At 67.6% G+C, this 112,660-nt stretch carries 111 protein-coding genes (2 of these 111 running past the window's edge); 52 read left to right on the top strand and 59 right to left on the bottom strand.

The features are described from left to right. From pufL to GO308_RS02360, 8 genes are all read right to left on the bottom strand, one after another. Positions 1-774, bottom strand: the 5' portion of a protein-coding gene (pufL, locus tag GO308_RS02395; RefSeq protein WP_066482749.1) for a photosynthetic reaction center subunit L. The gene continues 51 nt to the left of window position 1, outside the view; the window shows 774 of its 825 coding nt (coding positions 1-774); the start codon lies at positions 772-774; its stop codon lies off the left edge, out of view. A gap of 161 nt (positions 775-935) precedes the next feature. Then, the gene (gene pufA / locus GO308_RS02390) at positions 936-1,115 is read right to left on the bottom strand and encodes a light-harvesting antenna LH1, alpha subunit (protein WP_066482750.1); all 180 of its coding nucleotides are present in this window, start codon (positions 1,113-1,115) and stop codon (positions 936-938) included. A gap of 16 nt (positions 1,116-1,131) precedes the next feature. Beyond that, positions 1,132-1,365, bottom strand: coding sequence for a light-harvesting antenna LH1, beta subunit (pufB, locus tag GO308_RS02385; protein WP_066482752.1), 234 nt, complete (start codon positions 1,363-1,365; stop codon positions 1,132-1,134). A 136-nt stretch (positions 1,366-1,501) separates the two neighbouring features. Continuing rightward, entirely contained in the window at positions 1,502-2,947 is a 1,446-nt protein-coding gene (bchZ, locus tag GO308_RS02380; protein ID WP_066482754.1) for a chlorophyllide a reductase subunit Z, read from the bottom strand. Beyond that, a complete protein-coding gene (gene bchY, locus GO308_RS02375; RefSeq protein ID WP_066550531.1) occupies positions 2,944-4,287 on the bottom strand; it encodes a chlorophyllide a reductase subunit Y in 1,344 nt (447 codons plus the stop codon). The genes bchZ and bchY overlap by 4 nt, the downstream gene beginning before the upstream one ends. Positions 4,288-4,464: 177 nt before the next feature. After that, complete coding sequence (locus GO308_RS02370) at positions 4,465-5,448, bottom strand: chlorophyllide a reductase iron protein subunit X (protein WP_066482756.1); 984 nt, start codon at positions 5,446-5,448, stop codon at positions 4,465-4,467. Then, positions 5,445-6,371 (bottom strand): chlorophyll synthesis pathway protein BchC, encoded by a 927-nt coding sequence (gene bchC / locus GO308_RS02365; RefSeq protein ID WP_066550345.1) that lies wholly within the window; start codon positions 6,369-6,371, stop codon positions 5,445-5,447. Before bchC ends, GO308_RS02370 begins: the two co-directional genes overlap by 4 nt. Before the next feature lie 99 nt (positions 6,372-6,470). Next, positions 6,471-7,571 (bottom strand): methyltransferase, encoded by a 1,101-nt coding sequence (locus GO308_RS02360; protein WP_066482760.1) that lies wholly within the window; start codon positions 7,569-7,571, stop codon positions 6,471-6,473. A gap of 178 nt (positions 7,572-7,749) precedes the next feature. Here GO308_RS02360 and crtD point away from each other — a divergent pair, with 178 nt between their 5' ends. Both crtD and GO308_RS02350 read left to right on the top strand, forming a co-directional pair. Next, positions 7,750-9,312, top strand: coding sequence for a 1-hydroxycarotenoid 3,4-desaturase CrtD (gene crtD, locus GO308_RS02355; protein ID WP_240883692.1), 1,563 nt, complete (start codon positions 7,750-7,752; stop codon positions 9,310-9,312). Beyond that, entirely contained in the window at positions 9,213-10,145 is a 933-nt protein-coding gene (locus GO308_RS02350) for a hydratase (RefSeq protein ID WP_231727536.1), read from the top strand. Before crtD ends, GO308_RS02350 begins: the two co-directional genes overlap by 100 nt. 227 nt (positions 10,146-10,372) lie before the next feature. Here the strand turns inward: GO308_RS02350 and GO308_RS02345 are convergent, their stop codons facing one another. The 4 genes from GO308_RS02345 to GO308_RS02330 are packed head-to-tail and all read right to left on the bottom strand — an operon-like array spanning position 10,373 to position 14,232. Further along, positions 10,373-10,522, bottom strand: coding sequence for a hypothetical protein (locus tag GO308_RS02345; RefSeq protein WP_156437840.1), 150 nt, complete (start codon positions 10,520-10,522; stop codon positions 10,373-10,375). Between the two features lie 55 nt (positions 10,523-10,577). Continuing rightward, positions 10,578-11,465, bottom strand: a complete 888-nt coding sequence (bchO, locus tag GO308_RS02340) for an alpha/beta fold hydrolase BchO (protein WP_240883691.1) — start codon at positions 11,463-11,465, stop codon at positions 10,578-10,580. Continuing rightward, positions 11,462-13,312, bottom strand: a complete 1,851-nt coding sequence (locus GO308_RS02335) for a magnesium chelatase subunit D (RefSeq protein WP_240883690.1) — start codon at positions 13,310-13,312, stop codon at positions 11,462-11,464. The genes bchO and GO308_RS02335 overlap by 4 nt, the downstream gene beginning before the upstream one ends. Beyond that, positions 13,309-14,232, bottom strand: coding sequence for an ATP-binding protein (locus GO308_RS02330; protein ID WP_231726074.1), 924 nt, complete (start codon positions 14,230-14,232; stop codon positions 13,309-13,311). Before GO308_RS02330 ends, GO308_RS02335 begins: the two co-directional genes overlap by 4 nt. Before the next feature lie 109 nt (positions 14,233-14,341). On the opposite strand from GO308_RS02330, the gene GO308_RS02325 reads away from it, so the two are divergent. The 4 genes from GO308_RS02325 to ppa all read left to right on the top strand — a co-directional run bounded on the left by GO308_RS02325 (position 14,342) and on the right by ppa (position 18,740). Then, on the top strand, positions 14,342-14,827 hold the full coding sequence (locus GO308_RS02325) for a TspO/MBR family protein (protein WP_231726075.1): 486 nt from the start codon (positions 14,342-14,344) through the stop codon (positions 14,825-14,827). A 510-nt stretch (positions 14,828-15,337) separates the two neighbouring features. Continuing rightward, entirely contained in the window at positions 15,338-16,129 is a 792-nt protein-coding gene (locus GO308_RS02320) for a DUF2189 domain-containing protein (RefSeq protein ID WP_066550523.1), read from the top strand. A 133-nt stretch (positions 16,130-16,262) separates the two neighbouring features. After that, a complete protein-coding gene (locus tag GO308_RS02315) occupies positions 16,263-18,188 on the top strand; it encodes a PDZ domain-containing protein (protein ID WP_240883689.1) in 1,926 nt (641 codons plus the stop codon). Positions 18,189-18,200: 12 nt separating this feature from the next. Further along, positions 18,201-18,740 carry an inorganic diphosphatase gene (ppa, locus tag GO308_RS02310; protein WP_066481994.1) on the top strand — a complete coding sequence of 180 codons (540 nt, stop codon included), beginning with the start codon at positions 18,201-18,203 and terminating at the stop codon, positions 18,738-18,740. Between the two features lie 121 nt (positions 18,741-18,861). On the opposite strand, the gene GO308_RS02305 is transcribed toward ppa, so the two are convergent. Then, entirely contained in the window at positions 18,862-19,347 is a 486-nt protein-coding gene (locus GO308_RS02305) for a GNAT family N-acetyltransferase (protein ID WP_240883688.1), read from the bottom strand. Between the two features lie 38 nt (positions 19,348-19,385). Beyond that, on the bottom strand, positions 19,386-20,282 hold the full coding sequence (locus GO308_RS02300; protein ID WP_240883687.1) for a DMT family transporter: 897 nt from the start codon (positions 20,280-20,282) through the stop codon (positions 19,386-19,388). 132 nt (positions 20,283-20,414) lie between these two features. Here GO308_RS02300 and GO308_RS02295 point away from each other — a divergent pair, with 132 nt between their 5' ends. Beyond that, a complete protein-coding gene (locus GO308_RS02295) occupies positions 20,415-21,758 on the top strand; it encodes an amidohydrolase family protein (protein WP_066482016.1) in 1,344 nt (447 codons plus the stop codon). 28 nt (positions 21,759-21,786) lie between these two features. Here GO308_RS02295 and GO308_RS02290 read toward each other — a convergent pair whose 3' ends face one another. Then, positions 21,787-22,515: a class I SAM-dependent methyltransferase gene (locus GO308_RS02290; RefSeq protein ID WP_066481992.1), complete on the bottom strand. Its 729-nt coding sequence runs from the start codon at positions 22,513-22,515 to the stop codon at positions 21,787-21,789. A gap of 26 nt (positions 22,516-22,541) precedes the next feature. Next, positions 22,542-22,988: a GtrA family protein gene (locus GO308_RS02285; RefSeq protein ID WP_346768969.1), complete on the bottom strand. Its 447-nt coding sequence runs from the start codon at positions 22,986-22,988 to the stop codon at positions 22,542-22,544. 47 nt (positions 22,989-23,035) lie between these two features. Between GO308_RS02285 and GO308_RS02280 the strand changes: the two genes are divergently transcribed. Further along, positions 23,036-24,886: an AcrB/AcrD/AcrF family protein gene (locus GO308_RS02280; RefSeq protein WP_240883686.1), complete on the top strand. Its 1,851-nt coding sequence runs from the start codon at positions 23,036-23,038 to the stop codon at positions 24,884-24,886. A gap of 124 nt (positions 24,887-25,010) precedes the next feature. Here the strand turns inward: GO308_RS02280 and GO308_RS02275 are convergent, their stop codons facing one another. From GO308_RS02275 to GO308_RS02260, 4 genes are all read right to left on the bottom strand, one after another. Beyond that, positions 25,011-25,643 carry a LuxR C-terminal-related transcriptional regulator gene (locus tag GO308_RS02275; protein WP_240883685.1) on the bottom strand — a complete coding sequence of 211 codons (633 nt, stop codon included), beginning with the start codon at positions 25,641-25,643 and terminating at the stop codon, positions 25,011-25,013. Between the two features lie 64 nt (positions 25,644-25,707). Next, a complete protein-coding gene (arsB, locus tag GO308_RS02270; protein ID WP_240883684.1) occupies positions 25,708-26,775 on the bottom strand; it encodes an ACR3 family arsenite efflux transporter in 1,068 nt (355 codons plus the stop codon). 2 nt (positions 26,776-26,777) lie between these two features. Continuing rightward, positions 26,778-27,197: an arsenate reductase (glutaredoxin) gene (arsC, locus tag GO308_RS02265; RefSeq protein ID WP_066481980.1), complete on the bottom strand. Its 420-nt coding sequence runs from the start codon at positions 27,195-27,197 to the stop codon at positions 26,778-26,780. Between the two features lie 28 nt (positions 27,198-27,225). Next, the gene (locus tag GO308_RS02260) at positions 27,226-27,558 is read right to left on the bottom strand and encodes a metalloregulator ArsR/SmtB family transcription factor (protein ID WP_066481977.1); all 333 of its coding nucleotides are present in this window, start codon (positions 27,556-27,558) and stop codon (positions 27,226-27,228) included. Between the two features lie 178 nt (positions 27,559-27,736). On the opposite strand from GO308_RS02260, the gene acnA reads away from it, so the two are divergent. The 4 genes from acnA to GO308_RS02240 all read left to right on the top strand — a co-directional run bounded on the left by acnA (position 27,737) and on the right by GO308_RS02240 (position 31,873). Continuing rightward, entirely contained in the window at positions 27,737-30,409 is a 2,673-nt protein-coding gene (gene acnA / locus GO308_RS02255) for an aconitate hydratase AcnA (RefSeq protein ID WP_240883683.1), read from the top strand. Beyond that, the gene (locus tag GO308_RS02250; RefSeq protein WP_231726102.1) at positions 30,406-30,660 is read left to right on the top strand and encodes a hypothetical protein; all 255 of its coding nucleotides are present in this window, start codon (positions 30,406-30,408) and stop codon (positions 30,658-30,660) included. The genes acnA and GO308_RS02250 overlap by 4 nt, the downstream gene beginning before the upstream one ends. A gap of 130 nt (positions 30,661-30,790) precedes the next feature. Beyond that, positions 30,791-31,165 (top strand): DUF2147 domain-containing protein, encoded by a 375-nt coding sequence (locus tag GO308_RS02245; protein WP_240883682.1) that lies wholly within the window; start codon positions 30,791-30,793, stop codon positions 31,163-31,165. Positions 31,166-31,258: 93 nt separating this feature from the next. Then, positions 31,259-31,873: a hypothetical protein gene (locus tag GO308_RS02240; RefSeq protein WP_240883681.1), complete on the top strand. Its 615-nt coding sequence runs from the start codon at positions 31,259-31,261 to the stop codon at positions 31,871-31,873. A gap of 6 nt (positions 31,874-31,879) precedes the next feature. Here GO308_RS02240 and GO308_RS02235 read toward each other — a convergent pair whose 3' ends face one another. The 5 genes from GO308_RS02235 to GO308_RS02215 all read right to left on the bottom strand — a co-directional run bounded on the left by GO308_RS02235 (position 31,880) and on the right by GO308_RS02215 (position 39,489). After that, positions 31,880-32,749: an S-methyl-5'-thioadenosine phosphorylase gene (locus GO308_RS02235; RefSeq protein ID WP_066550316.1), complete on the bottom strand. Its 870-nt coding sequence runs from the start codon at positions 32,747-32,749 to the stop codon at positions 31,880-31,882. Positions 32,750-32,838: 89 nt separating this feature from the next. After that, positions 32,839-33,546, bottom strand: a complete 708-nt coding sequence (locus GO308_RS02230) for a DUF2726 domain-containing protein (protein ID WP_240883680.1) — start codon at positions 33,544-33,546, stop codon at positions 32,839-32,841. A 90-nt stretch (positions 33,547-33,636) separates the two neighbouring features. Further along, on the bottom strand, positions 33,637-35,058 hold the full coding sequence (locus tag GO308_RS02225) for an efflux transporter outer membrane subunit (RefSeq protein WP_066670513.1): 1,422 nt from the start codon (positions 35,056-35,058) through the stop codon (positions 33,637-33,639). Continuing rightward, the gene (locus GO308_RS02220) at positions 35,055-38,270 is read right to left on the bottom strand and encodes a multidrug efflux RND transporter permease subunit (RefSeq protein ID WP_240883679.1); all 3,216 of its coding nucleotides are present in this window, start codon (positions 38,268-38,270) and stop codon (positions 35,055-35,057) included. The genes GO308_RS02225 and GO308_RS02220 overlap by 4 nt, the downstream gene beginning before the upstream one ends. A gap of 16 nt (positions 38,271-38,286) precedes the next feature. Then, positions 38,287-39,489 (bottom strand): efflux RND transporter periplasmic adaptor subunit, encoded by a 1,203-nt coding sequence (locus GO308_RS02215; RefSeq protein WP_240883678.1) that lies wholly within the window; start codon positions 39,487-39,489, stop codon positions 38,287-38,289. Between the two features lie 186 nt (positions 39,490-39,675). Between GO308_RS02215 and GO308_RS02210 the strand changes: the two genes are divergently transcribed. Then, positions 39,676-40,263: a TetR/AcrR family transcriptional regulator gene (locus GO308_RS02210; protein ID WP_240883677.1), complete on the top strand. Its 588-nt coding sequence runs from the start codon at positions 39,676-39,678 to the stop codon at positions 40,261-40,263. Between the two features lie 88 nt (positions 40,264-40,351). Here GO308_RS02210 and GO308_RS02205 read toward each other — a convergent pair whose 3' ends face one another. The 3 genes from GO308_RS02205 to rph all read right to left on the bottom strand — a co-directional run bounded on the left by GO308_RS02205 (position 40,352) and on the right by rph (position 43,309). Next, positions 40,352-41,650 (bottom strand): beta-lactamase family protein, encoded by a 1,299-nt coding sequence (locus GO308_RS02205; protein ID WP_240885190.1) that lies wholly within the window; start codon positions 41,648-41,650, stop codon positions 40,352-40,354. 280 nt (positions 41,651-41,930) lie between these two features. Continuing rightward, complete coding sequence (gene rdgB, locus GO308_RS02200; RefSeq protein ID WP_269450158.1) at positions 41,931-42,566, bottom strand: RdgB/HAM1 family non-canonical purine NTP pyrophosphatase; 636 nt, start codon at positions 42,564-42,566, stop codon at positions 41,931-41,933. Between the two features lie 26 nt (positions 42,567-42,592). Further along, complete coding sequence (gene rph, locus GO308_RS02195) at positions 42,593-43,309, bottom strand: ribonuclease PH (protein WP_240883676.1); 717 nt, start codon at positions 43,307-43,309, stop codon at positions 42,593-42,595. A 118-nt stretch (positions 43,310-43,427) separates the two neighbouring features. On the opposite strand from rph, the gene hrcA reads away from it, so the two are divergent. The 3 genes from hrcA to GO308_RS02180 all read left to right on the top strand — a co-directional run bounded on the left by hrcA (position 43,428) and on the right by GO308_RS02180 (position 45,928). Continuing rightward, on the top strand, positions 43,428-44,474 hold the full coding sequence (gene hrcA / locus GO308_RS02190; RefSeq protein ID WP_066481954.1) for a heat-inducible transcriptional repressor HrcA: 1,047 nt from the start codon (positions 43,428-43,430) through the stop codon (positions 44,472-44,474). Then, positions 44,413-45,069 (top strand): nucleotide exchange factor GrpE, encoded by a 657-nt coding sequence (gene grpE / locus GO308_RS02185; RefSeq protein WP_156437811.1) that lies wholly within the window; start codon positions 44,413-44,415, stop codon positions 45,067-45,069. The genes hrcA and grpE overlap by 62 nt, the downstream gene beginning before the upstream one ends. A gap of 262 nt (positions 45,070-45,331) precedes the next feature. Next, positions 45,332-45,928, top strand: coding sequence for a hypothetical protein (locus GO308_RS02180; RefSeq protein ID WP_240883675.1), 597 nt, complete (start codon positions 45,332-45,334; stop codon positions 45,926-45,928). 54 nt (positions 45,929-45,982) lie between these two features. Here the strand turns inward: GO308_RS02180 and GO308_RS02175 are convergent, their stop codons facing one another. Beyond that, complete coding sequence (locus tag GO308_RS02175; RefSeq protein WP_240883674.1) at positions 45,983-47,113, bottom strand: hypothetical protein; 1,131 nt, start codon at positions 47,111-47,113, stop codon at positions 45,983-45,985. A 152-nt stretch (positions 47,114-47,265) separates the two neighbouring features. Between GO308_RS02175 and GO308_RS02170 the strand changes: the two genes are divergently transcribed. Genes GO308_RS02170 through GO308_RS02160 form a run of 3 tightly spaced genes read left to right on the top strand, consistent with a single transcriptional unit; the run spans position 47,266 to position 50,643 of the window. After that, positions 47,266-50,025: a [protein-PII] uridylyltransferase gene (locus GO308_RS02170; protein WP_240883673.1), complete on the top strand. Its 2,760-nt coding sequence runs from the start codon at positions 47,266-47,268 to the stop codon at positions 50,023-50,025. A 43-nt stretch (positions 50,026-50,068) separates the two neighbouring features. Further along, positions 50,069-50,449 carry a VOC family protein gene (locus GO308_RS02165; RefSeq protein WP_240883672.1) on the top strand — a complete coding sequence of 127 codons (381 nt, stop codon included), beginning with the start codon at positions 50,069-50,071 and terminating at the stop codon, positions 50,447-50,449. Then, positions 50,446-50,643, top strand: coding sequence for a hypothetical protein (locus GO308_RS02160; RefSeq protein WP_066481935.1), 198 nt, complete (start codon positions 50,446-50,448; stop codon positions 50,641-50,643). The genes GO308_RS02165 and GO308_RS02160 overlap by 4 nt, the downstream gene beginning before the upstream one ends. Before the next feature lie 162 nt (positions 50,644-50,805). Here GO308_RS02160 and infC read toward each other — a convergent pair whose 3' ends face one another. The 5 genes from infC to GO308_RS02135 form a co-directional block, all read right to left on the bottom strand. Then, the gene (infC, locus tag GO308_RS02155) at positions 50,806-51,342 is read right to left on the bottom strand and encodes a translation initiation factor IF-3 (protein ID WP_066481932.1); all 537 of its coding nucleotides are present in this window, start codon (positions 51,340-51,342) and stop codon (positions 50,806-50,808) included. 104 nt (positions 51,343-51,446) lie between these two features. Continuing rightward, positions 51,447-52,016 carry a Uma2 family endonuclease gene (locus GO308_RS02150; protein ID WP_066481930.1) on the bottom strand — a complete coding sequence of 190 codons (570 nt, stop codon included), beginning with the start codon at positions 52,014-52,016 and terminating at the stop codon, positions 51,447-51,449. A 9-nt stretch (positions 52,017-52,025) separates the two neighbouring features. Next, positions 52,026-54,014 (bottom strand): threonine--tRNA ligase, encoded by a 1,989-nt coding sequence (gene thrS / locus GO308_RS02145; RefSeq protein ID WP_066481929.1) that lies wholly within the window; start codon positions 54,012-54,014, stop codon positions 52,026-52,028. 201 nt (positions 54,015-54,215) lie between these two features. Then, positions 54,216-54,722 (bottom strand): YdeI/OmpD-associated family protein, encoded by a 507-nt coding sequence (locus GO308_RS02140; protein WP_240883671.1) that lies wholly within the window; start codon positions 54,720-54,722, stop codon positions 54,216-54,218. A 13-nt stretch (positions 54,723-54,735) separates the two neighbouring features. Further along, positions 54,736-55,551, bottom strand: coding sequence for an LD-carboxypeptidase (locus GO308_RS02135; RefSeq protein ID WP_240883670.1), 816 nt, complete (start codon positions 55,549-55,551; stop codon positions 54,736-54,738). 64 nt (positions 55,552-55,615) lie between these two features. Between GO308_RS02135 and GO308_RS02130 the strand changes: the two genes are divergently transcribed. From GO308_RS02130 to GO308_RS02100, 7 genes are all read left to right on the top strand, one after another. Further along, positions 55,616-57,043 carry a Mur ligase family protein gene (locus tag GO308_RS02130; RefSeq protein ID WP_240883669.1) on the top strand — a complete coding sequence of 476 codons (1,428 nt, stop codon included), beginning with the start codon at positions 55,616-55,618 and terminating at the stop codon, positions 57,041-57,043. Further along, positions 57,040-57,294 carry a DUF6356 family protein gene (locus tag GO308_RS02125; RefSeq protein ID WP_066481919.1) on the top strand — a complete coding sequence of 85 codons (255 nt, stop codon included), beginning with the start codon at positions 57,040-57,042 and terminating at the stop codon, positions 57,292-57,294. Before GO308_RS02130 ends, GO308_RS02125 begins: the two co-directional genes overlap by 4 nt. Before the next feature lie 93 nt (positions 57,295-57,387). After that, positions 57,388-57,801 carry a hypothetical protein gene (locus tag GO308_RS02120; protein ID WP_240883668.1) on the top strand — a complete coding sequence of 138 codons (414 nt, stop codon included), beginning with the start codon at positions 57,388-57,390 and terminating at the stop codon, positions 57,799-57,801. After that, positions 57,798-58,007, top strand: a complete 210-nt coding sequence (locus tag GO308_RS02115) for a helix-turn-helix transcriptional regulator (protein WP_066481914.1) — start codon at positions 57,798-57,800, stop codon at positions 58,005-58,007. Before GO308_RS02120 ends, GO308_RS02115 begins: the two co-directional genes overlap by 4 nt. After that, entirely contained in the window at positions 58,004-58,903 is a 900-nt protein-coding gene (locus tag GO308_RS02110; RefSeq protein ID WP_231726100.1) for an alpha/beta hydrolase, read from the top strand. The genes GO308_RS02115 and GO308_RS02110 overlap by 4 nt, the downstream gene beginning before the upstream one ends. A 27-nt stretch (positions 58,904-58,930) precedes the next feature. Next, positions 58,931-59,656: an alpha/beta hydrolase gene (locus GO308_RS02105; protein WP_240883667.1), complete on the top strand. Its 726-nt coding sequence runs from the start codon at positions 58,931-58,933 to the stop codon at positions 59,654-59,656. Continuing rightward, complete coding sequence (locus tag GO308_RS02100; RefSeq protein ID WP_066481909.1) at positions 59,653-60,384, top strand: hypothetical protein; 732 nt, start codon at positions 59,653-59,655, stop codon at positions 60,382-60,384. The genes GO308_RS02105 and GO308_RS02100 overlap by 4 nt, the downstream gene beginning before the upstream one ends. 12 nt (positions 60,385-60,396) lie before the next feature. Here GO308_RS02100 and dnaA read toward each other — a convergent pair whose 3' ends face one another. The 3 genes from dnaA to mutM form a co-directional block, all read right to left on the bottom strand. After that, entirely contained in the window at positions 60,397-61,845 is a 1,449-nt protein-coding gene (gene dnaA, locus GO308_RS02095; RefSeq protein ID WP_240883666.1) for a chromosomal replication initiator protein DnaA, read from the bottom strand. A 451-nt stretch (positions 61,846-62,296) separates the two neighbouring features. Further along, entirely contained in the window at positions 62,297-62,560 is a 264-nt protein-coding gene (gene rpsT / locus GO308_RS02090; protein WP_066481908.1) for a 30S ribosomal protein S20, read from the bottom strand. 110 nt (positions 62,561-62,670) lie between these two features. After that, a complete protein-coding gene (gene mutM / locus GO308_RS02085; RefSeq protein ID WP_240883665.1) occupies positions 62,671-63,483 on the bottom strand; it encodes a bifunctional DNA-formamidopyrimidine glycosylase/DNA-(apurinic or apyrimidinic site) lyase in 813 nt (270 codons plus the stop codon). A gap of 91 nt (positions 63,484-63,574) precedes the next feature. Between mutM and GO308_RS02080 the strand changes: the two genes are divergently transcribed. The 9 genes from GO308_RS02080 to GO308_RS02040 are packed head-to-tail and all read left to right on the top strand — an operon-like array spanning position 63,575 to position 70,893. Then, positions 63,575-64,306, top strand: a complete 732-nt coding sequence (locus GO308_RS02080) for a class I SAM-dependent methyltransferase (protein WP_240883664.1) — start codon at positions 63,575-63,577, stop codon at positions 64,304-64,306. A gap of 28 nt (positions 64,307-64,334) precedes the next feature. Next, positions 64,335-65,870 (top strand): 2-polyprenylphenol 6-hydroxylase, encoded by a 1,536-nt coding sequence (gene ubiB, locus GO308_RS02075; RefSeq protein WP_240883663.1) that lies wholly within the window; start codon positions 64,335-64,337, stop codon positions 65,868-65,870. Further along, positions 65,870-66,973 carry a hypothetical protein gene (locus GO308_RS02070; RefSeq protein WP_240883662.1) on the top strand — a complete coding sequence of 368 codons (1,104 nt, stop codon included), beginning with the start codon at positions 65,870-65,872 and terminating at the stop codon, positions 66,971-66,973. The genes ubiB and GO308_RS02070 overlap by 1 nt, the downstream gene beginning before the upstream one ends. Then, positions 66,970-68,148, top strand: a complete 1,179-nt coding sequence (gene coaBC, locus GO308_RS02065) for a bifunctional phosphopantothenoylcysteine decarboxylase/phosphopantothenate--cysteine ligase CoaBC (RefSeq protein WP_240883661.1) — start codon at positions 66,970-66,972, stop codon at positions 68,146-68,148. Before GO308_RS02070 ends, coaBC begins: the two co-directional genes overlap by 4 nt. Continuing rightward, positions 68,138-68,956 carry a hypothetical protein gene (locus GO308_RS02060; protein WP_240883660.1) on the top strand — a complete coding sequence of 273 codons (819 nt, stop codon included), beginning with the start codon at positions 68,138-68,140 and terminating at the stop codon, positions 68,954-68,956. The genes coaBC and GO308_RS02060 overlap by 11 nt, the downstream gene beginning before the upstream one ends. Further along, entirely contained in the window at positions 68,953-69,405 is a 453-nt protein-coding gene (gene dut, locus GO308_RS02055; RefSeq protein ID WP_240883659.1) for a dUTP diphosphatase, read from the top strand. The genes GO308_RS02060 and dut overlap by 4 nt, the downstream gene beginning before the upstream one ends. Next, positions 69,402-69,809: a hypothetical protein gene (locus tag GO308_RS02050; RefSeq protein WP_240883658.1), complete on the top strand. Its 408-nt coding sequence runs from the start codon at positions 69,402-69,404 to the stop codon at positions 69,807-69,809. Before dut ends, GO308_RS02050 begins: the two co-directional genes overlap by 4 nt. Before the next feature lie 5 nt (positions 69,810-69,814). Then, positions 69,815-70,588: a HesA/MoeB/ThiF family protein gene (locus tag GO308_RS02045; protein ID WP_240883657.1), complete on the top strand. Its 774-nt coding sequence runs from the start codon at positions 69,815-69,817 to the stop codon at positions 70,586-70,588. Further along, on the top strand, positions 70,567-70,893 hold the full coding sequence (locus tag GO308_RS02040) for a DsrE family protein (RefSeq protein WP_240883656.1): 327 nt from the start codon (positions 70,567-70,569) through the stop codon (positions 70,891-70,893). Before GO308_RS02045 ends, GO308_RS02040 begins: the two co-directional genes overlap by 22 nt. 7 nt (positions 70,894-70,900) lie before the next feature. Here GO308_RS02040 and GO308_RS02035 read toward each other — a convergent pair whose 3' ends face one another. Genes GO308_RS02035 through GO308_RS02025 form a run of 3 tightly spaced genes read right to left on the bottom strand, consistent with a single transcriptional unit; the run spans position 70,901 to position 72,525 of the window. After that, the gene (locus GO308_RS02035; protein WP_231726508.1) at positions 70,901-71,302 is read right to left on the bottom strand and encodes a hypothetical protein; all 402 of its coding nucleotides are present in this window, start codon (positions 71,300-71,302) and stop codon (positions 70,901-70,903) included. A gap of 48 nt (positions 71,303-71,350) precedes the next feature. Continuing rightward, complete coding sequence (gene gloB / locus GO308_RS02030) at positions 71,351-72,091, bottom strand: hydroxyacylglutathione hydrolase (protein WP_066549161.1); 741 nt, start codon at positions 72,089-72,091, stop codon at positions 71,351-71,353. Then, on the bottom strand, positions 72,091-72,525 hold the full coding sequence (locus GO308_RS02025; RefSeq protein WP_066480574.1) for a VOC family protein: 435 nt from the start codon (positions 72,523-72,525) through the stop codon (positions 72,091-72,093). The genes gloB and GO308_RS02025 overlap by 1 nt, the downstream gene beginning before the upstream one ends. 105 nt (positions 72,526-72,630) lie before the next feature. Between GO308_RS02025 and GO308_RS02020 the strand changes: the two genes are divergently transcribed. After that, entirely contained in the window at positions 72,631-73,338 is a 708-nt protein-coding gene (locus GO308_RS02020; RefSeq protein WP_066480572.1) for an SIMPL domain-containing protein, read from the top strand. A 37-nt stretch (positions 73,339-73,375) separates the two neighbouring features. Here GO308_RS02020 and GO308_RS02015 read toward each other — a convergent pair whose 3' ends face one another. Both GO308_RS02015 and rsmI read right to left on the bottom strand, forming a co-directional pair. Next, on the bottom strand, positions 73,376-73,729 hold the full coding sequence (locus GO308_RS02015) for a YraN family protein (protein ID WP_066671017.1): 354 nt from the start codon (positions 73,727-73,729) through the stop codon (positions 73,376-73,378). Further along, a complete protein-coding gene (rsmI, locus tag GO308_RS02010; protein WP_240883655.1) occupies positions 73,726-74,565 on the bottom strand; it encodes a 16S rRNA (cytidine(1402)-2'-O)-methyltransferase in 840 nt (279 codons plus the stop codon). Before rsmI ends, GO308_RS02015 begins: the two co-directional genes overlap by 4 nt. A 12-nt stretch (positions 74,566-74,577) precedes the next feature. Here rsmI and GO308_RS02005 point away from each other — a divergent pair, with 12 nt between their 5' ends. Then, positions 74,578-75,777 carry a penicillin-binding protein activator gene (locus tag GO308_RS02005; RefSeq protein ID WP_240883654.1) on the top strand — a complete coding sequence of 400 codons (1,200 nt, stop codon included), beginning with the start codon at positions 74,578-74,580 and terminating at the stop codon, positions 75,775-75,777. 220 nt (positions 75,778-75,997) lie between these two features. Here the strand turns inward: GO308_RS02005 and hemW are convergent, their stop codons facing one another. Then, a complete protein-coding gene (gene hemW, locus GO308_RS02000; protein ID WP_240885189.1) occupies positions 75,998-77,143 on the bottom strand; it encodes a radical SAM family heme chaperone HemW in 1,146 nt (381 codons plus the stop codon). Positions 77,144-77,545: 402 nt separating this feature from the next. On the opposite strand from hemW, the gene GO308_RS01995 reads away from it, so the two are divergent. The 6 genes from GO308_RS01995 to hslU all read left to right on the top strand — a co-directional run bounded on the left by GO308_RS01995 (position 77,546) and on the right by hslU (position 81,648). Further along, complete coding sequence (locus GO308_RS01995) at positions 77,546-78,085, top strand: glycosyl hydrolase 108 family protein (RefSeq protein WP_240883653.1); 540 nt, start codon at positions 77,546-77,548, stop codon at positions 78,083-78,085. 39 nt (positions 78,086-78,124) lie between these two features. Next, positions 78,125-78,538 carry a holin family protein gene (locus GO308_RS01990; protein WP_066549152.1) on the top strand — a complete coding sequence of 138 codons (414 nt, stop codon included), beginning with the start codon at positions 78,125-78,127 and terminating at the stop codon, positions 78,536-78,538. 70 nt (positions 78,539-78,608) lie between these two features. Next, positions 78,609-78,770: a hypothetical protein gene (locus GO308_RS01985; RefSeq protein ID WP_156437763.1), complete on the top strand. Its 162-nt coding sequence runs from the start codon at positions 78,609-78,611 to the stop codon at positions 78,768-78,770. A 77-nt stretch (positions 78,771-78,847) separates the two neighbouring features. Beyond that, positions 78,848-79,636 (top strand): hypothetical protein, encoded by a 789-nt coding sequence (locus GO308_RS01980; RefSeq protein ID WP_240883652.1) that lies wholly within the window; start codon positions 78,848-78,850, stop codon positions 79,634-79,636. A 56-nt stretch (positions 79,637-79,692) separates the two neighbouring features. Then, complete coding sequence (gene hslV / locus GO308_RS01975; RefSeq protein ID WP_066480554.1) at positions 79,693-80,247, top strand: ATP-dependent protease subunit HslV; 555 nt, start codon at positions 79,693-79,695, stop codon at positions 80,245-80,247. A gap of 102 nt (positions 80,248-80,349) precedes the next feature. Continuing rightward, on the top strand, positions 80,350-81,648 hold the full coding sequence (gene hslU, locus GO308_RS01970) for an ATP-dependent protease ATPase subunit HslU (RefSeq protein WP_066480552.1): 1,299 nt from the start codon (positions 80,350-80,352) through the stop codon (positions 81,646-81,648). A gap of 3 nt (positions 81,649-81,651) precedes the next feature. Here the strand turns inward: hslU and galU are convergent, their stop codons facing one another. Next, a complete protein-coding gene (gene galU / locus GO308_RS01965; protein WP_066673082.1) occupies positions 81,652-82,512 on the bottom strand; it encodes a UTP--glucose-1-phosphate uridylyltransferase GalU in 861 nt (286 codons plus the stop codon). A gap of 144 nt (positions 82,513-82,656) precedes the next feature. Here galU and wecB point away from each other — a divergent pair, with 144 nt between their 5' ends. After that, positions 82,657-83,799 carry a UDP-N-acetylglucosamine 2-epimerase (non-hydrolyzing) gene (wecB, locus tag GO308_RS01960; RefSeq protein WP_240883651.1) on the top strand — a complete coding sequence of 381 codons (1,143 nt, stop codon included), beginning with the start codon at positions 82,657-82,659 and terminating at the stop codon, positions 83,797-83,799. Further along, positions 83,783-85,078 (top strand): UDP-N-acetyl-D-mannosamine dehydrogenase, encoded by a 1,296-nt coding sequence (gene wecC, locus GO308_RS01955; protein ID WP_066673083.1) that lies wholly within the window; start codon positions 83,783-83,785, stop codon positions 85,076-85,078. Before wecB ends, wecC begins: the two co-directional genes overlap by 17 nt. A 268-nt stretch (positions 85,079-85,346) precedes the next feature. Here wecC and GO308_RS01950 read toward each other — a convergent pair whose 3' ends face one another. From GO308_RS01950 to GO308_RS01940, 3 genes are all read right to left on the bottom strand, one after another. Further along, positions 85,347-85,946, bottom strand: coding sequence for a methyltransferase domain-containing protein (locus GO308_RS01950; RefSeq protein WP_066549147.1), 600 nt, complete (start codon positions 85,944-85,946; stop codon positions 85,347-85,349). A 101-nt stretch (positions 85,947-86,047) separates the two neighbouring features. Further along, positions 86,048-87,178, bottom strand: coding sequence for a glycosyltransferase family 4 protein (locus tag GO308_RS01945; protein ID WP_240883650.1), 1,131 nt, complete (start codon positions 87,176-87,178; stop codon positions 86,048-86,050). Next, positions 87,175-88,233 (bottom strand): glycosyltransferase, encoded by a 1,059-nt coding sequence (locus tag GO308_RS01940; protein WP_240883649.1) that lies wholly within the window; start codon positions 88,231-88,233, stop codon positions 87,175-87,177. The genes GO308_RS01945 and GO308_RS01940 overlap by 4 nt, the downstream gene beginning before the upstream one ends. A gap of 113 nt (positions 88,234-88,346) precedes the next feature. Here GO308_RS01940 and GO308_RS01935 point away from each other — a divergent pair, with 113 nt between their 5' ends. Beyond that, complete coding sequence (locus GO308_RS01935) at positions 88,347-89,810, top strand: right-handed parallel beta-helix repeat-containing protein (protein WP_240883648.1); 1,464 nt, start codon at positions 88,347-88,349, stop codon at positions 89,808-89,810. A 7-nt stretch (positions 89,811-89,817) separates the two neighbouring features. Here the strand turns inward: GO308_RS01935 and GO308_RS01930 are convergent, their stop codons facing one another. The 5 genes from GO308_RS01930 to GO308_RS01910 all read right to left on the bottom strand — a co-directional run bounded on the left by GO308_RS01930 (position 89,818) and on the right by GO308_RS01910 (position 94,960). After that, the gene (locus GO308_RS01930) at positions 89,818-91,134 is read right to left on the bottom strand and encodes a hypothetical protein (protein WP_156454240.1); all 1,317 of its coding nucleotides are present in this window, start codon (positions 91,132-91,134) and stop codon (positions 89,818-89,820) included. A gap of 70 nt (positions 91,135-91,204) precedes the next feature. Beyond that, positions 91,205-92,236: a glycosyltransferase family 2 protein gene (locus GO308_RS01925; RefSeq protein ID WP_240883647.1), complete on the bottom strand. Its 1,032-nt coding sequence runs from the start codon at positions 92,234-92,236 to the stop codon at positions 91,205-91,207. Beyond that, positions 92,208-93,128, bottom strand: a complete 921-nt coding sequence (locus tag GO308_RS01920; RefSeq protein WP_066673089.1) for a hypothetical protein — start codon at positions 93,126-93,128, stop codon at positions 92,208-92,210. Before GO308_RS01920 ends, GO308_RS01925 begins: the two co-directional genes overlap by 29 nt. A gap of 5 nt (positions 93,129-93,133) precedes the next feature. After that, complete coding sequence (locus GO308_RS01915) at positions 93,134-94,396, bottom strand: sugar transferase (RefSeq protein WP_066549134.1); 1,263 nt, start codon at positions 94,394-94,396, stop codon at positions 93,134-93,136. Between the two features lie 135 nt (positions 94,397-94,531). Beyond that, entirely contained in the window at positions 94,532-94,960 is a 429-nt protein-coding gene (locus tag GO308_RS01910) for a hypothetical protein (protein WP_066549133.1), read from the bottom strand. A gap of 75 nt (positions 94,961-95,035) precedes the next feature. On the opposite strand from GO308_RS01910, the gene GO308_RS01905 reads away from it, so the two are divergent. Beyond that, complete coding sequence (locus GO308_RS01905) at positions 95,036-95,785, top strand: metallophosphoesterase family protein (RefSeq protein ID WP_240883646.1); 750 nt, start codon at positions 95,036-95,038, stop codon at positions 95,783-95,785. 25 nt (positions 95,786-95,810) lie between these two features. On the opposite strand, the gene GO308_RS01900 is transcribed toward GO308_RS01905, so the two are convergent. The 6 genes from GO308_RS01900 to GO308_RS01875 form a co-directional block, all read right to left on the bottom strand. Next, positions 95,811-97,022 (bottom strand): hypothetical protein, encoded by a 1,212-nt coding sequence (locus GO308_RS01900; protein WP_240883645.1) that lies wholly within the window; start codon positions 97,020-97,022, stop codon positions 95,811-95,813. Further along, on the bottom strand, positions 97,022-99,160 hold the full coding sequence (locus tag GO308_RS01895; RefSeq protein ID WP_240883644.1) for a polysaccharide biosynthesis tyrosine autokinase: 2,139 nt from the start codon (positions 99,158-99,160) through the stop codon (positions 97,022-97,024). Before GO308_RS01895 ends, GO308_RS01900 begins: the two co-directional genes overlap by 1 nt. 81 nt (positions 99,161-99,241) lie before the next feature. After that, positions 99,242-99,856 carry a polysaccharide biosynthesis/export family protein gene (locus tag GO308_RS01890; RefSeq protein WP_231726097.1) on the bottom strand — a complete coding sequence of 205 codons (615 nt, stop codon included), beginning with the start codon at positions 99,854-99,856 and terminating at the stop codon, positions 99,242-99,244. Between the two features lie 125 nt (positions 99,857-99,981). Next, entirely contained in the window at positions 99,982-101,478 is a 1,497-nt protein-coding gene (locus GO308_RS01885) for an O-antigen ligase family protein (RefSeq protein WP_240883643.1), read from the bottom strand. A gap of 166 nt (positions 101,479-101,644) precedes the next feature. Next, positions 101,645-101,884, bottom strand: coding sequence for a hypothetical protein (locus GO308_RS01880; protein ID WP_066480638.1), 240 nt, complete (start codon positions 101,882-101,884; stop codon positions 101,645-101,647). A 244-nt stretch (positions 101,885-102,128) separates the two neighbouring features. After that, positions 102,129-103,160, bottom strand: a complete 1,032-nt coding sequence (locus GO308_RS01875; RefSeq protein ID WP_240883642.1) for a M48 family metalloprotease — start codon at positions 103,158-103,160, stop codon at positions 102,129-102,131. Positions 103,161-103,584: 424 nt separating this feature from the next. Here GO308_RS01875 and GO308_RS01870 point away from each other — a divergent pair, with 424 nt between their 5' ends. The 5 genes from GO308_RS01870 to GO308_RS01850 all read left to right on the top strand — a co-directional run bounded on the left by GO308_RS01870 (position 103,585) and on the right by GO308_RS01850 (position 112,278). Next, a complete protein-coding gene (locus GO308_RS01870; protein ID WP_240883641.1) occupies positions 103,585-106,287 on the top strand; it encodes a hypothetical protein in 2,703 nt (900 codons plus the stop codon). Positions 106,288-106,565: 278 nt separating this feature from the next. Further along, positions 106,566-107,978, top strand: coding sequence for a TolC family protein (locus GO308_RS01865; protein WP_240883640.1), 1,413 nt, complete (start codon positions 106,566-106,568; stop codon positions 107,976-107,978). Continuing rightward, positions 107,975-109,699 carry a type I secretion system permease/ATPase gene (locus tag GO308_RS01860; protein ID WP_066673098.1) on the top strand — a complete coding sequence of 575 codons (1,725 nt, stop codon included), beginning with the start codon at positions 107,975-107,977 and terminating at the stop codon, positions 109,697-109,699. Before GO308_RS01865 ends, GO308_RS01860 begins: the two co-directional genes overlap by 4 nt. Position 109,700: 1 nt before the next feature. Then, on the top strand, positions 109,701-111,014 hold the full coding sequence (locus GO308_RS01855; RefSeq protein WP_231726098.1) for an HlyD family type I secretion periplasmic adaptor subunit: 1,314 nt from the start codon (positions 109,701-109,703) through the stop codon (positions 111,012-111,014). Between the two features lie 13 nt (positions 111,015-111,027). Next, the gene (locus GO308_RS01850) at positions 111,028-112,278 is read left to right on the top strand and encodes a glycosyltransferase (RefSeq protein ID WP_240883639.1); all 1,251 of its coding nucleotides are present in this window, start codon (positions 111,028-111,030) and stop codon (positions 112,276-112,278) included. Positions 112,279-112,482: 204 nt separating this feature from the next. Here GO308_RS01850 and GO308_RS01845 read toward each other — a convergent pair whose 3' ends face one another. After that, positions 112,483-112,660 carry the final stretch of a hypothetical protein gene (locus GO308_RS01845; RefSeq protein ID WP_240883638.1) on the bottom strand. 182 nt of this gene lie beyond the right edge of the window, so only the last 178 of its 360 coding nucleotides appear in the window; its start codon lies off the right edge, out of view — the gene reads right to left on this strand; the stop codon is at positions 112,483-112,485.

Below are 112,660 nucleotides of genomic sequence, written 5' to 3'. Positions count from 1 at the left end.
ACGGGTCCACAGCGGTCCTGAGATGATGATGCACACCGCGCTCCAGAAGCCCGCCGACAGCGCCAGGAACAGGCCGACGCGGTGGATGCCGAGCGTGCCGACCGAATAGCCGATCGTGTCGCGGAAGAACGCGTCCTCATATTCGGGCGATTTCACCTCACCGCCCTTGGGCACGTTGACCGCCGACAGGACGAGCGCGCCGTGCAGCGACAGCGCGAGCGTGGTGGTGAAGAAGAAGCTCACCGCCAGCATGTGCGCGGGGTTATAGTGGAAGTGCAGATACTGGTAGCCGGTGTTCGACACCCAGTCGAGGTGGCTGAAAATCCCGTAGGGAAAGCCGTGGCCCCATGCACCCATCAGCACGGGGCGGATCACCACCAGGCTGATATAGGCGAAGATCGCGACGCCAAAGGCGATCGGCACGTGATAGCCCATGCCGAGCTTGCGGCAGATTTCGACCTCGCGCAGCGCCCAGGAGACAAAGGCGCCGATCGCGCAGATCGTGATGACCTGCCAGAAGCCGCCCTCGCGCAGCGGCGCCAGCGCCAGGCCATAGCTGAGATCCGGCGGCGCGATCGAGATCAGCCAAGGGTTCCAGGTCGGACCCAGCGAGGCTGCGTAAAAGATCAGCAAGGTGCCCAGCAGCGAACAAATCGCGCCGGTGACGCCGAAAAAGCCGACATAAAAGGGTCCGACCCAGAAGTCGAACAAGTCACCGCCGATCAGGGTGCCTCCCCTGACCCGGTATTTTCGCTCGAAGCTCAGCAGTGCCATGACCCAATCCTCCGCGCTCGGGCCCCCCTGGGCCGGCGTCGATGTCGGTTGCAGTTTTCGTCGTCCAGGTGAGGCGAGGCTGGTCGCGCCAGCCCCGCCCGCCCTGTTTCGTCCCCGCGCCCGATGCTGTCCGGATGGCGCGGGGGCGTATTTCCCCGATGCTAGGGAGTGACCGCCGCCGGAGCTTCGGCAACGGCCGGCGTCGCCGGACCGCCGTCAAGCCAGTTGAACCGGTCCGTGCTGAGCAGGATGAAGTGAATCAGCAGGGCCAGCACGAACAGGAAGACCGCGAGCGCAACAAGCGTGCGCCGGGGGTCGAATATCAGCCACATTCTCCACATGATGTGGTCCTCCTTCTTATGCCAGGAAGGCGGTGATCGTGGCTTGCGCCACGGCAACGCCGTCAGAAATCATCGCGTAGCCGTTGGGGCCGGGAATCCACGGCCGCCAGCTCCACACCAGGAAGTGCGCGATGATGGCGATAACCGTGAAGCCGATGAAGCTGCTGATGAACAGCTTGTGGAACTCCTTGGCTTCTTCTGGGGTCAGGTAGGTTCCTGGCCCCATCCTTTCGTCTCTGTGGTCGCTCATGTCGTTCGTCTCCAAATATTCGGACGAGGAGGGGAGCCCGGAACGTGCTCCCAGTCATCACGGCGGATGCTGTCCCGCCGCGATTGGTGGACCGCCAGCACCCGGTCGGGCGCGGGGCGGAAAAGGCTGCGCGCGCTCATGCGACGCGGCTTTCGGTCAGCGCCTGTGACAGCAGCTGTTCGGTGACGACGGACTGGCCGGCGCGGCGCGCCGCGCGTTCGGCGGCGTCGCGGATGCGCTTTGCGGCGGAAATGCGGACCAGCACCGGCTCGCGCTCGACCGCCGCGTCCAAACCGGCCTTGGCCGCATCATCCCAGCCGATTTCGGCAAGGTTGCGCGCCGGCGTCGCATCGACCTGGTCAAGCTGGCCCGCGAGCGGCAGGATGTGGAACAGCGCATCGAACAGCGCATTGCACACTTCCTGGATCAGATAGGTCGCGCCCGCATAGCCCATGAAGGGCGTGCCGGTGTGGCGGCGGATCACCGCGCCCGGAAAGCTGGCCGGCACATAGACGCCGCGCCCGCCCGCCTCGGCCATGTACATGCGTTCGTTGAAGCTGCCGAACAGGACCAGCGGGGGGTTGGTCGCAATCGCCTGTTTGACCGACTGATTGTCGGTCTTGACGCCCGCCGTCCGCCCATAGGCGAAGGTGCAGGGCAGCCCCATGTCCTCCTCCAGGAACTTGCGAATGCCGCGGGCATAGGTTTCGGTCGCGACGATCCCGAAGCTCGCGGTGCCGAAGAAATCCTGGGTGACCGAGCGCCACAGGTCCCACAGCGGCTTGATCGTCGTGTGCTTCTCGCGCTCGATGAACGGCTCGGGATCAAGCCCGGTCAGCTCGCCCAGCTTGCGCAGGAACAGGGTCGTGGATTCAAGCCCGATCGGCGCCTGCAGATAGGGCCGCTCCAGCGTCTCGCAGAGGTTGCGGCCGAACTCGCGATACATGCAGACATTGACCTCGGCATCGCCGAGCTTGCGGATGTCGGCCAGGTGGCTGCCCAGCGGAAAGACCAGGTTGATCTCCGCCCCGATGCCCTCGACCAGCCGGCGGATCTCCGCCAGATCGCTCGGCATGTTGAAGGTGCCGTACATCGGCCCGATCAGGTTGACCTTGGGCTTTGCGCCGTCCTTGCGCGGGCGCAGGGCGGGCACCTTCTTGGGCCCGAACTGGGTCCACAGCCAGGTCAGCGCGCGATCGGCGGCTTGCCACTGGTCCTCGTCGATGGTGCGCGGCAGGAACCGGACGACGTTGGTCCCCTCCGGCGTGACCCCGCCGCCGATCATCTCGGCGATCGACCCGGTGACGACGACGGCGGGCAGATCGGGGTCCAGCGTCTTCCACGCCCGGCGCATTGCACCTTCGGTGCCGTCGCGGCCCAGTTCCTGTTCGGACAGGCCGGTGACGACGATCGGCAACTCGTGCGGCGGCAGCGCGTCGGTATAGTGGAGCACCGAGGTGACGGGCAGGTTCTCGCAGCCCACCGGCCCGTCGATGATGACCTGAAGCCCCTTGATCGCGGTAAAGGCGTAGACCGCGCCCCAATAGCCGCCCGCACGGTCGTGATCGATGATGTACGTCATACGCCCACCGCCTCGACCGCCTTCGCGGCCGCGATCCGGCGGGCGGCGTATTTCGCCTTGAAATCCGAATGATCCGCCGGGGTGGTTTCCCATACCCCAGCGGCATCGCCGGCGCCCACACCCTCGAAGAACGCAGTCATCCGGTCGAAGCGCGCCTGGTTGCCCAGCGCCGCATTGACCACGGTCGCCAGGCTGCCCGCACCCGCCGGACCCATCAGCGGCCGCGCCGAGATGAGGTTGGTGAAATAGAGCGAGGGGATCGAGCTTGACTTCGCGTGCTGCACCACCGGCGTCGTGCCGATCGCCAGGTCGGGGCGATGTTCCTCGACCGCCGCGATGTCCTGCTCCAGGCTGGCGCGATACTGGATGCGCACGCCCCGGGCTTCCAGCCACTCGCGATCGGGGTCCGACCAGCGGGTGCGCGGGCAGGCGGTGCCGACATAGGGCACGTCCGCGCCGCTTTCGATCAGCAGCCGCGCGACCAGCAGTTCCGAACCTTCATAGCCCGACACCGTGATCCGCCCCTTGATCGGACGCGCGGCGAGCGCGGCCTGGATCGCGGGCAGGAAGCGGTTCTTGGCCGCGTCGACCTTGTCCTGTGCAATGCCACAGGCTGCACCGATCGCGTCGAGCCAGGCGGCGGTGCCGTCGACGCCCACTGGCGCCGACCCGACGACGCTGCGTCCCGCCGCTTCGAACTCGCGCACGCTGGCGGTATAGAAGGGATGGATCGCCGCCACCGCCGCGCAGTCGAGCGCGGCATAGAGCTCGCGCCATTCGCGGGTCGGGACGACCGGGCCGGCCGCGAGGCCCAGGGGTTCCAGCATCAAGCCGATACCCGGTGGGTCGGCGGGGAACATCTCACCCAGGAGAGTCACCGTCGGCCGGTCCGATCGTTCGCGGGGCGCGGCAACCGGGCCGGCCTCGGCCTCGGTCCGCGCATAATTCAGCATGGCGCCGGCCAGGACGTCCTTGGCCTCGGCATGGGTCGGCACGCCGAACCCCGGCACGTCGATGCCGATGATCCGCACGCCGTTGATCTGGTCGGGCAACAGCTGCAGCGGCACGCCGCTCGCGGTCGGCACGCACAAATTGGTGACGACGATGGTGTCGTAGAGCGCCGGGTCGGCAAGGTTCTCGACGGCTTCCTTGATGTCCTCGAACAGCTTGCCCGTGACGAGCGTCTCCGAGCTGAACGGGACATAGCCGACGCTGCGCCGCGCGCCATAGAAATGGCTGGTGAAGGTCAGGCCATAGACGCAGCAGGCCGAGCCGGAGAGCACGGTCGCGGTCCGCCGCATGCGCAGGCCGACGCGCAGGCTGCCGAATGCCGGGCACATCGATTGGGGCTGGTCATGCGGGCCCTGTGGATAATCCTGTGCATAACGGGTGAGCACGTCCGACTTGCCCGCCTGCACCGCCGCCGCGCGCAGCGTGTCACCGCTGGCACAGCCCCCCCTCGACCGCGATGCGATCCGGAGTGCGCGAGGCGTTGGATGCGGGGGCGGTCATGCCGATCAAACCGCGTCGTACACGACTTCGAGGCTGGGCTTGGTGACGAACGGTTTGCCGCGCATGTCCGCCTGGGTGGCGGGGCGCAGCGTCACGTTGCCGCCGGTATCCTCGGGCTTGAACAGGCCGAGCAGCCCGTCCTGGTCCAGCGGCCGCGGCTGGACCGGCGGCGCTTCGGCGACGTTCTTCGCCAGGTCCGCGAACAGCGAGCCCCATTCGCTCTCGGGCGTGCCGATGATCTGGTAATTGGCCGACTTGCGGCGGATGTCCTCATTGGCGGGGATCGCGCAGAGCGTCGGGATGCCGATCGCCTGGGCAAAGGCCTGCGCCTCGCCGGTGCCGTCATCCTTGTTGATGATCATGCCGGCGACGCCGACATTGCCGCCCATCTTGCGGAAATACTCGACCGCCTTGCAGACATTGTTGGCGACGTAGAGCGACTGGAGGTCGTTCGACGCGACGACGATCACCTTCTGGCACATGTCCCGCGCGATCGGCAGGCCGAAGCCGCCGCAGACCACGTCGCCCAGGAAGTCGAGCAGGACATAGTCGAAGCCCCATTCGTGGAAGCCCAGCTTTTCCAGCGTCTCGAACCCGTGGATGATCCCGCGTCCGCCGCAGCCGCGCCCGACTTCCGGCCCGCCCAGTTCCATCGCGAACACGCCGTCACGCTGGAAACAGACATCCTCGATGCCGATTTCCTCGCCCGCCAGCTTCTTCGCCGAAGAGGTTTCGATGATCGTCGGGGTCGACTTTCCGCCGAACAACAGGCTGGTCGTATCGCTCTTCGGATCACAGCCGATCAGCAGCACGCGCTTGCCCTGCTGCGCCATCATGTAGGAGAGATTGGCCAGCGCGAAGGACTTGCCCGACCCGCCCTTGCCATAGATCGCGATGATCTGGGTTTCCTTGGTCACCGGACCGCTGGGAACGGGATCGGGCTCGTGCGACGCTTCCTCGCGCAGCTGGCCCGGATCGAGCATGCTCATTGGGTTCTCCAGTCGAGCACCATCTTGCGGCACTCAGGGTCGGTAAAGGCTGCGGGATAGGCCTGGTCGGCCTGCGTCGCGGGGCGGATGTGGCTGATCAGCCCGTCGAGCTCGAGCAGCCCGCAATCGATCAAGCGGGTCACCGCGGCGATGTCGGCGGGCGTGAATTCGGCGGAGATGCGCAGCCGCGCCTCGCGCATGAAGGCGGGCGGAAAGGCGAAGCTCAGGCGATCGTAGAAGCCGGCAAGGACGATCTCGCCCCCCTTGGCCAGCCGCCCGATCAGGCCGTCGAGCCCGGCGCCGTCGCCGCTGGCATCGATGATCGCGCGATAGTCGCGGCGCGCGTCGGCATCGGGGTGGATGACGTCATAATCCAGCGCGTCGCGCCGGTCGGCGCGGGTTTCCCACACGGTCGGCTTGTCGGCACCACAGGCGATCGCGATCCGCGCGGTCAGCGCGCCGAGCACGCCGTGCCCGACGATCAGCTCGGGCGTGCTGCCCGCCGCGATGGCATGATAGGCGGTCGCCGCGAGCGCGATCAGCACGCCATCGCTGCCCAGCGATTCGGCGACGGGCATCGCCCGCGCAGAAGGCAGGATGACGGTGGAGGCACTGCCGCCGAAAAGGCCCCGGGCCCGGCTGTAACAGGTCGCACCCGGCACGAAGACCCATTCGCCGATCCGCGCGCGCACATCAGCCCCGGCGTCGACGACGCGGCCGACCGATTCATATCCCGGGACCAGCGGATAACCCATCCCCGGAAAGGTCGGCATCCGACCGGTCCACAACAGCTTCTCGGTGCCCGAGCTGACGCCGCTATAGGCGATTTCGACCCGGACGTCGCCGCAGCCCATCGGGTCGAGGTCAAGGGGGCGTACTGACAGGCGCTCCGGCGCCTCCAATATCACTGCAAGCGCTTTCATGGCGCTCTCCCCAATTATAGGAACCCCCAGTGGGTTTCCCGATAAGTGTCAGTCTAGCTGGACAGTAGTGATTGTCAATCTGACTTTACGCTTGGATCGTTACCGCGAAGCAATGATCATAGAAGCTGTGACCGGCATTGCGGTTTGAATGCGCCGTATTTGCGTGAAACCACTTGCGGCCAGCATCGCCTTGATTTCGCGTGCCGGGCGTGGACGGCCGGATCCCATGGCCAGGAGATACCAGCCGAAATAGGCGTCCCCCATGGCGCGGGCCGATGGCGTATCGGCCATCGGTTCGGCGATGACCACCCGTCCCCCGGCGGGCAGTGCTGCATGAACATTGCGCAGCAATTGCTGTGCAGGTTCATCGTCGTGATCGTGCAGGATGCGGACCAGCGTGATGCAGTCGGCGCCTTGCGGCAGGGGATCGGCAAGGAAGCTGCCGCGATGGAGTCGCACCCGATCCGCCACGCCTGCCGACGCCAGCCGCGCCGCCGCGCGGTCGACGACCGACGGCAGGTCGAACAGCGCGAGTTCCGGCCCGTCGACTCGCGCCGCCAGCCGGGCGAGGAACGCGCCCTCGCCGCCGCCCACATCCATCACCCGCCGATGGCGGCCGAATCGATAGGCGTCGATCACCTGGTCGGCGACCATGGGTTGCGACGCCGCCATCAGCGCGGAATATTCGGCGACCTCCTGTGCGCTGCCGGTGCCCGTGGCGCGCGCATAACGCCAATATTCCGACAATTCGCCCGCGCCGCCGCGTCGCAGCAGCGCCAGCGGATCAGCCAGGTCGGCATAAAGATGGTGATGGTGGCGCACCATCTCCGCGATCCCGGCATTGCCGCGCAGCGCCGCGCCCGCCTGGCCCAGCGTCCAGCGTCCGTCATTCAGGCGCTCGGTCAGGTCGATCGCCGCCGCGGCCTTCAACAGTCGCTCGGCGCCTTCGGTCGACAGGTCGGCCTGCCCGGCGAGCGACTCGACGTCGCGGGGCGCTTCGGCCAGCCGGTCGAGCCAGCCGGTTTCAATGACCGCCGCCAGCGTCTGCGAATAGGTGAAGCCGGCGACCAGGTCGAACAGCGCGCGCGCCTTGGCCCGCGCCACCGGGCGGGTGATCGGAAACCGCGCCGCGAACCGCTGAAATCCCGGGCTTGCCAGCATGGCGTTGCGCCACATGATCCAGCGCGTCCGCCACGCCATCGCCGCCCCCCTCACCCGCCGGATCCCGCACGCCGATCAAGGACGGACGTGTGGAATGGACAAACCATATGTCCAACGGTTTTGACACATGTTAGCATCGGGTCAATCGCGATCGCATCGCCGGGCGGCTGTCGGCCGCACCTGCGATGCCGCACAGGAGGGACGCGACCGGCGCGACATGGCGGATCGGGTGATCATCATTGGCGCAGGCATGGGCGGGCTGGTCGCGGCCGCGCTTTGTGCCGCGCGGGGGGATCATGTCACCGTGGTCGAGGCGCAGGCGGGGCCGGGCGGCAAGCTGCGCGCGATCGATGTGGCGGGCGACGCCGTCGACGCCGGTCCGACCGTATTCACCTTGCGCGACACCTTTGCCGCGATCTTCGCCGAATGCGGGGCGTCGATCGACGATTACCTGACCGTGCGCCCCGCCGCACTGCTCGCCCGGCACGGCTGGGGCGCGGACGCGCGGCTCGACCTGTTCGCGGATCCGGCCGCCAGCGAAGCGGCGATCGGCGATTTCGCGGGGGCCGGCGAAGCGCGCGGCTATCGCGCCTTTCGGGCCGAGACCCAGCGCATCTTCGACGCGCTCGAACCGAGCTTCCTTCACGCACCGAAGACCGATCCGTTGACGCTGACCTGGCGAATCGCGCGCCATCGCCCGGCCAGCGCGTTCAACCTCAGGCCCTATGAATCGATGTGGAAGGCGCTGGGCGGCTATTTCCGCGATTCACGCCTGCGCCAGTTGTTCGGGCGTTACGCCACCTATTGCGGCTCGTCGCCCTTTGCCTGTCCCGCCACCCTGATGCTGATCGCGCATGTCGAGGCCCGCGGCGTGTGGCTCATCGACGGTGGCATGCACGCGCTTGCCCGCGCCCTCGAATCGCTGGGCCGGTCGCTCGGCGTCACCTATCGCTACGACAGCCCGGTGGCGGCGATCACCGTCGCGCACGGCCGCGCGAGCGGCGTCGGCCTGGCGTCGGGCGAGCATCTCGCCGCGCGCGCCGTCATCTGCAACGCCGATCCCGCCGCGATTGCAGCCGGACGGTTCGGTCCCGCCGCCGCCGGCGCGGTCGCCGCGGTGCCTCCCGCAGCGCGATCGCTGGGCGCATTCGTCTGGCTGGCGCGCGCCACGGCAACCGGATTCCCGTTGGTTCGCCACAATGTCCTGTTTTCCAACGACTATCCGGCCGAGTTTACTGCGCTGGGCCACAACCGGCTGGCGGGCGACCCCACCGTCTATGTCTGCGCACAGGATCGCGACGACATCGGTGCCTGCGCCCGGGACGGCGCGGCCGAACGCTTTCAGATCATCGTCAATGCCCCGCCGCGCGGCGACCGGGGCGGCTTTTCCCCGTCGGAGATCGACCAATGCACGAACGCGATGCGCGATCGGCTATCGCAAGCCGGGCTTTCGCTCGATTTGCAGCCGGAAGCTACCCGGCTTTTGACCCCGACCGAGTTCGAGCAACTGTGCCCGTCGACGGGTGGAGCCCTTTATGGACGGGCCTCGCACGGGTGGGCGGCATCCTTCCGGCGCCAGGGGAGCCGGACCAGGATCCCTGGGCTCTATTGCGCGGGCGGCAGCACGCACCCGGGCGCGGGCCTGCCGATGGCCGCCCTGTCCGCCAGCCTTGCCGTCGATTGCTGGCGCAAGGACCGCGCTTCGACGTCGCGGTCGATGCCCAGGGCTATGCCTGGTGGTACATCGACGCGAACAGCGACGACGGGCAGTACGGGCTGACGATTATCGCCTTTGTCGGCAGCGTCTTCTCCCCTTACTACAAGCTCACCGGGCGCGGCCGGCCCGACAATCACTGCGCGATCAACATCGCGATGAACGGCCCGCGCGCGGGAGCCTGGGCGATGACGGAGCGCGGGGTCGGGCGGGTCGACCGCAGCGCCGACCATTTTCAAGTCGGGCCCAGTGCGATGCGGTGGGACGGCGACTGCCTGACCATCGACATCGACGAATGGTCGGCGCCCCTGCCCTATCGCGTGCGCGGACGCATCCGGCTGTGGCCCGAGATGATCGCGACCACCGCCTTTGCGCTCGATCCCGACGCGCGCCACCGCTGGCACCCGGTCAGCCCGCGCGCGCGCGTCGAGGTAACCATGGACCGTCCCGGCGTCAGCTGGTCCGGCCCCGGCTATTTCGACAGCAATTTCGGCGATGAGCCGCTGGAGGCGGGGTTTCGCGACTGGCACTGGTCGCGCGCGCACCTGAAGCGCGACGTCGCGGTCATCTATGAAGGCGTGCGCCGCGACGGTCGGCCCTTCGACCTGGCGCTGCTGTGCGACGGACAGGGCCGATGGCGCGATGTCGAAGCGCCGCCGAGCCAGCGCCTGCCGCGCACAGGCTGGCTGGTCGACCGGCGCACGCGCAGCGACGGCGGCGACGGCGCCCGCGTGCGGCGCACCTGGATCGACGCGCCATTCTACGCGCGCTCGGGCCTGCACACCCGGCTGTTCGGAGAGGACGCATTCGCGGTGCATGAGAGCCTGTCGCTCACCCGCTTCGCCAACCCGGTCATCCAGACCATGCTGCCTTACCGGATGCCGCGCGCGTTATTCTGACGCCGGTGGTCATAAGCTGGCCATGACCCCGGACTTGATCCGGAGTCCCGCTATTTCCTGCGGCAGGTCAAGCAGCGAGACCCCGGATCAAGTCCGGGGCGACGGTTGAAACTTGTGCCAAGTTTGGCTCGTCAAGCCCCTCCCCTTCAGGGGAGGGGTTGGGGTGGGGCCTGTCCGGCACGCACTCCGCTTCAGGCGAAGGGACAATCCGCCAACCGAAGATCAACTCAGGCGTCTGATTCCGGCGTGGGCGGCTTCGCCTTCCGCTTGTCCCTGGCGATCTCGCGATTGACCGACCAATATTGCCACCCGAGAAACGCGAGCACGACGCCGCCGGTGAAGATCAGCTCGATCAGGCCGTAGAGGTTTGAATGCATAGGCCGGCTCCTATTCCCCTTGTTCCGTTCGTTTCGAGCGCAGTCGAGCAACGGGTCATTCCGTGGCTGACATATCTACGTCCGCCAGCGCGACGCGGATGCGTTCGACCACCCGCGCCGGCGCTTCCTCATGCGCCAGATGGCCCAGCCCGTCGAGCAGCTCGGTGCGCGTGCCGGTCACCATCGCCGCCACCTCGGCCATCGTGCGCGCCGGGATCGCGGCATCGCGATCGCCGTGGAGCAGGGTCAGCGGCACCGAAAGGGCGGGCAGCCGTGCCGCAAACGCCTCCAGGTCCCATTCGGCCATCATCGCGATCGCTGCGCCGCAATGGCCGGGGTCGCTGAACAGCCGCGTGTACAGCGCGACACCCTCCGCATCGATCGTCGATCCCGTGCTGCGCAGCAAGAACCGCGCAACCTCACCCGGACCCTGCGCAATGCGCGAGAAGATATAGGGCGCGAAGGGGTTGGCGAAGAGCAGCTTGGCCAGCGTCGGAAAGATGCGCGCGGCGAGCCCCGGAAAGGGCAGCAGCGCGGCGTTCAGCCCGATCACCGCGCGCGGGGCGACCCATCCGTCAATCGCCAGCCGCACCCCGATCGCCGCGCCCGCCGAATGGCCGATGACCGCCACAGGCTGAACCTGCAACGCGGTGAGCAGGTCGGCGACCGCGCGCGCCATCGCCGGCATTGCAAGCCCACCCGCCGGCCGCCCGGTCGTGAAGCCGTGGCCGGGCAGGTCCATCGCAATGACGGTGAAGTGCTCCGCCAGCAGCGGCATCACCCCGCGCCAGCTGTGCGTGGCCGCGCCTGTGCCGTGGAGCAACAGGACGACCGGGCCCTCGCCCATCGTCTGGACGTGCCAGCGCAGCCGCCCGAGGTTCACGAAACGGCTGGCGTCGCGGTGGGGCCAGTCGCGGCCGTCGCGATCGAAGCGCAGCGTCATGCCTGCACCGCCTTGACCGCGCGGTGCATCTCTCGCGCATCGGCACGCGGCAGCGCCAGATAGCGCGCACGCATGGCAGCCGCGAGCAGCGCCCCCTCCGGCCGGGGCCGTGGCGAGATATCGACGAACGCGCCCGCCACGCCCGCCTCGGCAATCATCCGCGCCGCCGCCTGCGCCTCTGCCTGCGCGCGCGTACGGTCGCCCAGACCGGCCAGCGTCACGTTAGCGCGGCCGTCGGTCAGCACGACGACGAATGGCGTGCGCCCGCGCGCCTTCGCCGCTTGCGCCAGTTCGAGCGCGGCGTGCAGCCCGGCCGCGATCGGCGTGCCGCCCCCGCCGGGCAGCTCGCCCAGCGCCCGGCGCGCGCGCGCCAGCGACCGGGTCGGCGGCAGCAGCAGCTCCGCCCCCTCGCCCCGGAACGCGACCAGCGCGACCTGCGCCCGCTTCACATAGGCTTCGCCCAGCATCAGCTCGACCGCGCCCTTGGCCTCGGCCAGCCGGGCGAGCGCCGCCGATCCCGACGCATCGACCGCAAAGATCGTCGTCGCTTCCGCGCGCGTTTCGAACCGGCGGATGCGCAGGTCGTCCTTGCGGATACGCACGCGCGCATCGTCGCGCCCACGCAGCCGCTGCCACGGCGCCGCCGCGCGGATCGTATCGATCAGGCTGAGACGCAACCCATGACGCGGGATGCCCGCGCGCGTGCCGACCGGCCGTCCGCGCGTCGGGGAGCGCCGCCGCTCGCCCGCGCCGCCCGCGCCCGCCTTGCCGCGCGCCTGGTTCCCCTCGGCAATCGCCGCCAGCATGTCGGGGGGCAGCTGGGCCAGCACCGCGTCGAGCACGACATCGTCGAGCTTTTGCGGCTGCTGCGCATCCTGGCTCTCGTCGGCGGGGCGATCGGAAGACTCTGGCGGCGGCGAGGGCGCATCGGGTTCGGCCGGTTCCGCTTCGGGCGTGTCCGGCAGCCGCGTCGCGCGCGGCACCAGCACCAGCCGCACGGCGAGCGCGACGTCATCGTCGCTCACCACAGCTCGACCGTCCAGCCGCGCCAGCGCGCGCGCTGCCCTGAGGGCGAAGATCGGCGCACGGATCGAGGCGACACCCAGCGCCGCGGCGATGCCGGCCAATGCCTCGACCTGCGCGTCGCCTATCGCGACCGCGCCGACCCACCATACAACTGAGCGGCCTGCAGCGCGGCCAATTTCGCTGAGCCCCGCCCCTTCAGGGGAGGGGTTGGGGTGGGGGCTGTCCATCTGGCGCAGCGCTTGTGGCGCGCGTCCGCCCCCTTCCCCTCCCCTGCAGGGGAAGGGTGAATGACTGCGAACGCCAACGACGTCGAAGGCAAACGCCAGCCGCTCGGTCAGCGCGGGCGCGACGCGCTCATCGCCCTGCCCCTCGTCCAGCGCAATCGTGACGAAGCGCGCGGGCGTGCGCGACGCCATGCCGTCGCGCTCCAGCACGACGTCACCGGTATCGATGACCGCCGCGATCTGGCTGACCACATTGTCCGCGGCACGCTCGGCCATCGGCAGCACGACCGCCCCGCCCGCCGCCTCCGCCAGCAACCCGCGCTGCGCCACCGGCCGGCCGAGCGCCAGCGTGCTGCCCAGGTCCAGCCCGCCGATCAGCCGGTCGAGATCGACATTGCCCGGCACCCGGCGCACCGGCGCATCCGCGCCCAGCCCGGCGCGCACCGCCGCGACGATCGCCTCGGCGATTTCATGCGACGCCCCGCGCAGCGTCATGCCGCCCAGCATCGGGTCGACCGCGCACAATCGCGCGGCGAGCAGCGCATCGGCAATGGGATCGAGTTCCGCCACGGGCGACACGTCGCCCGCCGGGTTCATGCCGCCGCCAGTTCGCCGAGCGCGCGTTCGATGCGCACCGTCGACCCGGTGTCGTCCAGCGGATTGCGGCGCAGCCGGTGCCGGAGCGCCATCGGCGCGACGCGGTCGAGGTGGCTCTCGCGCACTTCGTCCGCCCCCTCGATCGCCGCGAACGCCCGCGCCGCGCGCATCAGCGTCAGTTCGCCGCGCAGGCCATCGACGCCGACCGCGCCACAGATCATCGCCGCGCGCGCCAGGATCGCGTCGGGCATCGTCACCGCGCCCAGCCGCTCGCGCCCCTTGGCGATGCGGCGCAGCGTCTTGCGCTCCGCCTTGTCCCAGGCGGCGGTGAAGCCGGCGGGATCGCGCTCGAACGCATCGCAGCGCTTCAAAATCTCGACCCGGTCGGGAATGGCGGTGGGCGTGCGCACCTCGACCGCCAAGCCGAAGCGGTCGAGCAATTGCGGGCGCAGCTCGCCTTCCTCCGGATTGCCGCTGCCGATCAGCACGAAGCGCGCCGGGTGGCGCACGCTCAACCCCTCGCGCTCGACCAGATTCTCGCCCGACGCCGCGACGTCGAGCAGCAGGTCGACGATATGGTCCTCAAGCAGGTTGATCTCGTCGATATAGAGGAACCCGCCATGCGCGCGGGCGAGCAGCCCCGGCTCGAACGCCTTGACCCCCTCACCCAGCGCGCGCTCCAGGTCGAGCGCACCGACCACGCGGTCCTCGGTCGCGCCCAGCGGCAGGTCGATGAACGGCACCGGCACCTTGCCCTTTTTCGGGCTGCCGTCCTGAAACCCCGCGTCGCTCGCCGGAATCGGCGGCAGCAGCGCGGCCAGCGCGCGCACCGCGGTCGACTTGCCCGTACCGCGGTCGCCAAACACCATCACGCCCCCTATCTTGGGGTCGACCGCGCTCATCAGCAGGGCGAACTTCATCTCGTCCTGCCCGACGATCGCGGAAAAAGGGAAAGGCTGGCGCACCCATGCTGTGTAACATGCGTTGGACAGTCGGCAAGATGCCGGGTGTCAATCAGGGCAGACAAACATGAACGGCTTTGAATTGTCGCCACCGTGGGTCGCGGGCGGCATCGCGCTGCTGCTCGGCCTGGCGGGCGGCGGGACGACGATCATCGGCCCGTGGTACAAGAATTTGCGCAAGCCCGAATGGAAGCCGCCCGACTGGCTGTTCGGCCCCGCCTGGACGATCATCCTCGCCTGCGCCGCCACCGCAGCCGTCGTCGCATGGAACGCCGCGCCCGACGCGGCCGCGCGCCGCGACGTGCTGATCCTGTTTGGCGTCAACGGCGCCTTCTTCCTCGCCTGGAGCCCGCTGTTCTTCATGGCGCGGCGGCCCGACTGGGCGCTGATCGAGGTGGTCGGGCTATGGGTCTCGGTCGCGGTGCTCGCGGTCGGCCTGGCCCGGATCACCCCGCTCGCCGGGCTGCTGGTGCTGCCCTATCTGATATGGGTGACGTTCGCGGGCGTGCTCAACCGGGCGATCGTGAGGTTGAATGCGCCCTTTGGAGGGTAGACTAACGCGACCTGCACGAATGGCGCACTTCGTGTAGAAGCCCGCTCCTAACTTCCACAGAAGTCGGGCTTTCCTTCGCCGATGTAGTCGCAGCCGCGTTTGATCTCGTTTCGGATCATGGCACAAGAGTTCTGAGCGTTGCAGGGCGGTCGCGTGGCAGGCGAAACCTGAATGCATTGTTCGACGAGCGTTGCCGCCCTAGTCGCCCCCAAATCCGCAGAGCATTGGCGTGTCGCGGGAGACTGCTTCCTGAGCGATGTCTCCGACTCATCGGCGCAGGCACTAAGTGCCACCGAAATTGCATAAACGAGCCAGATGCGGCGACCCATTTGGTAAAGATCGCAGTCGCGGCAAACGAACGCAATGGGTTGCTGTCAGTCAATTCTATCCCCCGACACCCCCCAATCTTTGCCCCCCGCCCGCAAGGGTGTATGCTCCGTCCCTCAAAGCAAAAGGATACCCGCCGACCGTTTCATTCGAACCGACAAAGGACCGCTCCAGATGGCTTCGATGCTCGATTCTGCACAACCCGTCCCGGCTCCCGCCGCCGTCACCCCGGAAATCCGGCGGATCGGCATGGCCGACGTCAACTGGGCGCTGTCGGAAGGGTGGAAGGACTTCACCGCCAAGCGCGGCGATCTCATTTTCCTGGGGCTTCTGTATCCGTTCGTCTGTCTGCTCGCCGGGGCAATCGCGCTCAACGATTCATTGCTGCCGCTGTTCTTCCCCGCCGTCGCGGGGCTGTCGATCGCAGGACCCGCGGTCGCGGCGGGCTTTTACGAGCTTGCCCGACGGCGCGAGGCGGGGCTCGAGTCGAGCTGGTGGCATTTCTTCGATCCGCTGAACGGTCGCAGCCGCACGCCGCTGGCGATGCTCAGCCTGGGCCTGGCGGTGCTATTCGGCGCGTGGCTGATGGCGGCCTATCTCATCTATGCCGCGACCCTGGGTCAGACCGGCGCGATGCAGATCGGCGACATCTTCGGGCGGCTGTTCACGACGCCGGAGGGCTGGGCGATGATCGTGATCGGCCATCTGGTCGGCGCAGCCTTTGCCGCCGTGACGCTCGTGTTCGCCTTCATCTCCTTTCCGATGGTCGTCGACCGCTCGGTCGAGGCGCCCGACGCGGTGCGCACGTCGCTCGCCGCCGCACGCCGCAACCCGGGGGAGACGCTGGGCTGGGGCCTGCGTGTCGGCGTGCTGCTCGTGCTCGGTACGATCCCGTTCGCGATTGGGCTGGCGGTGGTGCTGCCGTGGCTCGGTTACGCGACTTGGCACCTCTACACCCGCGTCATCGTGCGCTGAAGACGCGCACCCTGGCCCTGGCGAGACCGGGGCCGGGGCCGGCGATTTTCCCCGACGGTCTTTACGTGGCGCGGCGGGGCGGCTTATCTGCGCGACCAGCCGCCTTTCCCGTTCCTTTCACGAAAGACAGTCGATGCTCCGATCGGTCGCGTTCTCCGCCCTGATGCTTGCCGCCGCCCCCCTCGCCCTGATCACAGATGCGGCGGCGCAGAACCGGTCCCAGCCCCAGCCGCTGCCGATCACCAGCACCATCCCGGCCGCGCGCGACATTCCCTATCCCGGCACGATCAAGCTCGAAGTCGACGCGACGCGGATCAACCAGGCGATCTATCGCGTAAAGGAGACGATTCCCGTCGCCGCCGCCGGCCCGATTGCACTGCTGATGCCGCAATGGTTGCCCGGCAAGCATGCGCCGCGCGGCGAAATCGAAAAGCTGGCGGGACTGACCATCACCGCCAATGGCCAGCGGCTGGCGTGGCGGCGCGACCCGCTCGACGTCTATGCCTTTCATATCGACGTGCCCGCCGGCGTGCGCGAGGTCATCGTCACGTTCGAATTCCTGTCGGCAACCCAGCCCAACCAGGGACGCGTCGTCGTCACCCCCGACATGCTCAACCTGCAATGGGAAGCCGTCAGCCTCTATCCCGCCGGCTATTTCACCCGCCAGATCCCGGTCGAGGCGACGGTGACCTATCCGGACGGGTGGACCGCCGCGTCCGGCCTGCCCGCGACACGCGAGGGCGCGGTCTATCGCTATGAGAAGACCGATTACGAAACGCTGGTCGATTCGCCGGTGTTCGCCGGGCGCTATTTCCGCGAGTGGAAATTGTCCGACCGCGTCGACCTGAACGTTGTTGCCGACACGCCCGAGGAGCTCGCGGCGACCGAAGACCAGATCGCCAAGCACCGCGCGCTGGTGACCCAGGCCGTCGCGTTGTTCGGCGCGCAGCATTATGACCGCTACGAATTCCTGCTGGCGATCACCAACAAGATGGGCTCGATCGGGCTCGAGCATCACCGCAGCTCCGAAAACGGCGTCGATCCCGGCTATTTCACCGAATGGGACAAGGGGCCGGGCGAGCGCAACCTGCTGCCGCACGAAATGGTGCACAGCTGGAACGGCAAGTATCGCCGCGGTGCCGACCTGTTCACCCCCGATTTCAAGACGCCGATGCAGGACAGCCTGCTCTGGGTCTATGAAGGGCAGACGCAGTTCTGGGGCTATGTGCTCGGCGCGCGATCGGGCCTGTTCACCAAGCAGCAGACGCTGGACGCCTATGCGGCAATCGCGGCCTCGCTCGACACGCGCAAGGGCCGCGAATGGCGCCCGCTGGTCGATACCACCAACGATCCGATCATCTCCGCACGCCGGCCCAAGGGCTGGGTGAGCTATCAGCGTTCGGAGGATTACTACAATGAGGGCCTGCTGATCTGGCTCGAGGTGGATTCGATCCTGCGCCGCGAGTCGCGCGGCAAAAAGTCGATGGACGATTTCGCGAGGGCGTTTTTCGGGGTCAATGACGGCGACTGGGGCGTGCTGACCTACACGTTCGACGACGTCGTCGCGACGCTGAATGCGATCCAGCCCTATGACTGGCGCACGCTGCTCGACACGCGCGTCAATCGGCCCAGCGATCGCGCGCCGCTCGCCGGACTGACCGACAACGGCTACAAGCTGGTCTATGGCGACGAGCCGAGCGCGTTCCTCAAGGATCGCGAAACCCGGGGCAAGGCGAACGACTTCACCTATTCGATCGGCGTCGTGCTCAACAAGGAAGGCGTGATTTCATCCGTCGATTGGGGCGGACCGGCGTATAAGCAGGGGCTGACCACGGGTGCGACGCTGGTCGCGGTCAATGGACAGACCTATACTCCCGAGCGTCTAAAGAAGGCCATCACCGCCGCCAAGGGAACGACGACGCCGATTCGGCTGATGGTCAAGGAAGGCGAAGCCTATCGTGACGTGGTCGTCGACTATCACGAAGGGCTGCGTTATCCGCGCCTCGAAAAAATCGCTTCGGGAGAGGCGGGCCTGGATCGGCTGTTGACAGCAAAATAAGGAAGAACAGCAATGCGTATCGACATGGTGCCGGTGGGGGACGATCCGCCCAACAGCCTGAACTGCATTATCGAAGTACCCGTCGGCGGCGAGCCGGTGAAATATGAATTCGACAAGAAATCGGGCGCGCTGTTCGTCGACCGCATCCTGCACACGCCGATGCGCTACCCGGCCAATTATGGCTTCATCCCGCACACCCTGTCGCCCGACGGCGACCCGCTGGACGCGCTCGTCGTCGCCCGCTCGCCCTTCATTCCCGGCTGTATCGTCCGCGTGCGCCCGATCGCGGTGCTGCTGCTGGAGGACGAGGCCGGCGGCGACGAGAAGCTGCTGACCGTGCCGGTCGACGCGACCTTCCCCTATTACACCAAGGTCGACGAGAAAGAGGATCTGCCCGAGATCGTGATGCAGCAGATCGAGCATTTCTTCACCCACTACAAGGACCTGGAGGCCAAGAAGTGGGTCCGGGTCGGCCATTGGGAAAATGCCGATTATGCGCGCCGCATCGTCCTCGAGGCGATTGCACGCGCGGAGCAGGCAAAGGCTGCCTGAGCGGGCGGCTGCAAGCAGGCAAGGAACGAAAGCGTCGCCCGGCGCAGGCCGGGGCCGCTGACAGAATCGAGCGCCCGGTATGGGTAGCGGCCCCGGCCTCCGCCGGGGCGACGCCCGAATCCTAGTTCCGGCCAGTGCCAAGCGCCGTCAGCGTATCCCCCTCCAGCCGCCAGACTTCCCAGCTCGGGTCGTGCGCCGCGCCAAGCCGCTCGTAGAAGCGCTTGGCACCCTGGTTGGTGACCAGCACCGCCCACGACATCCAGGCGCAGTCGCGCGCGACCGCCTCCGCGCCCAGCGCGCGCAGCAATGCCTCGCCCGCCCCGCTGCCGCGCGCGCTGGCGTCGACATACAGGTCCTCCAGATAGAGCACGGGCCGCGTCGTCCAGAAATTATAGGTCAGGAACCATAGCGCGATGCCGACCACGCGGCCGTCGAGCTCGGCGACATGGCCGTGTCCGCTCGGCGGATCGCCGAACAGCGCGGCTTCCAGCGCCCCCGCGCTTCCCGTCACCCATTCGGGGCGCTCGAGATGCTGGCCAAAGGCGTGCAGCAGGGCCTGGATCTCGGGCAGGTCGCGCGGCTCGGCGCGGCGAATGGTGACGGGCATCGGCATTTCTCCCAAATCTTTGGCCGGTCGGGGTGCGTTCAGGCGGGCGCGGCCGGCGTCGCGACCACCGCGCCCTTCGTGCGGCCAGTGCCCCACGCCACGCCGGCGATGATCATCGCTGTGCCCGCCAGCGTGAACCACGACACCTGCTCGCCGAACACCATCCAGCCGAGCAGCGCGGCCCAGATGAACGCGGTGTATTCGGTCGGCGCCAGGAAGCTCGCCTCCGCGCGCGCATAGCCCCACGACATCAGCGCCATCGAAATGATGGTGAACAGCGCGGCCGCCACGATTTCGTCGATCAGCGCGACCGGCGGTAAGCTCAGCCATATGGGGGCACCGATCAGCAGCAGCGTGCCGACCAGCAGGGTCTGGTAGAAGACGACCTCCGCCGGGCCGGCAACCAGCGCCTGCTGGCGCATCAGGATGATATTCCAGGCGTAGCACAGCGCCGAGGCGAGAACGGCGAGCGCACCGAGCAGCGCATCGTCCCCCATCCGCGCCTGCGACTGGCCGAACATGATGACCATGACGCCCAGAAACGCGACCAGCGTCGCCCATATCGCGCGCGGCGGCACGCGTTCCTTCAGGATCAGCCCGGCCAGGATCAGCGCGAGCAGGGGTGCGATGAACGAAAGCCCGATCGCCTGCGCCATCGGCAGCCGGCCGAGCCCCCAGAAGAACAGCAGCGCCATGACCACCGATACCGACGCCCGCGTCAGATGGACGCGCAGCACCGCCGCATCGGGGCGGCGCGGCCCGTTGAGCGCGAAATATGTGCCCGACATCGGCAGCGCCGCCAGCGTGCGCCACAGCAGCGCCGAATAGACCCCGATCGCGGGCACGAGTTCCTTCATCAGCGCGTCCATGCCCGAGAAGATCGCGATGCCGGTCATCACGACGAAGAAAGGCAACAGGGGGCGCGGATCGTTCACGCGCGCCGTCTAGCCGGTTTGGCGGGCGGCGAACATCGGGCATGCAAAGTTGCGCAACCGATCGAAAATCGGGGCTGGCCGCGCGGTCACCGCCTGATAGGCTGGGCGCGGAACCAAGTGGGGGACGACCGCATGCGCACACGCCTGATCGCCTGGGTCGCCGCCGCGCTGATCGCGTTGGGCGGGGCCGGTGACGCCGATGCCCAGAAGCTCGCGATGGTCGGCGGGACGCTGATCGACGGGACGCTGCGCGATCCGATCCGCGACAGCGTCATCCTGATCGACGGCGAGCGGATCGTGGCGGTCGGGACGGTCGACAGCCTGCCCGTTCCCGCCGATGCACGGGTCATCTCGACCGAGGGCATGACGGTGATGCCGGGGCTGTGGGACATGCATGTCCACCTGATGCTCAACGGCCATGCCGACTATGCGCATTGGGACCGCACCTACCTCAACCAGCTGCGCGACGTCATCATGCCGGCATCCGCCCGCCAGCTGCTGATGGCGGGGGTGACCGGCGCGCGCGATCTCGGCGCGCCGCTGGAGGACAGCATCGCCGTGCGCGACGCGATCCGGGCGGGCCGCATTCCGGGGCCGACCCTGTTCGTCTCTGGCCCGTTCATCCAGAAAACGCCCTATCCGGGCACCGAGGCATTTCGCTGGGGCGTGACCTCGCCCGAGGATGCACGGGCAAAGGTGCGCCGCATCGCCGCCGCCGGGGTCGATGTCGTCAAGCTGATTGACCAGGACGAAATGAGCGAGGCCGAAGTCGCGGCGATCATCGACGAGGCGCACAAGCACAAGCTGCCGGTGATCGCGCATTCGCATCGCCCGGACGAAGTTCGGCGCGGGCTCAAGATGGGCGTCGACGGCTTTGAACATACCGGGCTGTCCGCCGCGCCCGAATACCCGGCCGACATCATCGCGGCGCTGCGCGAACGCACCGCCGACATGGCGTCGGGGCCGCTCTTCTGGACCCCCACGATCGAGGGGCTGTTCAATTTCCCCGATACGGTGAAGAATCACGAGCATATCGATGCGACCGACTGGCACGAGGGGCTGCCGCCCGAGATCGTCGCCGACATCCGTCAGTCGCTGAGCCATCCCGAGCGAATCAGCTATTTCCAACAGACCCCGCAGCGCTGGCCGACGCTCAAGCGCAAGTTCCAGCAGCTGCGCGACTCGGGCGTGCTGATGCTGATCGGTACCGATTCGGGCATCCCGATGAAATTCCATTCAGGGAGCACGTGGCACGAGCTGGACGTGTGGGTGAACCAGCTGGGCGTGCCACCCGTCGACGCGATCCGTGCCGCCACCTACTGGCCCGCCGTCGCGATGAAGGCCGATCGCGACTATGGCACCGTCACCGAGGGCAAATATGCCGACATCATCGCGGTCAAGGGCGACGCGCTGAAGCACATTGCGCTGCTCCAGCGCGTCGACATCGTCGTCAAGCATGGGCGACAGGTGAAATAGCGGCGCCGCCGCCTTCGGCCCCCTAATGTCAGGCGCGTCGCGCCAGCGTCAGGATCGACAGGCCCGGCGGCATCGGCACGCGCCCGACCAGATGGCGTTCGAGGCGGAAGATCGCGTCGAACGCGGCATTGAGCGGCGCGGCGGGCGGCGAATCGTCGCTGTCGTCCTTGCCGGTCAGCTTGCCCGCGACCCGTGCCGCGACAGCCGCGGGAAACAGCAGCGAGTTGATGTAGCGCAGGCCATTATGGGTCAGCCCGGCATCGGCGATCGCGCGCGCCAGCGTCGCCTTGGTGTAACGTCGCTTGTGATGATTGACGACGTCGTGCGCGCTCCACATCCACGGATGCGCCGGCACCGCGATCAGGATGTGACCGCCCGGCTTCAGGCAATCCGCCATCGCACCGAGCGCGGCAACATCGGCATCGACATGCTCGATCACGTCGAGCACCGCGATCAGGTCGTAATGCCCGCGCGCGATGCCGGGCAGTTCGGGCAGCGGCGCGTCGAGCACGGGCTTGCCCAGCCGCGCGCTGGCAATGGCGCGCGCCGCTGCGTCGATCTCGATCGCGTCGACCTCGCCGAAGCGCGCCAGCATCGGCAGATTGTGCCCGGTGCCGCACCCGATCTCGAGGATCCGCGCGCCCGCGCCCAGCCCGGCCTCGCGCGCGATATAGTCGTTCAGCACCTCGCGCCGCGCGCGATACCACCAGTGCGTCGTGTCGTGCGCCGCCATGCGGTCATAGACGATCCGGTCCATCGCTCAGTCGCTCCGCCCGCGCGCGCTCACCGGAACACCCAGTGCCGGTTGAGCAGGAAGGTGACGACCGGGACGAGCAGCACGCCGGGGATCAGCGGCACCCAGGCGGGCTGGCCCAGCCAGTCGGTCACGACCCAGGTGATGACCGCATGCATCGCCAGGCCCAGCGCCTGGACGAACACGAACCGCGCCTGCTGGCCCGGCCCGCGACGGTCGATACCCTGGCCGCGAAAGCTCCAGCGGCTGTGCAGGAAAAAGCCCGCGCTGACCGCGGCGGCAAAGGCGAAGGGCACCGCCAGCACCGCGCGGTCGCCGGTAAAGACGTAAAGCGCGAGCGGCAGATAGAGCGCGCTGTAGATCAGGGTGGAGATGCCGCCCGCGATCAGGAAGCGGATCAGCTGACCCACCACCGGCCGTTGGTTCACCACTCGGGACACGCGCTCGACTGCACCCAGCATCTTGGCCTTGCTCAAAACGTGGCGCTCGCCCTAATCGTCGCGCGCACACGAGGGAAGCGAAATTGAACGACACAGCCACGCCGGGGTTCAGCCTGGAACGCGAACTCGACCGGCACTGGCGGCGCTGGGTCGCGGTCGCGTGGCTCGTTATCGCCGCCTACTGGCTCTATCAGCGCTGGGGCGGCATCACCTGGCTCGCGCTCAGCGACACCGACGACAATATGCGGCTGATGCAGGTCCGCGCGCTACTGGCGGGGCAGGACTGGTACGATCTGCGCCAGTATCGGATGAACCCGCCCGAGGGGTTCGACATCCACTGGTCGCGGCTGGTGGACCTGCCGATCGCCGGGCTGATCCTGCTGCTCAAGCCGCTGATCGGCGTCGCCTGGGCCGAACGGATCGCGGTCGGCGTCGCGCCGCTGCTGCCGTTCGGGGCTGCGCTCGCCGCGATCGCGGTTACCGCGCGGCGGCTGATCGCGCCGGTCGCCTGGCCGCTCGCGATCATCTTCCTGTTCGGCTGCACCGCGACGCTGCTGATGTTCATGCCGCTGCGGATCGATCATCATGGCTGGCAGCTCGCCTGCCTTGCCTGGACGGTCGCGGGGCTGGCCGATCGCGACGGCGCGCGCGGCGGCATGACCGTCGGCGTGTCGAGCGCGGTGTCGCTGACCATCGGGCTGGAACTGCTGCCCTATTGCGCGATGGCGGGTGCGATCGTCACGCTGCGCTGGGTCTGGGCACGCGACGAGGCGGCGCGGCTGTCGCGCTATGCGCTGGCGCTCGGGACGGGCAGCGCGACCGGCTTCCTGCTGTTCGCCTCGCACGCCAACCGGGCGCTCGTCTGCGATGCGCTGACCCCGGTCTGGCTGTCGGTCATGGTCGCAGCCGGCGTGCTGCTCGCGCTGCTGGCGCGCACCAGCCCCACGACGCGGACAACCCGGCTGGCGCTGGCGGCGGGTGCAGGCGCGATCATCGTCGCCGGCTTTGCGACGTTGTTTCCGCAATGCCTCGGCCGCCCCGAAAACGTCTCGCCAGAGCTTTACCGGCTGTGGCTCGGCAATGTCCGCGAAGCCAAGCCGATATTCGCCCATCCGCTGCGCGTGACCATCCCGCTTGCGGCGGTGCCGGTCATCGGCCTGATCGGCGCGGTCGTTTCGGCGTGGCGCACGACCGATCCGACCCGACGGACCGGCTGGGTCGCGATCGCGCTGTTCACGGCCTTCGCCGTCGCGATGCTCGCCTGGCAGGTGCGCGCCGGACCGGCCGCACAGCTGCTGGGGCTGATCGGCGCGACCAGCCTGGCGTGGCGCGTCCTGCCCCGCCTGATCGAGCACCCGTCGATCATCGTCCGCGTCGGTGGTTCGGTGGCGGCATTCATGCTGCTGTCGGGCCTGTTCACCGGCCTCGTCATCCGCGAGCTGCGGATCGACCCGCCGAGCCGGCGGGCGCAGGTGGTCTCCGCCGCCAATCGCCGCTGTGCCGGGCTGGCGTCGCTGCGCCTACTCGACCGCCAGCCGGCGGGGTTGATGTTCACCCATGTCGATCTGGGGCCGCGCCTGATCACCACCACCCACCATGATGCGGTGGCGGGCCCCTATCACCGCAATGGCGACGCGATCCTCGATGTCCATCACGCGTTCAGCGGATCGGCGGCGCAAGCGCAGCAGATCATCGCGCGCCACCATGCTTCCTATCTGCTGACATGCCCGAATATGGCCGAAACGACCGTCTACCGCGTGCGCGCGCCCGACGGCTTCTACAGTCAGCTCGTCGCCGGTCGGGTGCCCGCCTGGTTGCGTCCTGTGAAGCTGCCCGCCGGCGCGCCCTATCGGCTGTGGCGGATCGATCATTCGGGGATGGCGGAAGCGGATGTGCCACGGCGATCCGAACTCAATGGCGGAACGAACCTGTAACCGGCCGGGGATTTGGAGGGCTCGCCTCCCGGGCCGGCGAGCGATCGCCGTGACAGCAGCGGGTTAGGTGCGACGGGCCCGGATCACCGATACGGCAATAGGACCATGACCGGCGCAAGATCGGTCACAGGCCCGCTTCCACCGCCACCCGCACCATGTCCGCCGAAGTGGGCGTGCCGAGCCGTTCCATCAGGATAGCGCGGTGCATCTTCACCGTTTTTTCCGACACGCCGAGGACCCCGGCGATCTGCTTGTTGAGCAGTCCGTCTGCAGCAAGTTTGAGCACCTGGCGCTGGCGTTCGGACAGGCCCTTGACCAATTCGGCCGCGCGGATGCGTCGCGTGCTCGACGGCCCGGGCGAATCGTCGGGGATCTCGACCTGCGAACCGAGGAAATAGAGCAGCGAGTCGCGGTCGTCATAGATCGGCGCGACGAGCACGGCGTTGCGGAACGGCGTGCCGTCCTTCTTGTAGTTGAGGATCTCGACCAGCACCGGGCGATGCTCCTCCACGCCGCGGCGGATCGTCTCCGAAAGCCATGGCTCGGTGCCCGGTCCCGACAGAAACCGGCAGTTGCGGCCGATGACATAGCTGGCATCGTAGCCGGTCAGCTCGCAAAACGCCCGGTTGCACGCAATGATCGGATTGTCGGGCAAGCGGGGATTGCTGATGACCGACGCAATCGGGCTGGCGGCGATCAGCTTGTCGAGCCCATTGCCCAGCGGCGCCAGAACCGAAACCTTGTCGTCAGAACTCATGCGCCACCCTAACCCGGAAACCCCGGCCAATCCAGCAGTCAACGTCGGCAGCGCACGATTTGCCTCATAGTTGAGCAACTTTGTCCCGAACGCGCACCGTTTCACTGCCCCAGCGCCAGCGCAGCGCGACACCGACCAGCAAGATCAGCACCGGCACCTCGACCAGCGGGCCGATCACCGTCGCGAAGGCAACGGGAGAGGCGAGGCCGAAGCTGGCAATGGCCACCGCGATCGCCAGCTCGAAATTGTTTCCCGCGGCGGTAAAGGCGATGGCGGTCGTGCGCGGATAGTCGCCCGCGATCAGCCGGCCCAGACAGAAGCTGACCGAGAACATGATGATGAAATAGATCGCCAGCGGCAGCGCGATGCGTAGCGCATCGATCGGCAGCCGGACGACATCACCGCCCTTCAGGCTGAACATCGCGACGATCGTCAGCAAGAGCGCGATGAGCGTGATCGGCCCGATCCGCGGCAGGAACGCGCGCTCGTACCATTCGCCGCCCCGGGCGCGGATCAGCCAGCGCCGCGTCAGGAATCCGGCCAGAAACGGGATGCCGAGATACAAAAGGACCGCTTGGGCAATCGTCGCGAACGACACGTCGATCACACTGCCCTCCAGACCGAACAGCGGCGGCAGGACGGTCAGGAACAGCCACGCATAAGCGCTGAAAAACAGGATCTGGAAGATCGAGTTGAACGCGACCAGTCCGGCGACATATTGCGCATCGCCGCGCGCCAGCTGGTTCCACACCAGCACCATGGCAATGCACCGCGCCAGCCCGATCAGGATCACGCCGGTCATATAGGCCGGCTGGTCGGCGAGGAAGATCACCGCGAGCGCAAACATCAGCACCGGGCCGATGATCCAGTTCTGGACGAGCGACAGGGCCAGCACCCGGCGGTCGGCGAACACCTCGCCCAGCGCCTCGTACTTCACGCGCGCCAGCGGCGGATACATCATCGCGATCAGCCCGATTGCGATCGGCACATTGGTCGCGCCGACCGTTGCCGCGTCGAGTGCGGTCGCAATGCCGGGAAACACGCTGCCGACGGCCACGCCAAGCGCCATGGCGGCAAAGACCCACAGCGTCAGGTAGCGGTCGATAAACGATAGGCGGGGCTGCGCGTCCATGCTCAGGCCCCGCGCGGCGCGACCCGGACCACTTCGCCATCTTCCTTGACGAAGCTGGCGGGCGGGTCGGGCAGCAGGTCGAGCACCGCTTCCGACGGGCGGCACAATCGGACGCCGAGCGGCGAAACGACGATCGGCCGGTTGATCAGCACCGGATGCGCGATCATCGCGTCGACCAACGCGTCATCGCTCAGCGTCACGTCGTCGAGCCCCAGCTCGGCATAGGGTGTCCCCTTTTCCCGCAACAACTCGCGCGGCGTCAGGCCGGCGCGCGCGATCAGCTCGACCAGCAACGCGCGGGCAGGCGGCGTTTTCAGATACTCGACCACATGCGGCTCGATGCCCGATGCGCGGATCATCGCCAGCGTGTTACGCGACGTGCCGCAGGCGGGGTTGTGATAAATGACGATGTCGGTCGCCATGACGGCGTCTCCCTCGGTTGGGCTCGGTTCAGCAGCAGGGCATGAGTTCGGCGACGATCGGCCGGCAAAGCTCGGCATCGCCGCCACAGCAATCTTTGAGCAAGAAAAGCGATAGCGCCCGCACCCGGTCGAGCCGCGCATGGTAGCGGATCGACCGCCCCACCCGCCGCGGTTCGACAAGGCCCGCGCGGGCGAGGATACCAAGATGTGTCGACATGGTATTTTGCTGTATATTCAGTCGGTTGGAAACTTCCCCGGCCGGGAGTCCATCGGGCGCATGACGCACGAGCAAGCGAAACGCCGCCAGTCTGGTCGGCTGCGCAAGCGCGTCGAACACGAGAATCGCGTCATCTGAATCCATATATCGAGATTAGCCGATATATGTTGCGACGCAATGGCCTTTTCGCCCCGCCAAGCTGTTGCTATGGCCCGCGCGGAACTCACATCCGTGAGCCAGCTCACGGCGCGCCCGTGCGGGGGAAACTCCCGCCCTCCCCGTCCGCGCCACGGCATTGAACTTGGGAAAGGAACCCCGCGCCATGACCGCCATCGGCCAGGATACGCTCGGCACCCGCGACACGCTGAATGTCGGCGGCACCACCTATCATTATTTCTCCCTGGCCAAGGCAGCGGCAAAGCTCGGCGACATTTCCCGCCTGCCCTTCTCGATGAAGGTGCTGCTCGAAAACATGCTGCGTTTCGAGGACGGCGTGACCGTCACGACCGAAGATGCGCAGGCCATCGTCGACTGGCAGCAGAACCCCAACGCGCCCGACCGCGAAATCCAGTACCGCCCCGCGCGCGTGCTGATGCAGGATTTCACCGGCGTGCCCTGCGTCGTCGACCTGGCGGCGATGCGCGACGCGATCACCCGGCTGGGCGGTGACGCGGCGAAGATCAATCCGCTGGTCCCCGTCCACCTCGTCATCGACCACTCGGTCATGGTCGATGAATTCGGCACGCCCAAGGCGTTCGAGGACAATGTCGAGCTGGAATATCAGCGCAACCTGGAGCGTTACGAGTTCCTGAAATGGGGCAGCAAGGCGCTCGACAATTTCAAGGTGGTGCCGCCCGGCACCGGCATCTGCCACCAGGTCAATCTGGAGTATATCGCCGACGCGATCTGGTCGTCGGCGACGGGCGACGGCGCGATGATCGCCTATCCCGACACCTGTGTCGGCACCGACAGCCATACGACGATGGTCAACGGCCTGGGCGTGCTCGGCTGGGGCGTCGGCGGGATCGAGGCGGAGGCCGCGATGCTGGGTCAGCCGGTGTCGATGCTGATCCCCGAAGTCGTCGGCTTCAAGCTGACCGGTAAGCTGCGCGAGGGCATCACCGCCACCGATCTGGTGCTGACCGTCACCCAGATGCTGCGCGCCAAGGGCGTGGTCGGCCGTTTCGTGGAGTTTTTCGGCCCCGGGCTGGACACCATGGCGCTGGCCGATCGCGCGACCATCGCCAACATGGCACCCGAATATGGCGCGACCTGCGGCTTCTTCCCCATCGACGGCAAGACGCTCGATTACATGCGCCTGACCGGCCGCGACGCGCAGACGGTCGCGATGGTCGAGGCCTATGCAAAGGCGCAGGGCATGTGGCGCGACGCCGGCGCGCCCGACCCCATCTTCACCGACACGCTCGAACTCGACATGGGCAGCGTGCAGGCGAGCCTGGCCGGGCCGAAGCGCCCGCAGGACCGGGTCAGCCTGGAAAATGTCGATGACGTGTTCAACGGCGACCTGAGCAAGGTTTACAAGAAGGCTGCCCCCGCGCGCGTCGCGGTCGAGGGCAGGGATCACGACATCGGCGACGGTGACGTGGTGATCGCCGCGATCACCAGCTGCACCAACACCTCCAACCCCGATGTGCTGGTCGCCGCCGGACTGGTCGCGCGGAAGGCGCGTGCGCTCGGCCTCAGCCCCAAGCCGTGGGTCAAGACCTCGCTCGCCCCCGGCAGCCAGGTGGTGACCGACTATCTGGTCAAGTCGGGGTTGCAGGCCGATCTCGACGCCGTCGGCTTCAACCTGGTCGGCTATGGCTGCACCACCTGCATCGGCAATTCCGGGCCGCTCGCGCCGGCAATCTCGTCGGCGATCAACGGCAACGACATCGTCGCGGCCTCAGTCCTGTCGGGCAATCGCAATTTCGAAGGCCGCGTATCGCCCGACGTGCGCGCCAACTTCCTCGCCAGCCCGCCGCTGGTCGTCGCCTATGCGCTCAAGGGCACGGTGACCGAAGACATGGTGGAAACGCCGATCGGCGAAGGCACCGACGGCCCGGTCTACCTCAAGGACATCTGGCCGACCAACGAGGAAGTCCGCGCGACCGTCAACGCCAATATCGACGACGCGATGTTCCGCGCGCGCTATTCCAACGTCTATGCCGGCGACCAGCATTGGAGCGCGATCCAGGTCGAGGGGTCGGACACCTACACCTGGCGTGCCGGATCGACCTATATCGCCAACCCGCCCTATTTCGAGGGGATGACGATGACCCCGGCGCCCACCGCCGACATTGTCGACGCCAAGCCGCTGGCGATCCTGGGCGATTCGATCACCACCGATCACATCAGCCCGGCCGGCAGCATCAAGGCGGACAGCCCCGCCGGCCTGTTCCTCCAGTCGCATCAGGTGACCAAGGCCGATTTCAACAGCTATGGCGCGCGCCGCGGCAACCATGAAGTGATGATGCGCGGCACCTTCGCCAATATCCGCATCAAGAACGAGATGGTGCCCGGCGTCGAGGGCGGCATGACCCGCTACAACGGCGAAGTCATGGCGATCTATGACGCGGCCATGCGCCACAAGGCCGACGGCACGCCTTTGGTCGTCATCGCCGGCAAGGAATATGGCACCGGATCGTCGCGCGACTGGGCGGCGAAGGGCACCAACCTCTTGGGCGTGCGCGCGGTAATCGCCGAGAGCTTCGAGCGCATCCACCGCTCCAACCTGGTCGGCATGGGCGTGCTGCCGCTGCAGTTCGCCGAGGGCACCAGCCGCCAGACGCTGGGGCTGACCGGGGACGAAACCTTCACCATCACCAATGTCGCCGGGCTGAAACCGCGTCAGGATGTCGAGGTCGCCTTTACCCGCGCCGACGGCTCGACCGGCAGCTTCACCGCGCGCTGTCGCATCGATACCGCCAATGAGCTGGACTATTTCCTCAACGGCGGCATCCTGCACTACGTGCTTCGCAAGCTGGCGGCGTGACGCCGATCGAGATCGGGATCGAGGTCGCCGGCTGGGCGGGCGCGGTCCTGATCCTGATCGCCTATGGCCTGTTGTCGGCGGGGCGGCTCGACGGCCGCTCCCCCGTCTATCAGTGGATGAACGTGGTCGGTGCGAGCGGCTTTCTGGTCAATGGCTGGTGGCATGGCGCGCTGCCGTCCGCCACGCTCAACCTGATCTGGATGGGCATCGGCCTGGCCGCGCTGTGGCGGTTGCGCAACGCGCGGGCGTGATGCAACTTTTTCGGGTTTCCGACGAACCTTGATCGCGGGGTGCGCGGTTCGCGCTGACATGAGACCTGTCGAAAGGATGACGATGCGAGGCCGAATTGCTTTGACGACGCTGACCTTTGCGACCCTGGCAATGGCCGCGTCCGCAATCGCCGCCCCCGCGCCAGTCACCGGACGCTGGCTGACCGAGGGGCGCAAGGCGATTGTCGAGGTGTCGACCTGTGGCGACAGCATCTGCGGCCGTGTCGTCAAGGTGCTCGACCCGCGCGCGCCCAAGAACGCGACCGACATCCACAATCCCGATGAATCGCTGCGCAAGCGACCGATCGAGGGGCTGCGCATCCTGTCGAGCTTCGAGGCCGGCAAGTCGCACTGGAACGGGCGCATCTACGATCCCGAAAGCGGCCGCACCTATCGTTCCGAGCTGAAGCGCGAGGGCAATGTGCTCAAGGTCAAGGGTTGCTGGGGTCCGTTCTGCAAGACCCAGCGCTGGACCCCGGCAAGCTGACCCCCCGCCGCGCCACTCGTCGCTTTTGGGGTGTCAGCCGACACCGCTTCGATTATCCCCGCAACTTCGTTCGACCGGGGACCATAGACCGCCATGCGCAAACCGATGACCGTCGCGGCCTTGACCGAGCTGGGCCGTGTCCAGCTGTCGCCCAATTTCTTCATGCGCGACTTTCTTTATTCCGAGATCGCGGCGATCCACGGCCTGTCGAACATTCCCGACAACCCGGATCTGGCGATCGCCGCGGGCACGCGGCTGTGCGAGGAACTGCTGGAACCGCTTCAGGCGGCGTTTGGCCGGCTGACGATCCGCTCGGCCTATCGCTCGGCGGAGGTCAACGCGCTGGGCAATGCCAAGGGGCATAATTGCGCGCCCAACGACCGCAACTACGCTCGCCACATCTGGGACGTGCGCGATGCCAAGGGGCAAATGGGCGCGACCGCGTGTCTGGTCGTCCCGTCCTTTGCCAATCGCTTCACCGAACCCGGCGACTGGAAGCGGCTCGCCTGGTGGCTCCACGACCACCTGCCCTATGCGACGATGGAGTTCTTCCCCGTCCGCTTCGCCTTCAACCTGTCTTGGCACGAGGCGCCGACGCGGATGATCTTCAGCCACATCCCCGACAGCCGCGGCTACCTGACCAAACCGGGGATGGCCAATCACGAAGGCAGCCACCGCGACGAATGGGATGGGGTCCTGCCGGGCTGAGCGCGCCTAGCGCCGCAGCGCGCGTCCCGCCACCGCGTCGAGCCGGGCGAGCAGTTCGGGATCGCGCACGCCCTCCGCGGTGATCAGCGCCGCGTCCAGGCAAGTGTCGATCGGCGACGGCGGGCGTTGTTCGGGCAGGGCGCGCAACAGGTTGACGACCATCGCGCGCGCCTTCTGCGCATTGCTGGTCAGCTGGCGGATGACGGCCGCGACATCGACCGCCGCCTCGCCTTCGCGCCAGCAATCATAGTCGGTGACCATGCCGACCAGCGCGTAGGGCAGCTCGGCCTCGCGCGCCAGCTTGGCCTCGGGCATCGCGGTCATGCCGATGACGTGGCAGCCCCATTGGCGATACAGGTGGCTTTCCGCACGCGAGGAGAATTGCGGCCCCTCCATCGCCAGATAGGTGCCGCCGCGCATCGTCACCGCTCCGGCTGCCTCGGCGGCGTCGGCGGCGAAGGCGGACAGCCGCGGACAGACGGGGTCGGCCATCGAGACATGCGCGACCATGCCGGTGCCGAAAAAGCTTGCCGGGCGGTCGCGGGTACGGTCGATGAACTGGTCGACGAGCGTGAAGCTTCCCGGCGCGCGCTCCTCCGCCAGCGACCCGACCGAGGATACGGCGAGCACGTCGGTGACGCCCAGCCGCTTGAGCGCGTCGATGTTCGCGCGGAAATTGAGCTCACCCGGCGCGATGCGGTGCCCCCGGCCGTGACGCGGCAGGAACACGACGCGCACATGCCCCAGCCGGCCGGTATAGAGCTGGTCCGACGGCCGGCCCCAGGGCGTCGTCACCTCGACCCACTTGCCGTCCTCGATCCCCTCGACATCGTACAGCCCCGACCCGCCGATGATCCCGATCGTCCACCCGCTCATCCCGCGTGCTCCACCCTGCCTCGACCGCTCCGCCCCTGCCCGATCGCCGCAGCATTGTCAGCGGGAAAAGCTGTGTTTCAGATCAGCCTTCACGCCGCATCGGCACGCAGGCTGACCGTCATCAAGCGCGCCCGGATTTCGGCCGGCGTGTCACCTGGCATGACCTCGATGAACCCGATTCCGGCTTTGCGCAGCGCCTCGCGCTTGATCGCGTCGCGCGTGGCGGCGGGGCCGAGATGATGACCGCTGCCCTGAAACTCGACTGCGTGCAGCGGGTTGCCCTGGGCACACACCAGCAGCAAATCGACGCGCTTGGAGTTGATCGCACGATACGCGGCTTCGCTTGGACTGGCGAGGATCTCGCCGAGACTCACCTGCGCCATCACCCGCCATCCGAGGCCCATTTCCTCGATTGCGTTGCACAGCACCGAATAGAGCCGCGCCTCCCCACGATTGAGAATCTTTCGGGGCGAAAAGGTGGCGACCTCGACTTCACGCAGCTGCTGCGCAGGATCGAATGGCACCTGCGCGGCATTCGGGTCATTTTGGCGTTGCTCGGTCCGCGCCACGAGAACGTCCAGCGAAATCCCGTCGTTCTGGCGGGGGCGACCGCGCCAGCCCCCTCTTCCGAGGGGAGGCGCATCAGGCTGCCACTGAGGACGCCGCGAGTGCCCTCCGTCCCATCGGCGCTTGGGATGGCTTTGCCGCTCCGCCAATGCGCCAAGCATCACGGCCAGCCCGAGCGCAAGAACCCACGGCCATTCCGTGGCGATGAAGTGGATGAAATCCGAGGACATCCAAAGCTCCGAACAGCTTGGATCGAAGCTCGCACGACAGGCTTAGCGGATCGTTACGCGCGACGGGCTTTTCGATCCGATTTGGACCTTTTACGCCGGCACCTGTTCCCACCCGCCGCCGAGCGCGAGGAACAGCGTCACGGTCAGGTCTGCAAGCTGCGCCTGCGCATCCGCCAGCTGCGCTTCCGTCGTCGCCAGCTCGCGTTCGGCGTCGAGCACGACCTGGAAATTCTCGCGCCCCGCACGATAGCGCAGCCGCGCGATCCGGGCCGCTTCCTCGCTTTCACTGCGCGCGCGCGCCAGCGTGTCGCGCGTTTCCAGCGCCGCCGAATATTGCGCCAGCGTGCTCTCGACTTCGCGCAGCGCGCCCAGCCATGCCCCGTCGAAACCGGCCAGCGCCGCATCCGCCGATGCCTCGGCCTGGCGGATCTGTGCCCGCGCCGCGGTGATGTTGGGGAAGGTCCAGCTGATCAGCGGCCCGAAATTGAACCGGAAGCCGCGATTGTTGAACACGTCGCCCGCCGTCGCTGCCTGGCCGCCGATCGACCCGCCAATCGAGATGTTCGGGTAGAGCGCCGCGGTCGCCACCCCGATCCGCGCGGTCGCTGCCGCCAGCCGCCGCTCGGCCTCGCGAATATCGGGTCGCCGCGCGATCAGCGTCGCGCCATCGCCGATCGGCACCGGCGTGTCGAGCACCGGCGCGCCGACACAGGTCGCCAGCTCCTGGGGAAACTCGGCGGGCGGCTTTCCGGTCAGCACCGCCAGCGCATACAGCGCGCTGCGCCGCGATGCCTCAAGGTTGGGAATGCCGGCACGCGTCTGTTCCAGCTGCGAGCGCGCACGGCTGACCTCCAGCGCGGTGCCGCGGCCGCCCTGATATTGCCGCTCGGTCAACCCGAACGTCTCCTGCTGCACGCGCAGGCTTTCGCGCGCGACCGCGATCTGGCGACCGAGCGCACAGACTTGGGCATAAGCACGGGTGGTGTCGGCGACGACGCTGATCCGCGTGCGATCGTAAACCGCCTGCACCGCCTGATAGTCCGCGCGGCTCGCCTGGATCGTGCGGGTGATCCGTCCGAACAGGTCGACCTGATAATTCACGTCCAACCCGCCATTGTAGAGCGGCGTTTCAAACGCGCCCGCGCCGCCGAAGCCGACCAGCGGGGTCCGGCTGTAGCTCTGCTGGCCGGTCAGCGTGGTGGTGGGCAGCAGCCCTGCCCGACTCTCGCTCAATGCCGCGCGGGCTTCGCGCAGATTTGCTGCGGCGGCGCGCAGGTCGGTGTTGTTCGCCAGCGCCTGATCGACCAACCCGTCGAGCAGCGGCGCCCGGAACAGCCGCCACCACGCCGCCGGTGGTTCCTCCGGCGTGACCCCCGCCACCTTGCTCTCGACGAACGCGCCCTGCGCCGGCGCGTCGGGCAACGGCGTTTCGAAATCCGGCCCGACCACACAGCCGGCCAACAGCGTGGTGGCCAGCAAAACGGTTGCGGCCCGTGCCGCGCGCGCGATCATTGGCCCGCCTCCGGCATGGGATCGCCAGTCGGTCCGGCCTCCTCGCGCGGCATCGGCGCGGGCTTCGGCTTGCGCTTGAACCGCCCCGCCAGCCCGCGCATCAGCACGTAGAAGAGCGGCGTGAACACCAGTCCGAACACCGTCACGCCGATCATGCCAAACACGACCGCCGTGCCCAGCGCCTGGCGCATCTCCGCGCCCGGCCCGGTCGCGATCGCCAGCGGGATCACGCCGAAGATGAAGGCGAAGCTGGTCATCAGGATCGGGCGCAGGCGCGACCGGGCGGCATGCACGGCCGCGTCGAAGCGGTTCATGCCCTCTTCCTCGCCCTGCTTGGCAAACTCGACGATCAGGATCGCGTTCTTCGCGGCCAGCGCGATCAGCACGACCAGCCCGACCTGCGTGAGGATATTGTTGTCCATGCCGCGCAGGTTGACGCCGATCAACGCCGCCAGGATGCACATCGGCACGATCAGGATGACCGCGAAGGGCAGCGACAGCGCTTCATATTGCGCGGCGAGCACGAGGAACACGAACACGACCGCCAGCACGAAGATCAGCCCCGAACTGCTGCCCGCCGCGCGCTCCTGATAGGCGATGCCGGTCCATTCATAGCTGTAGCCGGGTGCCAGCACCTGTCCCGCCAGATTCTCCATCGTCGTCAGCGCGGTTCCCGTCGCGACGCCAGGCGCGGCCTGCCCCTGCAGTTCGACCGCCGGGAACAGATTATAGCGCACCACGCGCGCCGGCCCGCTTTCGGTGCGCAGCGTCGCAACCGACGACAGCGGCAGCATCTCGCCATTCGCCGATCGCACCTGAATGCGGCGCAGGTCGGCGGTGTCGTCGCGCGCGGTCGGCTCGGCCTGAGCGGTCACGCGGAAGGTGCGGCCGAACAGGTTGAAGTCGTTGACATAGTTGGAACCGATATAGGTCGACAGCGCGTCGAACACGGCTTCGGGCTGCACACCCAAGAGCTGCGCGCGGTCGCGGTCGACATCGGCAAAGATGCGCGGGCTGTTGGTGTTGAACAGCGTGAAGACCTGCGTCACCGTGTTCTGCTGGGCGGCGGCGCCCATCATCGCATAGGTTTGGCCCTCCAGCGCCTTGTAGCCGTTATTGCCACGGTCCTGCAGCATCATCACAAAGCCGGAGCCATTGCCCAGGCCCTGCACCGCCGGCGGCGCGATGACGAAGATGTTGGCGCCGTCGATGCCGCCGAACAGCGCGCCGGTCAGCGCGCCGGCCAGGCTCGCGGCGTCCTGCCCCTCGCCGCCACGGTCTTCCCAGTCCTTCAATTTCAGGAACACCGTGGCCGCATTCGACGCCTGGCTGAAGCTCGATCCGTCCAGCCCCGCAAAGGTCGCGGTGGTCTGGATCGCCGGGTTCTTGAAGGCGATCGCCTCGACCTGGCGCGCGACCGCCTCGGTGCGGTCGAGCGAAGCGCCCGCCGGCAGCTGGATCACGCCGATCAGGAAGCCCTGATCCTGTTCGGGGATGAAGCCCCCCGGCGTCGCCACCAGCCGCCAGCCGGTGAGCGCAAGCAAGCCCGCATAGATGATCAGCATGATCGTCGCCATGCGGATCGCCCGCGCGGTGAAGCGCCCGTAACGATCGGACAGCCAGTCGAACCCCTGGTTGAAGCGATGACCGGCGAGCTTGACCGGGCGCAGCCAGCGCGGCCCGCTGTCCAGATGATCCTCGCGGTGGGGCTTGAGCAGCAGTGCCGCCATCGCCGGCGACAAGGTGAGCGAGACGAGCAGCGAGATTGCCGACGCCGCCGCGATCGCGACCGCGAACTGCTGATAGAAGATGCCCGGAATGCCGGGGACCAGCGCGGTCGGGATGAACACCGACACCAGCACCAGGCCGATCGCGATCAGCGCGCCCGACACCTCGCGCATCGTGCGGTGCGCGGCGTCGCGCGGGTTCATGCCGTCGCGGATATGCTTCTCGACCGCTTCGACCACGACGATCGCGTCATCGACGACGATGCCGACCGCCAGCACGAGGCCGAACAGCGACAGCGAGTTGACCGAGAAGCCGAGAGCCAGCAGCACCAGGAAGGTGCCGACCAGCGCGACCGGGATGGCGATGATCGGAATCAGCGCCGCGCGCCAGGTCTGGAGGAAGACGATGACGACGATGACCACCAGGATCACCGCTTCGTACAGTGTCTTTTGCACTTCCTCGACCGATGCCGCGACGAATTCGGTCGGGTTGTAGGGGATGGAATAGGACAGCCCCGGCGGAAACGCCTTTGACAGCGTGGCCATTTCGTCGAGCACCAGCTGCGACGCGCTCAGCGCGTTGGCACCTGGCTGCGGGATGATTGCCAGCGCGATCCCGCGCTTGCCGCCGAACGCGGCGCGAACGCCGTAATCCTGGCTGCCCAGTTCGATGCGCGCCACGTCGCGCAGGCGGGTGATCGCGCCGCCGTCGGGGTTGGCCTTGACCACGATGTTGGCGAATTCGGACGGATCGGCCAGCCGGCCCTTGACGTCGATCGCGGTCTCGAATGCGGGATTGCCCTTGCCGAACGGCGGCTGGCCGAGCGCACCGCCGGCGACCTGAAGATTCTGGCCGCGCAGCGACGCGATGATCTCGCCCGCGGTCAGGTCGCGCGCGGCGGCCTTGTCCGGGTCGATCCACACGCGCATCGAATAATTGCCGCCGCCGAACACCTGGACCGCGCCGACGCCCTCCAGCCGAAGCAGCCGGTCGCGGATCGTCGTGTTGGCGTAGTTGCCGATATAGTCGACATCCAGGCTCGGGTCGGTGGAGGTCAGCGCGACGATCAGCAGGAAGCCCGATTCCTGCTTGTTGACCGTCACGCCGATCTGGCGGACCTGCTCGGGCAGCCGCGGCTCGGCGAGCGCCACGCGGTTCTGGACCAGCACCTGCGCTGCATCCAGATCGGTGCCGGGTTCGAAGGTGACGGTGATCGTCGCGGCGCCCTGGGTGGATGAGGATTGCAGGTACAGCATCCCCTCCACCCCGTTGATCTCCTGTTCGATCGGGGTGGCGACCGTTTCCGCGATCGTTTCCGATGACGCGCCCGCATAGAAGGCCTGCACCGCGATCGTCGGTGGCGCGATCTCGGGATATTGCGACAGCGGCAGCAGCGGATAGGCGAACGCGCCGAGCAGCGTGATGAAGATCGAGATGACGGCCGCGAAGATCGGCCGCTCGATGAAGAAGCTGGAAATGTTCACGACCCCGTGCTCCCGCTCAGCGCGACGCGGGGGCTGAACCGCCCGCCACCGCCGCACTCGACGATGCCGGTGCCGCTCCCGCCTGGGCGGTCACCTCGTCGATCAGCTTGGGGTCGATCCGCCCGCCCTGTGGCTGAACCTTCTGCCCTGGGCGGACGCGCAGCGCGCCGCTGATGACGACGCGCTCATTCTCCTTCAGCCCCGACCGCACGACGCGCAGGCCGCCGATCAGCGGCCCCAGCTCGACGGGACGGGCGGTCATGTTGCCCTGGCCGTCGACGATATAGACCAGCCGGCGGGCCGAATCGGTGGCGATCGCGGTGTCGGGGACGAGGATCGCGCGATAGGGCCGCGACGCCTGAAGCTGCAGGGTACCGAACATGCCGGGGCGCAGCAGGCCGTCGGGATTGGGAATGACCGCGCGCGCACGGATCGTGCCGGTTCCCGACGAGATCGCGTTGTCGACGAAATCGAGCCGCCCGCGATGGGTGAAACCCGCTTCGTCCTGCAGCTTGACCGCGACCGGCGTGCCCGATCCGATCCCCGCATTCTCGCGCTGATATTTGAGCAGCAACGATTCGGAGCCGTCGAACGTGAAGTGCAGCGGATTGGTCGATACGATCGTCGTCAGCACCGTCTGGTCGGCGATCACGGCGTTGCCGCGGTCGACGCGGCGATCGGAGGCACGGCCGCTGATCGGCGCGGTGACGCGGGTGAAGCCGAGTTCCAGCTCGCGCGCACGCACCGCCGCCCGCGCCGCCGCGACCTGGGCTTCGGCGGAGCGGAAGGCCGCGGTACGCTGCTCGACTTCCTCCGCGCTCGCTGCGTTCGATTTTGCCAGCGTGCGCGAACGCTCAAGCTCGGTACTGGCGTTGGTCGCGGTCGCCTGCGCCTGAACCAGCTGCGCGCGCGCCTGCGCCAGGGCTGCCTGGGCCGGCCGCGGATCGACCTGGAACAGCAGCTGGCCCTGGCGGACATATTGCCCGTCGGTGAAATGCACCGACGCCAGATAGCCGGAAGCGCGCGGGCGCACGTCGACGCTGTTCACCGCCTCGAACCGCCCGACAAATTCGTCCTGATCGGTGACGTTGCGGATCAGCGGCTGCGCGACGGTGACGGGCACCGCCGGCGGCGGGCCGCCCTGCTGGGCTTCCGAACCGCACCCGGAGATCGCCAGGGCGGACGTGACGGCGAAAATCGCAAGCGCAGCTCTTTGCATAACTTTCCAGCCCTGATTTGATCCGTCCGGTCTGTGCCGGACTCCACGCAGGCCCTCACCGCGCCGCGCCTTTTTTGGCCGGTCGCACCGGCTCTGGAATAAGATTGCGGTTTCCGCTTGTCAACGGCTGTAGACTTTTATCAACGATTGTTGACGCTTGGCACGATGCGCGTATTTTGACCCCGGATGAACCGTTGCGCAAAACCCGATCCACGTCCGCGCAACGCCGCGGCCACTCGCGATGCAATTCTCGATCACGCGCGCCGGCTTTTTGCACGCGACAGCTATGAACAGGTCGGTCTTCGCGACATCGCCGGCGGGGCCGGCATCGATGCGGCGCTGGTCTGCCGATATTTCGGCAGCAAGGAGGAATTGTTCAAGACTGCGCTGCGCGGCGACGATGAAGATTTGTTCGCCGGGGTCGATCGCGCCGGCTTGGCAAAGCATCTGGTCGACATGGTCACCGACGCCGACGGCGATGCGGACCACGACCAGCGGGATAGTGAGGCGGAACAGCTGATGATCATGCTGCGCTCCGCATCGTCGCCGCGCGCCGCCGCGATCGTCAGCGAAGCGGTCCGGGACGAGCTCATCGAGCCGATCGCGGCGCTGATCGACCGGCCCGACGCCCGCACCCGGGCGCTGCTGTGCCTGGTCACGCTGCTTGGCTACGCGCTGATCGACCCCGTCCTCAACGGCGAGGCACTCACCAACGAACGCCCGGCACTGACGCCCGCCATGCACGACCTGCTCGAACACATCCTGGGCGGCTGATCCCGACCCGGCGCGGACGCTCGCTCATACTGGACACCCGAGAAGCGGACCGCGATCGGCACCGTGGCCGAACGTCTGGAACTTTCCATCAGCGAAGCCGCTGACTCTCCAGATCTTGCTCCATCGCGGCGAGAAATTCGGCGCGGTATCGGAGCGCCTCCGGCATCGGCACACGGCGGCCGGGCATATATTGCGCAAGGAAGAGGCAGGTACGCTGACGCAGCGGGTCCACGCTGAAAAACGTGCTGCACGCCCCCACGGCGGAAAAGACCGCTTCGGTGCCGTTATCGCTCCGCACCCCCGGCATGACGACCCCTGCACCCGCGCCGAACCCGCCGGTCGGCGGATAGGACACATCGGGTGGGAGCAGGTTGGACAATGCCATGCGCACGGTTGCCGGTGTCATCACGCGCGCGCCGTCAAGCTCGCCCTCGTTCAGGAGCATTTGCCCGAAACGGACGAGATCGCGCGCCGAGCTTACCAGGCCACCGCCGCCCGCCAACAGCTTCGGGGGATCAAGCCAAAAACTGCTGCGACCCTGGTCAATGGCGACGGGTCCCTCGGGCGCGTTGCCATAAAGGGTCGTCAGGCGATGCACGTCCCGCCTTCGAACGCGGAAACCGGTCGACCGCATCCCGAGCGGCGCGAACAGCCGCCGCTGCATGAACGTGTCCAGCGGCAGTCCGGACGCCCGCTCGATCACAGCGCCCATGAGGTCGAGGCCCATCGAATAGTGCCACGCCGTTCCTGGTTCGGCGATCAGCGGCACCTCCGCCATACGCCTGACCATCTCGGTCAGGCCGTTGACCTGCGTGCCGTACCACGTCTCGCCAGGCTGCCGCACGAAGCTGCCCGGCGTCACCCCCCGCTCGCGATAGGCGCGCGCAAGGGGCGTATCGCCCAGCACCGGCTGCCAGTTCGACAGGCCCGAAGTGTGCGTCAGCAGGTGCCGCATCGTCATCTGCCGCACAGCTGGCCGTGAATCGAGGCTCGCGTCGGGATTGATGGCGACCCGCATCCGGCCGAGTTCCGGCAAGACCTCCGCAACCGGCTGGTCGAGCGCAATCATTCCGTCCTCGATCAGCAGCATCGCGGCCATACCCGTGATCGGCTTGCTCACGGAATAAAGGCGAAACAGGGAGTTGGGGGAGACGGCGACAGCGGAGTCGTAAGCGATCGTGCCAGCGACTTGAAATTCGGTCCGCGATCGCCCTTGCGCAATCGCCGCGGCCGCACCTGCGAACTTCTTGTCGGCAGTGTATCGGTCGAGCAGCGAACGGACGCGTGACCAACGCTGTTCCGGCACTGCCCCCGCGGCCGCACTTGCGCTCAATACGGTTGCCCCGGCGATAAAATCCCGGCGGCGGACGAGACTTCCATGATCCATCACCCGCGTTCCTCGCCTCAATGACTCCAGGCTGCGACATATCGGACAATGTGCGACGACGCGTCTCGTCGGCCAGTATGCCGTGAGGGGTGCGCGATCGCAATCGAGTCGGGGGGTGGTGCTCGCAACGCCCCGCCCGGTATGCTCCGGCGAGTTGGCGCCCGGGCGGACGTGCGGCGTCGGGCAAGCTCCAACGCGCTTGGATCAACCCGCAAGCCCGACGATGCGGACCCCCCGAACGGCCGAAATGCACGATCCGGGCCTTCAGGCGCACGACGCGCTAGAAGACAGCGTCGACCAGTTGCCGGAACGCCGCCGCGCGGTGGCTGATCGCATGCTTGCGCGCCGGGTCCATCTCGCCGAACGTCTCGGTCTCGCCTTGGGCCACGAATACGGGATCATAGCCGAAGCCGCGGCGGCCGCGCGGTGGCCATACCAACGTTCCGTGCACCCGCCCCTCGAACCATTCGACATGCCCGTCGGGCCAGGCGAGCGCGAGGGTGCAGGCGAAATAGGCGCTCCGGCTGACATCCGGGCCCAGCTCGGCCAGCTTCCCCTCGACTTTGCCCATCGCCATGTACCAGTCGCGGCCCGGCCCGCCCTCGAACGCGCGCTTCTCGGCCCAATCGGCGGTGTAGACGCCGGGTGCGCCCCCCAGCGCCTCGACGCATAGACCGCTGTCGTCGGACAGCGCCGGCAGCCCCGACAGGTCGGCCGCGCTCATCGCCTTCAGCTCGGCATTGGCATAGAAGGTCGTGCCGTTCTCGACCGGCTCGGGCAGGTCGAGCTCGGCCGCCGACACCGGCTCGATCCCGAACGGGGCGAGCAGTTCCCGGATCTCGCGCACCTTGCCTTCATTGTGGCTGGCGATCACCAGGCGGCCCGGCTGCAGCTTGCGGATCGCCTGGGGCGGCACGCCCTCCGCTTCGCCCGTCGGATCGCTCACCGCCCGACCGCTTTCAGCTGCGCCGCGAAGATCCGGGTGCAGCCGATGCGCGCCAGGCGGAGCAGGCGCAGCAACCCCTCCTCGTCATAGGTCGCGCCTTCTGCAGTCGCCTGCACCTCGGCGATGCTGCCGTCGCCGATCAGCACGAAATTGGCGTCGGCGTCGGCGGCCGAATCCTCGTCATAATCGAGGTCGAGCACCGGCGTGCCCTGATGGATGCCGCAGCTGATCGCCGCGACCTGGCGGGTCAGCGGATCGGCGGCAATCGCGCCCGCCGCCATCAGCTTGTCGACCGCGAGCCGCAGCGCCACCCACGCGCCGGAAATCGACGCCGTCCGGGTGCCGCCATCGGCCTGGATCACGTCGCAGTCGATCGTGATCTGGCGCTCGCCCAATGCCTTCAAATCGGTGACCGCCCGCAGCGAGCGGCCGATCAGCCGCTGGATTTCCTGGGTACGGCCCGACTGCTTGCCCTTGGCGGCCTCGCGGTTGCCGCGGGTGTGCGTTGCGCGCGGCAACATCCCGTATTCGGCGGTGACCCAGCCCTCGCCCTTGCCGCGCAGGAACGGCGGCACCCGCTCCTCGACGCTGGCGGTGACCAGCACGCGCGTGTCGCCGAAGCCGATCAGTACCGAGCCTTCGGCGTGGCGGGTGAAGTTCGGCTCGATGGTGATCGCGCGCATTTCGTCGGGGGCACGGCCGGATGGGCGCATCGATGTTTCTCCAGTTCGCGGTATCGCGCCCGGTTAGGCGCTTGGTCGCGCCGGGGCAACCGCGAAGCCGACGCGGCGATGCTTCCGTTCCGGCCCCGCCCGCCCTAGATAGGCCGCGATGACCAGCGGCCCGCCCATCACCGAGCTGACCGACCGCGCCCGCGATGTCTTTCGCATCGCGGTGCAAAGCTATCTGGAAACCGGCGCGCCGGTCGGATCGCGCACGATTTCGCGCATCTCCACGCTGAATCTGTCGCCCGCGTCGATCCGCAACGTCATGCAGGATCTCGAGGAAGCCGGGCTGCTCGCCGCACCGCACACCAGCGCCGGGCGCATGCCGACCGAGAGCGGGCTGAGGCTGTTCGTCGACGGCATGATGCAGGCGAGCGAGCCGACCGCCGACGAACGCGCCGCGATCGCCAGCCGGGCGGACGGCGCCGCGACGGTGGAGGAGGCGATCGCCAATACCACCGCGGCGCTGTCGGGCCTGTCGGCCTGCGCCGGGCTGGTGCTCGTGCCCAAGCGCGAGCCGGTCCTGCGCGAATTCAACCTGGTGCCGCTGTCCGAGGGCCGCGCGCTCGCGGTGATGGTCGGCCAGGACGGCTCGATCGAGAACCGCGTCGTCGACCTGCCGCGCGACGTGTCGGCCACCGCGCTCAACGATGTCAGCCGCTATCTGTCCGCTACGCTCGCCGGCCTGACACTCAGCGAGGCACGCGCCCGCGTCGAACGCGAGATCCGCGAGGAGCGCGCCGCGCTCAACCAGGCGGCGCGCGTGCTGGTCGAGCGCGGGCTGGCGGTGTGGAGCCAGGACGGCGACGACCGCGCGGTGCTGATCGTGCGGGGTCAGGCGCAGCTCATCGACGCCGCGGCGCTGGAGGATATGGAGCGCGTCCGCCAGCTGCTCGACGAGCTGGAGGGCAAGGAGGAGATCGCCCGCCTGCTCGACCGCGCGCGCGACGGCGATGCGACCCGCATCTTCATCGGATCGGAAAACAAACTCTTCGCGCTGTCGGGATCGTCGGTGATCGCGCGACCCGTGCGTGCGCTCGACGGCCGTGTCGTCGGCGTCGTCGGGGTGATCGGCCCGACCCGGTTGAACTATGCGCGCGTCGTGCCCATGGTGGATTTCACGGCCGCAACGCTCGCCCGCCTGCTGGGTTGAGCGCCACTCTACAAACGAACGGGATGACATGACCGACCACGAAACGACGCCTCAAGACGCCGAGCAACTGCGCGAGGAAACCGCCGCCGACGCCCCCGAAGTCGCCGAAGCCGACCGGACTGCGGCGCTTGAGGCGGAGCTGGAACAGGCCAAGGCAGACCTGCTCTATGCCCGCGCTGAAACCCAGAACATGCGCCGCCGCGCCGAAAAGGAAGCCGCCGACGCCCGCACTTATGCCGCCACCCAGTTCGCGCGCGACATCCTGTCGGTCGCCGACAATCTCAGCCGCGCGCTCGCTGCCATCCCCGCCGATCTGCGCGAGGATGAGAAGATGAAGGGGCTGGTCGTCGGGCTGGAAGCGACCGGACGCGAGCTTGAATCGGTGTTCACCCGCCACGGCATCACCAGGCTGGCCGCCAAGGGCGAGATGCTCGACCCCAATCGCCACCAGGCGATGTTCGAGGTGCCGAGCGACGACGTGCCGCCGGGCACCGTCGTCCAGGAAATCCAGACCGGCTATCTGATCGGCGACCGCCTGTTGCGTCCCGCCCTGGTCGGCGTGGCCAAGGCACCCGACTCGCCCGGCGCGGCCTGAGGCACAGGCGCTCGCCGCCTTGAACGGCGGCGGCGGAGCGGCACGCGTCGCCACCCCAACGGCCATTCGGCTCGCCCCGTCGCACGGGCAGGCCGATGCGCAACAATCTGAAATCAAAATCCGCTTCGGGATAACAGGTTAGTCAAACCCCAGTTGTCCCGGAGTAACCTCGATGGGCAGGAAGCGGTCAGCACCGACCCCAGCACCCACACCGACGCCTTCACCGACCGTCCTGAGCGGCACCGAAGGCAATGATTCGCTCATGTGGGAAAGCCCGGCCGCCGGAACCGTCGATGGACGCGGCGGCTTTGACACGCTCACTATCAGCCTGGGCGGACTGACCACTGATCTGGTCATGACCGGTGCGCTGGGCACGGGCGCGACCGCTTCATTGTCGACCGGCCTGACCATCCAGAACATCGAACTGCTGCGCATCCGAAGCGGCGGCGGCAATGACCGGCTGTTCGGCGGGGCCGGCGACGATTATTTCGCGACCGGCATCGGCAACGATTCCGTGGCCGGCGGCGGCGGCAACGACTGGCTGGATCTGGCACAGGGCGATAATGTCGCCAGTGGCGGTGCCGGCGCGGATACCTTTTTCCTGCTCCACGACGGCAAGGTGACGATCACCGATTTCTCCGTCGACCAGGGCGACAAGATCCTGTTCGACATCAACGGCCTCGACATCCCGACCGCATGGGGCATCGCCAACGGCTTCATCCGGATCACCGACAGCAAGGCCGGCGCGGTGCTCGAAGTCGATTTCGACGGGTCGAGCACCGGGTTCGACTGGTCGGTCGTCGCCGTGCTCCAGGGCGTCAGCGCCGCTTCGCTCATTCCCGAAGCCTTCGCTGCCTGAGGCGGCACGTAGGCCGGGATCACCCCGCCGGCGGATTCGGCGGCGTAAACATGGCTAGGTGACTGGGCGAGCCGTCGCCGATTGCGACACGTTCAAGCGCGGCAGTTGCGCACGGATGGCGACGGGAAGCCGGTCGAGAAGCCATGACCGCATCGGGATCCACTTTGTCGCTACCATCAAGAGGGCTCCGCCGACGAGTATGGCGCTGATCGACCATGTGATCAGGCCTGCCGCGCCCAATATCCTGCTGAGCGCGACAAAGACGAAGATCACGCTAGACATCAGGATTGATCGGCGGTCCATCGCAAGCGCGAGGATCAGGAAGGCGCCGGCCAATAGCAGCGTTGCGAAAGCAGCCCACAAACCTGGATGAGCAAGGTCTTGACTATACAAGCGTTCCCAACCCGCCGGCCGGTCGCCAGCGCCGATGATCATCCGAAACGACGCACTAGCAATTTCAAGCCCAGCGATAGCATGCAGCCAGAAACCAACCTGGGATCGAATGGTCTCGCGGCGAACATCAGACATGTCCCACCAGATCGCGAGGGCCAAGGTGGTTAAGCCCGCAACGAGCAGAACCCAGCTCACCATCCACGTCGGCGCGCTTGGCGCGATCATACGCAGGAGATGGACCACGACATTCAGGGCAGCGACGACCATAGCGGCGTAGGCGAGCGGCAGCCGGAATCGTCTCCAGAACAGCCAGCATGCGAAACTAGTGCCGACTGCCGTAATCAGGCCACGAAGCGGGGAGATGACAGCCGCGGTGGAAGCGGGACCGCTGGCTGCTTCCCAGCTTAGTCCAGGCAGAAACTGAGCGTTCGCGAAGAATGTGCCCGCGCTGCCGACCGCAAAGGACGCAAACAGCACGTGCGCTGTCAGCAAGAGCCTTTGTCTGCGAATCAGAAACTCGCTGAGCAACCATGCGACACCGGCGAGGATCGCGAATGAGGCGAGATCAATGATCGCCAGAAGGAACGCCATGCCGCCCGCCATCAGCAAAATAACGGCGACTGCAGTCATCACGTCCGCAAACCCGGCCACGAGCTGAAAGGACTCTTCGGTGGACAGGGGCACGCCGCGCCGTCGTGCCGTCAGGTTGCGCAATTTCTGGGCTGCCTCAACTGAGAGAATACCCGCGGCGACGCCCGCGTCGATGTCTTCGTCGTGATAGCTGGCGCTCATCCCGCTAAGATGACAAGACAATGATAACAAACGCTTAATTTAGGAATCGATCTTGGCTTTATTGGTGGACGCCGCGTGGGCGAGCGGGCGGGCGTTTACGCGCCGAAAGGCATCCTCGTGACGAATGCCATTGAACCCCCTATCTCACGACCATGCCCGCTGCCGATCGCTTCACGTCCGTCCGTAATCGCCGCGCGATCATCGATCGTCGCGGGGTGGCGGAACAGCTCGATGCGCTCGAAAGCCGGGATGTCGCCGATCTGCGTCGGCAGGCAACCGCAAGGCTGAAGGCGGCATTGCTCGCCGGCCGGGCCGAAATCGCGGCGCGGTTGCTCGCCAAACCGTCGCACGGCCACGAAATGGCTGCCTCTGGCGCGTTCCTGGTCGACCAGATCCTGCGGCTGTTGTGGGACTTCACCGTCAACCGGCTCTATCCCAACGCCAATCCGACCGCGGCCGAGCGCATGGTGCTGATCGCGGTCGGCGGCTACGGCCGGGGCGAGATGGCGCCCTATTCCGATGTCGACATCGGCTTCATCACGCCCTGGAAACAGACCGGGTGGAGCGAGCAGGTGATCGAATCGATCCTCTACGCGCTGTGGGACATGGGGCTGATCGTCGGGCATTCGTCGCGCTCGCTCGACGAGACCATCCGCCAGGCGCGCGGCGACGTGACGATCCGCACCGCGCTGCTGGAGGCGCGCTATGTCTGGGGCGACACCGCGCTCTATGACGAGGCCGCGTCGCGCTTCCGCGCCGAGGTCCAGTCGGATGTCCGCTCCTTCGTGGCGCAGAAGCTGGCCGAGCGCGACCAGCGGCATCAGAAGATGGGCGACAGCCGCTATGTCGTCGAACCCAACGTCAAGGAGGGCAAGGGCGGGCTACGCGACCTCCACACCCTGTACTGGATCGGCAAATACGCGCTCGGTGTGCGCACCGCAGCCGAACTGGTCGACGCCGGCCTGCTGACCGATCAGGAATATCGCCAGTTCCGCCAGGCCGCGAACTTTCTGTGGGCGGTGCGCGGCCATCTCCACGCCATTTCCGGGCGCGCGGAGGAGCGGCTGACCTTCGACGTCCAGCGCGAGATCGCGCATCGGATGCGCTTTTCCGATCGCCCCGGCAAGTCGCAGGTCGAACGCTTCATGCAGCTCTACTTCCTGCACGCCAAGCGCGTCGGCGACCTCACCGGGCTATTTCTCGCCCATTTCGACGAGAAGTTCGCCGCACCGCGCTTTTCGCGTTTCGGCCTGCCCAGCTTCCGGCGCAGCCCGCGCAGGCTGCGCGGCTTCAAGCTCGATCGCGGCCGGCTCGCCATCCCGAGCGACGATTTCTTCATGCGCGACCCCACGCGGCTGATCGAGATGTTCGCGCTCGCGGTCGAACATGGCGTCGAAATCCATCCGCTGGCGATGCGCGCGGCGTCGCGCGACGCCCGGTTGCTGATCGATCACCGCGACGATCCCCGCGCCAACGCGCTGTTCATGGAGGTGCTGACATCGCCGCGCGCACCTGACCAAGGGCTTCACGCGATGAACGAGGCCGGGGTGTTCGGCCGTTTCGTGCCTGATTTCGGCCGTGTCGTCGCGCAGATGCAGTTCGACATGTACCACCATTACACCGTCGATGAGCATACCATCCGCGCGATCGGGCTGCTCAGCCGGATCGAGCGCGGCGAACTTGCCGAGGACCATCCGCTTGCGACCGGGATCATCGGCCAGATCGTGTCGCGCCGGGCGCTGTATGTCGCGGTCCTGCTGCACGACATTGCCAAGGGGCGCGGCGGCGACCATTCGGTGCTCGGTGCGGAAGTCGCCGAGCGGCTGTGCCCGCGCTTCGGCATGACCCCTGCGGAGACCGAGACGGTCGCCTGGCTGGTCCGCCATCACCTGCTGATGTCGGCGACCGCGTTCAAGCGCGACCTGTCGGATTTCAAGACCGTCCTCGACTTCGCCGAGATGGTCCAGAGCCCGCAGCGGCTGATGATGCTGATGGTGCTGACCATCGTCGACATCCGCGCGGTTGGCCCCGGCGTGTGGAACGGGTGGAAGCGCCAGCTGCTCGCCACGCTTTACGAATCCGCAGAGGAAGTGCTCCGGCTCGGCCACAAGCAGCGCGGCCGCAGCGAACGGATCCTGGCCAAGCAGGAAACGCTGGCCCAGGCGCTCGGCTGGGACGCGGCGAAGCTCCAGACCTATGTCACGACGCTCCCCGAAGCCTATTGGATCGCCGAACCTCAGGACGTGCTCGAGCGCAATGCGCGGCTGCTGTCGCGCGACGGCACGGTCAGCCTGGCGATCGAGGCCCAGGTCTATCCCGACCGCGACGCGACGCTCGTCACGGTGCACGCCGCCGACCATCCCGGCCTGTTCTATCGCATCGCGGGCGCGATCCACGCGGCGGGCGGCAATATCATCGACGCGCGCATCCACACCACCCGCACCGGCATGGCGCTCGACAATTTCCTGGTCCAGAACCCGCTGAATGGCGGGCCGTTCGGCGATCCGGCGCAGCTCGACCGGCTGAAGACGGCGATTGCCGACTCGCTCGCCAATCGCGCCAAGCTGACCGAACGGCTGCGCGCGCGCCCGCTGGTGCGGATGCGCGCGGAAGCCTTCACGATCGAACCCAACGTGCTGATCGACAACAAGGCGTCGAACCGTTTCACCGTGATCGAGGTGAACGCCCGCGATCGTCCCGCGCTGCTCCACCATCTGGCGCAGGCGCTGTTCCAGTCGAAGGTCACGATTCATTCCGCGCACGTCGCAACCTATGGCGAGCGCGCGGTCGACACCTTCTATGTCACCGATCTGTTGCGCGACAAGATCACGAGCGCGAGCCGGCTCAAGGCGCTGGAACGCCGTCTGCTCGATGCGGCTTCGGGTGACATCGATCTGGCGCACGCCGCCTGAACCGCGTATCCTCGCCCGCGACGGGCAGCGGGGAGCGGATCGGATGGGGGTGCTTGGCATCGGCGGACTGTTCTTTCGCGCGCGCGATCCCGACGCGCTGAACAGCTGGTACCGCGAGCATCTGAACATTGGCGCCGGCTGCAACGCCGATGGCAGCGCGGGCGACGACTGGGCGTGGCAGACCGAAGGCGGGCCGGTGGTGTTCGCGCCGTTTAAGGCCGACACCGACTATTTCGCACCAGACAAGGCCTTCATGATCAACCTGCGGGTGCGCGACATCGACAGCCTGCTCGAGCAGCTTCATGCCGCCGGCATCGCCGTAGAAACGCGTGAGGAATGGGATCACCCCGATACCGGCCGCTTCGCCCGCATCCACGATCCCGAAGGCAACGCCATCGAACTCTGGGAGCCGCCCCAGCCATGACCGCCTTCTGGATCGCGATCGGTGCTGTCTTCATCGCGCTCGGCGCATCGGCCATTGCACGCATGGGCGCACAGGCCAAGACCAAAGCACGCAACGATCAGGCGGGCGGCAGCGACACCGGGTGGGTCGCAAGCGACACCAGCAGCAGCGATTGCGGATCGGGCGGCGACGGCGGTGGTGGCGGCTGCGACTGAACGAATGCGTGCGCCTATAGCGCGGGGCATGACAGCGACGATGAAACCGGAACCGCTCATCCTGGGTAAGGCGTGAGCGGGTTGGTGCAACCAAATGCCATTTCACTCTAGCCCCTCCCCTTCAGGGGAGGGGTTGGGATGGGGCTCTCGGCAAACGCCGTGTTACTTCGGCGAGAGCACCATCAGCATCTGGCGGCCTTCCATGCGCGGATAGGCTTCGACCTTGGCGTCCTCGGCACAGTCCTCCTGCACGCGCTGCAACAGCTTCATGCCCAGCTGGCCGTGCGACAATTCGCGACCGCGAAAGCGCAGCGTGACCTTGACCTTGTCGCCCTCGCCGATGAACTTGTGGATCGCCTTCATCTTCACGTCGTAATCGTGATCGTCGATGTTCGGACGCATCTTGATCTCCTTGATCTCCTGCGTCTTCTGCGACTTGCGGGCCTGGTTCGCCTTTTTCTGCGCCTCGTACTTGAACTTGCCGACGTCCAGGAACTTGGCGACCGGCGGGTCGGCATTGGGCGACACCTCGACCAGGTCGAGCCCGACGCTCTGCGCCTGCTCCATCGCCTCGCGCGTGTACATGACGCCCAGATTCTCGCCATTCTCGTCGATGACGCGGACCTTGGGCGACTGGATGAATTCGTTGAACCGGGGGCCGTTCATCGGGACCGGCGGCGCCATCGGGCGCCGTGACATGGGAGGACGTATAGGGTTATCTCCTGTTGACCGTTATCATGACAATATAGTGCGGAACGCGCCCAGCGCAAAGCGGGTGCGTTGCGATCAGGCGCGTGGCGCAATCAATCGAGCGTGTCCAGCCGGATCAACATGCCCGGCAACAGCAGCGGTGCGACGCTGTCGTGCGCTTCATATTCCTCGACATCGCCATAGACGCCGCCGTCGGGCGCGCGGTGGACCCGGATCGTCTGGCGCACCGCATCGACCACCCAATATTCGCGCACGCCGGCTTCCGCGTAGAGCCGTGACTTTACTTGCAGATCATAGGCAAGCGAGCTGTCCGCGACTTCAATGGTCAGAACGAGATCCGGGCCGCGCATGTGCTGCGTCATGGCGCCGCTCGGCAGCACCACCAGATCAGGTTCGACCAGCCGCGTTTCCGATAGTGTGATCGACGGCGCGGGATACACGGCGAATTGATCCGGCAGGTTCCGCGCCAGGAAACGCGTCAGGCGGGCTTCCATGATCGAATGCCAACTGGCTTTCGCCGCTGCCATCGGCACAATCTCCCCGTCGATCAGTTCAAATCGCTCGCCTTCGCGAAACATCCCCGACTCGGTCAGCGCATACACGTCGGCGACGGTCAGCCGCGCGGGGATCAGGCCCTTTTTGACGTTCTGAAAGACGGTCATGCCGCAAACCTAGCACAGATCGGGCGGCGTCGCTTCCCCCTTGAGCATCGCGACCAGATCGTCGAGCGGCATCACCTTCTGCCCCTCGCCGCCCAGCACGCGCAGCGCCACCGTGCGCTCTTCCGCCTCGCGCTTGCCGACCACGACCAGGTTGGGGACCTTGGCCAGCGAATGCTCGCGCACCTTGTAGTTGATCTTCTCGTTGCGAAGATCGGCTTCGGCGCGGATGCCGGCGGCTTTCAGCGCTGCTTCGACTTCGCGGGCGTAATCGTCCGCGTCGGACACGATCGTCGCCACCACTGCCTGAACCGGGGCAAGCCATGCCGGCAGCTTGCCCGCAAAATGCTCGATCAGGATGCCGATGAAGCGTTCATAGCTGCCAAAGATCGCGCGGTGGAGCATCACCGGGCGGTGGCGCTCGCCATCCTCGCCGACATAGCTGGCGTCGAGCCGCTCGGGCAGCACCCGGTCGGACTGGATCGTGCCGACCTGCCACGTCCGCCCGATCGCGTCGGTCAGGTGCCATTCGAGCTTGGGCGCATAGAACGCGCCTTCGCCCGGCAGCTCCTCCCAGCCATATTGCTCGGTGGCAAGACCAGCGCGCACGACAGCATCGCGCAGTTCCGCCTCGGCCTTGTCCCACATTTCGTCGGACCCGAACCTTTTGTCGGGCCGCAACGCCAGCTTGATCGAATAGGTGAAGCCGAAATCGCGGTAGATGCGGTCGGCCAGCTGGCAGAAGGCCTGCACCTCCGCGACGATCTGGTCCTCGCGGCAAAAGATATGCGCGTCGTCCTGTGTGAACTGGCGCACGCGCATCAGCCCATGCAGCGCGCCGTGCGGCTCGTTGCGGTGGCAGCAGCCATTCTCGTACAGCCGCAGCGGCAAATCACGGTACGACTTGATGCCCTGCCGGAAAATCAGGACATGCGCCGGGCAATTCATCGGCTTCAGCGCCATCCACTCGGCATCGTTCGACACGATCGGCCCGTCATCGTCGACATTGGGCACTTCGTCGGGGATGACGAACATGTTCTCGCGATACTTGCCCCAGTGGCCCGACTGTTCCCACTGGCGCGCGTCCATCACCTGCGGCGTCTTGACCTCGCGATAGCCGGCCGCGTCGATCGCGCGGCGCATATAGGCCTCCAGCTCGCGCCAGATCAGATAACCCTTGGGGTGCCAGAACACGCTGCCATGCGCTTCTTGTTGCAAATGGAACAGGTCCATTTCCTGCCCCAGCTTGCGGTGGTCGCGCTTGGCGGCTTCCTCCAGCCGGGTCAGGTGCTGGTCGAGCTGCTTCTTGTTGAGCCAGCCGGTGCCGTAGATGCGCGACAGCTGCGCGTTCTTCTGGTCGCCGCGCCAATAGGCGCCCGACACACGCATCAGCTTGAACGCTTGGCTGTCGAGCTTGCCCGTGCTGGCCAGATGCGGGCCGCGGCACATGTCGAGCCACTTGCCGGCGCGATAGACGGTCAGCTCCTCGTCCTCGGGCAATTCCGCCGCCCATTCGGCCTTGAACGTCTCGCCCTGTTCGCGCCACAGCGCGATCAGCTCGTCGCGCTGCCACACCTCGCGCACCAGCGCCTCGTCGCGCGCGATGATCGCGCGCATCTCGGCCTCGATCGCCGGCAGGTCGTCCTCGGTAAACGGCCGATCCTTGGGCGCGAAGTCGTAATAGAACCCATCGTCGGTCGAGGGGCCGAACGTGATCTGCGTGCCCGGAAACAGGTTCTGCACTGCTTCCGCCAGCACATGCGCATAGTCGTGGCGCACCAGTTCGAGCGCATCCGCCTCATCGCGCGCGGTCACCAGCGCCAGCGCCGCATCGCCCTCGAACGGCCGGCCGATGTCGCGCAGCTCGCCATCGACCCGCGCCGCCAGCGCCGCCTTGGCCAGCCCCGGCCCGATCGCGGCGGCGATGTCCGCGGGGGTAGTCCCCGGCGCGACCTGGCGGGCGGAACCGTCGGGCAGCGTGATCGTGAACATCTCGGACATGGGGTGCTCTTTGCTCAATGGAAAAGAAAAATAGGTGTTCCCGCTCATCCTGAGTAGGGACTGAGCCTGGCGAAGGCCCGTATCGAAGGACGCGCATGCGCTCTGTGTCCTTCGATACGCCACTTCGCCTGCGCTCAGCGGCTACTCAGGATGCGCGGGTGGGTCAACTGATGGTCCGTGCCATGGGTAGAACCGGCCAGCCTACCCCTTCGACGTCCGCTTGGGTGGCGCGACCCAGTCCGCCTCGCCCTTCAACGCCGCGACGATCTCGCCCAGCCGCTTCGACCGGGTCGGCGCGGTCTTCGCCTGGATCAACCGGTGGGTCTGGCCGCGCCGGAAACCGGGCGACAGCGCGCCCCACGCCGCCCGCAACGCCGCGTCGGCGTCCAGCACCGCCTCCAGCTCGGCCACGCGGTCGACACTCTCCTGCGGCTCGACCCGAAAGCGCACCGTGGTCACGTCGCCGATGCCAAGGCCCGTTGCCTTCAGCAACGGCTTCGACAGCATCGCATACCAACGCCCGCGCACCGGCTGCCACGCGGCGGCGATCTCGTGATCGCCCACCTCGCCCGAAAAGCGCAGGCGCGGATTGCCGGCAAAGGGCAGCGTGGCGGCAATCTCATCGGGCAGGAAGATGACGGTGTAGCGCATCGTGCCCAGCCAGTGCTCGACCACCTCGCCTTCAAATTCATGGGGATAGATCGACATCGCGAAGGCGCGCTCACACCAGCCCGAACGGCACCACCCGGTTGCTGGCGGCATGCCCGATTTCCGCGCGCCCGAGATACGGCACGCCCAGGTCGCCGCACCAGCGCGTGATCATCGCCTCCAGCGCCTCGCCCCAGGGCGGATCGTTCGCCTGGACGTCGTTGACCGTCCCCAGCCGCACGCCCGCCAGCCCTTTCAGCTGGGTGGCGTTGGCCATCTGGAACAGCATGCGATCGATGCGATACAGCGGCTCGCCGACTTCCTCGACCATCAGCACATGGTCGGCCAGGTCGGGCAGCCATTGCGTGCCGATCAACGCCGCCAGGATCGACAGGTTGAACGCCGCGACCGGCCGGTCGGCGACCGACGGTTCCAGCGCCGCGCGGTCGCGCCTGACCAGCCAGCCCAGCGCGCGCGCCGCGCACGCGCCCTGATCGTCACGATTGATGTCGGCGGTCATCGGGCCGTGGACCGGCTGTCCGATGCGCCGGGCATAGAGCGCCGCGAGCAGGAACCCCATGTCCGAATAGCCCAGATAGGTCTTGTGCCGCGCGGCGGCGGACAATTGCGGCATCACGCTGGCGAGGATGCGGTTGGAGCCATAGCCGCCGCGCGCGAACCAGATCGCGTCGAACCCGCTGTCATTGGCGAATTCCAGGAACGCGGCCGCGCGCGTGCCGTCCGCGCCCGCGAAATGCCCGTCGGAGGCAAAGCATTGCGGGTGGAAATCGATTCCGACGTCCGGGTGGATCAGCGCGCCCAGCGCCTTGACGCGCGAGGCGACGACTTCCTCGATCGGGCGCGCCGGGGCGACTACGCCGATCCGCACGCTTCGTCCCGCATCTTCGCTGCTCCCTTGCCCCGTCCGGTGAAAGCGGGGATAGCGCGGGCGGATGGACAACCGCAAATCATGTTTTCTGGTCGGCATCGGCGGCAGCGGCATGATGCCGCTCGCGATGATCCTGGCGGCGCGCGGCATGACGGTGGCGGGATCGGACCGCGCGCTCGACCAGGGCCGCGTGCCCGCCAAGTTCGACGCGCTGCGCACGCTCGGCATCGCGCTCCACCCCCAGGACGGCAGCGGGGTTACCTCGCCCGATCAGCTCGTCATCGCCTCGGCCGCGGTTGAGGACGACGTGCCCGACATGGTCGCAGCCGGGCGGATCGGCGCGCGGGTGATGCGCCGCCCCGAACTGCTGGCGCAATTATTCAACGACGCCGCGCTACCGATCGGGATCGCGGGCACCAGCGGCAAATCGACCGTGACAGGCATGATCGGCTGGATCCTGCACAGCGTTGGCGCCGACCCGACGGTGATGAACGGCGCGGTGATGAAGAATTTCGCCGATCCGCGCGCGCCTTTCGCCAGCGCCTTGGTCGGGCACGGCCCCGCCTTCGTCAGCGAAGTCGACGAAAGCGACGGATCGATCGCGCACTACACGCCGCAAATCGCGGTGCTCAACAATCTGAGCCTCGACCATAAATCGGTCGACGAGCTGCGCGCGCTGTTCGGCGGCTTCGTCGCGCGCGCGACCCAGGCGATCGTCAACCTCGACAATGCGGAGGCCGCCGCGCTGTCGACCCGCGTGCCGCTCGACCGGCTGACCACCACCGGCATCAATCGACCTGCCGATGTCGCGGCGAGCAATCTCGCCCCCGAACCCTTCGCGATCGCCTTCGATCTGGGCCTGCGCGGCAAGCACCTCCGTCGCGTCCGGCTGGCCGTCCCCGGCGCGCACAATGTCGCCAATGCGCTGACCGCGATTGCCGCCGCGATCGCGGCAGGCGTCGCACCGGACGCCGCTGCGCAAGCGATCGAAGGCTTTGCCGGCCTGAAACGCCGCTTCGAGCTGGTCGGCGAGGCAAACGGCGTCGCGGTCATCGACGATTTCGGCCACAACCCGGACAAGATCGCCGCGACGCTGGCCACGCTCCACGCCTTTCCCGGCCGCTTGCTACTGATGTTCCAGCCGCACGGCTATGGCCCGCTCAAGGTGATGCGTGCTGAACTTGCCCAGATGTTCACCGCCGAGCTGCGTGCCGACGACCGGCTTGTCCTGCCCGATCCGGTCTATCAGGGCGGCACCGTCAGCCGCGAGGTGACCAGCGCCGATCTGGTCGCCGACATCGCCCGCGCCGGCCGCGACGCCCGCCATGTCGCCGACCGCGACGCCGCCGCCGCCCTGCTCGTCGACCTCGCCCGGCCCGGCGACCGGATTGTCATCATGGGCGCGCGCGACGATACACTGAGCCTGCTCGCCGCGCGGATGGTCGATCAACTCGCCGCGCGCGCCGCATCCGACCCGGAGAACCGCCGATGATCCGCCGCCTGTTCCTCGACCATCCCGACAGCGTCGGCGAAAGCTATGCCGAACATTTCGGCGTCGCCGCCGGCTTTGGCCTGACGATGATCGCGGGCGGCCTCGCCTGCCTGGTCCACGCGGTCGTCCCCGCCGTGTTCCAGCGCACCGGCAGCCAGACCATCGCCACCCTCAACGCCCGCCTGGTCGCCAAACGCGAGGCCAAGCGCGCCGCACAGACCGAGATGAAGACGGTCGATTACGTGATTTGAGGCGGCCGGCGCGGGTTAGACCGCGTATGGAAAGCTCCCTTGACATGGAAAGGACGCTTGTCGTAAAGCGTCCTTGTCATCTGGAGCCTTGCCATGTTTTCGCCTGCCGAGACTCAGCGCCGCTACATGCGTCGCTTCATGCCCAGCATGACCGCCTATGTCGTGCTGCTGATCGGCAGCAATTTCGTGATCGACCGCTTCCAGCCGCAGGGTGTGGCGCTGCTCGCGCTCGCCGCCCTGCCCGCGCTGGCGATCGTCGCGGTGATCTGGGCGATGGCGATGTGGGTGGTCGAGCAATCCGACGAGTTCATCCGGATGCGCATGGTCCAGGCCATGCTGTTCGCCACCGCGCTGCTGTTGGCGGTGATGACGGTGTGGGCGTTCGTCGAGGACACCGGCATGGTGCCCGTCCGCCCGCGCCATCTCGCATTTCCCTTATGGTGCGTCGGCCTGGTCATCGGCCAGACGGTGCCCTGGCTGCGGGACCGCACCGGACGGCCTGAGTGAACAACCATCTGCGCACGCTGCGCGCCGAGCGTGGCTGGAGCCAGCAGGAACTGGCCGACCGGCTCCAGGTCTCGCGCCAGAGCGTCAATGCGATCGAGACAGGGCGTTACGATCCGTCGCTGCCGCTCGCCTTCCGCATCGCCGACATTTTCGAACTCTCGATCGAACAGATCTTCATCAATCCCGCCAAGGAGCCACTGCCGTGATCAAGCCGCTATGCGCCGCCGCCATGCTGTTCGCATTTCCCGCCGCGGCGTTTGCCGAGCCGGTGCCGCCACAGACGGCCGCCACCTCCGCCGCCGAATTGCGCATGGATCACATCTCGATCGTCTCGGTCGGCAGCGGCAGCCCGGTGATCCTTGTCCCCGGCCTCGCCAGCCCGCGTGAAGTCTGGGACGGGATCGTACCCGACCTCGCCAAGCGGCACCGGGTGTTGCTTGTCCAGGTCAACGGCTTTGGCGGCGACGATCCCGGCAAGAACCTCTCGCCCGGCGTGATCGACGGCGTGGTCCGCGACATCGTCGCTTATGCCAAGCGCGAGAAGCTGGAAAAGCCAGCGATCATCGGCCACTCGCTGGGCGGCGTTGTCGCGATGATGGTCGGCGCGCGCCATCCAGGCGTGGCCGGCCGGATCATGGTCGTCGACAGCCTGCCCTTTTTCGGTGCGCTGATGATGCCTGGCGCGACCGCGGAAACCATCCGCCCCGCCGCCGAACAGATGCGCGCCGGCACGCTTGCCGCCGCCAACGCCGCCGCGGCCGCCGCGCCGGTGACCAGCGACCCCGGCGGCATCTGGTCCAACAACGCCGCAGGCCGCATTCAGGTCGCCAATTGGGGCCGAAAGGCCGATCCCCGCGTCGTCGCCCAGGCATTGTATGAGGATGTCGTGACCGACCTGCGACCCGAACTGGGCAAGGTCACCGCCCGCCCCTTCACCATCCTCTACGCGACCGGCGCGGGACCGATGGCGAAGGTGCTGTGGGAGCGTGAATATGCCGGGTCGCCGGCCACGCTGGTGCCGATCGACGACAGCTATCACTTCATCATGCTCGACCAGCCCGAACGCTTCCGGGCAGCAGTGGATGATTTCCTGAAGCCCTGAGCCGCGCGCTCGGCTAAGGCTGGCGCCATGACTGCACCCGTCGATCCCCCGCGCCTCGCCTATCGCCACACCCCCGGTGCCGGGCCGACGATCCTGTTCCTGCCCGGCTATGCCTCCGACATGAGCGGGTCGAAGGCGCTGGCGATCGAGGCCTGGGCGCAGGCGACGGGCCGCGCCTTCCTGCGCTTCGACTATGCCGGCTGCGGCGAGAGCGAAGGCGCGTTCGAGGATCAGACGCTGGCCGGCTGGCGCGACGATGCGCTGATGATGGTCGACCGGGTGCTGAGCGGGCCGGTGGTGCTGGTCGGATCGTCGATGGGCGGCTGGATCATGCTGTTGGTCGCGCGTGACCGGCCCGATCGCGTCGCCGGGCTGGTTGGCATCGCCGCCGCGCCCGACTTCACCGACTGGGGCTTCACTGCGGATGAGAAGATGCGCATCCTGGCCGAAGGGCGGATCGCGCGCCCGACGCCCTACTCCGATCAGCCGATGGTGACGACGCGCGCCTTCTGGACCTCGGGCGAGGCCAATCGGATCGCGTTCGGCACCGTGCCGATCGACGCGCCCGTCCGCCTGATCCACGGCCAGCGCGACGATGATGTGCCCTGGACGCGCAGCGTCGACCTGGCCGCAAAGCTGCGTTCAGCCGATGTGCAGACGTGGCTGGTCAAGGATGGCGACCACCGATTGTCGCGCCCGCAGGACATCGACCTGATCCTGCGCGCGATCGAACATGTGAGCCGCCCCCGATGACCGCCCTGTTCCTGCTCCTCCTGCTCCAGTCCGCGCCGGCCGGGCCGCAGCTTCAGGCCGAATATGACCGCTGCATCGATCAAGCGGTCGACGATCCGCTGGCCGGCGTCGCAACCGCGACGAGCTGGTCGCTGGCGGGCGGCGGCTATCTGGCGCGCCAGTGCCTCGGCCTTGCTTATGCCGCGCAGCAGCGCTGGGCGGCGGCGGGCGAGGCATTCGAGGAAGCGGCCCGCGCCGCCGAGCGCGTCCGCGAACCGCGCACCGCCAATTACTGGGCACAGGCGGGCAATGCCTGGCTCGCCGCCGGCAACGTCGCCCGGGCGCGCGGTGCACTCGACGCGGCGCTGGCGGCGGGGACGCTGACCGGGCAGGCGCTGGGCGAGGCGCATCTGGACCGTGCGCGCATCCTGGCGGCGGCGGGCGACGCGACCGGCGCGCGCGGCGATCTCGATCTGGCGCTGCGCCATGCCCCGGCCGACCCGCTCGCCTGGCTGCTTTCGGCCACACTGGCACGGCGGGGCGGCGACCTGAACCGCGCCGCGACCGATATCGCCGAAGCGATGCAGCGCGCGCCCGACGACGCATCGGTCCAGCTCGAAGCCGGCAATATCGCGGCGCTGCGCGGCGATCAGTCGGGGGCGATCGCCGCGTGGCAATCCGCAGCGCGCCTGGGCGGGGACGGCGCGGTCGCCACCGCCGCGCGCGCCGCGCTCGCCCAGTTCAACTGAGCGCGCGTCCCCCTACCCTTCGAGCTTGCGCAGCAGGATCTTGACCGCGCCGTCGATCTCATTGTCGCGGCCGCGCAGTTCCTCGATCCGGCGGACCGCGTGGATCACGGTCGAATGGTCGCGATTGCCGAACTTGCGCCCGATCTCGGGCAGCGACCGGGTGGTCAGCCGCTTGGCAAGATACATCGCGATCTGGCGCGGGCGCGCGATCGCCACCGCGCGCCGCGCGGAAATCAGGTCGAGCTGCTTGACGTCGAAATGCGTCGACACCGCGCGCTGGATCTCGTCGATCGTGATGCGCCGCTGCGCGCCCTTCAGCACCTCGCCCAGCGTCGCCAGCGCGAAATCCATCGTCACCGGCTCGTTGATGAGCTGGGCATAGGCGACCAACCGGTTGAGCGCGCCTTCCAGCTCGCGCACGCTGTTGACCAGCCGCTCGGCGAGCAGGTCGAGCACCTCCTGCGGCACCTGCGCGCCGGGCATGTCGGCCAGCTTGCGGCGCAGGATCGCGTGGCGCAGCGCCAGCTCGGGCGGCTTGATGTCGGCGACCAGGCCCGACCCCAGCCGGCTGAGCAACCGCGGCTCGACGCCGTCCAGATTCTGCGGGCTGCGGTCGGCGGCGACCACCAGTCGTTTGCCCGCCGCCATATATTCGTTGACGGTGTGGAAGAATTCTTCCTGCGTCGCGTCCTTGCCCGCGATGAACTGCAGGTCGTCGATCATCAGCAGGTCGGCCGACCGCAGCCGCGACTTGAACGCAAAGGTATCGCGCGCGCGCATCGCCTGGACGAATTCGAACATGAAGCGTTCGGCGGGCATGTAGATCGCGGTCGCGTCGGGGTTCGCCGCCAGAAAGGCGTGGCCGATCGCGTGCATCAGGTGCGTCTTGCCCTGCCCCGTCGCGCTGTGGAGATAGAGCGGGCTGAAGCGCGGACGCCCCGGTTCGGCCAGCGCCTGTGCCGCGTTGAACGCAACGCGGTTCGACGCGTCGGTGACATAGCGGTCGAAGGTGAAGCGCGGATCGAACGGCGCGCGCTCGGCACTTTGCGCACGAACATCGTCGCCGACCAGCGCCTCGACGACGGCACGCGGCGTGTCGGTTCCGCCCGACGGCGCGGCGAGCGGCACGACCGCTACGGCGGCGCGCGGTTCGTCGTCGACCGAGAGGATGCGTGTCGCCGGCGCCGTCACCGTGTCGATCGTGACCGAACGCACCCCGGGGAGCGCGGCGCGGAACTCGTGAAGGATGCGATCCGCATAATGGTTGCGGACCCAGTTGGTCATGAACGCCGACGGCAGGCCCAGCCGAACATGATCCGCATCGCCGCCGACCAGCACGGCGGGCTTCAGCCATTGATCGAACAGGCGCGCGCCGGCCTGGGCACGCAGGTTGCGGCGCACCTGCGCCCACGCTTCCGCCGGCGACGCCGCGGGCCGCGTATCGTCCGGTTCAGTCTTCACCGTATTGCGGTATCCCGTCACGCGAACGCACCTCTCCCTCGACCGAAGCGCAGGGCTCCGCCCGTCGATTATTTATTGGTCAACAACCCCCCACAGCCGGAATCACGATCCGCCTGTTTTCACAAAACTAACGCAATCTGGTCACCAGAGTCGGTGGCCGGAGAGGTTGTTTAGAGGTGGTTTTGCGAGTCGAGCAAGAGCCGCGAATGTCAAGAAAGTGAAATAATCCGGTTGACATCGGATAGCCGGGACTTGCAGCGAGATAAAAAGTTTAACTGCTTTATTTCAGTGACTTAGCGCCCACCAAGCCAGCAAATCACGCACGACTCGCGGTTTCACGCGCAATTCACAAATCGACGGCGATTCCCGTCGGGCGCGGCTGCACCGGACGCAAGAAAGCGCCCCGCCGGACTCTCCGGCAGGGCGCTGTCTTTCAAAAACCTGTGGCGGTTCAGGCGAGCGCGGTCACGCGCTTGGTCAGCCGCGAAAACTTGCGCGACGCGGTGTTGCGGTGGAGCACGCCCTTCGCGACCCCGCGCGCGAGCTCGGGCTGGACCGCCGCGAGCGCCGCAGTGGCGGCGGCCTTGTCCCCGGTCGCCAGGGCCAGCTCGACCTTCTTCACATAGGTACGGATGCGGCTGACGCGCGCCCCGTTGATTTCCGTGCGCCGTTCGTTGCGCCGGATACGCTTTTTCGCCTGCGGCGTATTCGCCATGCCGTCCTCGAAGTCCTGATCTGATGGGCAAGAAGCGCAGGGTTATCCCGTGCTCCGGAAACCGGGGCCCTTAACGACTTCCCCCCGCGCGGTCAACCGACCGCGCCCGGTTACCGCTGACAGCGCGTGCACCAGAAGGTCGATCGCCCCGAATCGACGCGGCGCGCGACCGCCGCGCCGCACGAACAGGCCTCACCCTCGCGCCCATAGACCCGCCACTGTTTGGAAAAATAGCCGAGCTCGCCATCGGGGCGCGCGTAATCGCGCAGCGATGATCCGCCGGCCTCGATCGCGGCGTTGAGGACATCGCGGATCGCCGCGACCAGCCGAACATGGGCCGCGCGCGACAGCGTCCCGGCGCCGCGAATCGGCGAAATCCGGGCCAGATGCAGTGCCTCGCAAACATAGATGTTGCCCAGTCCCGCCACGACACGCTGATCGAGCAGCATCGCCTTGATCGGCGCGATGCGGCCGTTCAACGTGGCGCGCAAATGGTCGGCATCGAAGGCCGGGCCCAGCGGTTCGGGACCCAGCCCCGCCAGTCCCGGCAGCGTGTCGACGCGCGCGGTCTCGATCAGGTCGAGCGAGCCGAACCGGCGCGGATCGTTGAGCGCCAGACGGCGGCCGGCATCGGTGTCGACGACCAGATGGTCGTGCGCCAGATGCTCGGACGGGTCGAGTCGCCACCGCCCGGACATACCCAGATGAAAGACCAGCGTGTCGCCGCGATCGGTGTCGATCAGGCCATATTTGGCGCGGCGCCGGATCGCGATCACCTCCGCGCCGGTCAGCCGCTGGCCCAGATCCGCCGGAATCGGCCGGCGCAGGTCGGGGCGGTGCGCGACGATACGGGCGATCCGCCGCCCCTCCAGCACCGGACGCAAGCCGCGGACGGTCGTTTCGACTTCGGGAAGCTCTGGCATGTCCGATCCGACCTAGGCGGCGTTTGCCCCCGGCTCAACCCTTGGCTACAGCACGCCGCAGCCCCGCAGCCTATCGAGTGACACCGCGCATATGCCCGACACCGTTTCCTTCGGCTATCAAGACGTCACCCCCGAGGAAAAGACCGCGCGCGTCGGCGAGGTGTTCGCCAATGTCGCGCGCCGGTATGACGTGATGAACGATGCGATGTCGGCGGGGATGCACCGGATCTGGAAGGACCAGTTCGTCCGCCGGCTGAAGCCGCGCGCGGGCGAACAGGTGCTCGACATGGCGGGCGGCACCGGCGACATCGCGTTTCGCATCGCCGCATCCGGCGCATCGGTGACGGTTGCCGACATCAACCCGGCGATGCTGGAAGTCGGCATGCAGCGCGCGGCCGAACGCGGGCTCGACGGGCTGGTGTGGACCGAAGCCAATGCCGAGGTCCTCGATTTCCCCGACCGCTTCTTCGACGCCTATACGATCGCGTTCGGCATCCGCAACGTGACCGACATCCCCGCCGCGCTGCGCGAGGCGCATCGCGTGCTGCGCCGCGGCGGGCGGTTTTTCTGCCTGGAATTCTCGACGGTCGAATGGCCCGGCTTCGCCGATGTCTACGACGCCTATTCGCACCATCTCGTGCCCCGGCTGGGCAAATGGATCGCGCGTGACGAGGACAGCTATCGCTACCTCGTCGAATCGATTCGGCGCTTTCCCGACATGGCGCGGTTCGAAGCGATGATCGGCGAGGCCGGGTTCGTGCGCACCCGGGTCGAACCGATCATGGGCGGGCTGGTCGCGATCCACAGCGGCTGGAAGATCTGATGCCCCGACATCTGCGATCGGTCGCGGCGTGACGGCGCCCGCGACGCATCTGTGGCGGCTGGTCAAATGGGGCCGCATCCTCGCACGCCATGGCGCGCTGCGCGGCATCGCACGCAATCCCAACACGCCGGCACCGGTCCGCCGGCTGATTCAGGTCGTCAGCTTCGGCGCGCGCATCCCGGCGACGCCGCGCTATGCCGACGCGTTTCAGGCAATCGGCCCGGCCGCGATCAAGCTGGGCCAGACGCTGGCCACCCGTCCCGACCTGATCGGCGAGGAAGCCGCACACGACCTGCTTCGGCTGCAGGATGCGCTGCCGCCTCTGCCCTGGCCGGTGATTGCGGACGCGATGATGCGCAGCTTCGGCAAGCCGCTCGACGCGCTGTTCAGCGAGATCGATCCGGTGCCGATCGGTGCCGCCTCGATCGCTCAGGTCCACCGCGCGGTCACGACCGAGGGTCGCCGCGTCGCGGTCAAGGTGCTGCGCCCCGGTGTCGAGCGCCAGTTTGCCGACGCGATCCAGACCTATGAATGGGCCGCCGCCCAGGTCGAGGCGATGGGCGGCGAAGCCGGCCGGCTGCGCCCGCGCCTGGTGATCGAGACCTTCAAGCGCTGGACGATCCGCGAGCTCGACCTGCGGCGCGAGGCGGCGTCGGCGTCGGAGCTGGCCGAGGGGATGAAGGCGGAGCCCGATTTCATGGTCCCCGCCATCGACTGGCAACGCACCACCGGCAGCGTGCTGACGCTCGAGTGGATCGACGGGATCAAACTGTCCAGCCGCGATGCGCTGATCGCCGCCGGGCACGATCTGCCCCGCCTGTCACAAAGGCTGGTCAAGGCATTCCTGCGCCAGGCAATCGCCGAGGGGTTCTTCCACGGCGACATGCACCAGGGCAATTTGTTCGCGCTGGCCGACGGGCGGATCGCCGCCATTGATTTCGGCATCATGGGGCGGATCGACCGGCGCGCGCGGGTGTGGCTGGCCGAAATCCTCTATGGCCTCATCACCGGCAACTATGCGCGCGTGGCCGAGATTCATTTCGAGGCCGGCTATGTGCCGCCGCACCATAATGTCGACGAATTTGCGACCGCGCTGCGTGCGGTCGGCGAACCGATGCGCGGGCTGGCGGTCAAGGACATGTCGGTCGGCATGATGCTCGACAGCCTGTTCAACATCACCCGCGAATTCGATATGCAGGTCCAGCCGCACCTGTTGCTGTTGCAAAAGACGATGGTGATGGTCGAAGGGGTCGCGACCTCGCTCGACCCCGATGTCAATCTGTGGGAAACCGCCGCGCCGTTCGTGCGCGAATGGATCCGCACCGAACTGGGCCCCGAAGCCGCGATCGCCGACCGCCTGGTGACCGACCTGCGCACGCTTGCCCGCCTGCCCGAGCTGATCCGCAACATCGAGCATCGCTTTCCCGCCCCTGGCGGCGCGCCGCCCGCCCCGCCGCTGCGCGAGATTGAGGTCGTCCGCGTCGGCGGCGGCTGGCGCTATGTCGTGGTCGCGCTGCTCGCGGGGGCGGCCGGCGTCGCCGCGACGCTGGTCCTGCTGGGCTGATGGCATCGGCGGCCCCGCGCCGCGCCGCGCTCTGGCTGGGCGTGCCGGGGCGCTATGCGCATATCGGACGCCGGCCAGCGCTGGGCATCGTCCTGGCGGTGATGCTGTGCTGCCTGCTGCTCGCCGGTGTGTCGCCCCCGGAAAACGTCGGCGCGGCCGGCGCGCGCGACGCGATCGAGCTCAACCAGTCGATCACCGACGCGATGCGCGGCGGCGAGAGCTATTATCCGGTGACCGCGCGGCGGCTGCGCGAGGCCGGGCTGCCGCTGCGGCCGTTCACCGCCTTTCACCTTCCGACGCTCAACGTCCTCCACGCGGCCGTGCCGGCCGATCTGGTTCGGATGGCCTATTGGCTGGTCGCGGGGCTTGCCGGTTTCGCCTGGGCGTACCGGCTCCAGGCCGCGTTCCGCGCGCGCCTTGGCTTGTTCACTGCGATGGCGCTGCTGGCCAGCGGGCTGACGCTGTTCACGATCAGTGATCTGCATCTGTGGCCCGAAGCCTGGGCGGGGACCCTGATCGCCTTGTCGATGGCGCGCTGGCGGCCCGGCCGCGCGGTCGAGGCGGCGGGCTATGCGACGATGGCGTTGATGATCCGCGAACTGGCCGCGCTCTACCCGATCGTGATGGCGCTGGCCGCGCTCCATGACCGTGACCGGCGCGAGGCGCTGGTGTGGGGCGCGACGCTGCTCTTGCTCGCCGCCGTGCTGGGCGTTCACGCAGCGGCGGTCGCCGACGTCACCGGGCCGGTCGACCCGCTGCGCGGCGACTGGCTTCCGCTGACGGGCGCGGCGGCGGCATTCGACGCGTTCGTGCAGGCCAGCCCGCTGCGGCTCGCGCCCGCCGCGATCGGCTTCCCGCTGCTGCTGCTCGTCACGATCGGCTGGAGCGAATGGCAGGATCCGCTGGGCGTGCGGGTCGCGGCGCTGGCTGGGCTGCTGCTGATCGTGATTGCGCTGTTCGCCCCGGCGAGCGCGGTGCACTGGGCGGCGATCGCAACCCCGGTGCTGCTGGTTGGCGGCGCGTTCCTGCCCGACCTGATCCGCGACCTTGCCCGCGCGATACTCGACATGCGGCGCGTGCGGGTGCACAGGGTCACGCGATGAAGCGCATCCTGCTGATCGTCGGGGGTGGCATCGCGGCCTACAAGGCATGCGAGCTCATCCGCCTGCTCCGCCGCGCCGGGCATGACGTCACCTGTGTCGTGACCCGGGCCGGCCAGCAGTTCGTCACGCCGATGACGCTCGCCGCACTGTCCGAGAACCCGGTCTATACCGACCTGTGGGATCTCAAGGACGAGGCGGAGATGGGCCATATCCAGCTCAGCCGCCAGGCCGACCTGGTCGTCGTCGCCCCTGCGACCGCCGACCTGATCGCGCGCATGGCGGGGGGCCATGCCGACGATCTCGCCACCACGCTGCTGCTCGCCACCGACAAGCCGGTGCTGATCGCGCCGGCGATGAACGTGCGGATGTGGCTGCATCCGGCAACCCGGCGAAACGTCGCGCAGCTGGTGGCGGACGGGGTGCAGGTCCTCGACCCCGACGAGGGCGCGATGGCGTGCGGCGAGTACGGCCCCGGGCGCCTGCCCGAGCCGCAGGCGATCGCCGATGCCATCGAAACGAAGCTTGCCGGCGGCGCGGGCGGGCGGCTGGCCGGGCGGCATGTGGTGGTCACCGCCGGCCCGACGCACGAGCCGATCGATCCGGTACGCTACATCGCCAATCGTTCGTCGGGCAAGCAGGGGTTCGCGATTGCCGGCGCGCTCGCGGCACTGGGCGCACGCGTCACGCTGGTCGCCGGCCCGGTCGCGCTGTCCGCGCCGCCCGGCGTCGACCGGATCGACGTGACGACCGCGCGCGAGATGCGCGACGCGGTGATCGCGGCGCTGCCCGCCGACGCGGCCGTGATGGTCGCCGCGGTCGCGGACTGGCACGTCGCCGACGCCGCCGGCCTCAAGATCAAGAAGGGCGCGCAGCCGCCGACGCTTGCGCTCGTCCCCAATCCCGACATTCTGGCCGAACTCGGCGCGAGCAGCGCGCGGCCGGGGCTGCTGATCGGCTTTGCCGCCGAAACCCATGGCGTGCTCGACCATGCCGCCGAGAAGCGCGTGCGCAAGAATGCCGACTGGATTGTCGCCAACGACGTGTCGGGTGACGTGATGGGCGGCGCGCGTAACGCCGTCCACCTGATTTCCGCCGACGGCGTCGACTCCTGGCCCGACCTGTCGAAGGAGGAGGTCGCCGCGCGGCTGGCGGCACGGATCGCCGATGCGCTTTGACATCCGCCGCGCAGGCGCGTTGCTGGCGCTGATGCTGCTTGCCGGGTGCATGACCGCCCCGGCAGCGCGGCCGGTGACCGATGCGCCGCCGACGCTGTTGCTGACCGAACGCTTCGGCCCCGCGCGCGGCACCGGCAAGGCGCTGTTCATCCTGGTCAGCGCGCGTCCCGGAGCCGAAACGCGGATTGCCGAGCGCGCGCTGGCGCAGGCGCTTGTCGCGCGCGTGCCGGGAAGCCGCGCCATACTGGTCCTGCGCGCGGGCCATCAGGCTGCATCCGATCGCGCCTCGCCGGGCGACGCAGGCCGTGGCAATGGCGACGACCTGACCGCCGACCGCCTTGCCCTGCTGGCCGCGACGATCCGCGATGTCGAACAGCGCCACCCCGACATGCGGCCGATCGTGATCGGCATCGGCACCGGCGCGGCCGCGGTCGCCAATCTGGCCGGCACCCGGCCTCAACTGGTCGGCGCGATGGTGCTGGCGGCATGCCCGTGCGCGCTGCCCGAATGGCGCGCGCTCCGGGCGAAGGCGGACCCCGCCGGCGGCTGGACCCAGCCCGTGGCCAGCCTCGACCCGCTGCAGACCGCTGGCGGCGTCGCGCCGGGGCTCCGTGCGGTGCTGATCGTCGGCAGCGATGATCGCGAAACCCCGCCGTCGCTGCTGCGCGCCTATGCCGAGGCGCTGGCCCTGCGCGGCATCGACACCGATTTCCGCATCCTGCCCGGCAAGGGCCACGATCTGGCGGGCGACCCCGCGCTGATCGACGCCGCCGTGCAGCTCGCCACCGGACAGGAACCGCCACGATGACCCCGCCCGCCCCGATCCGGATCGCCGTCCAGCGGCTCGCGCATGGCGCCGGCCTGCCGATGCCCGTCTATGCGACGTCGGGCGCCGCCGGGATGGATGTCGTCGCCGCCGAAAGCCTGACGCTCGCCCCCGGCGCGCGCCACGCGGTGGCGACCGGTTTCGCCTTCGCCATCCCGGAGGGCTATGAGGTCCAGGTGCGCCCGCGCTCGGGGCTGGCGCTCAAGCACGGCATTACCTGCCTCAACACCCCCGGCACGATCGACAGCGATTATCGCGGCGAGGTGAAGGTGATCCTCGCCAATCTGGGCGATGCGCCGTTCGAGGTGGTGCGCGGCGAGCGGATCGCCCAGCTCGTCCCCGCCCCCGTGCAGCGCGCCATCCTGGACGAAGTCGCCACGCTGGACGAAACCGCCCGCGGCAGCGGCGGTTTCGGCTCCACGGGCAGATGACGATCGTCACCTCGGCGGGTCCCCTGCTCGCACTCATGCTTGCGATGCAGGGCGGCCAGGGCGATAGGCCCGCCGGGCGCATCCAGTGGGATGCGCTGCCCCAGCTCGACTTTCGCGTGCCGCTGACCATCGCGCCCGAAATGACCGCCTATGTCGCCGGGGAAAGCCGGTCGGGTCGATGCCCGCCACCCGCGATCGAAGGCGGGCGCAGCGTGGTGCGCGCCGATGTCGCGGTGCTGGTTCAGGACGGCATGGTCCGCGCCACCATCCCGCACGCGATCGACTGCGTGACGGTCGAGCAATATGCCGCGGGGATCGTCGTCAGCTATGCCCGCAACAACCTGACCCAGCGCATGGCGCGCACGACCGGCTGGTATCGCGCGACGCTCGTCTTCGAATGGTAGCGGCGATGGCGGCACCCTCACCCGGCCCCGAGCTCGCCGATGCCGAACTTGATCGCTATGCCCGTCACCTCATCCTTCGCGAAATCGGCGGCATCGGGCAACGGCGCATCCGCGGCGCGACGGTGCTGGTGGTCGGCGTCGGCGGCATCGGCACCCCGGCGATCCAGTATCTCGCAGCCGCGGGGATCGGACGGCTGCGTATCGTCGACGACGACCGCGTCGACCGGTCCAACCTGCAGCGCCAGATCCTGTTCGGCGACGCAGCGGTCGGCGCGCGCAAGGTCGATGCCGCCGCCGCCGCGATCGCGCGGCTCAACCCCGGCGTGGCGGTCGACGCACACGCGATCCGGGCGGACGCGGCCACCCTGCCCGCGCTGCTCGACGGCGTCGACGCGGTCGTCGACGGTAGCGACAATTTCGCCACCCGGCTGGCGGCCGCCGACGCCGCCCACGCCGCGCGCGTGCCGCTGGTCAGCGCGGCAATCGGCGGGTTCGAGGGGCAGGTCGCGCTCTATCGCGGCTGGGAAACGGGCCGCCCCTGCTATCGCTGCGTCGTCGGCGACGATCCCGCGCGCGCGGACACCAGTTGCGCGGATCAGGGCGTGCTGGGCGCCACGGCGGGCGTCGTCGGCACGCTCGCCGCGGTCGAGGCGTTGCGCGCGATCCACCCCTTCGGGGAGGACAGCGTGGGCAAGCTGCTGCTCGTCGACCTGCTCGGCTGGCGCTTCCGCACGCTTAGTGTGCCTGCGGATCCGGCATGTCCGACGTGCGCGGGCTGACCGTTATCGTCGCGGGCGCCGACCCGGCGCGCGCGCATGCCGCGATCACGCTGGCGAGCGCGGCGGCGGCGCTGGGCGGCCGGACCTGCCTCTACCTGCACGACGCGGCGGTAAAGGTGCTCGCCGATCCCGCGCTGCGCGAACTCCGCATCGCCGCGCACGAACTGGGCGTCCGGACGATCGCGTGCCAGTCCGGGCTGGCGGCGGCGGGCATCGACCTTCGCGGCGTCGTGCCGCCGGCTGAAGCGGGCGGCATGGTCGGGCTGCTTGCAACGCTGGGCGACGACCGGCTCGTCTTCGCCTGAACGCGTGCTATTTCGCCCGGGTGTAGGGCGTGAAGCTGTCGAAGCGGCAATCCCCCGACGGGATGCCTACGCCCCGGTCGACCGTGCGGAAACGGTCGTTGCGACACAGCTGCGATCCGAACCGGTCGATCACCAGGATGACGTCGGGGCGCAGGCCGGGACAAGCGCCCACCGGCCCGGTGCGCCACAGCCGCGCGCCGTCGCGATAGATGATCGTGTCGTCACCATAAATGGTGCCCCCCGACGACGCGGTCGGAAAGATGCAGTTGACCGGTTCCCCCGCGACCCGACCCGCGAGCAGGCGCGCCAGCCGCGCCTTGTCGCGGGTGTAGCGCGCCTCGGGCGCGGCTTCGGTGCATGCGCCCGCCGTCAACGCGGCGAGCGGGATCAGCATCATCAACGGGCGCATCGGCATTTCTCCGCCTGGGGTCGCGCGCCGGCCGCGCCGGCCACCACCCTATCCCCTGAAATTGTCCTTGCCCGCGCGGCGTTCCGCCAGCTCCGCAACACTGCCGGCACGCAGGAACGGGTTGGTCGCCCGCTCCAGCCCGATCGTCGTCGGCACCGTCGCCTGACCCGCCGCCCGCGCCGCGTCGACGTCGGCCATCCGCGCGACCAGCGCCGCGTTATCGCCGTCGATCGACAGCGCGAACCGGCCGTTCGACTGGGTGTACTCATGCGCGCAATAGACGGTCGTGTCGTCGGGCAACTCGGCCAGGCGCTGCATGTTGGCGAACATCTGCGCCGCCGTACCCTCGAACAGCCGGCCGCAGCCCATCGCGAACAGCGTGTCGCCGACGAAGATCGCGGCGTCCTCCGCGAAGTGATAGGCGATGTGCCCGGCGGTGTGCGCGGGCACTTCCCACACCGTGGCGACATGATCGCCCAGCCGCACCGTATCGCCCTCCGCGACCAACCGGTCGGCGGACGGGATGCGCGCGGCCTCGGCGGCAGGCGCGGTGACGATCGCGCCGGTCGCGTCCTTGATCCCGGCATTGCCGCCGATATGGTCAGGGTGCCAGTGGGTGTTCCAGATCGCCCCGATCCGCCAGCCGCGCGCCTGCGCCGCCGCCAGCACGGGTTCGGCGACCGCGGGGTCGATCACCACGGTGCCGTCCGACGCCGCGTCATGCACCAGCCAGACATAATTGTCGTTCAGCACCGGCACGCGGACGATCTCGAGCGCGGCTTCGGGCATCACCACGTCCCCGTGTTGGGCATCGATGCCCAGGGCTCGGCAGGCTCAAGCCGCCCCGCCTGAAGCAGTTCGATCGAAATGCCGTCGGGCGACTTCACGAACGCCATGTGCCCGTCGCGCGGCGGGCGGTTGATCGTGACGCCCGCATCCATCAGCCGCTGGCACGTCGCGTAGATATTGTCGACGCGATAGGCGAGGTGGCCGAAATTGCGGCCGCCGCCATAGCTTTCGGGCGCGCTGCCGTCGGCGGGTGGCCAGTTGTAGGTCAGCTCGACCTCCGCCACGCCTTCCTGACCGGGCGCGGCCATGAAGATCAGCGTGAACCGGCCGGCTTCGTTCTCCATCCGCCGCACTTCCTCCAGCCCCAGCAGCTTGAAGAACGTCACCGTCGCATCGGGATCGGCGACGCGGATCATGCTGTGGAGAAATTTCATGCACACCCTTTCAACTCGTCGACGATCATGCACGGTTCATCTATGATGCCGTAGCGCTGACTCCGCCAAGATAGGTGGCGGAACGACGGAAGGGAAGGACGGGACATGGCCGAGGGGTCTGGGTTTTCAGGGCGGATGATGGTGCTGGCGGCGGCGATCGTCGCGCTCGGACTGGTCGCGGGCGGCTTCCTGCTCGGCGACGGATTGCGTCGCGCGCGCAGCGCCGACCGGTCGGTGACGGTGCGCGGGCTGGCCGAACGCGATGTGACTGCCGATCTCGCCACCTGGGCGATCAGCTATTCGGCGACCGGCACCGACCTGGCCGCGGTCCAGGCCGATGTCGATGCCGATACGCGCGAGCTGGAGGCCTATTTCCGCCGGCTCGGTTTTCCCGCCAGCGCGATCACGCCGACCGGGGCGGGGGTGAACCAGTATTTCAGCAACGGCGTGCTGACGATCACGATCAACCAACGGATGCTGTTGCGCACCAACGACATCCGCCGCGCGCGGGCTGCGGTTGCCCGCCAGTTCGAGCTGGTACGGCGCGGCGTCACGCTGCAGGAAGGCAGCGGCATGCGCTACAGCTTCACCCGGCTCAACGACGTGAAGCCCGCCATGGTTGCCGACGCGACGCGCGACGCGCGCAAGGCCGCCGAACAGTTCGCCCGCGACAGCGGCACCGGCGTCGGCGGCATCAAGAGCGCGACTCAGGGCTATTTCACCATCGACGAGCGCGACGGCGGCGGCGAAGGCGGCGACAGCCCGTTCAAGAAGGTGCGCGTGGTGACGACGGTCGACTTCTACCTGAACTGACCGCCGCCGGGCGCGCGTCGTGATCGATCCGCGCGGTTCAGCCCATCCACGCATGTTCGATGTGGCGCGGCACGCGACCCGGCACGATCAGGATGACGTCAATCCTCACATCCTCGCCATTGACCGCATAGCGCGGCAGCAGCAGATCGGCTGCCGCCGCGACGCGCGCCAGCCGCCGCTCGTCGATCGCCAGGTCGAGCTCGGCATCGCTCGCGCGCGTCTTCACCTCGACGAACGCGATCAGCCCGCTCCGACGCGCGATCAGGTCGACCTCGCCCACCCGCGTCCGCACCCGCTGGTCGAGGATGCGCCAGCCCTTCAGGCGAAGATACCAGGCCGCGATCGTCTCGCCCCGCCGCCCCCGCGCCTCGGCCGCGTGGCGGTCCCTCACGCGCGCGGCTTCATCGCCATCGCGCGAGCATAGAGCGCGCGGCGGTCTACGCCCAGTTTCCGGGCGACCTCGCTCGCCGCCTGGCCGGGCGACAGGCGGGTCATCGCCTCGGCGAGCGCGGCGTCGGCGTCGTCGGCCGTCGCGGGCGGCGCATCGCCCGGCGGGGCGACGACGATCACGATCTCGCCCCTGGGCGGCGCATCGGCATAGCGCGCGGCAAGCCCGCTCAGCGTGCCGGTCACGCACTCCTCGAACTTCTTGGTGATCTCGCGCGCCACCCCTGCCTCGCGGTCGCCGAGTCCCTCGGCCAGCGCGGCCAGCGTCGCCGCCAGCCGCGGTCCCGATTCGTAGAAGACCAACGTCGCACGCACTCCCGCCACCTCGTCGATGGTTTCACTCCGCGCCCCGGCCTTGGCGGGCAGGAAGCCCATGAACAGGAAGCGGTCGGTCGGCAGCCCCGCGAGCGTCAGCGCCGCGATCGCCGCGCACGGCCCGGGAATCGTCACCACGGCATGCCCCGCCGCACGCGCGTCGCGCACAAGTTTGTAGCCGGGATCGGAGATCAGCGGCGTGCCCGCATCCGACACCAGCGCCACGACCTCGCTGCCCATCCGCGCGATCAGCCCCGGCCGCACGGCTTCGGCATTGTGATCGTGATAGGGGGTCATCCGCACCTTCGCCCCGATATGACGCAGCAGGCCGGCGGTGACCCGGCTGTCCTCCACCGCGATCACGTCGGCACCGCGCAGCACCTCGGCCGCGCGCGGGCTCAGATCACCGAGATTGCCGATCGGCGTCGCCACGATATAGAGGCCGGGAGTGAGAGGGGCGTTCATCCGGGAGTTGTCATGGCAGAGGGTATGGTGAAACCGCAACGTCGGATCGGGATCCTGCGCATCATCGCGGTCGCGGGTGCGATGATCCTGTCGGGCTGTCAGACACTGGTGCCGCGCGGCGTGCCCGACCAGCCGCCGCCCCAGCCGACGCGCCCGACCGATCCGCGCCCGGTCGGCCCCGGCATCCCGGAGGATAGCCAGCGCCACCGCGTCGCGCTGCTCGTACCACTGACCGGCACCAACGCGCGCGTCGGCCAGTCGATCGCCAACGCGACCCAGCTCGCCCTGCTCGACACCCGCAGCGAGATCGTGCGCATCACCAGCTATGACACCGCGGCTGCCGGCGGCGCGGTGGCGGCGGCGAACCGCGCGATCGCGGACGGCAACCGCCTGATCCTCGGGCCGCTCTTGTCCGAAGACGCGCGCGCGATCGCGCCGATCGCGAGGCGCGCCAACGTGCCGGTGCTCAGCTATTCCAACGACACCGGAGTGGCCGGCGACGGCACCTACATCATGGGCTATTCGCCCGCCCAGTCGATCGAGCGCGTCGTCGATCATGCGCGCGGCACCGGCATCACCAGCTTTGCCGGGCTGATGCCCAGCGGTCTCTATGGCGAACGCGCGTCGACCACCTTCCTGCGCGCGGTCGAGGATGCCGGCGGCCAGGTCGTCTCGCTCCAGACCTATGACCGCAGCCAGGGATCGATCACCGCCGCGGTCACCCGCCTGTCGCGGGCATCGCCCTATCAGGCGGTGCTGATCGCGGACGCAGCCGGCACTGCGGCGCTGGCGGTCCCCGCGATCCGCAAGTCGGGCAGCGCCAACGCCCGCGTCCTCGGCACCGAATTGTGGAACACCGACACCGGCATCGGCGGGCGCACCGCGCTCAACGGGTCGTGGTTCGCCAGCGTGTCCGACACGCTCTATCGCCAGTTCGCGACCAAATATCGCGCGCGCTTCAACGCCGCGCCCTATCGCCTCGCGAGCCTGGGCTATGATTCGGTCCTGCTGACCGTGCGGATTGCGCGCGACTGGCGCGTCGGCACGCCCTTCCCCGAAGCGCGGCTGCGCGAGGCGGACGGATTTGCCGGCCTCGACGGGGCGTTCCGCTTCGGCCGCGACGGCGTCGCCGAACGCGCGCTGGAGGTTCAGGAAGTGCGCGGCGGATCGATCGTGACCGTGTCGCCCGCGCCGAAGAGTTTCGGGAAGTAACGACGCGGCCATCGCCCTCGTCGCATCACCCCGGCCTCGTGCCGGGGTCCACGGTGCCGCCAGCGCCGCGCCAATGGTCAAGCCGCACGGCCTCGCCGCCCGGTGGACCCCGGCACAAGGCCGGGGTGACGGCAGACCGCGACAGCAAGGCGTGCCGAGAAAGGTTGAAGACAGCCGGTGGCGATTGGGCAGGTAACGGCCGAGGTTGCGGCCGGCCGCTCTACCCCCGCACCACCTCGCGCAGGATCGCGTCGAGCACCGGCATTCCCGCTGGCGTGACGGCCAGCCGCTCGCTGTCGCGCGTGACCAGGCCCTGCGTCGCCAGCCGCGCCGCGGCGTCATCATCGACCCAATCCCGGCCGATGCGCGCGACATCGACGCCTTCGGCCAGCCTTAGGCCCATGACCAACGCTTCGGTCGCCTGCTCGGACGGGGTCAGTGCCTGTTCGATCTCGATGCCATGGCCGTTGCGATCGACCGCATCCAGCCAGTTCTCCGGCTTCTTCCGCCGTGCAATTGCCATGCCGCCGCGCCGGCCATGCGCGCCGGGACCGACGCCGGCATAGTCGCCATAACGCCAATAGGTCAGATTGTGGCGGCTCTGCGCACCCGGCCGCGCATGGTTCGACACCTCATAGGCCGGCAGGCCGGCAGCGCCGGTCAGGTCGCGGGTCAGCTCGAACAGGTCGGCGGCGGCGTCACCATCGGGAATCGTCAATTCCCCCTTGGCCGCCAGCGTCGCAAAGCGCGTACCCGGCTCGATCGTCAGCTGATAGAGCGAGAGATGCTCGGTCCCGAACGCGATCGCGCGGGCCAGTTCCGCGTGCCACGCATCGGGCGTCTGGCCCGGCCGAGCATAGATCAGGTCTAAGCTTACCCGCGCAAATGCCTGCTGCGCGGTCGCCAGCGCCGCCAGCCCCTCCGCCACGTCATGCGCGCGGCCCAGGAAGCCGAGCGCCGCATCGTCCAGCGCCTGCAACCCCAGCGACACGCGATTGACCCCCGCTTGTGCCAGATCGGTGAAGCGCGCGGCCTCGACCGACGACGGATTGGCTTCCAGCGTGATCTCGATATCGGGCTCGGCTGGCCAGTACGCGGTCGCCGCGTCAATGAGCGCGGCGACGGTCGCCGGCGGCATCAGCGAGGGCGTGCCGCCACCGAAGAAGATCGAGCCGAGCCGCCGCCCCGTCAACAACGCGGCCTCATGCGCCAGATCGGCGAGCAACGCGGCGCGCCAGCGATCCTGGTCGACCTGGTCGCGGACATGGCTGTTGAAATCGCAATAGGGGCATTTGGAGACGCAGAACGGCCAGTGGATATAGAGCGCCAGCGGCGGGACAGGGGAAACGGAAGTCACCGGCGCGATATGGCGAGAGACGACGGCAAGGGAAAGGGACTCTCCCCTCCTGCCTGTGCGAGGGGCCGTAAACATTCAGCACCCGTTTCTGGTCACCCCGCCTTTGCCGGGGTCCACCGCGCAATTTGTACAGGTTCATCATCGGCGTGCGTCCCTCGCCCCACGCACTGGCTCGGCTTCAACTGGGGTGCGACGCCGCTTTGCAGCACCGTGGACCCCGGCACCGGGCCCGGGGTGACGGGAAAATTCAGGTGTCGCGGCGATCAGATGCTTATTCCGAGATCGGGCGCTGGGGAGGCACTCCGCTTCATCATTTTCTATCCCGAGCCCCCTCCCGACGTCGCGAAGGGCATTGCTGTCCTACACGAACCATATTGGCTAAATACCGCCGCCCGAACCGGAGGCATCCCTATGGACATCGACCAGCTCATCGACGACGTGATTTCGCGCGAGGGCGGCTATTCCGACCACCCCGACGATCGCGGCGGCGCGACCAAATTCGGAATCACCCAACGGGTGGCCCGCGAGCATGGCTATCACGGCCCGATGCGCGACATGCCGCGCACGGTGGCCGAACGGATCTACCGCGCCATCTACTGGCAGGCGCCGCGATTCGACGACGTCGCGACGCGCGCACCGGGCGTCGCCGCCGAACTTTTCGACACCGGTGTGAACATGGGGCCCGCGACCGCGACGATGTTCCTGCAACGCGCGCTCAACGTGCTCAACCGCGCGCGCCGCGACTATCCCGACATCGCGCGTGACGGGCGGATCGGCCCCGCGACGCTCGGCGCGCTCGACCGCTTCCTCGAACTGCGCGGCCCGGCGGGCAAAACCGTGCTGCTGCGCGCGCTCAACGCGCTGCAGGGCGCGCGCTACATCGAACTCGCCGAGCGTCGGCCGGCGAATGAGAGTTTCCTCTATGGCTGGCTCGCCAACCGTATCGGTTAATCACCGCCTGTTCCGAACGCATCGACAGAAGGAAACGCCATGGCCGTTCTCGACGCCCTGCTCGGCCCGATCACCGGGCTGATCGACAAATTGATTCCCGATCCGAAGGCGCGCCAGGCGGCCAAGCTGGAGCTGATCCGGCTTCAGGGCACGCAGGAGCTCGAGCAGCTGAAGGCGCAATTGTCGGCGATCGTCGCTGAGGCGGGCTCGAACGACCCGTGGACCAGCCGCGCCCGCCCCAGTTTTCTCTACGTCATGTATGTGCTGCTGCTCTGGTCGATCCCGATGGGGCTGATCGGCGCAGTCCAGCCACGGCTCGCCGACGGCATCGTGCGTGCGATGAACGCCTATCTCTCGGGTATTCCCGAGCCCCTCTATGTCCTCTTCGGCACCGGCTATCTCGGCTACACCGCCGCGCGGCAATGGGGCAAGGCGAAGGGCGTGGACCGGTAGCGGCAACCAAGCGGGCGCGGTGATTGTTTTTTCATGGCCAAACGTTATCTTGGCGCGTGCAAGGAGACCGGTGACGATGCAGGTAAATTCGGAAACTGCGCTTCGCAACGGACGCCGATTGCTGGCGGAACACGATAACAGCTGGCTGAAGGTTCTGGAAAACACCCGTCGTGCGCGTAAGGACGGGCCGCACGCACCTGAAGCTGACATCCGCGAAGCCGCAGCGTCTTGACTGATGGCGCGCTGTCGGCCGCGATGGCGGCCCCTGCGCGCCCGGTAAGAAGGTAACCAGACGAGGCCGGGGGGCGCGTGATCGATTTCCGACTGGACGCTGTCCTGCTCCTGCTGCTGCCCGGCCTCGCTTCCTATTGTGCATTCTACGGGATTTTTGGCCGGTTCGGACATTTTGGTGTCGGGGATCGCGGCCGGGCGCAACGACGCGTCTTCGCACCGATCCCGCCAGCGCCGGGGTCGGTCCAGTCACTGACCGTCATCGTGGCGAGTTCGGTGGTCGCACATGTGCTCCTGATGATCGCTTCGATCGTGGTTTTTCCGCAGAAACTGGATCGGTTGCAGGTCGGGGGCTGGCCACGCGATGCGCACGACCTTGCCTTGTTCGCCGGGATCGAGCTGGCGCTCGCGCTGGCGATCTTCATCGCCATAACCGGATATCTGCGCCGCCTGTCCTTTACCAACGCCCTGCCGCGCTGGCTGTACGGCTGGGCAACCGATCTGGCCAACAAGCTGGACGACGACAGCAAAATCGCGGTGGCGGTGGTGCTGACCCGATACGACCTTACGGACAAGAGCGCGTGGGCGCCCAATCTCTCGGTCACCTATATCGGTGCGATCCAGGATCTTTCGCTGGCCGTCGATGGCTCGATCCGGCGCATCAACCTCGCCGATGCGCAGCGTTTTTTGATCGATCTGCGTCGGTCGATCGCGCAGCAGGATCAGCTGCCGCTGGCCACCTTCGACCTGTTGTCGATCGAGGCGGACCAAATCCGAAATGTCAGCTTCGAGATCGTGGATCGGCCGGTCGATCCAGTGCCGGACCTTCTGGCCAATGGCTTGCGCCGGATTTACGCCGGGCGCTGATCGTCGAACAACGCGCCCTATTGTTCATCCCTGATCGCGTGACCATTTGAAGCGCCATGAACGACAAATCCATGGTGTGGCACGGCACCACGATCCTTTCCGTGCGCAAATCCGGCAAAGTGGTGATCGCGGGCGACGGCCAGGTTTCGGCCGGCCAGACCGTGATGAAGCCCAATGCGCGCAAGGTCCGTCCGCTGGGGGATGGCAAGGTGATTGCCGGGTTCGCCGGCGCGACCGCCGACGCCTTCACCCTGTTCGAGCGGCTGGAGGCCAAGCTGGAGCGGCACCAGGGCCAGCTGCTGCGCGCCGCGGTCGAGCTCGCCAAGGACTGGCGGACCGACAAATATCTTCGCAACCTGGAGGCGATGCTGATCGTCGCCGACAAAGACGTGACGCTGGTCGTCACCGGCAATGGCGACGTGCTGGAGCCCGAAGGCGGCATCGCCGCGATCGGATCGGGAGGCAATTTCGCGCTCGCCGCGGCGCGCGCCCTGGCGGAATATGAGCCCGATGCCGAGGTGCTGGCGCGCAAGGCGATGGCGATCGCTGCCGAGCTTTGCGTCTACACCAACGATCGCCTGACCGTGGAGACGATGGACAGCGCCACCTGACGCTCGAACCTTTGTTCCCGTTCGTGTCGAGCGAAGTCGAGACACGCGACACCGGGACCAACGTTTCTCGACTTCGCTCGAAACGAACGGATTTCATCTGAAATGACCGACACCCTCACCCCCAAAGCCATCGTCCGCGCGCTCGACGCGCACATCATCGGCCAAGCCGACGCCAAGCGCGCGGTCGCGGTTGCGCTGCGCAATCGCTGGCGCCGGCAGCAGCTCGGCCCTGACCTGCGCGACGAGGTCAGCCCCAAGAACATCCTGATGATCGGCCCGACCGGCTGCGGCAAGACCGAGATCAGCCGGCGGCTGGCCAAGCTGGCCGACGCGCCCTTCGTCAAGGTCGAAGCCACCAAGTTCACCGAAGTCGGCTATGTCGGCCGCGATGTCGAACAGATCGCCCGCGACCTGGTCGAGGAAGCGATCCGGCTTGAAAAGGAGCGCCGCCGCGTCGCGGTGAAGGACAAGGCGGAAGAAGCGGCGATGACCCGGCTGCTCGACGCACTGACCGGCAAGGATTCGAGCCAGGCGACGCGCGAGGCATTCCGCCAGCGCTTCCGCGACGGCCATCTCGACGACAAGGAAGTCGAGATCGAGGTCGATGCGGCCCCGACGATGCCGTTCGAAATCCCCGGTGCGCCCCAGATGGGCATGATCAACCTGAGCGAGATGATGGGCAAGGCGTTCGGCGGCGGCCAGCTGAAGCGCCGCAAGCTGCCGGTCCCCGCCGCCTGGGCCAAGCTGGTCGAGGAGGAAGCCGACAAGCGGCTGGACCAGGACGAGGTGAGCCGCGCCGCGCTGGCCGATGCGGAGGCCAACGGGATCGTTTTCCTGGACGAGATCGACAAGATCGCGGTCAGCGATGTTCGTGGCGGATCGGTCAGCCGCGAGGGCGTGCAGCGCGACCTGCTGCCGCTGATCGAGGGGACGACGGTGGCGACCAAATACGGGCCGATGAAGACCGACCATGTGCTGTTCATCGCCTCAGGCGCATTCCACGTCGCCAAGCCGAGCGACCTGCTGCCCGAGCTTCAGGGCCGCCTGCCGATCCGTGTCGAGCTGAAGGGGCTGACCGAGGAGGATTTCGTCGCGATCCTGTCCGACACCAAGGCGAGCCTGCCCGAACAGTATAAGGCGCTGATCGGCACGGAGGATGTGACGATCGACTTCACCCCCGACGGCATTCGCGCGGTCGCGCGCATCGCCGCCGAAGTGAATGGCGAGGTCGAGAATATCGGCGCGCGCCGGCTTCAGACCGTGATGGAGAAGCTGCTCGAGGAAGTAAGCTTCGATGCGGAGGATCGTCGCGGCGAAACGCTGGTGATCGACGCGGCCTATGTCGATCGCCAGCTGGCCAGCATCGCCCGCAACACCGACCTCAGCCGTTACGTGCTGTAGCTTCTAGCGCGCGGCCAGGAACGCCTCGACCTGCGGGGCGAGCTCGGGACGGGCCAGCGCCAGCGCGATGTTGGCACAGATGAAGCCCGCTTTGTCGCCGCAATCATAGCGGTCGCCGTCGAAGGTATAGCCGTGGAAGGGCTGGACGCCGATCAGCTTGGCCATGGCATCGGTCAGCTGGATTTCGCCGCCCGCGCCGGTGACGGGATTGTCGAGGATCTTCATCACCTCGGGCTGCAGGATGTAGCGGCCCGGGATCATCAGGTTGGATGGCGCGGTGCCCGCCTTGGGCTTTTCGACCAGCGCGGTCACTTCGGTCAGCTTGCCGTCGCGTGTACCCGGCGTGATGATGCCGTATTTGTCGGTTTCGCTGTCCGGCACCTTCAGCGCGCCGATCACGTTGCCGCCGACTTGCTCATAGGCCGCGACCATCTGGGCGAGGAAATTGGGGGTGCCGACCATCAGCTCGTCGGGCAGCAGCACCGCAAAGGGTTCGTCGCCGACGATCTCGCGCGCGCACCACACCGCGTGGCCGAGCCCCAGCGGTTCCTGCTGGCGCACATAAACGGGCGATCCGGGGGTCATCCGCGTGCCCTCGATCAGCGACATCGACTTGCCGCGTGCACGCATCGTCGTCTCGAGCTCGAACGCGATGTCGAAATGGTCCTCCAGCGCGCCCTTGCCGCGACCGGTGACGAAGATGATCTGCTCGATACCCGCTTCCAGCGCCTCTTCGACCGCATATTGGATCAGCGGCTTGTCGACGACGGTCAGCATTTCCTTCGGCATCGCCTTGGTGGCGGGCAGGAAGCGCGTGCCGAGACCGGCGACGGGAAAAACGGCCTTGCGGACGGGCTTGATCATCTTGGCAGAACCTCCGGTGACGCCGCTGTCGGATAGTGGGCCGTCCGGGGCAAGGCAAATCCTTTCGCGGGTGCAGCATGAAATGTGCCCGCGAACCGTCTCGTTTTAGCGACGAGTTAAGCCGCCACGGCTATGGGTCACGTCATGACCGCCGCCGCCGCTCAGAAAACCGTGCTCTTCGTCTTCGGCACCCGGCCGGAGGCGATCAAGCTGTTCCCCGTCATCCGCGCGCTGCGCGAAACACCCGGCCTGCGGGTCCGCACCTGCGTCACGGCGCAGCACCGCGGGCTGCTCGATCAGGTGCTGGCGATTGCCGGAATCTCGCCCGACATCGACCTGGACCTGATGGAGCCGGGCCAGACGCTCGACCGGCTGACCGCGCGGCTGCTGACCGGGCTCGGCGAAGTGATGGACGCCGAGCGCCCCGGCCGGGTGATCGTGCAGGGCGATACCGCCACCGCAATGGTCGGCGCACTGGCGGCCTATTATCGCCGCGTGCCCGTCGCGCATGTCGAGGCGGGGCTGCGTTCGGGCGACATCTGGCAACCCTGGCCCGAGGAAGTGAACCGGCGCATCGTCGCCCCGATCGCCGACCAGCATTTCGCCCCGACCGAGACTGCCGCCGAGGCGTTGCGGCGCGAGAATATCGACCCGGCAACGATCCACGTCACCGGCAATACCGTCATCGACGCGCTGCTGGCGACGCGCGCGGCGATCGCTGCCGACCCGGCAATGGCGGCGGGGCTGGACGCGATCGCCCACCGCTTTGCTGGCAAGCGCATCGTGCTGGTCACCACCCATCGCCGCGAGAATTTCGGCGAAGGGATGGAATCGATCGCGCGGGCGATCCAGCGCATCGCCGACCGGCCCGACGTCGGGGTGCTGTTTCCCATGCACCCCAACCCCAACGTGGTGGCGGTGATGGACCGACATCTGGGCGCCCGCGACAACGTCGCGCGGATCGACCCGCTCGATTACCCGCATTTCATCCGCGCGCTCGACCTCGCCCACCTCGTCCTGTCGGATTCGGGGGGTGTGCAGGAGGAAGCCCCCGCGCTTGGCAAGCCGGTGCTGGTGATGCGCGAGACGACCGAGCGACCCGAAGGCGTCGCGGCCGGCACCGCGCGGCTGGTCGGCACCGATACCGACCGCATCGTTTCCGGAATCTTCACCCTCCTCGACGATAGCCATGCCTATTCGGCCATGGCGCGCGCCCACAATCCGTTCGGCGACGGCCATGCGTCCCAAAGGATCGCAAGGATCGTCGCTGATGGTTTCGGATGCTGAACTGAACGTCGTCATGATGGGGCTGGGCTATATCGGCCTGCCCACCGCCGCCGTCATCGCGCGCAGCGGCGCGCGCGTGCTGGGGATCGACGTCAACGCCCAAGTCGTCGAAACCGTCAATTCGGGCCGCGTCCATATCGAGGAAATCGACCTGGACGGCCTGGTTTCCGGCGTGGTCGCGCGCGGGATGCTGCGCGCTGCAACGCTGATCGAACCCGCCGACGTCTTCGTCATCGCCGTGCCGACGCCGTTCGATGCCGATCACGCGCCCAATATCGGTTATGTCCTGCAGGCCGCGACCAACATCGCCGCGGTGCTGAAGGCCGGGGATACGGTCATCCTCGAATCGACCTCGCCCGTCGGCACGACCGACAAGGTGGCGGAACTGCTCGCCCGGCTGCGCCCCGACCTGAAGGTGCCCGGCCATTGCACCGGCACCGCCGACATCGCGGTCGCCTATTGCCCCGAGCGCGTGTTGCCCGGCCGCATCCTGGTCGAGTTGATCGACAATGACCGGGTGATCGGTGGCGTGACCCCGCGCTGCGCGCGCAAGGCGCTGCAATTCTATCGCCGCTTCGTGCGCGGCGCGTGCGTCACCACCAGCGCCCGCGCGGCGGAGATGACCAAGCTCACCGAAAACGCCTTCCGCGACGTCAACATCGCCTTCGCCAATGAATTGTCGGTGCTGGCCGACGGCATGGGCATCGACGTATGGGAGGTGATCCGGCTGGCCAACCGCCACCCGCGCGTCAACATCCTGGCCCCCGGCCCCGGGGTCGGCGGGCATTGCATCGCGGTCGACCCCTGGTTCCTGGTGCATGGCGACCCCGCCAACAGCCGCCTGATCCGCACCGCGCGCCACGTCAACGACGACAAGATCGCCTATACGATCGGCCGCGCCGAGGGGCTGATCGACAGCCTGCCCGGTGCGCCGGTCGCGTGCCTGGGCCTGGCGTTCAAGGCGAATATTGACGATTTCCGCGAGAGCCCGGCGCTCAAGGTCGCCGCGCATCTGGCCCAGCGTTATGGCAGCCGGGTCCGGATCGTCGAACCCCATGCCGCCGAACTGCCCGGCGATTTCGCGGGCACGGCAGCGACGCTGATCGACATCGACGAAGCGATCGAAACGTGCCCGATCTTCATCGTCCTGGTCGACCACGACGTGTTCAAGTCCGTGCCACTCGACGAGCGCGCGGGCAAGCTCGTCTACGACACGCGCGGAATCTGGCCCGACCAGCCGCGTGCGACGCTTGCAGTGGAGTTACGCAAAGCAGGGTGAGCGGGCGGGAAGATCGCCTCCAAAGCCCTCCTAACCCGCACACCGTTACCGTTACCGTCACCCCGGCCTTGTGCCGGGGTCCACCGTGCCGCCTGGCGTGTCGCGTGGCAGTGTCGCTGAACCCTTAGTGATGGCCCAGCGTCGCGGAATGTCGCGGGTCAGCGCCTGTGGCGCGGTGGACCCCGGCACAAGGCCGGGGTGACGAAAATGAAGTCGTGCGACAAGGAAAGAATCCGGGGGTACGCTGACAGGCGGGCGGCCCCGCCCCTCACGCTTTGGCGAAATCCGCCATCAATTGTTCCAGCCGCTCGCGCTCGACCGGCTGCTTGGTCGCGATCAACCACAGGTCGAACGCCTTGGGCCGCCGCCGCACGCCGAGCGACGGGAAATGTACCTTGGCTGCCTCGGTCAGCGTCTTGGCGGTGAAGCCGGTCTTGTGCGCCATATAGGTCTGGCCCCGCGCGATCGCGTCCGAATGGCCATAGAAGATGTCGAGCGGCGTGATCGGCCCGGCGGGCGACTGATAGAGCGGATCGCCCAGCCGGTCGGCGACGATATGCTCGGCGACGCTCAACAGGTCGGGACAGGTCACGACGATGAAGCCGTCGGGCTTCAGCACGCGGCGAAACTCGGCGAGCACCGATGCGACCTCGTGCGCGAAGACATGCTCGATATTGTGCGAGGAGAAGACCGCATCGACGCTGTCGCTTTCGACATTGGTCATGTCGGTGATCGTACCCACGATGTCCGGGCGTGCGCCGGGATCGATGTCGAAGCGGATCTCGCGCCAGCTGCCGTCCTGGAACCCCGCAGTCATGTTCTCCAGCGATGCCCAGCCACAGCCGACGTGAAGGACGGTTTTGGTCATTTGCCTCGACTCACTCCAATGCACCCCGTGTCCGAACGGGCGTGCCGGTTGCTCAAGCACATCGACGGCGATCGGCCAAGGCGCGCGCCGCCTGGCGCCGTTTACCCCTCACCATCGATGATCGCGATCAGCCGCCGGTTGATCTCACGCACGTCGAAGCGCGCTTCCGCCATCGCCCGGCTCGCCGCGCCCATCGCCGGGATCAGGCCGGGCTGGTCGACGAAGCGCATCATCGCCGCCGCCAGCGCCTCTGCATCGCGCGGCGGCACCATGAAGCCGTTGACGCCCTCCTCCACGGTTTCACGGCATCCGACCGCGCTGGTCGTGACGACGGGCCGCGCCATCGCCATCGCCTCCTGCGTGCTGCGCGGCACCCCCTCGCGATAGGAGGGCAGGACGAAAACGCTCGCGTCGCGGATCCAGTCGGCGACGTTGTCGACATGACCATGCCATTCGACGATCCCGTCAGCGACCATCGCGTCGATCTCGTCCGCGCTCAGCCCGCCGGGATTGAGATCGCGGCCGCCGAGCAGGATGAATCGCGCGCCCGGCGCCTGCGCGCGGACACGGGCGGCGGCGCGGACATATTCACGCACCCCCTTTTCGCGCAGCAGTCGTGCGACCATGAGGAACACGGGCGATCCCGCCGCTGGCGGCGGCGCGCTGAACCGATCGAGGTCGACGCCGATCCCGCCGAGCACCGTGACCTTGGCCGCGTCGACCATGCCGGCATCGATGAATTGCCGGGCGTCGTCGCGGTTGAGCATGACGACGCGGTGGGCGGCCCCGAGCCCGAGGCGATAGAGCGTCGTCGCGGCCGTCCGCAGCGCACGACGCCTCAGGGTCGTCGCCCCCTCGCCCTCGGTGAAGACGAAGCCGAGCCCCTCGATCATCGCGATCCGCCGCCGCACGCCAGCCGCGCGCGCCGCCAGCATCCCGTAGATCACCGGCTTCACGAAATAGCCGAACACGATGTCGGGCTTCAGCGCGTCGAGCTGTCGCCACAGCCGCGCGGTATCCCGCAGGTCGCGCAGCGGCCGCAGCCCGACGCGGTCGAGCGAGAAGTCGACCGGCTCCGCGCCGCAGGCCCGGGCAACCGCGCGCTGCGGCTCATCCCAATCGGGTGCAAGAGCGAGCACATGGTCGCCGCGCGCGGCAAGCTCGCGGATCAGGTCCCCGCGGAAATTGCCGACGGTCGAGCCGTTATTGGTAATGAACGCGATCGTCTTCATGCCGGGCGTGCCGCGGCGATCGCATCGGCCAATGTCGCGACGACCGTCGGCGCGATGGCATCCACCGAATAATGCCGTTCGACGCGGGCCCGCGCGGCATTGCCCATGGCGAGCCGGCGCGCGCGGTCGGTGGCCAGTTCGGCGATCGCCGCGCTCCATTCCTCGACGGTGTCGGCGAGCAGCCCGACCGCGGGGTCGACGATCGTCGCGTTGACGCCGACGGGCGAGGCGATGACGGGGCGCGCGGCGGCCATATACTGGATGAGCTTGTAGCCGCACTTGCCGCGTTCCCACGGGCTGTCGCGCAGCGGCATCACGCCGATGTCGATCTCGGTCAGCAATTCGGCTTCCGTCGCTTCGGTCCACGGATGGCAATGCTGGGTGAACGGCAGGTCGGGGATCGGGTCGGCGCCGATCGTGACCAGCTCGAGCGGAACGGTTCCCGCCAGTTGCGCCATCGCCGCGATGACGGGGTCCAGATAGCGCGCATTGGCCGGCGTCCCGATCCAGCCGATCCGCACCGCGCCGGTGTCCGCAGGTGCCGTGACCGGATAGCGGCCCGGATCGACCACGGTCGGCACCTCGACCACCCGGCGTGCGCCATGACGCACGGCATAATCGGCGAGATAGGGGTTGCCCGCAGTGATCGCCGCCGCCCCCCGGATCAGCGGCGTCAGCTTCTCCGCCAGCACCCGGCGGACCAGTGCCGACCCGCTCAGATCGTAATTGTGGAAGATCGCGTCGTCATAATCGACGACATAGGGAATGCCCCGCGCCGTCAAGGCCCGCTCGGTCGCGCCGGGCAAATAGGGAAACAGCTCCTTTTCGATCCATGCGATATCCGGGGCGGGACCCGCGAGACGCGCCGCGCGGCGGGCGATTGCGCGAACGGTTTCCACCTTGCTCTTCGCGCCATCGTTGAAATAGCCGTTCAGATAACGGTCACTGAAGAAGGGCGATACCTCCACCGATGCGCCTGCTTCGCGGAGCGCCGGGATGAGCTGGCTCAGGCGCAGCCGGCTGCTCGGGCCCAGATCGGTATAGCGGGGCATCATCAGGATGGTGCGACCCTGAAGGGATGAAACGACGCGATGGATGATCGAAACTCCGGCTTTTGCGGCGCTGCCCCTAGCATCGCCGGCGTGTCGCCGCCAGTGCGCCGCCGGCTATGAAGGCGACACGTCGCGCAATCGTCGGCGGACTGGCCGGCGCCGGAATTGCGGCCGCGATCGCCCGCGCAACCGGCGCGGATGCGGTGCGCGTGACCGATTTTCGCCGTGCGGACGACGTCGACGACAGCGACGCCTTTCGCCGCGCCCTTGCGACCGGACGCCCCGTCCACGCCCCGGCGGCCGGCGGGTCGGGACCGGAAGGGCGCTATCTGGTCGCGACCGCCGAACCGAACCTGCCAACGGGTGCGATGCTGTTCGGCGACGGGCCGGGGCGCACGATCATCGCGCGGTCCTATGCGCGCCCGGCACCGTTTCTGTTCCATGCCGACAGCAAGTCACCCGACCCGGCCCAAAACCTTCAGGGCATCGCCTTTCGCGACCTCTCGCTCGAGGACGATGTGGTGCGCCGCGGGTTCAGCGAATTCGACTATCTGGTCATGCTGAACGGCGTCACCGGCGCGCGCTTCGAGCGCGTGAACTTCACCGGCTTTCGCGGCGACGGGCTGCATCTCGGCTCGTCGACAATCTCCGCGGTGGAGCGCCACAATCGCGATGTCGTGGTCCGCGACTGCCGGTTCGACGGCATCAACGCCAATAATCGCAACGCCATTTCGGTCATCGACTGCGACGGGCTGCTGATCGAGGACAGCGTGTTCCTGAACTGCACCCGGCCGGGCGACGGGACGCCGCTTCGCGGCGATCCGATGAATCCGCGGACCGGGCTGGCGCAGCCGGGCGCCATCGACTGCGAGCCCAATGGCGACCGTTTCGCGATCATTCGCAACGTCGTCATCCGCCGCAACCTGTTCCAGGGGGGCGGCGGCAACGCGGTCGCCCTCAACCTGCGGCCCAACGACGCGGTCGACATCGCGCAACAGGGCTTTACCATCACCGAAAATCGCATCGTCGATCGTGCCGGCGGCTTCGCGATCTTCGGCTATGGCCCGGGCAAGTCGCTCACCGGAACCCCGCGCTACGAGCTGATGGTCGCGGAAAACGAGATACGCGGCTGCGCGACCCCGTTCATCGTCGATGGCGTCCGTGGCGTGCGGATCACGCGCAACTGGATCATCGAATGTTCAAAGATGGCGGAGATCGGCTATCGCGGCATGGTGGCCGAGGTCGAGGTCGACGAAAACCGCTTCGAGCGCGCCGGCAATCAAGCCCCCGGCCACGCGCTGTGGATACGGTCATCCGACCGGCTGGCGTTGACCGGCAACATGTTCGTCGACTGCGGCGCGGCAGGGGCACGCAACGGCGTTGCCATCGCCTTTGTCGACGGCGTCAACCGCAACCTGACGCTGTCCGGCAACCGCTTTGCGAGCCCCGATGGTCGAACCGCGCAGGCGATGACCGTGTTCGCGGCGGCAAGGATCGACGCGGGAAGCGCGCGGGTCAGCGCCAACCGGGTCGAATTCCGCGCAACCCCGGTTGAGGCAGTGCTCGGCCTGGGCCGCTGAGATCGGCTCAGGTGGCCGCCACGTTCGCTGCTGCCGCCCCGCCCGGATCGACGTTGCGACGGATGCCCAGGCTGAGCACCGGCAGGAAATACATCCACTGGAAGATGAAGGATTCGATGTACGGGTTGGTGAACATCGCCATCGCGCTCGCGGTGAAGCCGCCGGCCATGTAGATGTCCTCCGGCCGCAACAGCTTCTCGGCGACCCGGCGGAACAGCAGAGCCCCGTACACGACGAACACGCTGGCATAGACCAGCGTCCCGATGAAGCCGACGCGAAGCAGCGAGGCGAGCGGAATGACCTCGTAGCGCCAGGGGAACAGGTCGCTGCGCAGATAGCGAACGCCGATGCCGTGGCCGACGCCCAGTCCCCAGCTTTCCTCGACGCCGTCCCATAGCGCGACCACCTGTTCGGTGCGGAGCGCGCCCCCGCCAGACTGGAGCTCGTCGATGAATTCCCCGATGACGACCTGGAGGTCGACGGTGTCCAGGGCGACGTCGATCAGGACCACCGCCAGCAGCGACAGAACGCCGAGCAGGACGGTCGGCCAGAACACGGACTCGCTGTTGCCGTCCTCGTCCGTCAGGCCGACGCGCGCGCGCAGCACCACGCCTGTCACGAAGCCGACCGGCACCGCGAGGATCAGCGCGGAGCGGCCCGAGGTCAGCGCGCAGACGACCAGCGCAAGCGGCAGCAGCATCCGCAGGAAGCGATTTCGCACCAGCGTCGGCTGCGCGAAAAATGCCCCCGACAGGAAAATGAGCGAGCCATAGACGAGGATGTTGGCACCCGAATATCCGCGCGCGACGTTGACGTTCACGTCCTCCGACAGGAACTGCACCGATTCCTTGCCGAAGGTCAGAAACGCATAGAAGAAGGCCGCCACCGAGAGCACTGCGACCCAGGTGAGGAGCACGAGCAGCCGGACAGGCCGGGTCGTTCCCATTTGCTGGAACATCGCGGTTCCGATCAGCAGCCAGATCAGCGGTGCGAGGATGTAGACGATCAGCGTCTGGTTGACCGCCTCACGCGGCGCGCCAGAGGAATAGCCGATCCATATGTAAAAGGCGGTCACGACGACGCCGCAGAAATACAGCATCAGCATGGTGTCGAGATATGCCGCCTTGCGAACGATCAGCAGCGACGCGATCGCCGTCAACAGCAGCAGCGCCGCGGTCGCCTCCTGAAAGGAGTGGGGTACGACCACACAAATGGCGAGCGTCGCGAAGATCAGCCAGCGGGTGATCCCGGACAGCAGGATCTCTCCGGCGGAACGGCCCATCACCGGCGGCTGGTACATCCCCGGGGTCAGTGCAGACGGCATGACGATCGCCTTGTCGCCCGCGCGTCGGACGGCAGCGCCGCGTGTCCGGTCCGCAGATCATCGCACAGCTTCACGCGCCGCCCTTCCCTTGTTCCGCGTCGATCCGGATCGCGGTGCGGTTCCGGTCAAGCGCGCTCGCAAGCGTGCGCGCCAGACGCGGGGTCGCGCCATATAGCATGGCAAAACCGTGCCAGGTGAAGCCCAATTCTTCCGGCGAGCGCCGCAGCACCGCGCGCGCGGAACGGGCCAGCGGTTCGGCGACATAGGTCGCCAGCGCGACCGCGAACGCGCCGGCCCGCGAGAAATGCTTGAAGGCGTAAATCAAATTGGCCTGGAGCGCATAGGACAGGCGGTGCGCCTTGACCTGTTCGGAGGTGCCGCCACGCTTGTGATAAACCTCGGGCTCGGCGAAATAATGGATGCGATGGCCCCGTGCGCGGATCCGCCGCGATAGATCGAGGTCTTCGAGGTACACGAAAAAGCGTTCGTCGAACCCGCCGATCGCGCGATAGATGTCCCGCCGGACCAGGTAGAACGCGCCGATGACATGGTCGACATCGCGGCTGCTGAGGTGATCGAAATCAGCCATGATGATTGGCGGGAACCACCGTCGCGCCAGCGCCGAGACATGGCTGAGACCCAGGCTGGCGCCGACGAAACTTCGCCAGGTCGGAAAGCGGCCGCAATGGCGCTGGACCGCCCCGGCTTCGTCGACCAGCCGCACGCCAAGCACGCCGATCTGCCCGCCATCGGCCTGTTCAAGACGGGCGACGCATTGATCGAGCGCACCCGGGTGAAGCTCCGTATCGGGGTTGAGCAACAGGATAAGGGGCGCGCTGCCGCGATCCGCCGCCAGGTTGCATGCCCGGCCGAAACCCAGATTGGCGCCCGCACGAATGACGACGAGGGGCAGGCCGGGCACGTCGACATCCGCCGATCCGTCGGTCGATCCGTTGTCGACGACATAGACGCAGCCGACACGGTCGCCGCCATGGGTGGCGATCGACGACAGGCAACGCGCCAGCAACGGCCCGGCGTTCCAGTTGACGATGACGATGTCGATGCACGCCCGCTCAGCCATGATCGAGCCCGGCATAGCCATATCGGGCGGCCACCGCGGCAACCCGGGCGCGGTCCTGAAGATGCGCGTTCCGGCCGAGCAGCGATTGCTTCAGGAACGGAAAGCCCATGTCGACCAGCGCGGTGGCCGAGGTCAGCGACGGATCGTTGACCGGCCCGCTGATCACCGGCGTGCCCGTTATCTTCCGCCACAGTCCCGTCGCCAGCCCCGGAACATCGGACCGCGAATCCGGATCGTACCACAGCGCCCCCACCGCCAGCGCCCGCGACGCGACCCGCGCCAGCCGCGTTTCCTGCAGCGTCACGACATCCTGCCAGCGGTCATAGGCGTGCGTCATGTCGATCACGGGCCGCAGTGCCGCGATCAGGTCGGGCGTCACCTGACGGAAGAACAGGGCATAGGACTGCACATGGTTTTCGGCATTCGCGCTGGCGAGAAAGCCGGTCAGCCGCCACGATGTCGTCGCGATCAACGCATCGACATCGCCCAACGGGCCGAGGACGGAATCGTTCTGAAGGTAAAGATGTGCACCCGGCGCGCCGTTCGCGACCGCGTGCAGCGCAATCGAATAGGCGGAGAAATCGAAGCCGCCGAGCGCCTTCCAGTAAAGCGCGTCGCACGTTTCGACGAGGCCATCGGGAATCTGGCCGGGATCGGGCGTCGCCACGACGACCATCAGCCTGCCCGACAGGCCCCGTACGAGGGCGAGCGTATGGCGTTGCGTCGCGCTGAGCGTGCCGTCGGGGGCGAACAGGAACAGGCAGTTCCAGCGATCCGCCGGACGCACGGGGACGACCGCGTGCCATTGCGGAAAGGCGCGCCGGCCGGCGAGCCGCCGTTTCAGCCTGGACAACCGCACCAGCAGCGACGGCGCGGAGGGCACGAAATCCCAGTTGCGGATCATCGACGCCATGCGGGTCAGCGTGATCCGAAGCCCGTTATCATCGTGCGGATCGTGCGCGCCACGATCAACAGGTCGATCCAGGGCGAGTAGTTCTTGATATAGTAGAAGTCGTAATGGAGCTTGGCCCGGACCTCGTCGACCTCGGCGACATGGCCCTGGCACACCTGTGCCCAGCCCGCGATTCCGGGGCGGACGACGTGGCGATAGCGGTAGAAGGGGATTTCACGCTCGTACCAGCGTGACAGCACCTCCGCTTCGGGGCGCGGCCCGATCCAGCTCATTTCACCGCGAAGGACATTGATGATCTGCGGCAGCTCGTCGATGCGGCTGTGGCGCAGGAAGCGCCCCACCGGCGTGACCCGGTCGTCGCCTTCGCGCGTGATCGCGGCCTCGAGCGTCGAGGGCTGGGTCTCCAGCACCCGCATCGTGCGGAATTTGTAGACGGTGAACGGCTCGCCCCGGTAGCCGATCCGCGTCTGGCGAAACAGCGCGGGCCCCGATGAGGTCAGCCGGATGATCAGCGCGACCAGCAGCAGCGGCACCAGCAGCACCACCCCGGCGATCAGCGCCATGATCCAGTCGACCGCGTGCTTGATCGACATGTAGGCCGACAGCGGCACCAGCGAACCGAAACTGTTTTCCGACAGATGCTCGAGCTCGACGCGCCCCGTCAGCGATTCCAGCAGGTGCTTGACGTGATAGACGGGTACGCCCGCGAGCGCGAAGTCGGCCAGCCGCCGGTCCCATTCGGTCGGCAGATCGACCCGCAGATCGGTGGCCACGGCATCCAGCTGACCGAAATCCGCATCCGGCGACGATAGCGGGACCCATGTGACGCCGGTCACATGGTTGATCAGCTTGACGTCGTCGAACGGCAGATAGCCGATCCGAAGCATCCGGAACCGTTCGGTATGCACCTGGAAAAACAGGAACCAGCCGACACTGACCGCGAAGGCGGAGATCAGCATGATGCGGTTATAGTCGAGCCGCCCGAGCAGGTAGATCATCGTCAGCGTGAAGAACGAGATCGTGAACGCCGGAAGGATATAGACGCTCTTCTCGACGCCCGGAAAAATCGTCACGTTTCGCAGGAGCCACGCGCCCGCGACAATCGCCAGCGTCGCCCCGATCAACGTCTGGTTGAGGATTTCGATCGTGTCGACTTCAAGGGTAAGGGCACGGATGACATAGGGCAGCAGCACCGCAGCGCACAGGCAGCCGATGACCTGAACGTCGAAACGGATCCATAGGGATCTTTTGGGCTGAACGGAGACCATCACACTCTCAAATTCGGCGCCGGGCCGGGTCGGAAGGCGCAACGCTGCGGGGATCGGCCCGCCACGGCGCGGCGTTAGGGCGAAATGGGGTCGCTGGGCAAGCCGCTGAATGCGCCGCGTCGCCCGTCCGCGTCGCTATTTCGGTCCGTTGGGGCTCGGCAGGGTGGCGGTGCGCCTCACGCTCAGCGTACCCTCGGTCGCGCGCGTCGAGGGCAGGTCGCTCGGCCCGATGCGGTTCTGGACGCGGCTTTCGATCCGCCCCAGCACCCGCTGGTTCAATCGCTCGCCCGCCTGTCGATACTGGCGGCGCGCCACGCGCTGCTGCGGATCGCTGACCCGCTGGCCCAGTCGCGGCGTAGGACGCACGCTCGGATCCGGGGCGGATACACGATCCAGATCCGCGACATTCTCATCGGTGATCAGGAGGGGACGTTCGGACCGCTCGACGGGTTTGGCCACACGCTCGCCGGGCTTGCGCAGTCGCTTTGCCTCGCCGGCGACGCCGGGCGACGGAAAAAGCGCGATCAGGGCCCACGCCAATGCCAGGGCCGACAACTTGTTCATGGCGACCCTCTGCCACGATTGTGTGCAGAAGCGAAGAGCCTATATGGACGTCCGATTAGTACAGGCCCCCGAAGAATGTTCCAGTTCCTGCTTGGCAAGCGCAAAGGCGTTCCTGACGCACGCGTTCCCGACGAAAGACGCTTCTACGCGATCGGCGACATCCACGGTCGTCACGACTGTCTGGTCACGTTGCTTGCGGCGATCGACGACGATGCCGCGCGCGCGGGCCAGCCCTATCAACTGATCTTTCTGGGCGATCTGATCGATCGCGGCCCGGACAGCGCGCGCGTGGTCGAACACCTGATGTCGATCGCGGAGGCCCGCCCCGACACCATCCTGTTGATGGGAAACCACGAGGAGGTGCTGCTGCTCGCCGCCTCGGGCAATCGCAACGCGCTGTCGTTGTTCAACCGGATCGGCGGGCGCGAGACGCTGCTCAGCTACGGGGTCAGCCAGGCCGAATATGACGAGGCCGATCTGTCCGAGCTTCAAAAGCTGATCATCCGCAATGTCCCGGAAGCGCACCTGACGTTCATGGCGCAATTCGCGCAGTCAGTGACGATCGGCGACTATCACTTCGTCCATGCCGGCGTTCGCCCCGGCATCCCGCTGGACGAACAGCGCGACAGCGACCGCCGCTGGATCCGCGAGGAGTTTACCCGCTTCACCGGCGATCACGGCGCGGTGATCGTGCATGGCCACACCGTCACGACCGAGGTCGAGATGCTACCCAACCGGATCGGCATCGATACCGGCGCCTATCAGAGCGGACGGCTCACCGCGCTGGGCCTGACGGGCAGCGAGCGGTGGATATTGCAAAGCTGATCGGTATCGCGACCGGCGGCGGCGGTCAGCGGCTCAGGCTGACATTGTCGATATAGCCTGCCGCCCCCCCGAGCGAGTCAGCGGCCTGCGCAACGACCTCGATCCACTGCGCCGGGCAATCGCGCGGAACGACCGCATCGAGCTTGAACGGCTGACCCTCGGGTCCGACACTCGGGAACGCCTGTCGGCCCAGTTCGCGGCGGCCATCGGCGCAGGCGAGCCTCAGGTACGGCAGATTGTCGCCGAGCCCCGCCGTATCGCTGGCCATCGCGCGGATCGAAACCGCACCCGGCGACAGCAGCAGCAGCTGACGCGCGGCGACGCCCCCCACGCCCATCGGCGTCTCGAAATACAGCGCTGGACCGTCAAAGGCGGGCCGTTGCTCGACGACGATTTCGCTTTCCGGTCCGCGCGACCAGTCAAAGGGGGTCGCGTCGGCCAGCGGCTGATCGAAGCTGCCGTTGCGCAGACCGCGACGGTCCGCACCGGGGCGATAGCTCTGGAACAGTGTCCACGCGCCGGCGACCTGGCCGCGTTCGACCATCCGCGTCGTCACGGTTGCCAGCGTCAGGTCGCTGACCGGCGCGCCGCGTTGCCGGAGCGCGCGATAGAGCTGGTTGATGCTGTCGAACGCGGTGCCGCTCTGGGCCAGTTGCTGGACGAACTGGGTCGACCAGGAGGGGCGACGCGCGAGGATGTCGGCAAGCGGTGCCCGGATCGCGGGATCATCGATCGCGCCGATCAGGATCGGGAACAGGATGCCCAGCGCATCGCGCGACGTGCGCATCGCGGTGTCATAACGGCGCAGCGCGCCCGGAATGTCATCGCGTGCGACCGCATCCTCGATCAGCCAGAGCTGAACCACGAGCTCGCGGCGCGAAAGCTGTTCGGAAAAGGCGATCTGCCGCCGGGCCAGCGCGGTCTGACCGCGCCGATCGTTTGCCAGGCCCAGCGCACCCGCCGCCACCGCTGACAGGGGCTCGCTTCGCAATGCCGACTGGGCCAGCCGGCGCGCGCGCGCGACGTCGCTGGCGGTCGCGGCCGCGGTCATGCTGCGAAGTGCAACCAGCCCCGCGGCCTCCGCATGTCCCGGCGCGATGCGCAGCGCCAGTTCGGGGTTTCGCTTCGCGACGACGGAGGCCAGGCTGTGCTGGCCCGCCAGAACCAGCAGGCCGAGCAGCAGGAGGACAAAGAGGATCGCGCGCCCGGTCGGCAGCTGGATGGCGCGTGACGGCATCAGCCGTTGCCGCCCCGGCCCTGCTCCGATCGGCCGTAACCATAGCCATAGTCATAGCCATAGCCGAAATGCGCCTTTTTCGGCTCGAATTTGGTCACGACCACGCCGATGATGCGCGCATTTGCGCTGGCGAGGCGGCTCAGTGCGGTGCGAACGATGCTGGCACGGATGCCGTGCGATTCGACGGCGTAGACGATGCCCTCCACGCGGCTGCCGATCAGCGGCGCATCGGCCAGGCCCATCACCGGGGGGGAATCGATCACGATATGGTCGAAATGCTTCGACAATTCCTCGATCAGCGAGGCCAGCCGGTTGCCGGTCAGCAGTTCGGCGGCATTGGGCGGGATCGGCCCGGCGGTCATCGCGACGAAGCCGAAATCGTTCACCGGCACGAGCAGACTGTCGATCACCGCGCCACCCGACAGGTAATTGCTCAGCCCGCGATCGTTCTGGGTACCGATCAGGTGGTGAACCGAGGGCGACCGCATGTCACCGTCGATCAGCACCACCTTGCGATCGGCGCGCGCCAGCATCGTCGCCAGCGCGAACGACGTGGTCGACTTGCCTTCGGCCGGCCGTGAGCTGGTGACTGCAAGCGATTGCGGCACGCCGTGATCGGTCGAGAACTGCAGGTTCGTCTGGACCGCAAGATAGGCGTCGACGATCGAAGACTTGCGATCGCGCAGCGCATCGATCGGCGAGTCCGACGACTTGGGCACGCTGCCGAGCAGCGGCAGGCCGAGCATGCGCTCGACCGCCCCCGGATCGGCGATCGCCTCGTCGCTCTGCTCAAGGATGAAGGCCGCAATGGCACCCAGCGACATGCCGACGAACAGCGCGAGAACCAGGTTGAGCACCAGGCGGGGGCTCGACGGTCGCGACGGCAGTTGTGCTTCGTCCACGACGGCGACGTTGTTGACGCCGACCCCGCCGGCGATGCCGATTTCCTTGTACCGCTGGAGCAGCGCATCATAAAGCTGACGATTGGTGTCAACTTCGCGCTGGAAGATGTTGTACTGGATGCTACGACGACGCTGGTCGAGGAAGCTTTCCTTCAACGCGTCGACGCGTTCGCGCAACGATTCCTCGCGGTTCACCGCGGCCTGATATTCGGCGGCAAGGCTGCTGCCGATGCGCTGCTCTTCACGCGCGATGCTCCGGTCGAGCTGCCGGATTTCGCCCGCCGCCGCGCGCAGCGGCGGATAATCGGGCTCAAACTGGACGAGCAGCTTCTCATATTCGGCGGCGCGCTCCGCCCGGCGTGCCCGCAGCGAATTGAGCGCGTTGTTGTCGAGCGCCTCCTCGACGTCACCCGACCGGCCGCGCGACGCCTTGTACTTGCCCTCGACCGCCAGCCGGTCCGCGGTGGCGGCGGACAACACGCCGTTCAGCGCGACAAGGTCATACGCAATCGTCGACTGTTCGGAGCCTTCCTTGCCCTGCGGCAGCGTGATGATCCGCTCGTTCGAGGCGTAATTCTGCAGCGACCGCTCCGACGCATCGAGGCGCGTGCGCAGCTGCGCCAGCCGGCTTTCCAGGAAGCGCCGGGCGTAGGAGGTCGCCTCGTAGCGCCGCTCCAGCGTCGCGCTGATGAAATTTTCCGACCAGGCATTGGCGACGCGCTGCGACAGGGCCGGATCGGGGCTGGTAAAGCTGATCTCGACCAGGCGCGACTGGCGCGCCGGCGTGATGCGGATGTTGTCGAGCAGGATTTCGCCCGCCTTCTTCACGCGCTTCGACCGGCTGACCGCCGACAGCCGCCGGTCGCTGCTGTCGGTGAACAACCCTTCGCTGTCGGCCTCGCCGAACATCTCGAAAAAGGCGACGTCGTCGACCAGACGCAGACGCGTCGCGACCTGCTCGGCCAGCGAGCGCGCACGCAACAGGCCATATTGCGTCTGATAGAATTCCTGGTCGGCGTCGGTCGCTTCCTGCTCGACACCCTGAATGTTCACGATCTTGCCCGATTCACGCGAAATCTCGATCGTATTGGTCGCGGTATATTGCGGCGTCATCAGCAGTGTGATGATCAGCCCCAGGACGAGGCACACGCCGATGATGCCCAGGATCACGCGACGCCAGCGCCACACGATCCGCCAATATTGGCGCAGCAACGGCGTCTGGGCCTCCGCCGTCATTTCGACCGGGACCAAGCCGACACTTCCCGAGCCAAGCCTGCGAACATTATTTGCTTTGTTCATGAACAGTGCTCGACTTCGTTATTGCAGCAGGACGATGAGGGGTGCCGAGATGATCGGCGAGAGCGCGACGAGATCGCGGAACAGCCGGCGCTCCGGCGAATCCCCCACGATGATCACGTCATTGGCGAAGATCGGCGGGTCCTTGTAAACCCCGCGGCGGATCGCCGCGATGTTGTACAGCCCGGCCATGCGCTGGTTGTCGACCGTGCGCAGCACCACCACGTCCTCGAGCTTGCCGAATTCCGACACGCCCTTGGCCGACGCGATCGCGCGCATCAAGGTCATCTGGTTGGTCACCGGATACAGCCCCGGCTCCGTCACCGACCCGTCGACCGTGACGACCTGGCTGACCGAATTGAGGATGTTGACGGTGACGACCGGGTCCTTGACGTAGCGGCGCAGCGCATTCTCGATATCGCGCGCAACCTCATATGCCGCCTTGCCCCGTACATCGATCGTGCCCGCCAGCGGCATCGAGATCCGCCCGCTCGCATCGATCTGGACCTCTAGGCTCAGGTCGGAAATGCCGTAGACGTCGATGCCGATCGTATCGAGCGGCCCCACCAGCGCCGGGCGGTCGGCGGCAACCAGGTCGCCGCGCGTCGGCTCCGGCAGCGCCTCGGTTTCGACCACCGTCAGCCCGGGGCGCGAAACCAGACGCTCCCTCGAGCAGCCCGAAACGAGCAGCGCGACCGCAAGAACAGATAAAATTAACCGCATATCGTCAAGTAATCCGCCAAAAATCCCGCGAGCTATAGTCAGCCGGCATGGACAGGTAAAGCATTGTCGGTCCGCGTCCGCCGTGCCGTCACGGCGGTCACGCCAGGAACCGGCAGCAGCATCCAGATCGCACCGACCGCGGTCACCACCATGATGATCGGTGTCCGTGCCGGATAATCGACCGCGCTGGCCAGCAGCACCATCAGCAGTATCGCCGATCCCGCGCGCGCCGGGCGGATGAACGCGGTGTCGGGCGCCATGCGCCAGACCCGGATCGAGCGGATCAGCCACCAGGCGATGAACGCCACGATCATCGCCACCCCCGGCACGCCGGCCTCGATCAGGACCTGAAGATAGTCATTGTGCGCTTCGTTCAGATAGCTCGTCGAAAGCAGGTCGAAAGGCTCATAATGCCGATAGAGCGGCTCGAAAGCGCCCAGCCCCGCCCCGAACGGCGCATAGTCCCGGGCGATTTCAAGCAACGTCGGCCAGGCGCGCAGGCGCAGGTCGTCGTCGACCGACAATGCAAACAGCCGCTGCACCGATGCCGCGCGACCGATGGTCAATGCGAGCGCGACGATCGCCACCGCGCCGAGCGCCACCCCGCCGGCGACCAGGCGCCGGGTGCGCCTGCGCATCCCGCGAAGAAGCGTCCCGAGGCGCGGCAGCACCAGCACGATCGCGGCCAACAGGCCGATCGTGCTGACGACCAGCCCCGCGCGCGACCCGGTCACGGGCACCATGACGATCAGAAATGCCGCCGCACCCGCACCCAGCAGCGCGCGCAGCCGCGTGCGATCCGCCGCCATGCCACGCGGCGTCGCCCACAGCGCCACCAGCGGCAGGCCGCAGCCGAGCAGCAGCGCCTGATGATTGCGGTTCGCGAGCAGGCCGACCGCAGCCTCGCGATTCGTCACGGCATACCAGCGCAGCGGCGAATCTTCGCCGCTCGACACCTGCGCAAGCCCGAGCACCGCGCTGGCAAGCACCAGGAACATGACCGGGGTGACGAGGTTGGCGATCCGCTGGCGTGACAGGAACTGCAGGCCGATCAGCGTCGCCGCCGCCGGCAGCAGCGCGAACAAGGCGTTGGCCGCGCGGTCGGGCGACAGGGCGAAGGGGCGCCAGGGCTGATCGAACTGCGCGACCGTCGCCGCCTGCTCGACGAGGTCGCGACCCGGCAGCGCGGTCCAGACCATTGGCGGAAGCGGCACGAGCTGCGCGACGATCAGCGCGGCAATCAGCGCCAGGAACATCGCGGGCAGGCGGGACAAGCCGGGGCGCGCCGGCGGGATCAGCAGCACGAACAGGCCGATGACGACCACGCTGACGCAACGTACCACGGGCTGGGCGAGCGAATCCGCCCGCGATGCGCCGCCCAGCAGCGCAATGACCAGCAGGAAGCTCCAGAAAAGCCAGGTTTCGGTGCCGATCCGCCCCCCGCGAACGGCGTTTTCGTCAATCTCCGCCAGCTCTACCGTCAACACCCTGATCCAGTCTTCTGCCGTGCGCGCCGGCACCCTGTCACGTGCCATATCCGCGTCCGGGCGGGGGACTCAAATGAAAATCGCGCGGCGAGCGATGCGATGCAGTCCACTGCGCGAACCGGGAAACCGGGCCGCGCGATCGCGGCGCGCACACAAATAAAAAGGGCGCTCCTTCCAGCGAAGGAGCGCCCTTTTCTATTCCGAGAGCCGAGGCTTACGGGCTGGTCGCTTCATCATCGTCGGCGATGATGATGATGCCGGCGATCACGGCAGCCGCCGCGACGACGCCGATGATGATCCCGCTGCTGCCTTCAGCCTTTTCCTTCTCAGCAACCACCTTGCCGGCGCGAACCGACGGCGCAAGCGACAGCTTGCTGGCGTCAGCGGCCGAGGCGATCGCCGGAACGCTGACCAGCGACATCGCTACCGCGGTAGCCATCGCCTTCTTCAACATGTTCATTTCCGACACTCCCTTCGCAATATACTCGTACTCGTGCGGTGCTATTGCACGAGGCTTACACGCATTCAACCCGTTTCCGTTCCCGATCGGCGGGCGCGGAACCAATCTCACGCGGGATGCAGCAAAAATGCAACGCAGTCGCCGCATTTTCCCGGGCCGTCGCCGCGCCTCGCAAGAGACCCGGCCCCGACCCGGACTGCTTCCCGTCCTTCGCTAACTTACAGTCATTAATCAAGTGTCACCTGTCGAACGCTTTCATTTTGGCGTCGAGCTGGCGCCTGCGGTCAACGAGTTGAGCGCGTAAGTCGTCCGGCGGCATGGCATCTTCGCGATTGGCGGCGATCGCGGCCGAAATCGCGTCGGCATCGCGCGCGCGCGTCCGCCAGCCGGGATGTGTACCGTCGCCGATCAATGGCGCCGCCGCCCTTCCGGCCCGGCGCCAGAATGCTGCAGCCGCGAACACATCATAGCCGGCCCGTGCGCTGAGGACGATGCCGAGCCGGTCGGCATCCGCCTCGGCGGCGCGAAGGATCGCGCCGTTTCGTCCAAATCCGGCGAACAGGCCTTTATCCACGCGCGCACGCGCGAAGCGCTCGCGGTGGCCCAGCATGATATGCGCCAGCTCGTGCCCGATCAGAAAGGCCAGTTCGTCGTCATTGGCGACCCGGTCGAGCAGTCCGGTCGAAACGCTGATCGTCCGCGCGTCCGCCGACGCTTCCGATCGGGGATCGGGCAGCAGCTGGACGAACGCCGCGCAGACCGGCCGGGGGTCGAGCGCGATGTCGACCTCGCCGGCGCCGCGCACGACCCTTAGCTTGACCGGACGTGCACGCGCGGCTGCCTCGCCCGACGCGCGGTCGAGCAGCGCCAGGGCAGCTTCCACGCCGTCAAAGGTTGCCTGCGCAGCCGGCAGCTTGCGCGGCAGCGGTTCGCCGTCGATCGCGACGATCCCGTCGCCGGGCCGCAGCCCGGCCCGGTCGCCCGGCCCGTCAGGCACCACCACGCTCACCGCGACCGGCGCCGCCAGCCCGAACAGTTCACCGGCCACCGACCGCACCTCGGGCGCGAATTGCGCGGCATCATAGAGCATGATGCCAAGCTCGGGCCGGGTTTCGGGGCAAAGGGCGACGTTGGCCGCCTTCAGCTGCCACCCGATACGCGCCACGCGCGCGTCGGCCGCCTGAAGCAGGCGCAGCTGGGCCGCAAGCCCGTCGTCTGTCGCCGCGCGGGCCCGCGGATGTCCCGGCGACAGGATCGCGACAACGGCCAATGCCGCCGCAATCGGGAGGGTCGGGCCACCCCCGCCGCGGCCGCCGCGCCGACGGCGTTGACCGCGCTCGCGGGAAAAACCCCGGAACGGATTGAATACGGTCGTCGCAACGACGCGGCGGACCGTCTTGACGTTAACCAGATATTTACCTGCGATCACCATCGCTTGGCCCCAAGTCCGATCCCATTGTTGCACCCGCGACAACACGGCAGAAAAATAGGGCTAGTCGCTTGCCATCGATTCCACGCTCGGTTAAGTCGTGCACGATTTGTGATCAAACGGGGGGGCACGCCGAGCATTTGCGGGACTATCCAACCGTTCGTCGGTCCGCAAGGCGCGGACGGTGCGGCGAACTGTTTTCACGTTTTTGAATTTTGGTTTCGCGCGGCCCCGCCGCGACAAGCATCCTGAAGGGAGTAGTTAAATGGCGACGTTTATCGGAACGGCAGGCGACGACAATATTGTCGGCACCGCCGAGAACAACACGATCATCGGCAATGCGGGCAACGACACGCTCGACGGTGCGGCGGGTGATGACAGCATCGACGGTGGTGCAGGCACCGACACGCTCATCGGCGGAACCGGCAACGACACCCTGAACGGTGGCGCGGACAACGACACGTACACGGTTGCCGACGCCGGCGACGTGATCGTGGAAAGCTCGACGGGCGGCGCGAACGACGTGGTCAACGCCAGCGTGTCGTATGTGCTGAACTCGGGTGCGTGGGTCGAAACGCTGAACCTGACCGGCACCGGCAACAACTTCATCATCGGCAACCAGTTCGCGCAGACGCTGAATGGCAACGCGGGCAACAACGTGCTCGACGGCGGCCGCAACACCGCGCAGCCGACGCTCGGCGACACGCTGGTCGGCGGTGCTGGCGACGACGTCTACGCCATCCGCAACCCGGGTGACGTGGTGACCGAACTTGCGGGTGGCGGCACCGACATCGTGTACATCGACGCCGACGCGCTGCAGGCGGCGGGCCAGGCGATCGCGACCTACGCGCTCACCGCAGGCACTGCGGTCGAGACGCTCTCGGCTGCCAATCAGTCGGGCACGCAGGCGCTCGTCCTGACCGGCAACGCGCTCGACCAGACGGTCGTCGGCAACTTCGGTGCCAACACGCTCAGCGGCGGTGGCGGCAACGACACCCTGATCGGCCTCGGCGGCAACGACACCTATGTCCTGGGCGCGGGCACGATCACCTTTGTCGAGGCGGCTGACGGCGGCACCGACACGATCACCTTCGCGGCGGGTGCGGCGGCGACGTTCACCCTGAATGCGGATGCCTCGATCGAAGTCATCACCGCCAGCAACGGCGTGAACGTGATCACCGGCAACAACCTGTCGCAGCGCATCAACGGTGCCGCGGGTGCGGTCGGCGTCGCCGAAACGCTGAGCGGCGGTACGGCGGGCGCGGACACGCTGGCGGGTGCCGGCGGTGGCGACACCTACCTGGTCAACTCGACCGATGACGTGATCATCGAAACCGGCTTCGAGGCCGACGGTGTCACCGCGACGGCCGATGTCGTCCAGTTCACCGCGACCACGGGCGGTTACGCTCTGGCCGAAGGCGTCAATGTCGACAGCCTGACCGCGACCGCGGCGACCGGCAACGTCGTTCTGGTCGGCAACGCGCTGACCCAGACGCTCACCGGCAACGCCGGCAACAACGTCCTGAACGGCGGCACGTCGGCGACGGGTACCGGGGACACGCTGGTCGGCGGCGCGGGCAACGACACCTATCGCGTCTACACCGCGCTGGACGTCGTCACCGAAGCAGTCGGTGAAGGCACGGACTCGGTGTTCACCAGCGCGTCCTACACGCTGAGCGCCAATGTCGAGAACCTCTCGGCGGCGGACCAGAGTGCGACCACCGGTGAATATGTCCTGACCGGCAACGACCTCGCCAACCAGATTGTCGGCAACTTCGCCAACAACACGCTGGTCGGTGGCCTCGGCGTCGACACCCTGACCGGCCTGGGCGGCAACGACGCCTATGTCGTGAACGGCGCTGACGTGATCAGCGAAGCCGTCGGCGGCGGCACGGACTCGATCACCTTCGCGACCGAAGCCGGCTTCGTGGCCTACACCCTCACCGCGGGTGCGGAAGTCGAAACCATCACCCTCGGCGGCAACGTCGTCTCGGTGACCGGCAATGCGCTGGCGCAGCGCATCAACGGCGCGACCGGCAACGTCGCCGAGACGCTGATCGGTGGCGGCGGTGCCGACACGCTGGCGGGTGGCGCGGGCAATGACGCCTACACCGTCGACAGCACCGACGATGTCATCATCGAAACCGGCCTCGCCGCTGACGGTGTGACGGCGACGACCGACACGGTCACCTTCACGGCGACCACCGGCGGCTATGCGCTCGCCGACGGCGTGGCCATCGACTCGCTGACCGCCACGGGCACCGGCAACGTCTTCCTGGTCGGTAACAGCGGTGCGCAGACGCTCACCGGCAACTCGGGGAACAACATCCTCAACGGTGCCGGCGTGGCTGGCGGCGGCGGCGACACCCTCGTCGGTGGCGCGGGCGACGACATCTACCGCGTCTTCTCGTCGTCGGACGTCGTGACCGAACTGGCGAACGAAGGTAACGACACCGTGTTCGCGAGCGTCAACTACACGCTCGGTACCAATGTCGAGAGCCTGGTTGCGGCAGACGCCACCGCGGTCGACAACCTGGTGCTCCAGGGCAACGCGGCCAACAACACGATCGCGGGCAACTTTGGCCGCAACGTGCTGTCGGGTGGTGACGGTATCGACAACCTGTTCGGCCTGAGCGGTGCGGATACCTTCCACTTCGCCAACACCGGTGTGGGCAATGCCGACAACGTGCTCGACTTCAGCTCGGCGGAAGGCGATCGCATCTCGCTCGACCAGGGTGTGTTCGCCTTTGGCGGCCCGACCCTGACCGCGGCGCAGTTCGTGATCGGTGTCAGCGCCACGGCGGCTTCGGCGCAGATCCTGTACGATCAGGCGACCGGTCGCCTGTTCTACGACGCGGACGGCACCGGTGCCGGCGCGGCGGTGATCTTCGCCACGCTGGTTCCCGGCACGGCGCTGACCAACAACGACATCGTGATCACGGCGACGGGCACCATTCCGACCCCGTAATCGCAATATCGCGAACCAAGGATCAGGGGGTCTCCACCGCGGTGGAGGCCCCCTTTTCTTTTGGATGGAGCGGGAAAATGCGCGCGGCGGCTCATGCGCGCGTGTGCGGCGGCGAAGTGAATGGCTCTGGATCGAGCACCGGCCAGCGTTTCTGTAGACGCGACGCCTCAAATCACTTAACGCGCCACCGAAGTTTCGATAGGCCAGCGGGTCGAGGACAGCGTTCCTTGCAAGGTTTCCAAACGTAAAGAATGACGTACGCTTCCAAGTCTGTTGCCGTGCCATCGCGTGCGCCGTTGATCGGCGCGCTTGTGCTGGCCGCGTCGCTGGCGATGCCTGGCGCCGCCGCCGCGCAATCGCTGACGCTGCCGGGGGCGAGCCGCCGCCCCCTCGTTGTCGACACCGCCGCCGACCCGATCCTGAAACTGGGTCAGGACGGTGCGGGCGATCCGCGTTTCCGCGAAACGGTGCTGACCGCGATCGCGCGCCACCCGGCCCTGGCCGAGGTGCAGGCGCAGCTTGAGGAAGCCAAGGCGGCGAAGCGCGAGGCCCGCGCGGCGTTGCTGCCCTCCGCCGAATATTCGGTGTCCGCCTATCAGATTATCGACCGGTCGTTCCGCAACAGCCTCGACAACATCATCCAGCGATCGGTGCTCGAACGGCGTACCGACCTGACCGGACAGGTGAGCCAGCTGTTGTGGGATTTCGGCGCGACCTCCTACCGCATCGGCGCCGCCGGCGACCGGCTGCGCGCCGCCAGCGCCTCGATCGACGGCACCGCAGACGAAATCGCGCTGCGCACGATCGCGGCGTGGTACGACATCTTCGCCGGCCGCACCCTGCTGGGTCTCGCGGAGGCGTATCGCCAGAGCGTCGTCGACAACCGCGATTCGGTCAAACAGCGGATCGATCAAGGGGCGTCGGCGGCATCCGACATCGCGCGCGTCGACACCGCGATCGCCTCGCTCGACACACGCCTGGCCCGCTACCGTCGCGAGCTCGCCAATGCCGAGGCGCGCTATCAGGAGCTGACCGGCGCGCCGCCGCCGCCCAACATGACGCGGGGACCGACGCTGGGCGTCGTGCCCGCCGGCGTCGAGGCCGCGCGCGACGCCGCGGCGAACATTCCGACGGTGACGATTGCACGCGCGCAATCCGAAGCTGCGCGGCGCGAAGCCAAGGCCCTGCGCGCCGACACGCTGCCCCAGCTTTCCGCCAGCGTCGAGGGCGGACGCTACGGCGCGTTCGAGGTCACGCGCGATTATGACGTCCGTGCGCGCCTGACGCTGCGCCAGCGCCTGTTCGGCGGCATTTACGAGCGCGCCGAACAGGGCGAATCCCGCGCCGACGCCGCGCGTGCCCGCGCCGACCGCGTCCGCGAAGAAGCCGGGCGCGACGCCGCGACCGCCTATACCGACCTGATGGCGGTCGAGGCGGAACTGGCCAGCCTGGCCTCGGCCTATGTCGCCAGCCGCCAGACGCGCGATGCGCTCACCACCCGCTTTCTCGCGGCGCGGGGCAGCCTGCTCGACGTGCTAGCCGCCAACGACACCTATTTCGGCACCGCGGCAGCCTATATCCAGGCGATCGCGGGGCGCGACGCCGCGCGATATGTGCTATTGTCGCGTACCGGCAGGTTGCTGACCGCGCTGGAAATTCCCTCGGCCGCCGAAGAAAGACCGTTGCCATGAGCGATCCGCAGGAGCTGGTCGAAGCCCCCCGCAAGCGATTTGCCGAGTGGCTGATCGAGCCGATGATGCGCAATCGCGCGACCTATGCAAAGGTCGCGCTCGCCGCGCTGCTGATCAACATCTTCGGGCTCGTGTCGTCGCTGTTCTCGATGACGGTGTACGACCGCGTGCTGCCCAACAACGCGATTTCGTCGCTGGTCGGGCTCAGCATCGGGCTTGGCCTCGTCATCATCTTCGACTTCATCCTGCGTTCGCTGCGCGCCTATTTCGTCGACGTGGCGGGGGTGAATGTCGACCGCGAGATCGGTGAAAAGGCTTTCGAGCGCCTCGTCGCGATGCCGCTCAACGCGCGGCGGGGTTCGACCGGCGCGCTGGCCGGCACGATGCGCGAGCTGGAGACGCTGCGCGATTTCTTCACCTCGGCCACGCTGACCGCGATGATCGACGTCCCGTTCATCCTGCTGACCCTGGCGGTGATCGCGCTGATCGGCGGCTGGGTGGTGGCGGTGCCGCTGGCGATGGTCCCGCTGACCATCATCGCGGGCGTCGCGACGTTTCCGGCCATGGACCGCCTGGCGAGCGAGGCGATGCGCGAGGGTCTGAACAAGCAATCGGTGCTGGTCGAGGCGATCGGCGGCATCGAAACGGTCAAGTCGAGCGGCGCCGGCGACCTGCTCGGCCAGCGCTGGCTGCGCACGATCGACAGCTATTCGGACATGGCGACGCGCCAGCGCCTGCTCGCCAATATCAGCACCAATGTCGCCAATGCCGCCCAGACGATCTCGTTCGCGGGTGTCGTGATCGTGGGCGTGCTGCTCGTCGAAACGCGCGACCTGACGCTCGGCGGGCTGATCGCGTGCTCGCTGCTGTCCAGCCGTGCGGTCGCGCCGCTGGCCCAGATCGCCCAGCTGCTGTCGCGTATCACCGCGACGCGCACGGCCTACAGCGTGCTCAACCCGTTCATGAGCGAGGACCCCGGGCTGGTGACCGGCCTGAAGCCCGCGGTGATCGAGGGCGCGGTCGAGTTCCGCAACGTCAGCTTCCGCTATCCTGGCGCAAAGGAAGACGCGCTCGACAAGCTCAACCTCAAGATCAATGCCGGCGAGCGCATTGCGCTGCTCGGCCGGGTCGGGTCGGGCAAGTCGACGATCGCGCGCCTTGCGCTCGGCCTCTACACCGCCACCGATGGGCTGGTGATGGTCGACGGCACCGACATCCGCCAGATGGACCTGCCGACGCTGCGCCGCCATGTCGGCGCGTCGCTGCAGGAAAGCGTCCTGTTCACCGGGTCGATCCGCGACAACATCGCACTCGGCCGCCGCCAGGTCGATGACGAGGAGATGCTGCGCGTCGCCCGGTTGACCGGCGTGCACGATTTCATCGGCCGGGTCGCCAACGGCTATGACCTGACGCTCGCCGACCGGGGCGAAAGCCTGTCCGGCGGCCAGCGCCAGAGCATCGCGCTCGCGCGCGCGCTGGCGGGCAGGCCCAGATTCCTGGTGCTCGACGAACCGACGAGCGCGATGGATTCCGAAAGCGAGAACCAGTTGATCAGTCGGCTGGAAGAAGAGACCCGGGGCCGCACGCTGCTGGTCATCACCCACCGTATGCCGCTGCTTCGCCTGGTCGATCGCGTCGTCATCATCACCGACGGCAAGGTCGCGGCCGACGGCCCGCGCGATGAAATCCTGCGCCGCATCACCCGCCCGGTAGCCGCCTGACATGAACATGCAATCCACCGCCCTGGTCGTCGTCCCCCAGCCGTTGCACAAGACGCCGGCACGGTCGTCCAACCTGCTGCTCTGGGTCATCGTCGGCATGATCGTCGTGCTGGTCGGCTGGGCGGCGCTGACCCAGATCGACCGGACCGTGAACGCGTCCGCGCGCGTCGTGCCGACCGCGCAGCTCCAGCGCGTTTCCAATCTGGAGGGCGGCATCGTCGCCGCGATCCTGGTCAAGGCGGGGGACACGGTGGCGACGGGCACCCCCCTGGTCCAGCTCGACCAGACCGAAACGGGTGCGGCGCTGGGCAGCAACAGCTCGACGGTCAATGCGCTGTCGGTGAAGGTGGCGCGGCTCGAAGCCGAGATTGCAGGCCGCACGCCCGTTTTCCCGAACGCGGAGGATGCCGCGACGCGCGAGCAGATCGGCATCGAGCGGTCGCTCTACATCTCGCGCCAGGCGGATTATGCCAGCCTGACGTCGGCCGCCCGCGCACGGATCGCGCAGGCCGAGCGCGCGGTCGCGGAGGCCGAGGGCCGGCTGTCGGCACTGCGCGTGTCGCGCAATTCGGCGATCGAGCAGGCGGACCTGCTCCGCCCGCTGGTCGAAGCCGGGGTCGAGCCCCGCCTCAGCCTGATGCAGGCCGAACGTACCGCCAATGTCGCGTCCGAGGAAGCCGCCGCAGCGCAAGCGACGGTCTCTCGCGCGCGCGCCAGCGTCACCGAGGCGCGCGCCGCGCTCGCCCAGGCGCAGCAGGAGTGGCGATCGCAGGCCGCGGGCGAGCTTGCCGCCGCGCAGGCCGAACTGATCACCCGCCGCCGGACGCTGCCGGCGCTGCGCGACAAGGTCCAGCGCACGCTGGTCCGCTCGCCGCTGCAGGGCAAGGTCAACCGGGTTTTGGTCAACACCGTCGGCGGCACCATCCGCCCCGGCGAACCGCTGGTCGAAATCGTGCCGTCGGAAAGCGGCCTGACGGTCGAGGCGGCGGTACGGCCGCAGGATATCGCCTTCATCCGCCCGGGCCAGCGCGCGCTGGTCAAGCTGACCGCCTACAATTTCTCCACCTATGGCGGGCTCGACGGCGTGGTCGAGGGGATTTCGCCCGACGCGATCGTCAACGAACGCACCGGCGACACGCATTATCTGGTGCGCGTGCGCACCAAGGAAGCCGGGATCCGCGACGCGGCGGGCAACATGCTGCCGATCACGCCGGGCATGATCGCCGACGTCGCACTTATCGGCGACAAAAGGTCGGTGCTCAGCTATTTCCTGACGCCGTTCACGCGGCTGTCGGAAACCGCGTTCCGCGAATGATCCTTCGTCGCGCATGAAGATCCTGCTGGTTCACCAGAACTTCCCGGCACAGTTCGTCCATCTCAGCCCCGAACTGGCGCGGCGCGGGCACGAGGTCGCGGCGCTGTCGATGATCGACGTGCCGCCGATGCCGGGCGTCACCGGCTATCGCAGCATCGCCAAGGTCGGCACCAAGTCCGAGCACCAATGGGCGCTCGACACCGAAGCCAAGCTGATCCGCGCGCACGCCGCAACGGTGAAAGCGTCGGCGATGCGGCGCGACGGCTATGTGCCCGACGTGATCGTCGCGCATCCCGGCTGGGGCGATACCCTGTTCCTCAAGGATGTGTGGCCCGAGGCGCGGCTCGCGCTCTATTGCGAGTTCTTCTACGGCTACAAAGATTCCGACCACGATTTCGATCCCGAGTTTCCGCCGGTCAAGGACGAGATCGAGCATCGCTGCGGCGTGAAGGTGAAGCAGCTGCCCCAGCGGCTGATGTTCCCGATGGCCAATGCCGGGATTTCGCCCACCCATTTCCAGGCGTCGAGCTATCCCAGGCCCTTTGCCGACCGGATCACCGTCATCCACGACGGCATCGACACCGACAAATTGCGGCCGCGCGACGACGGCCATATCAAGTTCGCCAGCGGCACGTCGCTGACGCGCGCGGACGAAGTCGTGACCTTCGTCGGCCGCAATCTCGAGCCCTATCGCGGCTATCACATCTTCATGCGCGCCCTGCCCGAGCTGCAGCGGCTGCGCCCCAGGGCGCATTTCGTCATCATCGGCGGCGACGGCGTCAGCTATGGCCGCGCGGCGGACAAGGGCACGACGTGGAAGGAAACCTTCCTCAACGAAGTGCGCGCGCAACTCGACATGTCGCGCATCCATTTCGTCGGGCGGCTGAATTACGCGGTGTTCACCGAAGTGTTGAGCCTCAGCCGGCTGCACATCTACCTCACCTATCCCTTCGTCCTGTCGTGGAGCATGCTGGAGGCGATGGCGCTGGGCGCGCCGATCCTGGGCAGCGACACCGCGCCAGTCCGCGAGCTGATCCGCGACGGTGAGAACGGGATGCTGACCCCCTTTTTCGAGCCCAAGGCGCTGGCCGAACGCGCGGCGATGATGCTGGCCGACGATGGCTTGCGCGCCCGGCTAAGCGCGAACGCGCGCCAGACGATCGTCGACGGCTACGACCTCAAGACCCGCTGCCTGCCCCGCCAGATCGAATGGGTCGAGGGGTTAGAGAAGCTGGACCCCCTACCCCCGATGTTCGAGGGGTAGCCCCCCGTGGCGGGGCGAGGTGGTTGGGCACGCAATCTCCCGCCGCTGACGAGTCTCGAAGCGGGCGTTGAAGCTCGCCTGCGTAGCCAGCGCGAGCCGAGGCGCCAATCAGCAACCGATCGGTCTGAGGTGCTCGTCTGCTTTTGAGGCCGCCGAGGGTAGGCGCGAATGGCAGGCTGTGGGTGGTTTGCTGACAACTGCAATCTACGGGCTTGCTTCGTATTCGACCCGCTCCGCGATCCAGCAATCATCGCCCCATAGGTTTTCTTTCATGCACTTGTCGAACATTTCGAAAGTGACCTGATCGCGACGTAGTTGCCCCTCTTCAGAACTCTCAGCGATTAAGCAGAGTGCCTGATGAAACGCCCAGTTCGCTAGGTTC

It is taken from the genome of Sphingomonas sp. SFZ2018-12 (genome assembly GCF_022496715.1).
Taxonomy (GTDB): domain Bacteria; phylum Pseudomonadota; class Alphaproteobacteria; order Sphingomonadales; family Sphingomonadaceae; genus Sphingomonas.
The sequence above is the reverse complement of the archived record's forward strand: the minus strand, read 5'-3'. Positions and strand labels throughout refer to the sequence as shown.

Bases quoted from the DNA above. Each gene is read 5' to 3' on its own strand.
- pufA (WP_066482750.1), bottom strand. From the start codon at position 1,115: ATGTGGAGAATGTGGCTGATATTCGACCCCCGGCGCACGCTTGTTGCG.
- pufB (WP_066482752.1), bottom strand. From the start codon at position 1,365: ATGAGCGACCACAGAGACGAAAGGATGGGGCCAGGAACCTACCTGACC.
- bchZ (WP_066482754.1), bottom strand. From the start codon at position 2,947: ATGACGTACATCATCGATCACGACCGTGCGGGCGGCTATTGGGGCGCG.
- bchY (WP_066550531.1), bottom strand. From the start codon at position 4,287: ATGTGCCCGGCATTCGGCAGCCTGCGCGTCGGCCTGCGCATGCGGCGG.
- GO308_RS02370 (WP_066482756.1), bottom strand. From the start codon at position 5,448: ATGAGCATGCTCGATCCGGGCCAGCTGCGCGAGGAAGCGTCGCACGAG.
- bchC (WP_066550345.1), bottom strand. From the start codon at position 6,371: ATGAAAGCGCTTGCAGTGATATTGGAGGCGCCGGAGCGCCTGTCAGTA.
- GO308_RS02360 (WP_066482760.1), bottom strand. From the start codon at position 7,571: ATGGCGTGGCGGACGCGCTGGATCATGTGGCGCAACGCCATGCTGGCA.
- crtD (WP_240883692.1), top strand. From the start codon at position 7,750: ATGGCGGATCGGGTGATCATCATTGGCGCAGGCATGGGCGGGCTGGTC.
- GO308_RS02345 (WP_156437840.1), bottom strand. From the start codon at position 10,522: ATGCATTCAAACCTCTACGGCCTGATCGAGCTGATCTTCACCGGCGGC.
- bchO (WP_240883691.1), bottom strand. From the start codon at position 11,465: ATGACGCTGCGCTTCGATCGCGACGGCCGCGACTGGCCCCACCGCGAC.
- GO308_RS02335 (WP_240883690.1), bottom strand. From the start codon at position 13,312: ATGAACCCGGCGGGCGACGTGTCGCCCGTGGCGGAACTCGATCCCATT.
- GO308_RS02330 (WP_231726074.1), bottom strand. From the start codon at position 14,232: ATGAAGTTCGCCCTGCTGATGAGCGCGGTCGACCCCAAGATAGGGGGC.
- GO308_RS02325 (WP_231726075.1), top strand. From the start codon at position 14,342: ATGAACGGCTTTGAATTGTCGCCACCGTGGGTCGCGGGCGGCATCGCG.
- GO308_RS02320 (WP_066550523.1), top strand. From the start codon at position 15,338: ATGCTCGATTCTGCACAACCCGTCCCGGCTCCCGCCGCCGTCACCCCG.
- GO308_RS02315 (WP_240883689.1), top strand. From the start codon at position 16,263: ATGCTCCGATCGGTCGCGTTCTCCGCCCTGATGCTTGCCGCCGCCCCC.
- ppa (WP_066481994.1), top strand. From the start codon at position 18,201: ATGCGTATCGACATGGTGCCGGTGGGGGACGATCCGCCCAACAGCCTG.
- GO308_RS02305 (WP_240883688.1), bottom strand. From the start codon at position 19,347: ATGCCCGTCACCATTCGCCGCGCCGAGCCGCGCGACCTGCCCGAGATC.
- GO308_RS02295 (WP_066482016.1), top strand. From the start codon at position 20,415: ATGCGCACACGCCTGATCGCCTGGGTCGCCGCCGCGCTGATCGCGTTG.
- GO308_RS02290 (WP_066481992.1), bottom strand. From the start codon at position 22,515: ATGGACCGGATCGTCTATGACCGCATGGCGGCGCACGACACGACGCAC.
- GO308_RS02275 (WP_240883685.1), bottom strand. From the start codon at position 25,643: ATGAGTTCTGACGACAAGGTTTCGGTTCTGGCGCCGCTGGGCAATGGG.
- arsB (WP_240883684.1), bottom strand. From the start codon at position 26,775: ATGGACGCGCAGCCCCGCCTATCGTTTATCGACCGCTACCTGACGCTG.
- arsC (WP_066481980.1), bottom strand. From the start codon at position 27,197: ATGGCGACCGACATCGTCATTTATCACAACCCCGCCTGCGGCACGTCG.
- GO308_RS02260 (WP_066481977.1), bottom strand. From the start codon at position 27,558: ATGGATTCAGATGACGCGATTCTCGTGTTCGACGCGCTTGCGCAGCCG.
- acnA (WP_240883683.1), top strand. From the start codon at position 27,737: ATGACCGCCATCGGCCAGGATACGCTCGGCACCCGCGACACGCTGAAT.
- GO308_RS02245 (WP_240883682.1), top strand. From the start codon at position 30,791: ATGGCCGCGTCCGCAATCGCCGCCCCCGCGCCAGTCACCGGACGCTGG.
- GO308_RS02240 (WP_240883681.1), top strand. From the start codon at position 31,259: ATGCGCAAACCGATGACCGTCGCGGCCTTGACCGAGCTGGGCCGTGTC.
- GO308_RS02235 (WP_066550316.1), bottom strand. From the start codon at position 32,749: ATGAGCGGGTGGACGATCGGGATCATCGGCGGGTCGGGGCTGTACGAT.
- GO308_RS02230 (WP_240883680.1), bottom strand. From the start codon at position 33,546: ATGTCCTCGGATTTCATCCACTTCATCGCCACGGAATGGCCGTGGGTT.
- GO308_RS02225 (WP_066670513.1), bottom strand. From the start codon at position 35,058: ATGATCGCGCGCGCGGCACGGGCCGCAACCGTTTTGCTGGCCACCACG.
- GO308_RS02215 (WP_240883678.1), bottom strand. From the start codon at position 39,489: ATGCAAAGAGCTGCGCTTGCGATTTTCGCCGTCACGTCCGCCCTGGCG.
- GO308_RS02210 (WP_240883677.1), top strand. From the start codon at position 39,676: ATGAACCGTTGCGCAAAACCCGATCCACGTCCGCGCAACGCCGCGGCC.
- GO308_RS02205 (WP_240885190.1), bottom strand. From the start codon at position 41,650: ATGGATCATGGAAGTCTCGTCCGCCGCCGGGATTTTATCGCCGGGGCA.
- rph (WP_240883676.1), bottom strand. From the start codon at position 43,309: ATGCGCCCATCCGGCCGTGCCCCCGACGAAATGCGCGCGATCACCATC.
- hrcA (WP_066481954.1), top strand. From the start codon at position 43,428: ATGACCAGCGGCCCGCCCATCACCGAGCTGACCGACCGCGCCCGCGAT.
- grpE (WP_156437811.1), top strand. From the start codon at position 44,413: ATGCGCGCGTCGTGCCCATGGTGGATTTCACGGCCGCAACGCTCGCCC.
- GO308_RS02180 (WP_240883675.1), top strand. From the start codon at position 45,332: ATGTGGGAAAGCCCGGCCGCCGGAACCGTCGATGGACGCGGCGGCTTT.
- GO308_RS02175 (WP_240883674.1), bottom strand. From the start codon at position 47,113: ATGAGCGCCAGCTATCACGACGAAGACATCGACGCGGGCGTCGCCGCG.
- GO308_RS02170 (WP_240883673.1), top strand. From the start codon at position 47,266: ATGCCCGCTGCCGATCGCTTCACGTCCGTCCGTAATCGCCGCGCGATC.
- GO308_RS02165 (WP_240883672.1), top strand. From the start codon at position 50,069: ATGGGGGTGCTTGGCATCGGCGGACTGTTCTTTCGCGCGCGCGATCCC.
- GO308_RS02160 (WP_066481935.1), top strand. From the start codon at position 50,446: ATGACCGCCTTCTGGATCGCGATCGGTGCTGTCTTCATCGCGCTCGGC.
- infC (WP_066481932.1), bottom strand. From the start codon at position 51,342: ATGTCACGGCGCCCGATGGCGCCGCCGGTCCCGATGAACGGCCCCCGG.
- GO308_RS02150 (WP_066481930.1), bottom strand. From the start codon at position 52,016: ATGACCGTCTTTCAGAACGTCAAAAAGGGCCTGATCCCCGCGCGGCTG.
- thrS (WP_066481929.1), bottom strand. From the start codon at position 54,014: ATGTCCGAGATGTTCACGATCACGCTGCCCGACGGTTCCGCCCGCCAG.
- GO308_RS02140 (WP_240883671.1), bottom strand. From the start codon at position 54,722: ATGTCGATCTATCCCCATGAATTTGAAGGCGAGGTGGTCGAGCACTGG.
- GO308_RS02130 (WP_240883669.1), top strand. From the start codon at position 55,616: ATGGACAACCGCAAATCATGTTTTCTGGTCGGCATCGGCGGCAGCGGC.
- GO308_RS02125 (WP_066481919.1), top strand. From the start codon at position 57,040: ATGATCCGCCGCCTGTTCCTCGACCATCCCGACAGCGTCGGCGAAAGC.
- GO308_RS02120 (WP_240883668.1), top strand. From the start codon at position 57,388: ATGTTTTCGCCTGCCGAGACTCAGCGCCGCTACATGCGTCGCTTCATG.
- GO308_RS02105 (WP_240883667.1), top strand. From the start codon at position 58,931: ATGACTGCACCCGTCGATCCCCCGCGCCTCGCCTATCGCCACACCCCC.
- GO308_RS02100 (WP_066481909.1), top strand. From the start codon at position 59,653: ATGACCGCCCTGTTCCTGCTCCTCCTGCTCCAGTCCGCGCCGGCCGGG.
- rpsT (WP_066481908.1), bottom strand. From the start codon at position 62,560: ATGGCGAATACGCCGCAGGCGAAAAAGCGTATCCGGCGCAACGAACGG.
- mutM (WP_240883665.1), bottom strand. From the start codon at position 63,483: ATGCCAGAGCTTCCCGAAGTCGAAACGACCGTCCGCGGCTTGCGTCCG.
- GO308_RS02080 (WP_240883664.1), top strand. From the start codon at position 63,575: ATGCCCGACACCGTTTCCTTCGGCTATCAAGACGTCACCCCCGAGGAA.
- GO308_RS02070 (WP_240883662.1), top strand. From the start codon at position 65,870: ATGGCATCGGCGGCCCCGCGCCGCGCCGCGCTCTGGCTGGGCGTGCCG.
- coaBC (WP_240883661.1), top strand. From the start codon at position 66,970: ATGAAGCGCATCCTGCTGATCGTCGGGGGTGGCATCGCGGCCTACAAG.
- GO308_RS02060 (WP_240883660.1), top strand. From the start codon at position 68,138: ATGCGCTTTGACATCCGCCGCGCAGGCGCGTTGCTGGCGCTGATGCTG.
- dut (WP_240883659.1), top strand. From the start codon at position 68,953: ATGACCCCGCCCGCCCCGATCCGGATCGCCGTCCAGCGGCTCGCGCAT.
- GO308_RS02050 (WP_240883658.1), top strand. From the start codon at position 69,402: ATGACGATCGTCACCTCGGCGGGTCCCCTGCTCGCACTCATGCTTGCG.
- GO308_RS02045 (WP_240883657.1), top strand. From the start codon at position 69,815: ATGGCGGCACCCTCACCCGGCCCCGAGCTCGCCGATGCCGAACTTGAT.
- GO308_RS02040 (WP_240883656.1), top strand. From the start codon at position 70,567: ATGTCCGACGTGCGCGGGCTGACCGTTATCGTCGCGGGCGCCGACCCG.
- GO308_RS02035 (WP_231726508.1), bottom strand. From the start codon at position 71,302: ATGCGCCCGTTGATGATGCTGATCCCGCTCGCCGCGTTGACGGCGGGC.
- gloB (WP_066549161.1), bottom strand. From the start codon at position 72,091: ATGCCCGAAGCCGCGCTCGAGATCGTCCGCGTGCCGGTGCTGAACGAC.
- GO308_RS02025 (WP_066480574.1), bottom strand. From the start codon at position 72,525: ATGAAATTTCTCCACAGCATGATCCGCGTCGCCGATCCCGATGCGACG.
- GO308_RS02020 (WP_066480572.1), top strand. From the start codon at position 72,631: ATGGCCGAGGGGTCTGGGTTTTCAGGGCGGATGATGGTGCTGGCGGCG.
- rsmI (WP_240883655.1), bottom strand. From the start codon at position 74,565: ATGAACGCCCCTCTCACTCCCGGCCTCTATATCGTGGCGACGCCGATC.
- GO308_RS02005 (WP_240883654.1), top strand. From the start codon at position 74,578: ATGGCAGAGGGTATGGTGAAACCGCAACGTCGGATCGGGATCCTGCGC.
- GO308_RS01995 (WP_240883653.1), top strand. From the start codon at position 77,546: ATGGACATCGACCAGCTCATCGACGACGTGATTTCGCGCGAGGGCGGC.
- GO308_RS01990 (WP_066549152.1), top strand. From the start codon at position 78,125: ATGGCCGTTCTCGACGCCCTGCTCGGCCCGATCACCGGGCTGATCGAC.
- hslV (WP_066480554.1), top strand. From the start codon at position 79,693: ATGAACGACAAATCCATGGTGTGGCACGGCACCACGATCCTTTCCGTG.
- hslU (WP_066480552.1), top strand. From the start codon at position 80,350: ATGACCGACACCCTCACCCCCAAAGCCATCGTCCGCGCGCTCGACGCG.
- galU (WP_066673082.1), bottom strand. From the start codon at position 82,512: ATGATCAAGCCCGTCCGCAAGGCCGTTTTTCCCGTCGCCGGTCTCGGC.
- wecB (WP_240883651.1), top strand. From the start codon at position 82,657: ATGACCGCCGCCGCCGCTCAGAAAACCGTGCTCTTCGTCTTCGGCACC.
- wecC (WP_066673083.1), top strand. From the start codon at position 83,783: ATGGTTTCGGATGCTGAACTGAACGTCGTCATGATGGGGCTGGGCTAT.
- GO308_RS01950 (WP_066549147.1), bottom strand. From the start codon at position 85,946: ATGACCAAAACCGTCCTTCACGTCGGCTGTGGCTGGGCATCGCTGGAG.
- GO308_RS01945 (WP_240883650.1), bottom strand. From the start codon at position 87,178: ATGAAGACGATCGCGTTCATTACCAATAACGGCTCGACCGTCGGCAAT.
- GO308_RS01940 (WP_240883649.1), bottom strand. From the start codon at position 88,233: ATGATGCCCCGCTATACCGATCTGGGCCCGAGCAGCCGGCTGCGCCTG.
- GO308_RS01935 (WP_240883648.1), top strand. From the start codon at position 88,347: ATGAAGGCGACACGTCGCGCAATCGTCGGCGGACTGGCCGGCGCCGGA.
- GO308_RS01930 (WP_156454240.1), bottom strand. From the start codon at position 91,134: ATGCCGTCTGCACTGACCCCGGGGATGTACCAGCCGCCGGTGATGGGC.
- GO308_RS01925 (WP_240883647.1), bottom strand. From the start codon at position 92,236: ATGGCTATGCCGGGCTCGATCATGGCTGAGCGGGCGTGCATCGACATC.
- GO308_RS01920 (WP_066673089.1), bottom strand. From the start codon at position 93,128: ATGGCGTCGATGATCCGCAACTGGGATTTCGTGCCCTCCGCGCCGTCG.
- GO308_RS01915 (WP_066549134.1), bottom strand. From the start codon at position 94,396: ATGGTCTCCGTTCAGCCCAAAAGATCCCTATGGATCCGTTTCGACGTT.
- GO308_RS01910 (WP_066549133.1), bottom strand. From the start codon at position 94,960: ATGAACAAGTTGTCGGCCCTGGCATTGGCGTGGGCCCTGATCGCGCTT.
- GO308_RS01905 (WP_240883646.1), top strand. From the start codon at position 95,036: ATGTTCCAGTTCCTGCTTGGCAAGCGCAAAGGCGTTCCTGACGCACGC.
- GO308_RS01900 (WP_240883645.1), bottom strand. From the start codon at position 97,022: ATGCCGTCACGCGCCATCCAGCTGCCGACCGGGCGCGCGATCCTCTTT.
- GO308_RS01895 (WP_240883644.1), bottom strand. From the start codon at position 99,160: ATGACGGCGGAGGCCCAGACGCCGTTGCTGCGCCAATATTGGCGGATC.
- GO308_RS01885 (WP_240883643.1), bottom strand. From the start codon at position 101,478: ATGGCACGTGACAGGGTGCCGGCGCGCACGGCAGAAGACTGGATCAGG.
- GO308_RS01880 (WP_066480638.1), bottom strand. From the start codon at position 101,884: ATGTTGAAGAAGGCGATGGCTACCGCGGTAGCGATGTCGCTGGTCAGC.
- GO308_RS01870 (WP_240883641.1), top strand. From the start codon at position 103,585: ATGGCGACGTTTATCGGAACGGCAGGCGACGACAATATTGTCGGCACC.
- GO308_RS01860 (WP_066673098.1), top strand. From the start codon at position 107,975: ATGAGCGATCCGCAGGAGCTGGTCGAAGCCCCCCGCAAGCGATTTGCC.
- GO308_RS01855 (WP_231726098.1), top strand. From the start codon at position 109,701: ATGAACATGCAATCCACCGCCCTGGTCGTCGTCCCCCAGCCGTTGCAC.
- GO308_RS01850 (WP_240883639.1), top strand. From the start codon at position 111,028: ATGAAGATCCTGCTGGTTCACCAGAACTTCCCGGCACAGTTCGTCCAT.